Genomic DNA, 113233 nt, shown 5'->3' on the forward strand with positions numbered 1-113233 from the left:
AAGGATTGAACTTCACGAATCTCGGGCAGTTTCTCTTTGCCGGCGAATACGGTATTCCATGTCAGATATACAGCCATGATCAATGCCAGTCCCAGCAGCATCCAGGTCCACTTATACTTTTTCAGCATCACATTCGTCCCTTCTGTTCATTTGCCCAACTTTCGGGTCGTTTCCATTGTCTATGTATACAAATCACCTGTTTATGAATAAGCTCTCATTATTGTAACTGTTTTTCCAGCAATTGCCCATGCCTTTTGCGCATTTCTTCATGGAACCTGTACAGTTCCCCTATTTTCTGATGTTTTGCTTCGTGTCGCGGGGATATTATACACTGGATATGGGCATCACCTTAAGATAGATACACGTCATTGCGTACAGAAAAAAGAAGGATTTCAAAGGAGTCGTTTATGGACACTTCCACACATTTTGTCATGGGCGTCGGTTTGGCCGGTCTGGCTTATGTCGATCCGGTCGTAGCTTCGAACCCCACGCTTGCCGCAGCTGTCATGATCGGCACGATTGTCGGCTCGCAGGCACCTGACATCGACACTGCGCTGCGCCTCAAAAGCAATTCCCTGTACATCCGGAACCATCGGGGACTTTCCCATTCCCCTCCGTTCCTGCTGTTATGGGTAGCGCTTATTACAGGCGCGATCGCGCTCTTTTTTCCGAATGTTCCCATTAGCCATGTCGCGGGCTGGACCGCCATCGCTGTCTGCGTACACGTGTTTACCGATCTGTTCAATACGTATGGAACCCAGGCGGGCAGGCCGTTCACGGAACGCTGGATTGCCTTGAACGTCATTCACATCTTCGATCCGTTCATGTTCGCTTCCCATGTCGTGGCCATTCTCTTATGGGCTTTCGACCTTGTCGCACCTGCTCCGATGTTCATCACGCTGTACGTCGTGATCGCATTGTATTACGTCTGGCGAGTGGCCGCTCATGCCAAAGCCGTCGCGAAGGTGAAACAATTGGATCAGGCCAAAGGCAAAACGAAGGCCCATTACATGGTCATCCCTACGATTTCGTGGAATCAATGGCATATCGTGAAACGGTATGCTGACGGCTCCTATGATATCGGCAAGATGGAGCACGCTCAACTGATATGGAATCTCCATGCAACGTCATCGACCCATGCCGCCGTGGAAGCGTCACGGAAATCATCCGAGGTGGCTGCGTTTCTGTATTTCACGTCCTATGCCGTCGCTGAAGTCGAAGAGCTGTCCGCAGGGTATAGAGTCCGGTGGGCGGACGTAAGATATCGGCATCGCAAGCAGTATCCTTTCGTTGCCGTCGTCGTTATGGATCGAAATTTCGAAACGATTGATACGTACGTCGGCTGGTTAAGCGAAGAGAAGATGAACAAAAAACTTTTATCTGCCCGGTCTTGACGAAAGTTGCGGGGAAGGGCAAAATCAAACATAGGAGCCGGTGCAAAAGCAAAGCCCGGAGCGTTTCCCGCTCCGGGCTTTTTTTGGAGATATTGGTACCGCGAAAATTATGATGGATTATTTGCCAGACCCAGCCAGAGACTGCTCAGCCAGTTGGACCAGACGTTTAGTGATATATCCACCCAGAGAACCTGTTTCGCGGGACGTGTAGTTACCGTAGTAACCATCCTGTGGGATTGTTACGCCCAGTTCTTGCGCAGCCTCCATTTTCAATTGTTGCAGAGCTGCTGTTGCTTGAGGTACCACCAAGTTGTTAGAACGAGATCCTTGAGCCATATTTAAAATCTCCTTTCAATCTGTGTCTGTGATGTATTGCAAGCTTGCAAGATTATTATGGCTCTCCCGTATCAGGTTATACGGAATTTTCAACAAAATCATGATGGAGGTTTTTCCCAATGAGCAAAGGCTTGTCTTTATGGTTTGCGTTTTCGTCCATTGTTTTGTTAACGGTTACAGCAATTACGATGTCTTATTCCGGTTGGCTTGCTGCACTTCTGTTTGTGGCATCTATCGGCAATATCGGCTGGGGCTTTGTCATTCGCGCCAAAAAAGAGCGCCAATCCTTGGGATCGCCGAATTCCGCATCCTGAGTATTCCCAAGCCTGCTGAATTTTTCAGGCTGCAAGAGAAGCGCCATTCGGCATTTTTTATGACAAAAGGAGCGAATCGCCCAGGCAACCATTGCCGGCGAATCCCGCTCCTTTTTGTCATGTTCGCAGAACCCTTCCGCAAGATGGCTCAAGCCTACTTGCGTTTAGGGACAAACCCCATGCGTTCCTTAACTTCGCGAATGGTTTTGTCGGCCACTTCTTCGGCACGGCTTGCCGAAACCGCCAAGATTTCGGTCAGTTCGCCCGATTCGCGAATTTCGCGATACCGCTGTTGCAGCGGCTCAATGACCGAAACGACGGCTTCTGCCAATTCCTTTTTGAAAGGACCGTACATTTGCCCCTCGAAGCGCTCAGCCACTTCGTTCAGCGTAATTCCCGCGCATTCCGCATAAATGGTCATCAAATTGCTGACTTCAGGTTTGTTCGCAGGATCATACACGACCTCGCGTCCCGAATCCGTCGTGGCACGGCTGATCTTTTTGCGGATTTCGGCCGGTGTGTCCAGCAACGAGATGTAACTGCCCGGATTCGGGTTACTTTTGCTCATCTTGCTGGATGCGTCATCCAAAGACATGATGCGTGCGCCAACCTTCGGAATATACGGCTCCGGAATCGTGAAGTAGTCCCCGTAACGATGATTGAACCGTCCGGCGAGATCGCGCGTAAGCTCCAGGTGCTGCTTCTGGTCGTCCCCGACCGGAACGAGATCGGCATTGTAGAGCAGGATGTCCGCAGCCATCAACGACGGATACACGAACAAACCGGCTCCGACCGATTCTTTGCCTGACGACTTGTCCTTAAATTGCGTCATGCGTTCCAGCTCGCCCATCGCGGTGAGTGTGGTCAGCAGCCATCCAAGCTCGGCATGCTGCGGAACGTGGGATTGCAGGAAGACGTTGGACTTGGTCGGATCGATTCCTGCTGCAATAAACAGAGCAGCAACCGCCTCGGATTGCTCGCGAAGCGCTGCCGGCTCCTGCGGAACCGTGATGGCGTGCAAATCCACCACCATAAAATGGCACTGATAATCATGTTGCAGCTTGACGAAATTTTTGATCGCGCCAATGTAATTGCCCAGCGTAAGCTTGCCGCTGGGCTGAATTCCTGACAAAACGGTTTTCATATGACAAATTTCCTCCCTTAGATCGTGTCGAATTACAATCGTTATATTTTTGTACGCAAAAAGATCCCACATCCGCAAGGGACGTGAGACCGTGGTGCCACCCTAATTCACATTTCTTCCTTCAAAGAAATGCCTTCCATTTCCGTAACGTGGAATAGACGTCAGATCCTACTGCAGGCCTGTCCTGCCTTCTCGGCTGCCGGCCTGGTTCAAACCCGCGCTCCAGAGTCCATTCGGCAATAAGTCCCTCATCGGTTCGCATCCTCCACCGACTTTCTGAAGAGAGCTCTCATAGCTTACTTGTCCCTGTCATCGCTTTATCCTGTTTCAAATTCATTCAAACAACTTCTGTCTAATTCATATTAATGCGCAAGCGGCGGATTGTCAAAACCGGAAGAGCTTTTTTTACCCCCGGCCCTAAAATCTGTTATGATGGAATTGTTCATTGAAGGTAAGGCACATCATGATCCGACGGTTCCGGGAGACTGTTGTGCACAATTGACACGCCTGCAGGCGGCATGCTATCTTTGAGCCGCGCAGACAGATTTCAAGTGGGAAAAGGAGCATCCAAATATGAAACAAGTGACCAAAGGCCAATGGAATGGTTACGACACGTATATTCTACATAGCCGTGAACTGGAGATTACCCTGCTGCCTCGTCTGGGGAATAATATCATTTCGATTCGGGACATGGTACAGAATCGCGATGTTGTTCGCAGTCCAGAGGAAGACGAGCTTGCCTTTTATCTGCAGAAGCCTTATCACTTCGGCGTACCTTTGCTGGTTCCGCCAGGGCGTATCCATCGTGGCTCCTTCGAATACGAAGGCGTCCCCTACCAATTTGTTCAAAATACGGCCCATGACAATCATATCCATGGACTCCACCGCACTCAAGCCTGGTGTGTCAGTGACATAGAAGAAGACGAAGACGGCTGCGCGATCACCACCGAATTTCTGACTTCCAGCGATGAGGACTGGATGGCGCAATACCCCATTCCGCTTAAGCTTGAAATGACATTCAGGCTGCAAAACGCTGTCCTGAGCCAGAAGCTGAAAGTGACCAATCTGGGTTCGTCTCCCGCCCCGTTCGGGATGGGTTATCATACATGGTTCTTGCTGGACGGCAAACCTGCGGAATGGACGCTGCAAATCCCCGTTTCCGGAGAATATGCCCTCAATGAGGAACAACTGCCTACAGGCGCGATAGAACCGCCAGGCGAGTGGGCAGCCCTTAATGAAGGGATGAACATGGAAGGACGCAACTGGGATAACATTCTCAAGGCGACACCGGGCCAGCCGGCGATTGCCCATTTAATTCGCCAAGATGGTTATCAAATTAAATATTCAACAGATGAAGCCTATTTCAAGCATTGGGTACTATTCACAAAGGGTGAATCCGATCAGTTTTTGTGCATCGAGCCATATACCTGGCTGTCGGACGCCCCGAACTTATCTCTGCCCGCTGAAGAGACGGGGCTAATTCGTCTGGAACCCGGATACCCTGTCGAGCTGCTCACGCACATTGAAGTCGTTCCGCCCGCAGAATAGCTGCTTCTTTCTGCTCCATTGCCGGGTTTCACATGAAACTGCTTGGCCGATCCTTAACGGATCGGCTTTTTCTTCGTTTAGGAGCATTTCATTCCAAATGTTACCTCGCCCTCTATCGGGTATATTTCTCGCACCTGCAACCATACTAACATCACCAAGACATAAGGAGGTGATACACATGTACGGAGGTCAAAACCAAGGTAGCGGAAACCGTTCTTCCAACAACCTCGTTGTTCCCCAAGCTACAGCAGCACTGCAGCAATTGAAAATGGAAGCTGCACAGGAGCTGGGTGTGACAATCCCTCAGGATGGTTACTACGGTAACTACACGTCCCGCGAGACAGGTTCCCTGGGTGGATATATCACTAAACGTCTGGTTCAAATCGCTGAGCAGCAATTAGCGGGTCGTTCCTAACACTCGGAATAATTGCTTGGATTACCTACAGCAACATGCGGCCTTCTTCGGAAGTGCCGCTTTTTATGCTCATCGTCATGAAGTCGATCCCAAGCCGGAATCCTTGTATGTATTGGTTCTAGGGTAGCGGATCATAAGATTGGCCATATTGTAGTTGGACTCCATCGTAGCGTCTACCATGATCATGCCTTGCCTAACCGTAAAATCAAAAGAAATTTCTCCGTGCGTCCAATTCCGCTTGAATTTCAGCGTCTCTAGGGCCATGGCCCGGAATGAAGCACGCTGGGTCTCGTTCAAACCTTCGTGATCGGATTCCATTTGCCCATTGCGTCCAGCTATCGGATTATGTCGAATACCAAACTTCCCAATGACATTATTTCGTATTTGCACAAACAAAATTCCTGACCCCACCCCGCCTAACTCCTGATCCACTTCTTTGAACACCAAATCCAATTGTCTTGCTAACGAAATCTGGTCAATTTTTACCACATCTATTCCTCCTTTATGCAATAAGACCTGAAAGTTCAGGACTTACGGCTCATTATATGACATCATATTGGCCTATTCAACAATAATAAACAAATTTGGGTATTGCTTACTATATGTTGCGCAAATAATTGCCATTCTCCGACTTTTATACGAGTTTTTTCTTTCTATTACGACATCGGTATTCGACAAAAAAACCTGCAACCCTGTGTGAAACACAGCATTGCAGGTTAAGATTACTGGATGCTTGCAGGCGCTGCCTACTCCGTCATGGCAAGGAACTGTTCGATATCATCCGTAACGAGCCGGGCAGCATTCTGCCAGAAATCAGGCTTCGTCAAATCGGTGCCGAGATGCTTCTGCGCCAGTTCCTCAACGGTCATTCGTCCGGTATCCCGCAGCAAGTCATCATACTTGTCTGCAAATGCGGTACCCTCTTGTTGCGCTCTGGCGTAAATGCCCGCGCTGAACATATAACCGAACGTATAGGGAAAGTTATAGAACGGAACGCCTGTCAAATAAAAATGCAGTTTGGATGCCCAAAAATGCGGATGGTTCGACGCGAGCACGCCGCAAAACGCTTCATCCTGCGCCTCAACCATGAGTTTGCACAATTCATCGGCGCTGACCAGCCCTTGTTTTCGTTTTTCATAGAAACGGGTCTCAAACAGAAAACGTGCATGAATGTTCATAAAGAACGCGACACTGCGCTGAATTTTGTCTTCCAGCAAAGCCAGCTTCTCCTGCTCGTCCGTCGCGGCCTGAACAAGCGCATCAGCCACGATCAGCTCCGCAAAGGTGGAAGCCGTCTCGGCTACGTTCATCGCATAGCGCTGGTTCAAGGCAGGCAGCTCCTCCATGATGTGCTGGTGGTACCCGTGGCCCAATTCATGTGCAAGCGTGGATACATTGGAAGGCGTGCCGGAGAACGTCATGAAGATTCGGGTGGCTTTGCTCAAAGGAAGCGAAGTACAGAACCCTCCAGGACGTTTGCCGGGGCGATCCTCGGCTTCAATCCACCGTTTCTCAAAAGCCATCTCCGCAAATGCGGACAATTTGGGACTGAACTTGGCAAACTGTTCGACAATATTCAACGCGGCTTCGTCATAAGTCACTTTTCCGCCCGCTGTGCCCACAGGAGCATCCACGTCACTCCAGCTGAGTTTGTCTACGCCCAGCAACTTGGCTTTTCGTTCGAGATAACGCACGAGCGCCGGTTTGGCATCGTTAATAACGCCCCACATCGTATCCAAGGTCTGGCGGCTCATGCGGTTGATCGCGAGCGGTTCCTTCAAAATATCCTCCCAGCCGCGATTCTCATACAGCTTCAGCCGGAAACCGGCCAGATGATTCAGCGTATCCGCGCAGAAATCTTCCACATCGGTCCAGGCCTGTTCCCATTTGGCGAATACGGATTCGCGAACGTTCCGGTCGCTATCGCTCAGCTTATTGGAAGCTTGGCCTGCAGACAGCATCACCGTTTCACCATTTTGTTCAAATGGAATGTTCACTTTGCTTACAATGGTGTTGTAGAACTTGCCCCAGCCATGGTAACCATCGACACCCAGATCCAGAGCAAGCCCCTCCATCTCAGGCGACAATTTCTCCCGGGCCAGACGACGGCTTTCGTTCAAAACAAAGCTTAGCGGCTGCCATTCATCTCTGGCGATCCATGCTTCCCATACCTCATCTGGGGTCTGGCTAAGCAGGTTGTCAAAACGCGCTTTGCTGCTATTCAGCATGGCTGCAATAGAGCTGACGGTTCCCTGGAGCTGGGCGGCCTTTTTGTCAGCCTGGTTTTGCGCGGACAGACAGCTCACGAATGCGGAGCCTTCGGAAATGCGAACGTTACAGCTTTGCAGCAGCTCCAGTACTGGATCGAATACATGTGTAGCCTTGGCAGAGGTAGGTACAGGCGTTTCCTGCAAAAGCTGCTGCAGTTTACGCACGTCCTGTTCCAGATCCTTCAAATAAGCAGCAAATGCTGCGGAGGAGGATCCCCCGCTAAAAACGGACTCCAAATCCCAAACGGGCTGTAATGGCATTTTCATATTGCGCGACACCTCTCCCTTATCACTATATATTCGAAATCAATGAATTCAAACTGGTGTTATGCATGATCGTTCACTATACTATAGAGACAGTTCAAGCCACACTCAGGAGGTTATATTAGATGAAACCTTTGCAAATATCGGCAGACACTGCCGTCAAATTAGCGGAATCTCTCGGCGTCCCGCTCGAGCACTTGATGCATATGCCGCAGCATATCCTGTTGCAAAAAATCGCGGAATTGGCCAAAACGGAAGCAAGCACTCCCAAACCATCTTCTTCGGAAGGCGATCAGCAATGATTCCTTTCGAAAACAGCTGGCCCTACGACATCGTTATGGGCGATATCTATATGCCGCAATGCCCGTTCTGCAACGCGCACAATGTGCTGCTTCCCTTGAAACCGAAGGAGCTTGTTCGCATCCGGGAAGGCAAAAAGAAGCTGCTCGTCCTGCCCTGCTGCAACGGCAGCATGACCATCGTCGACAATGATGCCGACTATCTTCTTGCCAGCTCTCCGCTTCGCAAAGCATAATCCAGATTTGCCTACAAGGGGCTGCGCTTCGCAGCCTCTTTGTCTGCTTCGAGCATTTCCTCGGGCAATTCCATCTGTCCGGAAATCATCTGTTCGCGAAGCAGCGCCCACTGTTCCCTTGACGCGCGAATCATGGCCGCATCCGTGATACGCTTATCATGGATCACTCGGCCGAACCATTTGACCGCTTCATGAAAACGGCCTATTCTGCGGTTCAGCTCACCGATCAGGTAGAGCAACCTTGCTTCATTGCTGCCCGCGCCTTCCATTTCGAACACCTTGACGTAGGCATCCAGGCTGAATTCCAGAAAACGGCGCTCCTGTTCATGATCTTCCCGATACCGGTATAACCAGGCGATATGGTGGAGCAACCCGGCAATGACCCTGTCCTTCTCTTTGATGGCCTGAGCACATAATAACCCAAGCTTGTACGTTTCCAAGGCGTTAGCCAGCGTGCGCGGTCCGCTGTAATCGCGTTTTTCCCAACGGCTGCCGACCTGATCCATAAAGTTTTTCTTCTGCAGATCGCTCAGCTTTTCGGTGGAATTTTCCGTCGAGGCGAATCCGCACTCCGGGCATATGCGCACGACGTAGAAATCCGGGTTTTCTTTTTTATAATAGGCGCAAAAATCGGAATCTGAACGGTAAGGCCGCTTCAAACTCGGTCTTACCCGCGAGGTTTCGAATACATGCTCGCAATAATTGCATGTGATTTTCACTTTATACAGAGGTTCCAGTTCCAGATCCACTTTCTCCACTCCTCTCCGAATGCCTGATAGCAGGCTAAGGCGTATTTACGAAATGGTAAGCCGGCCCCGACAAACGTTGGAGAATAAAGGAATGCAGCGGCTCTTCCACACCAATCTGTGTCAATGCTTGATCCATGCAAGCGAGCCAAGCCTCTGCCCGCTGCACCGTCACTTCAAACCCCATATGGCGGGCACGCATCATCGGATGACCATATGCTTCGGAAAACAGAGCAGGCCCGCCAAAAAATTGCGATAAAAACATAAATTGTTTCTCCATGACCGGTCTGATATCCTCAGGAAACAGAGGGGCCAGCTGTTCGTTTTGCTGCACAATGGGATAGAACGCTTCGACCAGAGCACGAACGCCCTGCTCACCGCCAAGGTTGTCATAAATACTTTGTCCTGGGTTCATTGGGCAAAACCTGCTTTGATCGTGTCGAATTTTGGCATTTATTACACTCCTATGCTTAATCTTAACAATACCTGCATGACTCGTAAGGCTCAGGCTGCAGTTGACCTAAACCTCATTCTATCAAAAAAATCCCAAAACTCCTATCTAACATGACATAGCTTTCCTTCAATTTATCCGCTATATAAACCACACGAATCAATCACACAAGGCCTCTGCGAGTGCAGTACCATCTTCCGATCGCTGTTATCCTCAGATTTTTTTATTCCCCTTTTCTAAGGGAACATCCGGTGATAAGCCTATGCTTCCGATGCAGCTTTCTTTCAGAAAGCTTTTAAGCGACCGCTTCGCTTCTCCAGATTGGTTCTGCCTCTCCGTTAACGTGTGTTTGTTTTTTGCGTTTATATAGACGCCGCCTAACGTAAACAAAAAAAGCACCAAACCGAAGTTTGGTGCATCACTCGATTTAATAGCTTCTCCAGTCCTCTTCCTCGGAAGGGACCAGAGAGGCTCGGATTACATACACAAATGCGCAAACCAAGATTCCCATGACAAGGCTCATCATCATTGCTCCATCCGTTCTGAATTCCACCGTCTGGACAATTGGGTGACGTATAGGCGTTGGGTTCATTTTAGCATACATCGTTTAAAAATACAGCCATTTATGCAAGCGTTTTCTTTATGAAAATGGTACTGTTTGTCCCTGCCGTTTCATATTATCGGAGAGACGAGCTTTTGTTGATTTCCGCCTTCATTCCAAACTAAAAAAGGAGAACTTTATGGCCGCAACCCAAAAGTGGATTCCCGCAATGATTGCCTTTGCGCTGCTCCTGATGTGTGGACTGATGGCCATGTTCCCAGCCGAAACCTGGCATGCGGGAGTGCGCGGACTCTCAATCTGGTGGGACGTGTTGTTCCCTTCCTTATTCCCGTTTCTGGTGCTGTCCGAGCTGTTGCTCGGATTCGGCATCGTTCATTTTCTTGGCACGATGCTTAATCCGTTGATGCGGCCGCTGTTTCGCGTGCCGGGAAGCGGAGGATTCGTATTTGCAGTCAGCTGCGCCTCCGGATATCCGACAGGAGCCAAACTTACGGCACAGCTGTATGAACAAAAGCTGGTTACGCGCGAAGAGGGCGAACGTCTGGTCTCTTTTACAACATCATCCGATCCGATCTTTATGATCGGGGCTGTATCGGTCGGTTTTTTCCACAACGCGGCCATTGCTCCTGTGCTGGTAATCGCCCACTACGCTTCCGCATTCATTGTCGGCGTGCTCATGCGCTTTCACGGCTCCTCAGGCACGATTCCATCGGCTCCCGCATCGGATGCGCATGTCCTCTCCTCCGGTGAACGGCAAAAAAACAGGGTCGCAAGGGCCATTCGGGCCATGCATGAAGCACGCCTGGCAGATGGGCGACCGCTGGGGGAACTGCTGCGTCAGGCGGTCGCATCTTCCCTCCGCCTTATTATTATCGTCGGCGGGCTGGTTGTATTCTTTTCGGTCATCATGGAGCTTCTGGTCCAGACAGGGGCACTCGGTCAATTGTACCGGTTTACCGAACATTTGCTTCAGCTTGCCGGCCTGCCTTCTGCCGTTTCCCACAGCCTTGTCGGCGGATTGTTCGAAGTCACCTTGGGTGCCAAAGAAGCGGGAGCTGCCGGCTCGGCAGTCCCCCTTCCGTATAAAGTGGCCGCCGCCGCGTTTGTACTGTCCTGGGGCGGGTTATCCGTTCATGCCCAGATTATGAGCGTGCTCAGCCACACTCCGCTCAGGTACGGTCCTTTCCTGCTCGCTCGGGTTATTCACGCGTTGATTGCACCCGTACTCGTTCTTCTGTTATGGTCGCCCATCACGGGAAGTTTGACGCAATCCGTGTTCCATCCGTCGGGCGTGATTTCCGAGCAAAGCGTCTATAGGGCGGACTGGTCCTTGATCCTGTTTTCCGGGATCGGCGTGCTTGCAGGCATGATACTGTTTATGCTAAGCATCTCTTTCATGTGTTCGCGGTTCCTGCCTCGTCGCATCGAAAGGTAGGCCCCTTCGTCACCATTTCGTCATTTAGTTTCCGCTAAACGTTGTGTTCTTCCGTGGAATTGATTATCATCGGTAATATAATGACCACAAAGGAGCTTTCATCTTGAGATACTATGTTCAAGACCGCGGAGACCAGTTATCGATTGAACTGAGTCAGCAGTTCCACGCGCTGGCCAAAGAAGCCGGATTCAAGCTTGATGCAGAATCCCCGCAGATCGTCATTTCCATTGGCGGAGACGGAACCATGCTGCAGGCCTTTCACAACTTTATCGACCGGATTCCGGAAATCGCCTTTGTCGGAGTCCATACAGGCCATCTCGGGTTTTATGCCGATTGGAAGAAGGATGAGCTGCGCGAACTGATTGATTTGATGAGCGGCAAAGGAGACCCGGAACTTCTCAAGCCCCGCATTGTGCAATATCCGCTGCTCGAGCTCGAAATTCGCAAAAAATCCGGCAACGCCTCGTACATTGCCTTGAACGAATTCACGCTCAAAGGCGTGGACGGCACGGTCGTCGCGCAGGTGGACATCAATGACGTTACCTTCGAGATGTTTCGGGGTGATGGAATCTGCGTATCCACGCCGTCAGGCAGTACGGCCTACAACAAGGCGCTTGGAGGCGCTATGGTTCATCCCACCATTGATGCGATTCAAATCGCGGAGATCGCTTCGATCAATAACAGGGTCTACCGGACGCTCGGCTCGCCCATCATTTTGCCCAAACATCACCACTGCGACATTTTTTCGCGAAAAGAACAGCGTTTGCTGCTGACGATCGATCATGTCAACGTGATGGTTGAGGATTTGATTTCGGTACGCTGTCAAGTATCCAGCCAAAAGGTAAGCTTTGCGCGTTTCCGTCCCTATCCGTTCTGGAGCCGGGTACGTACTGCATTTTTGGACTAGCCCTGCCAGAACACTTCGGGCACCTGTCGAAACAACAGCACCCCCAATAATAAGCAAACCAAAAAGCGGCCCTGTTCAGGAGCCGCTTTTGGCTTTCGGTGGCTGATCCTTGCTCTTTTGCAGCACGAAATATGCACAACCGAAATTGCAGTATTCATTAATGTAATCGACCATATGCGAAATGGCAGAGTCCTTGTTGGCCTTGGGATGGTTGTCCCGGTAAAATCCCTTCAAGCGCAGCTGGCTGTATCCCCAGTCCCCGACGATATAGTCGTAACGCTCCAGCACTTCGCTGTAACGATCGCGAAACACCTCGGGATTCCAGCCGTTTTTATGGTTCTGCACGATCTCGTAATTTTTGTTGCCGACCTGTACGATCACTTTTTCCTTGGGCCGCTCTTCGGGCTTTTCCTGAATTTGATCCTGGATCTGCTCCTGCTCGGGCGCCATGCTTTTCTGTTCTTCCAAGCCTGTATCCTCCATCATGCGAGTGTTGCCGCTTGCTCCGTATGCTTCGTCGCAGATTTGACTTGCTCATGGGCATGATAGGAGCTGCGCACCATTGGGCCGGATTCGACGTGGCTGAAACCGCGCTTCAAGCCTTCCTGTTTCAAGGCCGCAAATTCTTCCGGCGGATAGTATTTTTCCACGTACAGATGCTTCTCTGACGGCTGCAAATACTGCCCTATCGTCATGATATCACAATCCACAGCCCGCAGGTCGTCCATCGTTTGCAAAATTTCATCATATTCTTCGCCTACGCCAAGCATAATGCTTGATTTGGTCGGGATGTTGGGCTGCATTTCTTTGGCGCGTGCCAGCAGCTCCAGAGACCGTTTGTATTTCGCCTTTGCCCGGACCTTATCCGACAGGCGTTCAACCGTTTCAATATTGTGATTCAGAATGTCCGGCTTCGCATCCATGACGATTTTCAAGGAGTCGCGATCCCCCATAAAGTCAGGAATAAGCACTTCCACGCTGCAGAGCGGCAGACGCCGACGCACGGCTTTGACCGTTTCTGCAAAAATGGATGCCCCTCCATCCTTCAAGTCGTCCCGCGCCACGCTGGTGATGACGCAATGCTGCAGGTTCATCTGCTCGGCCGCTTCCGCTACCCGTTCAGGTTCCTGCAAATCGAGCTCCGTCGGCAAGCCGGTATTTACCGCGCAGAACCGGCATGCCCGTGTGCAGATGTCGCCCAAAATCATAAAAGTGGCCGTTCGATTGGCCCAACATTCGTAAATGTTCGGGCACCTCGCTTCCTCACATACCGTATGTAAGGTTTTGGAACGCATCATGTTTTTGATTTCCTGATAATTATCGCCGGTTGTCAATTTGATCCGAATCCAGTCCGGTTTCGGCTCCTTAACACGTTTAGCCAATGTATAAACCTTCTTTCTACTGAAGTTAGGCTGTTCTCGGAACATATTATACCATGAAAGCGTTGGAAAAACTCCCATTTGTCACATCTTGTCCGATTCGGCCCCAAATGGGATAAAATTCACGCTTTTGTAGAACGCTACGAAAAAGTGCGATTCAGACGGAAAGGAGGAAGCTTCTACCGTGAAAAAGCGTTTGAACGCGCGATTATACCGTCATCGCTGGATCTACATCGGTTTTGCCGTCCTGCTGCTAATTCCTGGTTTGTCCGTGCGAACCTACGCCAAACCCGCAGCACCCGAACCAAGGCCGCAACTTAAGGAATTGAAGCCTGCGGAAATTTTTGCCGAAAGAAGGCATTTGTACGAAAGCATCGGCCAAATGACCGACATTCCGTGGTACAGGCTCGCCGCAATCGATCAGTATGAGCGAACGCTCACCCGAGCTCATCCGAAGGACCGCAAACACCCGGAGCGGCTGACAGGCATATTCATGACGTCTCCGGCCTGGAGAGGCTGGCTGAATCCGGATGAAACGGATCAGAAGCCGCAATCGATCCTGGTCTTCGGCGGTTACGGGCGCGACGGCTCCGGCGACGGTATGGCCGACGCCAATAACGATGTCGACGTGTTGTACAGCATGGCTGAATTTATTCGAAAGCACGGAAACCGGCAGGAGGATTTCAACATCGCCCTATGGGAGTATTACCACAATTCCCGCGCCGTGCAGCGGATCCAGCAATTCGCCAAGCTGTATGAGCATTTCGATACGCTGGACCTGTTTGCGCACGCCTTTCCCGTGCCCCTCGGTACCAATTATTCCTATCGCAGCACCTGGGGAACGAAGCGCAGTTGGGGCGGCTACCGAATCCATGAAGGAACCGACATTTTCGCGCCTTATGGTCTCCCCGTTCGCAGCACCTGTTACGGGATCGTGGAAGTCAAAGGCTGGAATCCGTTCGGGGGCTGGAGGATCGGCATCCGGGACTTGAACAACCATTATCATTATTACGCGCACTTGTCCGGTTTCGACAAAAAGACGCATATCGGCCAAATCGTTACTCCAGGCCAAATCGTCGGATGGGTGGGCAGCTCGGGCTACGGCAAACCGGGCACGCAAGGCAAATTTCCGCCCCACCTTCACTATGGCATTTACAGGGACAGCGGGCTTGCCGAGTGGTCGTTCGACCCCTATCCGCTGTTGAATCATTGGGAGAAGGAAGAATACCGCCAAATCAAAGCAGGCAAAAAAAATAAATGATGCGCAGGCACCGACCAAACAGGACCTCGATGGAACGAAACCGTTTGTTTCTTTCCATCATGAGGTTCTGTTTGTCATTTGTTTTAATGGCTTTCATGCGCCGCGTCCGTCTGCGGTTCCTCCTCCATGCCGGGAATCGCGGGCTGCGGCTCGTGTTGTCCACCAGGCAGAGTCTGCTGCGGCACGACAGGCGTGCTCAGGCTTCCGCTGCCCGATACGCCGCCGCCTTGGCCCGACGGCAGGGCAATGGCAGGTGCACCGTTACCGTTATCTCCTACAGGCCTTCCTTGGTTATCGTAGTAGTACATGGGAACATCCCCTACGACTAACAGGTAGGAAATCGGAATTTCCGTATCCACCGTTTCGGGTTCCATATCAAACGGGACAACGACCGCGACTTCCGCAATAATGCGGATGTATACTTCGACCAGTATCATATTGATGCCCGCGTTCTGTTGGCGGGTATTCAGGTCGACTTTGACCGCGCCTTGAGGCTCTACCCGGAGCGGAATGCTGGGTCCGAACGATGCCAGAACGGGGCTTCCCAACGCCTGGCCGAGAGGGATCTTTTCTTTCAACATATGGATGTTCTGCAGCGTGGACTGCACGATGTTCATCGTACTTGCGGTGATGCGCATATGTTCGTCATAGTTCAGCATGAAACCCGAAACTTTTCCGGTTTGATCCGTCTTCCAATCGATCAGCCCTTCCGTCGCTTTTCCTTCGGCCACTTGTGCGGTGATCGCGCTGTTAATCGCCTCCGTCGCAATCTGCTTGACCCGGATCTTGGCCAAATGCATGATTGGCGGCTTCATTTTTTTCTCGACGTAGGCAAACCCCTGCAGCACGCAAAAAACCGATACCAGCAAAATAATCAGCCATATGCGCCGCTTTCCGCTTGGCAGCTTTCGTGGTTTCCTTATCCTGCGGCTTCTCCAGCGCATTCTTCTTCTCATCATCGGGCAATCCTCCCCTGCAGGATGAGCTGTAATGTATACGTTATCCTTATGCAGGACATGGCCGAAAAAGAAGGACAATGCCTCAGCTCACCGCAAGCAACAGGACTAGGCCGGGCAAACGCAAAAAAGCCTCGCGGGCAGCTTCGCTGCCGGCAAGACCCTTTTCGCACGGTCCGAACCCTTATACAGGCCAGCTCATAGGCCCAAGGATACGGAACCATTCATGCTATTATTTTTTTTCGACAGCATGTCCGCCGAATTCGTTGCGAAGCGCCGCAACGACTTTACCTGTAAACGTATCTGTTTCCAGGGAACGATAACGCATCAACAGGGACAACGCGATAACCGGGGTAGCGGTCTGCAGGTCGAATGCCGTTTCAACCGTCCAGCGGCCTTCACCGGAAGAATGCATAACCCCTTTGATTTCGTCCAGGTTAGCGTCTTTGGAGAATGCACGCTCCGTCAATTCCATCAGCCACGAACGGATAACGGAACCGTTGTTCCACACGCGAGCCACTTTTTCGAAGTCGAAGTCGAAGTCGCTTTTCTCCAGAACGTCGAAACCTTCGCCGATGGAAGCCATCATGCCATACTCGATGCCGTTATGCACCATTTTGAGGAAGTGCCCGCTGCCCGCTTTACCGGCGTACAGGTACCCATTTTCCACGGCAGTGTCGCGGAACGCAGGTTCAACGATTTCCCAAGCTTCCGGATCTCCACCGATCATGTAACAAGCGCCGTTGCGTGCGCCTTCCATACCGCCTGATGTTCCTGCGTCCATATAGTGAATGCCTTGCGGTTTCAGTTCTTCGTAACGACGGATGGATTCTTTGTAGTGGGAGTTTCCTGCTTCGATGATGATGTCGCCTTTGGACAGCAACGGAGCAACTTCTTTCAATACAACGTCAACTACGTTATGTGGAACCATGATCCACAGTACGCGCGGGGATTCGAGGGATGCCACCATATCTGCATAAGAAGATACACCTTGTGCACCGTATTCTTTCATTTCTGCTACAGCTTGTTCGTTCAGGTCGAAGGCAACAACCTCATGTTTATGGTCGATCAAGTTTCTGCCCAGGTTCAAGCCCATTTTACCAAGTCCGATAAGTCCAAGTTTCATTCCAAACTCCTCCTATTTTATCAACATTTTTTTCTATATCTAAAGGGCCCGGAAGCGAAAACGGCATTACCAACGTATTAAAGAAAAATGACAAACTCGCCGTTTTCGCCGTTTGGGGCCACTTATCGCTATATCACACGCATGTTCTAATATATAACAGTAAAATGAAAGCTAATTTCCTCTAACGGTTCGGTTTTTCGTCTTACCACCAACGGAATCCGTCTGCCGCCGTCAGGCGATCTGCGGATTCAGGGCCTTGAGATCCTGCCGCATACGTATCCAGCGGTATGCTTCCTTCCTGGAAAGCTTCCAGGATCGGTTGTACCCACTGCCAGGACAGCTCCACCTCTTTCCAATGCGCAAAGAATGTGGAATCACCGCGCATGGCATCATAAATGAGGTTCTCGTAAGCTTCAGGAATGTTGCGCTTGCCGGAGGAGAACGTCAGGTTAATCGGCTCCACCTCGCCATGATGCAGCGGATTTTTCCCGTTGAGCTGCAAGGAAATGCTCTCGCCTGGACCGATTTCGATTGTCAGCAGGTTCGGATCGGATGTTCTTTCCGATTCATGACCCGTTTTGAGCGGCTCTTTGAATTCAATGACGATTCGCGTCGATTTCTCCGCAAGGCGTTTACCTGTGCGAATATAGAACGGAACTTCGCTCCAGAACGGATCGTCGATCCACAATCTTGCGGCAACGTAAGTTTCATTTTGGGAACCGGCAGGAACGCCAGGCTCGTCCAAATAACCTACAACGGATTCGCCTTGAAGTTCGCCGGCAGCATATTGTGCACGCACGACTTGGGAAGCGATCTTTTCTTTCGTCAGCGGACGCAGCGATTCAACGATTTTCCGTTTTTTGAAGCGGATTTCATCAGGCGTGCAGCGCTTCGGCAAGTGCAGGGCCGTCATCATCAGTATTTGCAGCATATGGTTTTGGAACATGTCCCGCGTTGCGCCGCTTTGATCGTAATACGCTGCGCGTTCCTCGACGCCAACCGTTTCGCTTGCCGTAATCTGTACGTTCGCGATGTAACGGTTCGACCACAAGGCCTGAATGACCGGGTTGGCATAACCGAGTACTTCGATGTTCTGCACCATCGGTTTGCCAAGGAAATGGTCAATCCGGTAAATTTCTTCTTCCGCAAACGTGCTGCTCAATTTCTCGTTCAGCTCGCGTGCGGATTGCAGATCATGGCCAAACGGTTTTTCGATAATCAATTTCTTCCAGCCTTTGGTGTTGCCCAAACCGCTTTGCTGAATGTTCTCCGCGATTGGCTCGAAGAACTCAGGAGCGACCGACATATAAAACATGCGATTTTCCGGAATATTCAATTCCTTCTCACGCTGCTCCACAAGCTCCAGAAGCTTCACATAATCTTCAGGCTTCGTATTGTTCAGCGAGCAGTAACGGAACGCCCCGATAAAATCGCGTACGACGGATTCTTCTTCCGGCGTCTGGCGCGAAAAGGTGTGCAACGATTTTTCAACATTGCCCTGGAACTCGACATCCGACAGTTCACGCCGCCCCAATCCGATCACGGAGAAGGATTTCGGCATTTTCTGATCAACGAACAAATTGTATAAAGCAGGATAAATTTTGCGCTTGGCCAAATCGCCAGTTGCCCCAAACAAGACAAATGTCATTGCGTCCATTGAAGTGCCTCCTGTGTTCTGTGCAGTATAGTATATGATGTTGCAAAATGTTCAAATCCAAGCATGACAAAAGACGGAATTAGTGGGTATGTGCCCCGCCTTCGCTCCGTTTCGTGCCTTGGTTGAATTTAAACATCTGACATTCCTTCTCTCCACAACCCGAGTGATCAGGTTATAAAATGTAACCTACTTGAATTGCCGTAACCCATAATACACCCGTCGTCACATTTCGTCAATAATCGTGGCAAAACTGTGAACCCCAGATCCAGCAAGGGTTTTCAGTGTTGTTAACGCTTAAATTGGTAATATAAACTAACAATTGTATGTGATTTTTGACACATTCCGCGGTGGACATCTTGGTTACAATAAGTATACTAATGCTATATAGAGCCAAACTTTGAATAAAGGAGCACGTTTATGAGTGATGATAAGAATGCCAATCAGCTATGTGGAAAAGTGGAACAGTCTTATCTGATCATTGGCCGAAAATGGGTCGCCCTCATCATTCACGCATTGATGGAAGAGCCCAAACGTTTCAGCGAAATACACGCTTATATTCCAGATCTGAGCAAGCGTGTGCTGAATGACCGAATGAAGGAACTTGAAGAAGAGGGGATCGTCGTTCGCCATGTGGTGACAGAGCGCCCGGTTCGTACCGAATATATGCTAACGCGCAAGGGTACGGAGCTTGGCCGGGCATTAGGCGCTGTGGAGCAGTGGGCTGAAAAGTGGCTGTAACGAATGCATGGCATCTAAGAGGTAAATATGATGCATCTTACCGTCTAAAAGTTTAGTGTTTTTCCCTAATGGAACATAAAGACAACAACAAAACCCCTTTGTCTGAACATGACAGCAGCGTCCGACTCATTTGCGGATCTTCGCCATTTCATCACAAAGGGGTATTCGTTTCTAGTCCGACAGGATGACTAAAGGGTTGGCCGTATATTCCTTCCTATCGTATTTCAAGGCCCAGCCTCTTCAAATAAACGCTAATGCGCTGTGTAAGTTCGTCTAAATCCGAACGCTGTTTCTCGGACAGTTGCTCTTCATTTACGGTGCCATCACTGGTTACGGTCAATCCTTCAATGCGCTTCATTTCCTCGTAGACAGCTTGGAAATCGGCATAGTCTTCCGCACTGAACATTTCTTTGGCCTGGGCAAACTGTTCTTTCCAAAACTGCTCTTCACCCATGATGATGTTATGTGACATCCTTATATCATGTGAACTAACTTGCTCTAGTTGAGTAAAATAAGGTTCTAACTTCACGGCCAATGCTTCGTACTGCTGTCTGACTCCTTTATCCCATTGCTCGGGATGCAGCTGTCCATCCGGACCGGCTTGAGCAAGTGCAATTTTCCCCCACTGCTGGAGCAGACTCATAAAGGCGGTGTAATCTTCATTGCTAAAATGAGCCTTGGCGCCCTGCAATTTGGCTTCAAGCCGGGCATACTCTTCTACCGTCACGCCCAACGCCGCAACCGATTGTTGACTGCCATAGATGCCATCTGCCAAATAGGTGTAACCTGCATAGGCACCGGTAGGGATTAACAAGGCGATGCTAATGATGCCCGCAACCATCCATCTGCTGCTTCTTCTTTTGTTTATGGAACTGACTCTTTTTTCGATCTGCTTCATTAATCGTTCCTTGCTTTCCGTCGGCACGGTCCATTGACCTGTTTGATCCTTGAATGCTTCGCGTAATTCGTTCTCCAATTCCTTCATCCCCAATCCTCCACCTTTCTGCCTTCGATGAATTGTAAAATGCGCTTCTTCTGACGCAGCTTGCCCAATCCGGCATGGATGCGGGATTTCACCGTTCCAAGCGGAATATCCAGAATCGTTGCAATCTCTTCCTGCGTATACTCGCTCAAATAATGGAGAGTAATGACTTGCCGCTGTTTGTAAGGTAATCGCTGTACTTGTTCCAGCAACGGACGATGGGCCAGTTTGCTAACCAATTCGCCTGTAAAGTCTTGTTCCATCGCTGTGTCCGTTTTGTTCACCCGCTCGTTAAAGCGCAGACGAAGCAGTTTTTTTCGCCGATCGTTCTGAACGATACGCATGGCAATGCCCATCAGCCACGGGCGAAACGGACGCTGGACATCAAATTTCTCCAGGGAGCGATACGCCTGAATGTAAACTTCCTGCACCAAGTCCTCCGCATCGCTCGCATGCCTCACCAAAAAACGAACGGTGCGATACACGTCCTGCACTGTCTTTTCATAGATTTCCCCATATGCTTCGTGGTCCCCCGCACGCGACAGTTTAATCAAAGTTATGAATTGTTCATTGTCATCCATAAGTCTCTCCTCTCTGCAGCCTTTACTATATATTGTCGCGGGAAGCAGATATCGTTCGATTTATTTGAACAGATTAACGAAAAATGGAGCAGCTTGCCAACCGGCAAACTGCTCCATGACGTTCTAAGCTAACGTTTCCCGTTAGCTGAAGTCCTTAACCTTCGGATCTACCAAACAAACATTTTAGAATGGAATCCGCACATTCCTCTGAAGAATGTATGTGTGTGTTGACAGTACAGTCATACTGTATATCTTTTGCCATAATTTCGTTTTGCCAGTCTGATTGATCTTCGGTTCGATCTCCTCGTTCAATATTTCTCTGGCGACAAATTTCCAATGGACAAAACACTTCAACAATATGAAAGGGATAACCAGCAAATATTTCCTTAACTTTTTCATAATGAGGCTTTAACTCAGGTCTTTCTACCAAAATGCCATCGATAAGTACATTTTTGCCATGGTCAGAAAATAGTTTGGCGGTATGATACATCATAATAATGGCATCACTTAAATATTTCCAGTAATCTTCCCGAAGATAGTTATCGCCAATTGTATTTTCAAAAAGGTCGTTTGCAACAACGTAAAAGAACTCATCTGAGTTTAACTGGATAGCATCTACTATAGAAGTTTTTCCTGAACTAGTTACTCCGTTCAAAAATACAATTTTTCCTCTACTCATATCTTATCCCCAATTCATTGTTATAGGTAAATTTATAACAGTTCCAACGTAATAAGAATTGCTACCGTGGCTGCCGCAGAGCAATTTTCCTGTCAGAATAATCGATATAGTTCTACAGCCCACACTTTATTTTTCAGTAAATGAAAAGGAGTATTATTAAAAGTATGGGCCCCGAAAGTGTCATTATTATAGAAAACTTCTTGTTTTGTATAAATTGGACTAAATAAAACACAAAAGAACCTGCCATAAAAATAAAGAATAGCGGCCAGTATCCTATAGATGCTATACCTCCTAAAAGTATATATAGTAAGGAACATAGGAAAAACTTTGATTCTTTATTATATTTAACGAGAATGGCATATAAGGCGATCCCCAATATACAACTAACGTAGACGTATAATGTGATCATTCCAAGTTGAAATTTGATGTATTCACTATGAATGGGGACGGAAAGGAAATAAATCAGTATACCTACCAATAAAGAACTGCCAGCCCCCCTTAAGTATCTAACAAACAAAATTAGGCCCCCTTTCTTTAAATAACTATTTTTCCACCCTATCTGACCACCGGCTACTGTCGATTACCTTTCTTTTCAAGCGAACACTTCCCGATAGTTGAATCCTTTTCCCTTATATGTGAGGTTTATAATCTTGTTCTTACGACAATTTTGTCCATATCATATTTTAGAAGATTAACTAGACCTGCCACGGTTATAAGTTCAAAGTAACCTAAGAAATTGATTTGATCTTGATCAGAATAAAGCGTAATTTCATCATTGACGCTCTTGCTAGCAGAAACCATAAGCCCATAACAGAATAACTACTGTAGTACTCGAACATATATTGTTTGAATATTACTCACCTAACGGTTATATCTTAACACATTTTGGAAGCGACCCTCCCCGTATGTTGAACAAAAGCAGCCGATCACATTGGTCAGCTGCTTTCTTATCAGTATTGAGCTATCGTTTCCCGTTAGCTTAATCCCTGGTTAAGTATTACACTGAACCTTTGTAAAAGCGTTCTATATATTCGTCCTTTGTTAGCCCAAACAATATGGAATCATAGTATCTTCCATTAGTGTAAAACACTTGCCGACGAACCCCTTCTTGGATACATCCTACGTTCCTAAGCATTGCAGCCGATGCCTCGTTCCCTTCAAGAACGTAATCATTGAATTTATTAAGCCTTCGCTCGAAAAATGCATATTTTAATAGTATATGTACAGCCCGTGTACCGTAACCTTTTCCTCGATAATCTCTGTCGATTTGAATCCCGATGCTAAAGGTACCATTTCTTTCATCGATACTGTTTAAGTTAACTCCTCCAACATTTTCACCGTCCAAACTCTCAATTGTAAACATAAGTCGATTAGATGAAAACTCAGAAAAGTTCTCTGCAAAAGCTTTTGCTTCTGAAATCGTGGGTGGTAGCTCAACAGCGCATTCTAACAAGCGTCGTGCTGGTGTATCGAAACGGTTAATATAGTGACCTTCCCAATCTTCTGGCTGTATCGCACGCAGTCTTATAACCTCATCTTGCCAAAAATAATTATTGTAATCTATATTCCTCATTGGGATTCCCTCCAATAATTCAATAATTCCTCCATATTATAACTAATGAATCCATTCTGTTGATAGTAATTTTTGATTATAACTAACCCGCCCGTATGTTGAACAAAAGCAGCCGATCACATTGATCAGCTGCTTTCTTATCAGTATTGAGCTATCGTTTCCCGTTAGCTTAATGAAATAAAAAAGATAATCTTTCTATGTACCACTCGCCCTATCATATACAGCTACTCTCTCCACCAGAATAATTGGACTTGCGGTGAACCATCTTCCTCATGATGCTTTAATTCTGTCTCTACGGGGATGATTGATTTCTCTGTAACTATGGGTATAGGAAAGCCAATAAAATGAATACCCAATAATAAAACAAAGCTGATAACAAGAATTCCAAACAGGGTAAGGATAACACGTTTCAATGGATTCTCTCTCCCCAAAACAATAAGATTATCTTCCTTTTACGTGCTACTTTCAATTTCGGTATACAAACTATTAACTTCATTATTTTGAATCATCAACTTTCTCCCCTTCATACCAATTCAATATGTGTGCCATTCCATGAACCAAGATTTAAGCCACTGTGATTTAGTATCATTATCCCACACTGGAGCCATTCCTCCAAGGAAACAGCAATGGGGTCTGAACATTTATCGGGATATACGAAAATGAATCTTTCTACTGAGAGCTTAGTGTAAAGCTTCTTCCACTTAGAGCAGGGTAAGATTTGATGTCACGGGTCAATTAAACTTTACATCTTTAGTAGGGATATTGAGGCTGTCGGCTTCGATATTGCGGCTTCAGACATTATGAATGATTTCCAAAACACAACAAAAGCAGCCGATCATTGATCAGCTGCTTTCTTGATATTATTGAGCAATCGTTTCCCGTTAGTTTAATGCCGGTCTACATATTTTACTCTTGTTTTGAGGCATGGTAACTGAGTCCTTATCTACAAATATTATTTTGTAACTCCATTATGCTGCTTAATTTTTGAAAATCACGACCATATGCTTGCTCCCCATATATTCAACGGAAGTATTTAACTGCTCCGCCACAAAACGAACAGGAACGAACGCACTGCCGTTCTTCAGAAGTAAAGGAGCATCTTGCATCACCGTTTGCTGGTTTACTTTTACCTGCCTGTTCCCTACAACCCAACGAATCGTTTTACCATCCTTCTGAATCGTTACCTCTTTGGTGCTCTGCTTCCAATTCACGGCTGCCCCAAGCTTCTCGGAGATGAAACGGATCGGCACATAGGTACGTCCTGTCTGAATAAATGGCGCTGCGGTAATACGATAAGCACTTTCTCCAACATAAGCAGTCGTGCTGCCGATCACCAAGCGCTGTGTCTTACGCTGACCGCCAGGCAACTCATTTCCTGCCATTTCCACAAATAATTTATATGTTTTCGATCCCTTGCTTAAATCTAAATAGTTATTTTGCAGTGCAAGTGGTTCAATGAATGCACCCGTATCATAATACGGTAAAAAACCACGTTGTTGGAGCGGCTCTAAATCCCAGACCCGATTATTTTTCAAATAGAGGTAAGACAATCTTTGAAGATTTCTCAGCGGCTCCAAATCATAGATCTGGTTAGATGATAAATCCAGAGAAAGTAAGTTAGTTAATTTAGATAAAGGAGCAAGATCTTTGATGTTATTATTCGCAGCATCGAGTCTCCAAAGATTAACCAATCCTGCTAGCGGCTTTAGATCTGTGATCTTGTTAGAACTTATGGACAACGTATTCAGATTAACTAGTCCCGCTAGCGCTGAAAGATCATTGAATTGGTTCCTAGATACCGATAAATCTGTCAACTTCGTTAACTTCCTGAGGGGCTTAACATCCTCAATTTGATTGCCACTCAAATCCAAAGTCGTCACATTGACGGCATATTCCAAGCCCTGCAAACTCTTAATTCCTTTACCCGATAAATTAACGTCGGTCAGTGACTCTAAATCCTCTTTTGTCAGTGATTCATCGTCGTTTTTATTCAATAATGACTTAATCGCTTGTTCTAGGTTGATATCCTCAAAAGCCAAAGGCTGTTGGTTAAACGCCTCCATGTAAGCCTGTCTTGGTAAGCCAAAACATAGGACAAAAATAATTAATAATCCAGCAAGGTATTTCTTCATTCTGACCATTCCTCTCCAATCACTGTATAAACTAGCCATTGTTGCTTGAATTAAGACGCAGTTTGCAAAGAAAAGTTGTATTGAAGAGTAATGTAAGTATTCTGCTCGTTAGTTGAACAGCCCATCAAAGTTGATTCTTTCGGAGACCAATTGTCCTGCAACACCAAATAGGCCCTTACCATTTTTTAGTGAATACAATGTTTTAAAGTAGGAAATAATTGTTGGTATAGAAGGGCGGGGATAATATGTTTAAGAAAATATATTTAATAGCCTTTGCAGTGACTATTATTTCAGGAGTGTCATTAATTTCCAATTCAAAAGCAGACACCTATCCAGAAATGGAAACCGTAAATAAGACAGATAAAAATCCTGTTAACACGAATTTTTCAACAAATAATGTGAAATCCGAAGAATCAGTAAAAAACGTAGAATCCGTAGAATCAAAAATCGCAAAAGGGTATTATAGTCAATTCTATACACCTCATGGCATGTTCGTGCGAGCAGATGAACAAAGTATCTTCAAGGAATCAGAGATAGCAAGAACTATAGATGAAATCGGGCCTAATACGAATCAACTAATTTTTGAAGGCGAGTTTTTTTTAAAAGTAGATGAAGCAGAATTTTCTAAAAATTATCCCGATTCGTTGCTCTTAGGTAAAACCTTAAATGATGAAAACCCGACTGATACTGATGTTCCATCAAGTTCAATCTATATAGATTGATAAGCTCCATTTCAGTCACGTCCATATCTACTTTCGTACGTTAACCTGCCCTTTAGTTGAACAAAAGCAGCCGATCACATTGATCAGCTGCTTTCTTGATATTATTGAGCTATTGTTTCCCTTTATCTTATCCTCAGATGCGTTTGGTGTAGGCAATCAAATCCAATATTGAGGCATCCATACGCTGCTGGATTTCGTGATCTAATTGGAATTGAATGTCTTGGTTAGGAACTTCAATACGTTCGATCTGACTGTCGATGGCAAATACATTTTCCGCAAAAGATTTAGTTCCCATCGAGGCTAAAAGGGGCTTCAACGCATAGTCGATGGAAAGCAAGTTCGAAAGGGTACCTCCTACAAAATAGGCAGCTGCGATTTTATCTTTAAAGGCTTTTTGCGGTAATAAATCAACGTAAGCTTTAAGGATGCCTGTATAGGTTGTTTTATACACCGGGCTTGCAATAATGATTCCTGTCGCTTCTTCCACTTTGGCATGTGCGCTTAATATGGGCTTGCTGTTGAAATTGGCGTGCATCAAATCAGCTGGAGGCAAGGAGTACACATCGATGATCGTTACTTCGCAGCCTTGCTGCTCCAATTTCAGTTTGGCATATTGAATAACGCCGTTTACCCGAGATCTATTGTTGGGGCTTCCAGAAATGATCGCTATTTTACTCATTATTTGCTTCAGCTCCAGTAGTTGATCCTAGAGACGATGCGTAAGCTAATGTCATCCCATGCTGTGGCGGTAAGCCCATTAGTACTCTTCCGTATAGCTCAAGCCCGGTAGATGCCGTAGTCAGCGCATGATTAGAGCCGCCTCTAATGTCACGGAAGATTTGAGACAAGCGATTGGAATCGGCAATGACACTCCCTCCGCTCTCCGCCATTAGCATATCTACGGCTTCCCAGCATAACATCGCTGCATAGGTCATATCCGTCTGAAGCTGAGCCACTTCCTTTAGGCTGAATCCTTCTCCATTTTGCACATGACGCTCCAGATGATCAATGGCTCGACTGATATGAAGATGAGCGGATTCGACTTTCATGGCGGCAAGCCCTACTTTATACTGAATATGGCCCACTTCCGCCTGAGAATGATGGATGGTCATCGTTATTCCTCGATGAGGCGCTTTTTCAACAAAATACTCGACAGCCCCTCTGGCAAGTCCGAGAATCGCGCTGATCCCGGTCGTAATACTTGTAATAAGCTGTACATAAGGTTTGTATTTGTCACGCCCTTTTAATTCAACAGGCAAAGAACTCATTTGTTTCGTGTCCTGGCTGACGACATATTTCTCTGGAATAAAGACATTTTTGATTTCCAGACTATTACTTGCCGACCCTTTTAAACTCATCGTGTACCAGTCATCTACAATGGTAACTTCACTCATCGGAACGACAGCCAACATCATCCCCAAATTTTCGCTTTCCTGCATGGACTTTGCGTCATTCAGATTTAACAAAGCATGGGTTGCATGCTTGGAACCTGAACCGAATCCCCAAAAGCCCTCCTCTACCCAATAGCCCCCGTCTACTTTTTTCACTACAGCTTTGCGTGCTCCCAAGACGGAACAAAAACGTACTTCCTCTTGCTGACCAAAGAGAGCATCCAATGCTTCGGAAGATAAAGACAATGAAGCCGTATAGTTGTTGCCGTTAATGATTTGAACGACCCAGCCAACAGAGCCGTTCCCCTTGGCCACCTCGGAAATAATTTCAACCATGGCACGGATACTTACCTCATGACCTCCGTACTTTTTCGGTGTGCCAAGCTTAAACAAACCCGCATCCGAAACTTTCTGAATAACCTCTTCAGGAATATGTCTTTCTTCATCAATCATCGTTCCGAATTTTTGAAGATAGGGAACTAACGCTGTAGCGTTGTTTAGTAATTGACGTTCAAGTGTGGTGAGCTGATGGTCGCTGCTTAAGTTAGCCATTCGTATATCGCTCCTTGTTTTCGAATTATACAGGTGTATATTTAAAACGTGTTTGTAGAATAAATAATATGATGTATAATAGGCCTCATCAACCGATAAAAACGCCAATATGTCGAAAAACGATACACAGAGAGGAATCTGTCATGGTAAATAAAACAACGGAAGACCTTAGAGTCAGAAGAACCCATAAGCTCCTGTACAATGCTCTATTTGATCTCATGGGCAAACACTCATTTGAACATATAACGGTGAAGCAAATTTGTGATTTGGCGATGGTGCACCGGACTACGTTCTATACCCATTTTCAGGATAAATTTGATTTACTTTCACGTGCCGTGCAGCAAATTGCCGAGGAAGAATTCAAGAACTTTGCCGAGGTATCCCTTTCTCCGTTCGATAATTTTCGGGAATTGTTTTCCGTTGCAGCGAAACATAAAACATTATTTTCACAGCTTTTATTTGAGGAAAGAGATTCCTTAAGGAATTTGCTGCGGAGGGATATGGGGGCAGGTATGAAGAAATACTTGGTTGAACATCACTCCATTGAAGTAGATTCCATAGAAATACAAATTAAACTGGAGGCCTACATCGGAGCTGTTCTTGGTGTGTTAAATTGGTGGATGGAGAACAACATGTCTATTGATGAAGAGGAATTATATAAAAAGATGAATATCTTTTCAGAATGGACTTTCGCAGAATAGTCTCATTGCACCAAAAAACCGATCACGATGGGACCGACGGACAAGCCAGTCCCTAACGTTGAACGGAGAACCCTTCAAAACCACCATTAACGTGGGTTTGAAGGGTTCTTGTACTTCTTATTTCTCATCTAAATGGTAGATGACTTGCACGACACCGGAAGCAAACGTTCTTGTATCCACCGTTTTCAAGTTTATTCTCTGTTTCATATCCATAAATAGCGGTTTTCCTTCTCCTAATATGACAGGGTGAATGGATAATCTAAATTCGTCAACTAACCCTAAATGAATAAACGTAGTCATCAGATTGGCTCCGCCATATAACCAAATATCTTTACCCGGTTTATTCTTTAATTTAATGACTTCTTCAACCATATTATTATTAATGTAGGTGGCTTTAGGACCTGTCTCGTTTTTAGTTCTGGAAAATACATATTTCTCTTTCGCATGAACCAGATCCCAAAACTCTTTCTCAGCATCGGTAGATTCGTTTTCTGGAGTAAATTGTCCCCATAAATCATAGCTTTTTCTTCCGTAGAAAATCGTATCAATTTGACTCAGAAAGTGATTAAACTCCATATCAGGATCCATGATGCACCAATCCACTTCCCCATTTTTCCCTTCAATGAAACCATCTAACGTAACGGCTAGATCTAAAATAACTCTTCGGTTCATCCCTTGCATCTCCTTTCATTCATCTACCTTCAGTATAGATCTGAATTACGACAAATCACGTCGTAGTTAAGAAGAGAAGTTTCTTTTCAATTTGGTTAGCAGAGCTATAAATTCATTCGTTGAATTAGGCTGACCGCTTCGCTTCACCAGATTGGTTCTGCCTCTCCGTTAGCCGGTACTTTCTACATTCTGGCTCTGTTAAGACAAAGTAATCTAAGCAAAAATAAATATATTTAATATCTTTGTATAAGTTTACTTTACTTTTATAAAAATTGAGTTTATAATCGATCCATGAGGTGATGGTCGTGAAGAAAGATTTTGGTGATTCGATATCAAACAAGGTTTACGAATATCGTGTACTTGCCAGAATGTCTCAACAAGAATTAGCAGAGAAAGTCGGGGTTTCCAAACAAACCATCTTCGTCATGGAAAAGGGAAATTATGTTCCGACTCTGCTGTTAGCTTTTCGAATTGCCGATTTTTTTAATGTCGATGTAAACGATATTTTTACTTATGTGAAAGGAAATGATCAAAATGATAACTAAGTTCTTCTCAGATGTCCATAATGCTATTTTTTCCCCTTTAAAGTCCTGGGCTGAACAGTCTACGGCAAATTGGAACATTCTCATTGGAGTTGGTTTTTTACTGGTTATGGGGAGTGCAATCTTAGTGTATGTATTGTATAAGAAGACCGGGCAAGACGACGAACGGACCAATAAAATCTTTTTGAAAAGCAGTTCCTACATGCTGTTGGCCATTATTCTATGTGACATCATTTTTCCTAAAGACGATATGTGGACCATCTTCTTCTTGTTCAAATATACGCTGGCATTTCTAGCCGGTGGAATTTACATGGCCGTCCAATATAAAAGGGATTTTTCATAAGGAAAGATCGAGAAGCGAGATTGGGGTGCAGTAGGGCTCGTTATTACTGGTTGTACTCATGTTTTACCTAATGGGCATGGATTTACGAATGAATTTGCTCGATACAACGATGAATTGTTCCAAGTTTACACTAAAGCAGCTGATCACTATGATCGGCTGCTCTCTTGGTTATATTGAGTTTACGTTTCCCGTTAGTTCAATGTCGTGGCGCATAAATACGGTCAGTATCCGTATCAATTACAACATCTGGCCTGACATCTATTTCGTCTGAAGAAGGTAGACGCTCAAATTGAAACATCCTACAAAAAATATCTGCAAATTCACTTATGTTTGTACAACGGGTTTTGGCTACTTCATATTTCTTTCTTAATTCCGAAATTGAACATGTTTTGCCGATGATAAGTACACTTTCAAAATAACCATCAATTTCAACGATCAAGTTCATCACCGCCAGTTGCTATCCAGCCTGTAAGCTCAAAAGTATTGATACATAAAGATTAATAACGGCACCTTTTAGTTAAACTAAAATTTCCCGATAGTTGAATCTAGAATCTTTAGATTTTCACTTCTTCCATAACTCGACTCAATTTCTTTAGACAATACTTTTGTTTGTTCCCCTAGATATTTCAAGGCGTTAGTCAAAACTGTTGTATCGTCGCCTAGCCGAGCCATAACGGTTACACTTACAACATTTCGAACATCAACATCATTACTTAAAGCCATTTGTTCAATAAACCCAAAAATTATAACAAGTAAATTTTCCTCACTTTTGGTTAATTTATAGTTAATTTGGAGTCGGTTGATTAAATATGGATTCAGTATATTGCCAAATGCAACGTGAGGCGGAATCTCCCCCTCTTCTTTCCATAGTTCATTTAGCTCTTTTATATATAGAGTATTTAATACCGGCAATAGCCTACGCATTTCGTGAACAACGTTTTTATAATTCAACGTCATCTCTTTCCTCCTTTAGCAAGGTTAATCCCTCTTAACTCTTCGACTTATTTGTTAAACTAACCTGCCCGTTAGTCGAACAAAAGCAGCCGACCATGTTGAGATCGGCTACCTAAATGTTTATATCGAGCTATCGTTTCCCGTTAATTTAATCACTTGGCAGGCTTCTCAGCATCAATAATCAATGAGACAAAGCCTAATTTACCATTAATATTTCTATGATCAAAACGTTTGGAACGGAAAATTAAACCTTTGTTTTTGTCCCATTCCTTGTAACGAAATTTACCTTCTTCATCACAATATTCGAGTAAACGCACATTAAATCCGCATACACATTCTGGATATAAATGGATCTAACTCACTTCGGGATGGAACGATGTGATCTCTATCTTAATGAAATAGTTTTTGAAAAGAAAGAGATCACAAAAACTCCTTGTTCAAACAGAGTGCTTCCGAGCGAATTACGTCAACCATCACCTTAGAAAAGCTTTCAAGCTCCAACTGTGAAATTGCAGAATCATTGTGCTAACCTCCCGTTATGCTCCTGCGAAAGAGAGCAGAAGTTGATATGGTCGACAAATTAGAGGAAGAATTCAATAGCATGGAAGAAACCATAAGTGGCGATGTTTACATAGGCTGTGGAGAAACCGACGCCATGAAACAGATTGCACAGGTAGCAAAAAATGTACAGTTAAGATATCCAAATATACGGTATCACCTCTACAGCGGAAACGAAGACGATGTGACTGAAAGGCTTGACAAAGGATTGATTGACTTTGGCATATTAATTCAACCCGCTGATTTATCAAAATACAATTATATCAATATCCCCGCCAAAGATGTTTGAGGCGTTATCATGAGGAAAGACAGTCCGCTGGCTTTCAAAGATACGATTCAAGCCGTGGATTTATTGAATGTTCCCCTAATCTGTTCACGTCAGGCTTTGAAACAGACGTTTTCCAAAAATGAATTTTCGGATTGGTTTGGTGAATATTTTGATAAACTCAACAGCGTGACTACATTCAATCTTGCTTATAATGCTGCTATGATGGTTGAAGAAGGCCTTGGTTATGCCTTATCCCTTGATAAAATAGTGAATTACATCTAGCGATAGTAACCTTTGTTTTAGACCGCTAGAACCCAGACTTGAGTCTGGGTTAAATATCGTATGGAAAAAGTATCAGGTTTTTTCGGCCGCTGCTGAACAGTTTTTAAATGAAATTCAGGAGAGATTTTCAAATCCTTAAACACGATCCGTCCCCAAATTCATTACGTTAATACACCATTAAAACATCATGAGTAACCCCCGTCGCAGGATACCGGCTAGCGGATCGAATGCAGAACGGGGGTTAGCATATTTATTGTCTTACATAAGCAGAACGGCACATTTATTGCACGGCTGTAACCGTGATATTATCCACATTCGGCCCTTCCGTGCCGGTTGTTACCACTGTAATCGTATTGGTTCCCGCGTTCATGGGAACCTGAATGGTTTTTTCACTCCAAGTCGACCAGCTGCCAGTTGCCGGGAAAGGTTCGTTGCTGATGACTTTGGTCCCGTTGACATAAATGTCGAGATTACGCGTTCCGCTTTCCAGCGCATAGCGAAACTTTACGTTTTTGGTACCTGTTATCACGTTATTGATGGCATTCCATTGAATGGCCGATCCCGTCAATGCGTTGAAGTTCACGTATCCAGACCCTGTGTATCCAGGATAGAGGGTCTCAATGACAGCATCGGTAAGTGTGGTGCCCGTCTCTGCCTCGTATGTGGTTCCACTACCCGGGTTCACGCCGCCGCCGGTGAGATCGGCTACGAACGTGGTTACGCTTTGGGCTGGCAGTTGTGCCGTAAAGGCTCCACCGGACACCGTAATCGGTGCTCCGCTTGCCAGGTTTCGACTGCTGTCCGTAACCCATGAGGATACCGTAGAGGCGTTCCCGTTCTGCAGAACGAATTTTTGGCTTGCAGCCGAGGTACCACGATTAATCGCCACAATGACCACCTTGTTGTCTCCTTTATAGGCCGAAACGAAAGTATTGGTATCCGGATTTTTGGTTGCATCTACTCTGTAGTAGCCTGGCCGTACAAATTTCGAGAAATGGGCCATATTATATCCACGTTTGCTAATGGTCCCGTTCTCATTCATCGGACCGTATTGTCTCCGAATGTACCACCATACATAAGCCTGGAAATCCCCTTCAACCATGGCGTTATGCATATGGTAAGATACGTCCAGTGCCTCAGGCCAGCGGTCCGACGAGTTGTTGTCACTGTTCGGGTAATACACCTCGGTCATCCACAGTTCTTTGCCTGCTCCTTTTTGCTTAAAGAGCGGGTATGCAAAATCTTTGAACTGAGTTCCATAGGTATGTGCTCCCAGAATGTCCATGTTGGCGAGTGCCTGAGGATCATTCAGGATCGGGTCAGACATGTTTTTCAAATACTGGAACGATTCAGGTGCCATGACCTTGGTATTTTGAATGGAACCGGCATTCTCCTTCATGAAACGAAGCATCTCCTGCGGTGTCCACCAGGTCCAGTCATGGGCATAATCCGGCTCATTTTGTACCGAGATGGCATACAGGTCTACGCCATTATTTTTCATATAAGTGACAAAGTCGTTCAGATGCTGCGCGTACGCGGCATATTTGTCGTATTTCAATCGTTTGGCGTTCGGATCCCCATTGTGATTAAAGGTTTCGACCATGTCGCTTGGCGGATTCCAAGGTGAAGCGAATACGAGGGCGCCTTGCTCTATCGCTCTTTTCGCGGTAGCAACCTCTCTGTACCAGTTATTTCTATTTTCGTCGACATAGATTCTTAAAATGGAAAACCCAAGCTGATTTTGTCCGTTACCAAAGGCGGTTTCACGCTGAGCTGCCGTCAAGTCGCCGATCCAGGCCGGATGGTTAATTCCCCCAAAACCCTTGATGAGCTGTTTTTCGGAGGATAAATTAATGTTGGCATCACTGGCTGCTGACACGTGGGTCGGAGTTAACATTAGGGGCAGAGCCGTCAAACAGGCTAACAGAATATGGACGGATCTTTTTAAGTTCAATTTCAACATGTTCACCTTCCTCAAATGGATATACATACGAAAGCGCATTCAATACTATAAACTTGTTCAGTGCCCAATAGAATTGTACGTACCACACCCTCTCGAATTGCAAAAGAATTTGACTTATATTTGTAAATATTACTATATTATTCTCCGCTCCAAAACCTGACAAATTATAGTTCATTCATTTTTTGATCTCAAGCATGTCGGATTTCAATGACAATAAAAAAGATGACCCCTAATGAACATAGGAGTCATCTGCCGATTACGAAGCAAGCTCAAGTTAATATTCCAAAAATGTATACAACAAGGAGGTTCGTTCAGATGTGAATCGAATTGGTCCCTTTTTCATCGGAGGCCGTTGGGTTGTTCGTTTCCTTGTAAACAAAGTAATCAAAATCAGCGTGTTTCCGGGTCCCGCCAAGATCCTGCACACAAAGACCGATATAGGTTCCCGTGAACCGGATGTATTCCGGGGATTCATCACACAGATGTGTGATATCCGTCCACCCGCCTGCCGGAACCCATGACGGATCATCGTCTAACGCATAGTAAAAGCAGGCACGATCATGATCGACCACGGTTTTTAAGCGAATCCGATGCCCCGATTTCAGTGGAATGTCCTCCTCCAAAACTTCATCATATACCCCGTATTTGGACTGAATGATGCCAAGGCACAACCCCTTGTCTTCATGATGCGTTACCCGTAGGTAGACGTAATCCTGAGTATCGTAATACAGAATAAGTCCTGCCATTTGCTGTGGATGGTCCGGCGCGAATTCCAGGCACGTCTCGGCTTCGCACTCAAAAGCCTGCAACCTGCGGGCAAGCATGCTTTGTCTGTGCGTTGAACTCATCGATTCCATCCCATGCAAGCGTAAATAACCTGGACGTTCCGTCAGACTAAGCCATGTTGCATCCGGCGGGATGCGAAGTGTATTCCAATCGTGGCGAAGCTCGGCCTGATCAAAATGGTCCATCTCCCCTGGCGGTTCAAACGGGTGCGGCTTGATCATCGGTGCTGTCACCTGAAGCTCCGGATACCGATCCCCGCTTGCAAGCCTTAGCCATCCGTCATCACTCCAAGTACAACGCTGCAGAGCCGTCTCACGACCAAGGATGCAGTGTTTCTCCTGAACAGGTCTTCCCACTAGGTGCGCCATGTACCATTCGCCCGTGTGCGTCTCGACGAGACTGCCGTGACCGGCCTTTTGCAGCGGTAAATCCGTCCTGCCGTGTGAAGTGAGAATCGGATTAGCCGGATCAACCTCATAAGGACCTTGTAACGAACGAGAGCGGGCAACCGTAACGGCATGCTCGTATCCAGTTCCGCCTTCAGCTGTGATCAAATAATAGTATTCGTTGTGTTTATACAGATGAGGCGCTTCCGTCAGTCCCAGTTCCGTTCCCTTAAAAATGTTAACCGCGGGTCCGACCAGCTTTTGTTCCTGAACCGAATATTCCTGCAGGACGATGCCTGCAAACCGGTTTTTGCCTTTGCGGTGATCCCAGATCATATTGACCAGCCACTTGCGTCCATCTTCGTCATGAAACAAGGAAGGATCAAAGCCACTGCTGTTCAAATATACCGGATCGGACCAAGGGCCCTCAATCTCCGTTGCTGTTACAAGATAATTATGAGTATCTTTAAAAGCGCCTATCCGGCTCTTCACATCGGTGTATATCAGATAAAACACGCCATTATCGTAGCTGAGACAAGGGGCCCATACGCCTCCCGAATTAATATTTCCCTCCATGTTCAACTGAGCCATGCGAGTCAACGGAGCAGCCATCGCGCGCCAATGAACCAGATCCCTGGAGTGGTGGATGCGTACACCTGGGAACCACTCGAAGGTAGACGTAGCGATATAATAATCTTCCCCAGCCCGGCATATGGAGGGATCAGGATGAAAACCGGGGAGAACGGGATTGGTAATCCTATTTTTGATCGTATTCATTAAAGAAACCTCCGGTAAGTAAATGGTAACTGTACAAAACAGGTAAGAACATGATGCCAGAGTTGCTTGGTTTCAGTGCCACCCCAGCGCTTTTTTGCCAGCCTCCAGAGCCGTTATGATCCGTTCGACATCGTACACATTGCCTCTCCACGTACCACCGCTGACGGATTGCAGTGCTGCCCACAATCGTGTATCCTCCGGCAGCGCTTCATCTGGCCGCATATCCGGATGAAAAGGCCGCTGTGCCAGGATGAGTGCTCCTTCTTCGGGGGAAACCTCCATGCCTTCTTCTCCGACAAAATTAATGCTTCCATCCAGGGTGCTTCGATCCACCACAATGTCAATCAAGTCACCGTTCCGCAGTTTACCGATCGGCCCGCCGGCCAGCGCTTCGGGACCAACATGCCCAATACACGCACCGGTGGACACACCGGAGAACCGGGCATCGGTAATGAGTGACACGTATTTTCCAAAGGACAGATGCTTGAGCGCAGACGTAAGCTGATAGGTCTCCTCCATCCCGGTCCCGGAGGGCCCGCGTCCAAGCAGAACGATGATGTCCCCTGCCCGAATTCCGCCTGTTTTGATCGCCCGGATCGCTTCACGCTCCGTTGTAAACACCTTTGCTGTACCCCGATGACGATATACCCCGTGCTCATCCAGTACATCCGGGTCGATGGAGGTAGATTTGATAACCGAGCCTTCGGGGGCAATATTGCCGGTCGGGAATGTCACGGTGGAGGAAATCCCGAGACGCTGCGAGTGTTCTGCATTCATGATGACGCTGTCCGGATCAATGCCGTCCTTCTCCTTCAATTGTTTCCGCATGACATGGCGGCGTTCTGACGATTCCCACCAATCCAGCACTTGCCCCAAAGATGTGCCGCTTACTGTCGGAACAGACTCATCAAGTAAACCAAGCTGCCTGAGGTGAAGCATGACCTCGGGGACACCTCCGGCCTGGAAAACACGAATAGTCGGGTAAAAGATGGGGCCGTTCGGCAGAGCGCTCACCAGTCTCGGAACATTCTTGTTGACCTGAATCCAGTCCTGAACGCCGGGCAGCGTTAAACCAGCCGCATGAGCGATCGCCGGGATGTGAAGAAGCAGATTGGTAGATCCGCCGAACGCGGCATGTACAATCATTGCATTGCGAATCGATGCATCTGTGACAATGTCCGCCATCTTCATCCCTTGGGTCTCCATATGGATGAGTGCACGCGAGGATTGCCGTGCCATCTCGATCCAGATCGGCTGCCCTGAAGGGGCCAGAGCGGCATGAGGCACCGTCATGCCCATGGCCTCGGCTACCACCTGGGCTGTTGCCGCTGTCCCCAGGAACTGACAGCCGCCGCCCGGTGTAGCGCAAGCCCGGCATCCCAATTCCGATGCCATTTCCAGCGAAAGCTCACCATTGGCGTACCTTGCGCCGATGGTTTGAATTTTACCCGCGTCTTCTCCGTTCGTAGGCGGAAGGGTAACGCCGCCGGGAACGATCACTCCTGGCAGCTGCGGCATACCTGCCAGCGCGAGCATCATGGCGGGCAGTCCCTTATCACAAGTTGCAACGCCGAGCACGCCTTTTCGCGTGGGCAGGGATCGAATCAATCTGCGGAATACGATAGCGGCATCGTTCCGGTAAGGCAGCGAGTCGAACATGCCGGTTGTTCCTTGCGACCTGCCGTCGCAAGGATCGCTGACATAGCCGGCAAACGGGATTCCGCCGCGGCTGGACAGTTCTTCTGCCGCCGCCTTCATCAGCAGACCAACCTCCCAGTGCCCCGTATGATAACCGAGAGCAGCGGGACTGCCATCCTCGTTTCGAATACCGCCTTGCGTACTCAGGATCAGAAACTGTTTTCCGTTTAATTCTCCAGGCTTCCAGCCCATTCCAACATTCTGGGACATGCCGAACAAGTCGCCGCTTGGAGCATTTCGCAGCAAATCGTCGGTCAAAGGCAGACGTCCTGCAGCCCCTGGAGCATGAGCTGTAATCCCGAAGAAGTCGGACTCCTTCTCCCCCATAATCGACATGATCTGTTCGTACATGATACCCTCCCCGCAGTTTATGACTTCACGAAGACGGTTTTGATGGCGGTGAAAAATTCGACAGCCGCTTGTCCCTGCTCTCTGGAATGCGAACTGGACATTTTCATCCCGCCAAACGGAGCCTGCAGCTCTACACCGGCCGTTTCCGCATTGATTCTTACAAGTCCGGCATCCATATCCCGGATGAACGAAAGCATAGCCCCGACATTTTGTGTGTAGATCGAAGCACTTAAACCATAATCACTGTCATTTGCCGACGCTACAGCCTCTTCAAGGGAATCCACCGGAATCAAGGCCAGTACCGGGCCGAATATTTCTTCCCGGGCAATGGACATATGTGATTTGACACCTTCAAACACGGTCGGCTCGACATAGAATCCTTCTGCAAGCTCAGGACTGTCCGGTCTTTTTCCCCCAGCGAGCAGTACTGCACCTTCATCCTGTCCTTTTTGAATATAGCTCAGTACGGTGTTGAGCTGTCCTTCGCTTGCACATGGCCCCATCCAGCTGCCGGCAGACATGCCGTCGCCCAACCGGATTTCTTGTATCTGCGACAGAAGCTTTTCTTTGAAAGCATCATAAACTTTGCGTTCAATAATAACGCGGCTGGTGGCCGTGCATTTTTGACCCGTTGATTTCAGGCCGCCGCTGATCGTTCCCTCTACAGCGAGATCCAGATCAGCGTCGGCTGCAATGATGATCGGGTTTTTGCCGCCCATTTCAAGCTGGTACTTGGCTCCACGAGCAAGGGCTGCAGCGCCGACCCGCTTTCCGACTTCATTGGAGCCTGTAAACGTTATGCCGTTCACATCCGGATGCTCGGCAAGTGCGGAACCGATTACCGAGCCTTTGCCGCACACGAGATTGAGAACCCCGGCCGGAATGCCGGCTTCCTCAAAACATTCCATTATTTTGGCTGCCGTAACCGCCGTTTCCTGGGCCGGCTTCAATACAACCGTGTTGCCATAGATCAAAGCAGGTGCCGTTTTCCAGATGGGAATAGCCACCGGGAAGTTCCATGGCGCAATTACGCCGACTACGCCAAGCGGTACACGGGTCGTGAACATTAATGCTTCGCTATCCGTCGACGGAATCACATCACCCGTTTTGCGCATGCCTTCCCCTGCGTAATACCTCAAGATGGCGACGCCGCGCATCGTCTCTCCTTTGGCTTCAGGAAATGTTTTCCCCATTTCTCTCGTCATGGCTTCCGCCACCTCGTCGGCCCGGCGTTCCAGCACGTTTGCTGCCTGAAAAAGATAATTGCCCCGTTCTGCGCCGGTTAATCTCCGCCAGGTCTTCGCAGCCGCTTTTGCCGCTGCCACAGCATCGTTCAGATCCTCTACGCCGGAGACAGGCACATGCCCTACGATTTCTTTTCGATTCGCCGGATTCATGCTGGGTTCCGTCTTTCCGGACGCTGCCTTCACCCATTCTCCGTTAATAAAATTGTTATAGGTCTGCTCTAACTGAAAAACGCTCATCGCCTTCATCCTCCTTAAGTCAACTAGTTTGAAATGACAGGATTAACGAGAGTCCCAATCCCGCTTATGGATATTTCAATACGGTCTCCGGATTCAAGCGTAAAATCATTGGGCGGTACAATATTGGTACCTGTCAGTAGAACCGTGCCGTCAAACAAATCGTTGTCTCTTGCTAAAAAGGAAACCAGTTCATCCAGCTTACGGTTTAATTCACTTGTACTGGCCTCACTCTTCACCACCGATTCCCCATCGCGGAATATTTCGCAGACGATGTTAAGGTCATAAGGATTCCGGACCGTTTCCGCCAGACGAATCGCCGGACCGATCGAGCAGGAACTGCGCCATATTTTGGCCTGCGGCAGATAGAGCGGGTTATCCCCTTCAATGTCCCGGCAGCTCATGTCATTGCCCACGATGTATCCCGCAATGGTGCCATCTGCGGCAAGCACCAGTCCGAGCTCTGGCTCCGGGATCTGCCAAGTGGAATCGCTGCGAAGGGTAACCGCTTCATTCGGTCCAACGGTGCGGGCTGCTGTGGATTTGAAGAAGATCTCGGGACGTTCTGCATCATATACCTTGTCGTAAAAGGTGTTCGCATCCAGCTTGCCATCCGTTGCTTCATAGTTTCGCGCTTCCCTGCTCCGCTGATAAGTTACACCCGCCGCCCATACTTCCGGAGCTTCCACGGGTGTGATCAGGTGCAGGGAAGTCCAGTCGCCGCTCAGCTCGTTCAGCGGTTTAAAAGCGCTTTCAATCAGTTGAACCGGAGAAATTCCCCGCTCCCTTGCTTGATAGATCAGCGTCATGAAATCTGCTTGCGGCAAACGATAGGCTTTTTCATCATCCGTAACTGCTGCCAGCCACTTCTGTTGTCCATCCAGAAATCGAATAATTCTCATTCATGCTTGCCCCCATTCTCCCCTTCGGGGTGATAACACTACCATAGCATCAGCTAAGATTCATGACGATGTGCTAATCACTCCGACGACTTACCCTTTTCACGCATTTTTTTTCTGTTAATATGAATTTATCAGTATTTGGAATACAGAGCATTAAGAGGAGGTTGCTGTGACCAAAATCCCGGAAGCCATGTATTTAGGCCGTCTACCCGATGTTCGCATGTCTTTTCAGTTACTGGGGCTGCATGCAAGAAAAGTAGATTCCAACTGGACGTATCCATCCCATGAGCATTCCATGTATGAAATCCACTGGATGTTGAACGGTCAGATGGACATGGTGGTTAACGGACAGTTGTACAGTCAGTCTGCTGGAGACCTTCTGTTCATCCGCCCCGGCATGACCCATTCCTGCACCGGTGCCGGACCGCAGGGCTTCTCTTACTTTTCCGTTCATTTCAGCGTACATGATATCTCCTTTTGCAGAGAGCTCAACCGGTCCAAGGATATTTATTATCCGGCAGATTCGAATTTAGCCCTGGGACTTTCCTCTTCACTGTGTACGCTGTATGATCTGGCCACGGAGCACTTATCCATCCCGCTGTCTTCCTCCAAACAAATGAAGGTGCATGCTGCCGTATTCGAATTGCTCGGCTCCCTGGTCGGCCAGTTATCTCAGAACGCATCCGTGACCTTATCCAGAAAAGAAGCCATCGCCCATCAAATCGCTGAGCACATTGAGGATTCCGTTAGATATATCCATCTTCATGGTGAAATCCGGGATAGCGAGCGAACCTGGATCCAGGACATTGCCAAGTCGCTGAACATTAGTCCGTCGCAGGTCAATCGAATTTTTCGGCAGGTATATGGCACAGCACCGCGCAAGTTTCTATCAGAAACCCTTCTGAACGAAGCCCAGCGGCTGTTAAAGCAAACCGACCTGAGCATTGACCACATTGCGATGATGTTAGGATATAAGACCAATGCGCATTTCAGCAGGCAGTTCAAGCGGTGGACAGGCATTGCGCCAAGCGAATTTCGCAGCCATTCCCAGCAGGCTCCAGCAGCCGACCATCCTGATCATTGAAGAATCCGCTCATTCCAACGGAGAGCTGTACGAAACACGTCTCCGTATAAGATACTCAGGCCCCCACGTAGGGCATTACAAAAATCACATCGAAATATGCACTGCGGATGTTCAAATGAAATAGCAGCTGCTGGCGTCCAGCAGCTGCTATTTCATTACGCAGGTCGAACCTGCTAAGCCGTTAATTCTAAGGTAAATGAAGCCAAGCTCGCGCCTTCTGTAAGTAATACACGTTCTCCCCTTTTCCTTCAAAAGGCCCCCATTCAAGCCGCAGGAAGCCATTTTCCGCCTGAAGAATGGTTCCGTCCTCGTTAAAAACGATCCGTTAGTGTGGATTTGATCTCAACAATCGAATGGTAAACGAGGTCCCTTGTGAGAGTTCACTTTTAACCGTGATCGTGCCGTTATGGGCTTGAACCAGCTTATAGACGATGGCCATGCCCAATCCCGTGCCCTCGGAAGCAGCATCCGTCGTAGTGCCACGGAAATATTGCTGGAATACATGTTCTACCGTATGGGGCGGCATGCCTACGCCGTTGTCTGCAATGCGAATCGTCGCATGCTCTCCTGTTTCCTCGATCTCGACGTAGATATCCGTATGTTCCGGGTTATGGATGATGGAGTTCATCATAATATTTTGCAGGATACGCTGCATGTATTTCATGTCAAAATCGACGTGAATGACCGACGGATCTGCTTGAAAATGCAAGCGGTAGCTGCTTGCTTGCGGAGTATTGCTGATATCCGCAACTACCCTTTTGGTAAATTCGACGATATCCTGCATCGTCTTCTGCAGTGGCAGCGCGCCTTCAGCGCTATGGAGCTGTGTGACGAGGCTCAAATCTTGTATCAATTCCTCCATATGCTTCCCTTTGCCATCCATTTCCCGGATGAACGACATCGCCTCTTCCTTCGACCACTCGTATTGCTCATTTAATAAGAGAGCCGAATATCCTCTGATATAGGTCAAGGGCGTTTTCAAATCATGGGATATCCCCGCAATCCATTCCTGCTTGGCTTGTTCGATCCGGTTTCTCTCCACTTCGTTTGCTTGCAAGATACTGCCCAAGGATTGAAGCTGCTGGAGCACCTCCTTATACAAGCGGTACCGCATGCGTAATTTTCCGGTTCGGTTATATATATTCGCCATATTGCCGGGCTGCATGTAATTGTCCCGCGAGAGCTGCTGAATCCAGGACATAAGGAAGCCGATCGGACCGCCGAAATACCAGCCGAACAAAGCGATGCATAGCAGCGTGCTAACCCCGAAAATCCCCCCTACGATAAGACCCTCATCATCCATATTGATGTGAAAACCAAGCGAGGGAAGAAGGCCTTCCACAATAATAGCAATAGATATCCCCGTACCCAGAAGCCACAGCACGAGCCCTAATGCCAAGTGAATCGTGAATCGAGTTTTTATTCGCATAGCCGTACCTCATTCGGGGGGATGAATTTATAACCGATTCCTCTTAAATTCACGATGATTTTGGGTTTTCGGGTATCGTCGCCGAGCTTCTTGCGCAGCTTGGAAATATGAATCGTAACCGTTTTTTCTTCCCCGAACACATCATTTCCCCATACCAACTCGTATAGCTGGCCCGTCGTAAAGATATGATTGGGGTGCTTGCAGAAGAAATGAAGAAGGTCCAGCTCCTTCGCCGTGCAATCGACGGTTTGGCCCTTCACGGTTAACGTGGCCGACTCCGGATGAAATGAGAAGTACCCGTAATCGTATGCCGTATTTTGTTGATACGCGCGTTTCAGGATCTTTTCCCGGCGAAGGATCGCCTTGATTCGGGCAACGACCTCCAACGGATTAAAAGGTTTGGTGATATAATCGTCTCCGCCGATCCCGAGCCCCGTTAATTTGTCGAAGTCGGTGGAGCGGGCGCTTATGAAAATAATCGGTGCATTCGTATGTTTCCGAATCTCCGTACAGAGCTCAAAGCCGCTTAGATCCGGGAGCATGATATCCAGCAAAATCATATCATACGTCTTTTCTCTGACGCGCTGCAACGCGTCTCTGCCCGATGATGCCGTGTCCATATGCGTGAAATTCTCTTTCCGAAGCGTGATCTCCAGCAGCTTCAAAATGCCGATTTCATCATCGACGGCCAGTATGGATGCAGATTCCATGTTGATCTTCCCTCATTTCAAACGTGTCCTGAATCTTCTCTTTCTATCTTACTCCATTTACAAATTCAGGAGGTTGATTCAAGTAAAATGTTACGTGTTTTTTCCGTACCGTTTACTTTATTTTTACTTTCATTCCCTAAGCTTAGGGTAACACATCCATAAATGATCGGGAGGAACTCAGGAATGGAAGCCATCATTCAAATCCATCAAGTCAGTAAGACGTTCCAGGGCATAGATACCATTAAGAACGTCAATATGAGCATCGACAGAGGAGAAATTTACGGTTTTTTAGGTCCGAACGGGGCAGGAAAAACAACGATTATGAAAATGATATTAAATTTGGTCAAACCCTCTTCCGGTGAAATCCGGGTATTCAATCAGATCGTTACGCCAACGTCCCATCAATATTTAAAAAGAATCGGCAGCATCATTGAATATCCCGTATTTTACGATCGGCTGACGGCGGAAACGAATTTGGAGTTTCACTGCAGGTATATGGACTACAGCGATAAGCCTGCGATCAAGGACGCGCTGGAGATCGTAGGTCTGCAAGGAGTAGGGAAGAAAAAGATCCATGAATTCTCGCTGGGCATGAAACAACGGTTAGGCATTGCACGTGCGATCGTGACGAAGCCGGATATTCTCATCCTCGACGAACCGATCAACGGCCTTGATCCGATCGGGATTAAAGAAATGCGGGAGCTTCTGCTGTTATTAAAGAAAAAATACAAAACAACCATTTTAATTTCGAGTCATATTGTGTCGGAAATCGAATCGGTCGCCGATACGGTTGGCATTATTCATCAAGGCACTTTTTTACAAGAAGTCAAGATGGAAGACATCCGAAAACAACATGCGGGATCGTTAGAAGAGTATTTCATCAATCTCATTCATGGGGGCCAACGTTATGCTTAAACTTATCCAACTCGAATGGCAAAAAAACAATCTATCTCACAATCTTAAAGGGGTCTTCATTTGCATGGTGGCCATTTACGCTGCCGTTGTCCTTATGACGTTGGGTACCCAGGGCGAGAGCGAACCTATGGATTATGCCGAATTTATGTCTTTAACGGATATTTTGATCCGGATCACCTTTATCATTTTCGCAAGCGTGATTTTATCCCGTTTAGTGATTGAAGAATATAAGAGCAAGATGATCCAAGTGTTGTTCACCTATCCGCAGCAGCGAAAAAAAATAATGCAAGCCAAGTTATTGATCGTGTATGTATTCTGTTTCTTCAGCATCCTTGTAACGACGTTGATGATTAATCTGTTAACGTATTTCCTGAATCCGATCCTAGGGTTATTTGACGCACCGGTTCGTCTTGATGAAATGGCTGCCACCCTTCCGTCAACGCTGCTAAACGCCTTTATGATCGCAGGAATCAGCCTGATTCCGCTAATTTTTGGCATGAGAAAAAAGTCGACGGCTTCCACCATTACATCCGCTGTCATCATTGGATTTCTGGTTAACGCCACGGTGTCTGACGGAGGAAGCTCGTCCAGCCTGTTCCAATTCATTGCCATTCCGATCATACTCTGTCTGCTTGGTCTTCTCCTCGGCTATCTTTCTTTTTACAAAATCGATCAAAACGACGTGGCCTAATAATGTGCTCCGTACATAAGGGGAGGGAATAGAGCATGGGAAAAATGCTAACCGCTTTGCTTGTCCTGATGGCCATTGGTGTGCTGGTAAGTGGCTGCCAAGGAATAGGAAAAGCAAGTTATCACCATGAAACATCCTTTGAGGCAAAACGCATAGAAGAAATTGAAGTTCATAATGATTCTTGGGATATCGAGTTCCAGCATACAGATTCCCCGAACATCATCGTCATTTGCGATGGAAAGCAGTTGGACGGAAAGAGCGATCCGGTAACGATTAATCAGGATGGGAACAAAATGATCATCACCCAGCAAGATCAAGGAGGAATCACAGGGGGATTTTCATTAGGCAAAAATGGCACGATCTATATCTCCATTCCCGATCATGAAATCGATACGATTACACTCAACAACGACGCAGGCGATATTAAGATGAAGGACATAGCGACCCAAAACATTTTCCTTACCAACAATTCAGGCTCTGAGCATATTGAAGGACTTTCCGCAGACAAGGGAGAGTTCACATCCAAGGATGGGGAATTCACGCTGAAAGACAGCTCACTAAACGAATCAAAGGTAACTTCCGGCAGCGGCGACAGCTCCCTGACCCGTGTAACCAGTCCTGATATGACCATCACTTCAACGGCCGGGGAAGTATCCGTCACGGAAGTTGAGGAAGGAAAATGGCTGCACGTAGAAACAAACTCCGGAGATATCACCGTAGCTTATACTACACCTCCTGCTTCATTAAAGCTGATGGCAAGCAGTGACTCGGCGGATATCCGTGTTGGCTTCGATGGCTTTATGGAGCAGCAGAACACGGAAAAATCGATAGAGGGCACAATTGGGGATGGATCTAACACACTGGAGCTTGTCAGCCATGCAGGAACGATAACTGTAAAATAATACCGGTTACCTTACGAATATCACTCATGCCTTTTGAACAGAGGGCGAGTAAAATACATCACTATGCATATGCTTGATTTTGTCCCAGTTGCCAGGATTCATCGTGTCTGGAGAGCGGTGCTCCAAAATGGCCTGATACAGGTCGGTTTTTTGTTCCAGATGAGCAACGTGCAATTTGGCTTCTTCAAGCTTGGCGATTGCCTCCTCTTTGTGCTTCATCATGAGTGCGTAGCGCTGCGGGAGGGTCGAATCCCCTTCAAGACAGAGATCGACGTACTTTTTAATGACCTCAATCGGCATCCCGGATTGCTTGAGGCATTTGATGCCATGCAGCCAGTTGATCGATTCTTCGTCAAACATGCGAATGTTGTGTTGATTGCGCTGTACGCTTGGCACCAGACCTTTATCCGTGTAAAAGCGTACTGCATGCTCGGTGAGTCCCGTTATGAGGGCGGCTTCTTTGACCGTATGCATGTGAAACCCTCCTTGAAAAATAAATGTATAAAGACGCTTGCCTTCGTGTAACACGAAGGTGGTAGGTTTATTGTAATGCAAATCGACCGTAAGCGGAAGGCGAGCTGAGATACCCGATTTCCGAGTTTCGTGGCCGTTTGCGTTTTTCAATTAAACACTAGGAGGAATTACAATGCAAACTGTAACATTGAACAATGGCGTGAAAATGCCGATGATCGGTTTTGGTGTCTACCAAATTCCGGATGCAGAAGAATGCGAAAACGCCGTATACGAAGCGCTGATGGCCGGTTACCGCTTGATTGATACCGCTGCCGGTTATCTGAATGAGGAAGCGGTCGGACGCGCGATTAAGCGCAGCGGCGTGCCGCGTGAGGAGCTGTTCATCACGACCAAGCTCTGGGTTCAGGATGCCGGATACGAGAGTGCCAAGCTGGCTTTTGCCAAATCCCTGAAGAAGCTGCAGCTCGACTATCTCGATCTCTACCTTATTCACCAGCCGTTCGGCGATTACTACGGCGCTTGGCGTGCAATGGAAGACCTGTACCGCGAAGGCAAGATCAAGGCGATCGGTGTCAGCAACTTCCTGCCCGACCGTCTGATGGACCTCATTGTGCATAATGAAATCGTGCCCGCCATCAACCAGGTCGAAACGCACCCGTTCTATCAGCAAATCGAGAGTGCCGCTTTTATGAAAGAACAGGGAGTACAACACCAGTCGTGGGCGCCGTTCGCTGAAGGGCTTAACAACATGTTCAGCAACGAAGTGCTGACATCAATCGCGGCAAAACACAATAAGTCCGTCGCCCAGGTCGTGTTGCGTTGGCTTGTTCAGCGTGAAGTCGTTGTCATTCCAAAATCGGTGAAAAAAGAGCGGATCATCGAAAACTTCGACATTTTCAATTTTGAGTTAAGCGCGAACGATATCGAACAAATTGCGGCCCTCGATACGCGGGAAAGTCTTTTCTTATCGTACCGCGATCCGGAAGTCGCCAGGATGATGGGCAACTGGAGAGTGGATCTGTAAACCATGATCGAATCCTAAACTTATCACGTGTTTTTCCTTATCTAGTGAAAAAGGACAGCTCGGTCTGAGTTGACCCCTGTCCTTATTTACTTAAAGCCCGCCCTGTTAAAGCCTCGCGAACGTGATGTAATCGACTTGGACCGGCTCTGCCGATTCGCTTCGAAGTGCCCGGTTGATCTGTCCCCGGTGATATTGCCCATGCAGGATAACCTGCGACAGGATGTCCCGGACGGATGATCGGAACGGCAACCCGCTCTGGTTCGCATAATCGATCATCTCGTCCAACTCGGATTCCTCGAGTCCTTCGATGTAGACGCGATATTGCGCGGCATTTTCTTCGAACATCGTCCGGATTGCCGTCAGGTCTTCCGTTTCCTCCCAGAGCGAATATGAAGCGCTGCCCTTGCCCTGCAATCGGGATAACCAAACTCGTTCCGCGACCGCGACGTGCCTAACCAGCTTCAGAAGGTCTTTGTTCTTCGTCCCACTCTCTTCGAGCGCGTCCAGGATGCGTCCGTCCGCCCAGTACAGATGGTCCATCATACACTTGATCGTCTTCATTTGCGCTTCCCCCTCTTCGTTTCATCAACTGGAACCTGCTGGGACCCATTCGTTTAATGGATTCTCGGTTGAAGCTATTCCATTCTGAAGACTATTTTTGTTCCCGTCTCATTGTCACTGAACGGCTTCCTATATTCTATGAACGTTAATTCAATTCCTGAAGTTTGATCGGGTAATGGCGGAGATATTACATAGTTAAATGAAGCATGACCTGAGTGGCTGCCGCCATTCATCATTCGGCAATCATACTGTTCTCCCATTTTCAATTCAAAATAGCTGTGATTGTTAGAAGTTGGAGGTGTCTCAGTCACATCCCAATCCATACTAAAAGTCACTACACTAGCATTACTATACTGCCTTATTGAGTTTACAGTATAAAAGCAGTTCCCTTCTTCGACTGATTTTAGCAGGGGGATATGTTTTCTAAAATCCGACGGTTCAACCATGGGCTTAAAATGCTCTTCACTGCTAAAAGTTCCAAAAACGGCTTTCAGAAAGTCCTCGTAAAGTTCAAACGTTTCAGCCCATTTAGAGATATATTCAAAGGGAGGGAAACCAGGATTGTTGTTGGATAGCTGCTTACGGAGTTTCAATAATTCACAAATTTGTTCATCAATATTATAAATTCGCTCGTCATAATGCTCCACTGGGCGTTCAAAAGGCATCCGTTTCAACATGGATCTCTCCTTTACATGGGTTCAATTACAGGAAAAACGACCAGCCCGCGTCTGGTTATAGGTGTTCCGTTAGCGTAACCTAAATGGGATTAAATCAAAAGTAAAACTACACAAGAAAAGATACAGCTTAGTACGGCAATGAAACTATGAAGACAACTACATGAGATTTTTTCCAGTAGAATTCTTTGTTTCTTTTGAATGAAGTACGAGTAAATGAACACAGTAATCACAAGGGGCAAATATAAATAGAGATCCGGCCCATCACTACTCGGCAAGACTTTATTAATATATCCACCTATAGTTTCGTCAATTAACATACATCCGTATATAACTCCGATTATCCCTGAAACAAAAAACTGAGCTGCTACCTGAACTAGATTGTTCTTTAAGAAGAGAGGAACCAGTTTCCGGTAGAGGTTATGGATCATAATATATTTGGATCCTCCCCCATTTTTTAAGATTATCCTTCTATATTTTACCACACAGTTCCAATTCGTGCAGATCGCTTCATTTTAGCAATTCCGCGTGATAACGCCACACGTCGAAACGATCCTGCCCGTTAACGTTAAATGAACAAAGCAGCCGATCACAATGATCGGCTGCTACTTGCTCTTACTGTGCTATTTTTCCCGTTAGCATAATGACCTTGCTGATTAAACGATTGGTCATTCTAGCATTTTGCTACGTTTTATTTGCTAATCATGCAATTCTATCAATGTGACACCTTGTGCTGATCATTATGATAGGCATCTTCATTAAAGTAATGTTCAAACTGCTTTTCCATTTTATTCGCTACCAATTGGGTGTGGCGTGAATGCACAATGGCTCTAATGACAAAATAAAGGGAGACTATTGTAATCATGAAATAAATGATTTCCATCGAAAATACTCCTCTCTGGAAGGTTTACCATTCAACCTGATCAAAACGCATATCTTTATAGTAGAACTCTTTATCATGATCCGTAATCTCCCGAAGAACTCTGCATGGATTTCCAACAGCGATTACATTCGCAGGAATATCCTTGGTTACCACGCTGCCGGCACCAATTACACTCCCTTTGCCAATGGTGACTCCTGGTACAATAATCGCTCCGCTTCCGATCCACACCCCATCCTCGATGACCACGGGTAATGCAAACATCCCGCCCTCTTTGCGCTTTTCTGGATGTACAGGATGATTCGTTACAGCAATCGTAACATTCGGGCCAAACATGACATCGTTACCGATGGTAACTTTATAGTCGTCAACCACGGTGAGATTGAAATTGATATATACATTATTTCCTACGGTTGTATTTGAACCGTACGACATGCGAATGGGCGGCTCCAACCATACATGTTCTCCAATGCTTCCAAAAAGTTGTTTCATTAACGTTTTGCGTTTTTCAACATCATCCGGATGCAAATGGTTAATTTCATAGCATAACGCCTTACCTCGCTGGCGTGCTTTGGCCAACGCTTCAGCCTCTTTCGGATAATTGGCATCATCATCGGTGAATAATTGTTTGCAAGCCATTCGTTCCTGGATATTCATTCGAAATTTCTCCTTTGTATATAAATTTAGATTCAATTGCATAAGTCTTGGTTAAGATCGGATTTATACAAAGTTTCTAGTGATGTTGTTAAGCCACTTAAACTGTCGGTATCGCATAAAAGCAATGGGTAATTTAATCACCTCGTCTAAGTTGATGACGATATACAAAAGGATCGGTGGTACATGCCAAACAAAAGCACATAGGTAACTAAGCGGCAGAATAATGAACCACATAACAACCGTGTCACACCATAATCCAAATTTAGAATCCCCACCAGCTGTGAATATGCCCGCGATCGTTGTGGAGTTTATCGATTTGGCTATACAATAATAAGCCCCAATGTACAGCATGCCATCTAGGTAACTTTGAGCCGTTGGATTCAAATTGACGATGGAATATATCAATAGTTTAATGAACAGAATCGTGCAGCCTGCAATGACTCCAAATATCAAAGCATAAAAACACATTTTGTTGCCCGCATGCTTTGCTTTCTCGATTTCACCCTGCCCCAAATACTTTCCAACAAGTACAGAACCCCCAGTAGCAATGCCTCCACAGAGTACAACGGCTAGATTTTTAACTACAGACGCTATGGAATTTGCAGCTACCATATCGGAGTTCACATGGCCAATAATGGCAGCAGTCGCGGTAAGAGCTCCTCCCCAAACGATATAATTCCCCTGTACAGGCAGCGTATATTTCAAGAAATCTTTTAATAAATTCCGTTGAATGCCGTCATATATGGGCATCATACGAAAACGAATGGGGCCCTTGGTGATGGAGTGAAACATACAACATGCGAGTTCAACAACCCGTGCCAAAACCGTGGCAAGAGCTACGGCTGAAATGGCCAGTTCGGGCCTGGACGGGAACAAAACAAAAAGGCAAATGGCATTCAACAAAATGTTTAAAATCAAACATAAGGAACTAATCCATGCACTAAGTTTTGCATTTTCCATACTTCTAATCACACTGAGATACATCTGGGATATTCCCATCACAAGATAAGAAACGGAATTCATTTGCAAAAATCTTGAGCCGTATTGAATCAGTTCTGCATCATTGGTGAATAAACGCAAAAGTGTATCCGGAAAAAAGAAGGAAGATAAACCAAACAAAATAGAGACACAAAGGGAGAACATGCAAGCGATGTTAAAAATGCGCTGTATGGTTGAAGTATCCTTCTTCCCCCAGTATTGCGCAGTGAGGATACTTGCCCCCGCTGATATCCCCATGTAAAACAAGGTTAATGCAAAGGTAATTTGCCCTGCGAGTGATACCGCTGACATTGCAGATTGGCTAATCATACCCAGCATAAGTACATCAACGGATATGACGGTTGCCGATATTAAATTTTGTAATGCAATGGGAATGACGAGCGTCATTAACTCCCGATCAAAATCACGATGGCCAGATCCTTTGAGTCGTATGCGGTTTACCACCTATATCCTGTCCTCTCCACTGATCTTCACAATATAAGGATAGGATAATATCGTTGTTGTTTCCATTAATATTGGCTATAATTTTATAAAAATCGTATATTTCTAAAGGATGGTCTCTTTGATGACAAATTTAGAGGTATTTTCGGATTTATCGGAACGTTTGAATTATAATCTTCCTGATTTACCGCTCTATGTCCGAAAGGGAAGCCTGCATCAATTTAACAATTATGCAGCAGTCGCGCATTGGCATTTGGACATCGAGTTTATCTACGTATTGCAAGGATCGATGGATTTCTCTGTCAACGGAAAGATCACTCGATTGCATCAAGGGGATGGGCTTTTTGTGAATAGCCAGCGTTTGCATTTCGGTTATTCTCCTGCAGACCATAACGATTGTTTATTCCTTGTCGTCGTCGTTCATCCCTCGATCCTTGGCGAGAAGACTTCATTTATTCAAACATACTGGGGGGAAAAGTTTAGTTTAACGATGGCTGATTTTGTTGTGCTTACCGATCAGGTTGATTGGCAGCAAAGCATATTACGGTCCATTCAAGAAATCTATCAGGAAATGCACAAGGACCATGCTCCTCCCAATCCGCTTCGTCTGGCATCACAAGCTTTATCTTTGTGTGCAGCAATAGGGGACCATTTGCAGCCCATTTCTGGGCAACCTGGAGTATTGACGCATGTCCAAGAAATGACTCGTTTCATTCATCAAAATTATGATCAAAAAATAACTCTCGAGGACATCGCCTCCGCAGGAGCTGTTTGCCGAAGCCGCTGCTGCACATTATTTAACAAGTATGTGGGCCAGACGCCGGGCAACTATGTCACTCAATATCGCCTTCAAAAAAGCTGCGAAATGTTAAAAGAAACAAGAAGATCCATAAGTGAAATTGCACTTGCCTGCGGTTTTCAAAGTGCTAGTTATTTTTCGTCCATTTTCCGTAAACAGATGGGCATGGTTCCGCAAAACTATCGAAAACAAGTTGCGAATATCGACTTAACGTGAATCAAGGTAATAGGGGGCACCCTTGAAGATGTTATTTCTTTAGCTAAAACAAAAAAAGACGGGACAATTATGGCCCCGTCAAGTCAATGCAGTACCAATGGATAAGGAACGATCACTGCAAGTCCAGTAATTTTTGAACCGTGAGAAGAACACCGTTTTCTTCGTTTGACTTCGTAATGAAGCTCGCTGCCTTTTTCGTATTTTCGCAAGCATTACTCACTGCAAAACTGTATTTTGCGATGGCCATAAGCTCCACGTCATTCTCTCCATCACCAAATGACATGGTTTCCTCGTAGGTGACGCCCAACATTTCTTGCAGTTTCTTTACTGTCTCACCTTTATGCGTATGCAATGCCGTAATATCCAGCCATCTGGCTTCCGAATCAACGATGTAAATTTGTCCACCCAACGTATTCTCCACATGCGCTCTTAATGCTGTACTTCGCCCCTCCGTATCGAAGACCGTAATTTTGATAAAACGGGTATCTATGTTTGCAAAGGAATCTGTTTTCACTACACGTTCATAAGAGCCTTTAACCACCTTGTACATATCCTCTGAAATGGAAGAATGAACGTAAGCAGCGTCGCTTGCACAGACGATCAGGGTCATGTTGTTGTCAAAGTCTTGAATTCGATCAATCGCCTGTAGGGCGAGATCCCGATCAATACTAAATTCTTTAACCACTTGGCCATCTTTTTTAATTCGAGCAGCACTGTCACCCAGTATCCAAACGCCTTTGCCATGCTCGTCAAACAATTTCTCAACACGTTCACATTGTTTGCCGGTACATGCGACAAATGTGACTCCTTTTTGCTGCATCTCTGCATAAACTGTTTTGAAAAGCTCGACATCGTACAGACCTTCATTGTTCAGAAATGTTCCGTCTAAATCCGTGACTACAAGTTTAATCATTGTATTCGCCTCCTGTGAAATTTCATAAATCACTTTTTCAGACACTTTATAATAGTAATTTAAAAAGTATCTAAAAAAAATCATAACGACTTGGTAACATGCTTATCTATGTTCTACTCGCTACAAAACAAGATTAAAATATGTAACTGGTTTCATGTCAATAAATGAATTGCAGAAATGTTTTCCTTTATCCATGAACGCAACTGATCGGCATCGAAAGCGCGTTCATCTGGATCGGACGGAGAACCCTTTGACAGATAAAGTTGATCATTGAATCAAGGTTTCTTATGATCTAGATTTCTCTCCCCTTTATTTTTGCGGATATGAGGTTCTCTGAAATATGACGGTCTCTGCCTTTAATGCATTCGTAATCCGAATCATTTGTAAAAACAATGTTCATTATAAATCCCCCTATTATCACAAATAAGCTCTCTGATACATCATATCCCATATCCAATACAATTTTAAAAATTTTCTCTATTACTAAACTAAACTGTCCGTTAATTAAAACAGCAGCCGACCAGGTTGATCGGCTGCGTTCTTGGATGTATTGAATTAACGTTACCGTTAGTTTAATGATTATAGTCAGCTTTTTACTTACAAATGGCAGATCAAAATCAGCCAAGCACTGTACAACCCTAGTCCATATTAGCTATAATGCGTTCTTTCAATTCAATAGGATTGTCCGTTTTGACTGCTACATAGTTGTACTCTTTTTCAATTCCCATAAAGAGTGTCACTTTTTGAGGAGTTTTCATTTTTAAAATTAAATCGGGACATGCCTTTTCAAAATCACGTATTACAAAGTCAATAGTGTCCTTGGAGAGTTTACTTTCTAAAATTGTTGAATCTTCAATCATTAATTCAACATTGGAATAATCAATTTTTGCACGTTTCGTTAAACCTAATGACAGATAAAATGATTCATTAGCGAAATAAATTGGATTTAAACGCAACGCTTGTATATCCGCTAAGAAAAAAATAACCGAGTAAATGTTCAGCACTAATAAAAAAATCGATAAAACTGGAGCGATCTCATGCAGCCAGTAATGTACTCCTAATGTTTCTAATATCATGGCATGGATTAACATGATTTGGAATGCAATAAAACTCGATTTTTTATACATTGTGATTCCTATTGGCGCTGTATTTTTCCAACTGCCGAATGCGTAATAAAGCATAAGCAATTCAGAACAAATTATTTGAATAATTGGATTGTTTCGAACGTAAAGCCTCACGGCTTGCGAAAAAGAAAAAACGATAGGAAGATTACTTCTCTTTACTTCAGTTAGTATCTTCGGTATATAACGGAAAAATGTAAAAATTAACAAAATTTCAAAAAGAATGATACAACCTTCTGCTATGATGCCTATCCAAGTAATCGTTTCATAAGGCTCTAGCAATGAAGTTGGTATAAGAAATCGAATTAAAATACACCCTAATGCTGAAAGGATAATGGCTGATTTAACCGTGAATTTATTTCGATAAAGCATCAGGAACAAAGGCAATAAAATAATTAAATCTAACATTGAACCCAGAACTATACTATGGGATTCTTCGAGTAATATCTTTGAACCTATTGTAGTTTGATATAGCAAAAAGTTGCCACTAAAAATCAAAACCAGCATCATGAACCACATTGATTTTGCTTTCTCAATCCAAGTCATTCTGCTCATCCCCTGCTAGCTTTGTCAGTTTTTCGAGTATACGTGCTAAATGTTCCAGATCTTTTATCGGTAGCATCCCATATAGTTTTTCATTCATTTCTTTCTCTAGTAATATTAATTGATCAAAATACTTTTCACTTTTCTCAGCTAATTGGAGTTTTATTTTTCTTCGATTTTCTTGGTCTATTGCTCTAGTGATATACGCATTAACTTCGAGTTTATTTAATAATTGACTGACTGCACTCGTCGATACATTTAAGTTATCTGCCAAAGCTTTTGTTGAATTAACCCCAGATCGAATTAATTCTAAAACTAACACTTGTTTAGCCGTTAATTGATTATCGATATGCTTTTCGTATTTGCTTGCTAATTGTATATTCAACTGCGTTTGTAAACTATTTATTTTCTCAACAAGCTCCAATATTAACCACCCTTTATTATTAAGATAACTTAATAATAAAGGGTGGTTAATTTAATTTCAACGATTAAATTTTATGTCAATATTCACTTTTGTTGTCTGGGACATTCTCCATGCTATCGTTGGGATCGGCGCAGCGATCATATTGCTGTTTATTGGTCCCTTGATTGGCCTATTGTTTCACCCAATCCATAGTTTCATTAATTTCCTGCCGGCAGTGTGGCAACTTGATTAACTTGTTCAAATAACAAGTAGCGTTTACACATGCCACCATCCCCAATCTATAGCTAACCAACAGCACAGCAACCTTCAAAGGTTGCTGTCTTTGCTTTTGACTCTAGGGGCTTGCGACAGTCTATCTCTTTCACAAGAGAAGCAGAAACAACATCAATCCAATAGCGATTTGCTGTACGTTTTGTCTTATTCATGACCTTCATTCATTTTCAAGTCATTTTTTAGTCGCTCCAGCTGCAAAAGATGATGTCTGTAGTGCATTTCGATTAACAAAAACCACTCTGTAGCGTTTAATTCACCGAGTCTCGGGTGAAGAACTTTCTTATGATCGGGAGCTTGGTACAGATCAGGTTCCTTACTTTTCATACGCTCCATTACACGATTAAGACCATCGGACAGCTGCTCTTTATTCTGCGGTTGCTGTGGGGTGTATTGCGGCGAAGCAGGTACCCGTATCCGAACCTGCGGGAAGCTCCCTAGTTTAAATACTGCCTTCCCCTCCTCCGTTTTCTCTCCAACGGTGCTCAATGAAACATCATGATCTGCTAAACATTGGTCAACATTCTTCAAATGCATGAATAGCGCGGATTGAATCAAATGCATGTACATTTGCCCGACGGACCATTCCTCCTCACACCTTTTATGGAGCAATTGCTCCATATCGAGGTTATTTAACTCGCTTAAATACTGACCGATCGTCTCTTCAAGCGACTGCAATACTTTCTCTGTTTCTCTCATTTTTCGAACAACTCCTCTTCTTGTTTTGCTATACCTTCATCATAAAAAAACGCTGCTGACAACAGTGTGTCAGTAGCGTTTTGTCATTTTTTTGCCCCTTCTTGATCCCGATCACATAGTATGAGACTACTGCTTTTAATAGCTAATTCGAGATTAACATCATCAACCCGCTCCCCGCCCAAAGTAAGTACCCGGCTTGAATAATGATATATAATACTTTTTCCATAAGCATTAGTTTTCTTTGTCTTTTAACCTTTCGTAATTGCAGATAAGAAATGAAGGAACCAATGAGTAATAGAATCACTGCCACTTGATTAAGCGTATCTAATACCGTTATGATATTTCATTCCCTTCACAGTTATAAAATGAGTTAAAACCAAGAGTAATCACCCTCCGTTGCCAATCCACCTGTTTTTAATAGCAGCGCCCATGATGATGAAGTTTTTTTCCATTGCTTATCCCCTTCATATTTGGCTGCTGCAATTAGAACGGAATGAGTTACATAGATCGTTACGCTAATTCGAATTTCAATTCCAATTTTGACTTGAGGCAGATTTATACTTCCCATACCTCGTTAAGCTTGTTCCATTTCAAGGTTCCTTTCCTCAGACTTCATCGATGGTTCTGCCTGAGAAGCTTTGTCCCGGAAAGCCCGGCGACTTAGCAAGCCTACCAAAAGCGCTAGCATGGTCAGGCCGGCCGCGAACAGGTAGAGATTCACGATCCCGATATATTCGGCAAGCCCAGCCATGCCCAGCAGCGAAATGCAAAATACGAGATGCATAAGTGAAGCTTGGGCAGATAACACCTTGGGCAGCAAAAGTTTGGCTACGCTGCGCTGAATTAAGGTGCGCCGGTTAATAACGGAAAGCTCTGCGAAAGGCCCCATTAACATAACCAAAATAAGTGCAACGTATGGCTCTGTATTGAGCGCGTAAAGTGCGGTTAGAACGCCATAACCGGCCATGCCGATCATCATCACCGCTAAATAGCGGTTGCCAATCGTTCTTGCCAGTGCCAGTACCAGCATTCCACCACCTATTGTCCCTGCAAAATAAGCGGCATTAATAAATCCCCACCATTCTTCGCCTTGTCCAAGTGCGACTTGAACGAACGCAAGGGTAAAGGCGCCAACCCAAATCGAACCGCCAAGCATGTCGATCATGTCCATAAACGTAAGCACCCGCAGGCGAGGTGTTTTCCATATCATCTTCCAGCCTTCGGTCAGCGTATGCCATCTGGATGTGCCAAGTGCCGGTATTTCGTCAGAGGACGCGTTCAATTCCTTATCTCCAGATCCCGATTTCGTTGGTTCTTTGACGCCCAGCGTAAATGCCGCGGCAAGACCATAGATAACAGCCGTCAGCAACAACGTGGGGCTGGCACCCAGAAATGCAACGACGATGCCGCTTAATCCCCAGCCTGCGAATTGTACGACCTGATCGCTGACGCTAATCAGCCCGTTGGCTTTAAGCAAACCTTGCTCACGCGTTACTAAACGTGGTATAAGTGCATTTCGGGCCGGGGTTGTCCATCCGTCGAGAAAAGACATCACGAATACGAGTGAAAATACCAATACAAGCGATGAAGCCTCTCCATGAAGCTGTAAATAAACGGCCAGGCAAACGAACAGCAGGAATTGCCCCACTTGCGACAATAAAAGAAGGTTGGACAACTTGAAACGATGGATCAGCAAAGGCGCAATCAGGCTGCTCAGCATTTGAGCCCCGCTGCGCATCAGCGGCATCAGCGCCGCCGATACGAGAGACTCGGTCCGATCAAGGACCAGCACCGTAAGGGCCATTATGTAAAGCACATCAGCTGCATTCGCCGCGGTTTGGGTCGTCCACAGGAAATAAAAAGGACGGGTCAAATTGGATGATTTCATGACAAATTTTTCTCCATTTCTTAAAAGTTACTTAATTAAACAACAATAAGAGTCATTCTTAAAAAATATTCAATAAAAATAAGATTAATGTAATTAAAACAGTTTTACAACAAAAAACAGGAAAAACATAACATCTCGCTTATTTAAGATTCCTCATGTAAAAGGGAAAGAGACTAACTAGCCGACTTTTTTCTGGATTAAAAAAAGACTGGAGAAACGCTTGGGGAAAGGCCCGGCATTTTCCAGTCTTTTGTCTTGTATGGACGCTAATTTTTCCTCCGCGCTCATTTATAGTTGCGGGCAGGAAATGTTTCCGTTTTACACCATCCGCTGTCTCATCGCCTCAAACAACAGGACCGTTGCCGCCATCGCGGCGTTCAGCGACTCGGCTTGTCCCTGCATCGGGATGGTGATCGCATCGTCGACCCGTCGGGCCGTGGCATCGGAAATACCTTTGCCCTCGTTGCCGATGACCAGCCAAACGGACTGCGTAAAATCGTAACTGTAGCACGAGTGCTCTGCCTGCAGTGACGTGCTGACAAGTCGTACGCCCGCCGCTTTTGCCTCAGGCAGGATCGTTTCCAGATCGCCTTCCACGATCGGCAAATGGAACAAAGAGCCCATCGTAGATCGAATCGTTTTTGGATTATATACGTCGGCAGAGCCGGCTCCCAGCACTACGCCTGCCGCTCCGGCGGCGTCGGCACTGCGAATGATCGTTCCGACATTGCCCGGATCCTGCACGCCATCCAGCACAACGACGAGTCCTTTCGCGTCTGACCACAGGTTTTGCAGCGGTTCGCTGCTTTTGCGCACCACGGCAAACACAGGCTGGGGCGTCATCGTATCCGTACATTTTGCAATGACCGCTGGGGAGACGCTAATCCACTCCACGTGCTGAAGCGGCGTTTCCAATCCGGCAAGTTCCTTCGGAATGCCTCGTTCTCCGTCGTAAGCGATGCATTCCAGATCCGCGCCTGCGCGCAATGCCTCCTGCACGAGGTGAATGCCTTCAATCATATATTTATGCTGACGGGTACGATGCTTCTTCTCCAGCAATTGTGCCCATTCTTTCACGCGGTTATTTTGAGGTGATACGATATCCATGATTCCATCCTTCCCGTTCTCGGGTCATTTCTTTGGCTTATTTGGGATACGCCAGCTCCATCTTGGTCAAATGATCCTTGTGGCCCACGATAATGAGCACGTCCCCTTCTTCGATCCGATCCTCGGCATACGGCGAAATGTTCATTGAACTGCCTTGGCGAATCGCCATGACGTTACAGCCAAAGCGCGCTCGGATATTCAGTTCCAGCAAGTTTTTGCCGATCATCTGCTCCGAAGCCTTCATTTCGAGAATGCTGTAATCTTCGGACAACTCGATATAGTCCAAAATGTTGGGCGAAGTCAAATGATGCGCAACCCGCAGTCCCATATCCCTTTCCGGATAAATGACCTTGTCCGCTCCGATCTTTTGCAGCACTTTGCCATGAAGCTCGTTCTGTGCTTTAACAATCAACACCGGAACGCCCATATCCTTCAAAATTAGCGTCGTCAGAATGCTCGCTTGAATGTCCTCGCCAATCGCAACCACCACGACGTCAAAATTACGAATGCCCAGCGCCCGCAGCGCTTCTTCGTCGGTGGAATCGGCCGATACCGCATGCGTTACGATATTCGACATCTCTTGAGTCCGTTGTTCGTCCGCATCGATGGCGAGTACGTCAAAGCCCATGCTGCTGAGCGCATTCGCCACACTGGACCCAAACCGTCCCATGCCAATGACGGCATATTGCTTTTTTGCCATAAGGGTCTAACCTCCCGCTCCGTGCTTCAACATCCTTCGTAGTATACCACAAAGACCGACAAACTTGAATGCGCTCACGGTCTGCAGGGAACAGTATAAGAGCAGCCGAATATACGAGGAGGGACTTGCGATGCCAATTACTTTAAGCCTGCGTGAAGCGATTGTTCATAAGGTTCATGACAAAAGCGATGCCCAGCTCCGCGAAATGATTGAAGGTTCTGTCGACGGCCCTGAAGCGGCCTTGCCCGGACTGGGTGCCATTTTCGAAATGATCTGGAAGAACACCGATCCTGCCAAACAGGATGAACTGATCCAGGTAGCACAACAGCATCTGCACACGATTCCCGTTAAGCCCCTGCGATAATGTCGGGAATGGCCGGGAATAGACTGTCACCCGTTATTACGTTGTTCTGTCTGCACACAGCATTTGCCTGATCGGTCCGAATTATGCTCCGCGGTTCTTAACTTGCGGCATTGTTCAGTAAAGCCGATTGGCTTGGCTTACCGAATCACAAAAACAAGGTACAGCTCTTGATGAGCCGTACCTTGTTTCCTATGAAAGCCCATGAACTGCACCATCAACTTTATCGACGGCCGAACTGAATTAAAAAAAGACCGAAACACCCTTCACAGGGGCTTCGGCCTTCCTTTTGTTGCTTTGCATAACACACGTAACTTGTTTTATTAAACGCTACTCCTAGAAAAACGAGGCTTATGGCGCCGTCTCCAGGAACTGAGCGGTTGGGTTTTTGTCCATGGCCGTTCTCATTGCATATTCATTTTCGAACAGGACCACGTAATTTCCTTTTTTGTCCTTCACCAACGCCGAATTGATGCGGAACTTGCTCGGGTCCAGATTCTCGTCAATGATCCAACGGGCGAACTGATACGGCATGCGCTGAAGCTGCACGTCCACGCCATACTCGCCTTTCATGCGGTATTCGAACACCTCGAATTGGAGCTGGCCAACTACGCCGAGCAGCGTTTCATCGAAGTTGACCGTCTGGAATACCTGGATGGTGCCTTCTTCGGTCAGCTGGTCGATCCCTTTTTGATATTGCTTATGCTTGAGCGCGTTCTTCACCGTAACTTTGGCGAAAATCTCAGGAGAGAATGTAGGCAGCTCGTCAAAGACGATTTCGCTGCCTTGGCTCAGGGAATCCCCGATGCGGAAGATGCCTGGGTCGAACAAACCGATGATATCGCCGGCGTATGCCTCTTCCACGATATCCCGGTCCTGTGCCAAAAATTGCTGCGGCTGCGACAGCTTGATTTCTTTGCCGACACGAACATGCTTGACGCTCATGCCGCGTTGGAACTTGCCGGATACGATGCGCAGGAACGCAATGCGGTCCCGGTGTGCAGGGTTCATGTTGGCCTGGATTTTGAATACGTATCCGCTGAATTTCTCGTTCGTCGGTTCAATTTCGCCAGCCGTGCTGCGGCGAGGCTCCGGTTTCGGCGCGAGCTGCAGGAAGTTCTCCAGGAACGTTTGCACGCCGAAGTTGTTGATGGCACTGCCAAAAAATACCGGCGTCAATTCGCCGCGCTGTACTTTTTCCATGTCGAACGGATCTCCCGCCACATCCAGCAGCTCCAGGTCCTGACAGAGTTGATCATGCAGGTACTCGCCCGCCATCTCGCGGATGACCGGATCTTCATATCCGTCCACTTTTTGCACCTTGATCGTCGAATGGTCGTCCCCTTGGAACAGCTCCACCTGATTTTTCATCCGGTCGTACACGCCGCACAGATCACGTCCCGATCCGATCGGCCAGTTCATTGGCACGGAACGGATACCCAAGACGTTCTCCAGCTCTTCCATCAGATCGAACGGGCTTTGCCCCTCGCGGTCCAATTTGTTAATAAACGTAAAGATCGGAATGCCGCGTTTCGCGCAAACCTGGAACAGTTTGATGGTCTGTGCCTCGACCCCTTTGGCCACGTCGATCAGCATGACCGCGCTATCCGCCGCCGTCAGCGTGCGGTACGTATCCTCGGAAAAGTCTTGGTGACCCGGTGTATCCAAAATGTTGACGCGGTGTCCCAAGTAATCGAATTGCATCACGGAGGACGTTACCGAGATCCCCCGCTGTTTCTCGATTTCCATCCAGTCACTTGTCGCGTGTTTGCTGGCTTTCCGTGCTTTGACCGTTCCGGCGAGGCGAATCGCGCCCCCGAACAGCAACAGCTTCTCGGTTAGTGTCGTTTTACCCGCATCCGGGTGAGAAATGATGGCAAACGTCCGGCGTTTGTCCACTTCCTGTTGTAAAATCTGATCTTCAGCTTTGCTCATTCCCTCTATTCCTTTCGTCCGTTCATTCTAAAGTTCAGTCTCCGGCAGTCGCCGGAAGGTTATTCATCGATATGCAGTCCGGCATTTGCCGGTTGATGTGATCCGCTGGCGTTCAAACCTATGCTTGAACCATTTTACGCATTTACAACGGAGTTCATCCTCCCTGACCTGTTGTATTATTGCATGCCGTTACTTAATATGTGTATTCAACTTTCCTATTGTACCATAATCCCGGCCGAAAATAACCGATTCCATGCCGCAGAGTTCATCCTTTTTCGCAAAAAAAGAGCACCCGCGGCCCGGTGAAGGCTTATGGGTACTCAATCCTGCTTTTGAGCATACACTTCGTATTAGAAAATCAATGCATCCAGGGCATATTGACCGCCGCCTGTAAGTGCCAATGCAACCCCGACGGCCAGAATGGCCAGGTTGTATTCGTATCCGTTTTGCGTAGACCAGTAACCGTTCGCTCCATGCACTTTGACAATGGCAATGACCATCGTGAGCGCAATCAGAACGCCGCCAACCGGAGTGAGCAATCCCAGGGCCAGCAACAATCCGCCGCCAAATTCCGCAAGTCCTGCTAGCAAGGCAACCACCGCACCCGGTTTCATGCCCATCGATTCAAACCAACCGCCTGTGCCTTTAATGCCGTAACCCCCGAACCAACCAAACAGCTTTTGCGCGCCATGCGCCATAAACGACAGTCCAATCACCAAACGAAGCAACAACAATCCTACATCCAACATACTTTTCTCCTCCTATCAAATATATGCAAAATAGTATTCTTAGAATAAAGATATTATGCTAAAATATTTCCTTCATGAATGATTCTGCTCTGTATCCCCTTCTGCCGTGTCTTTTTCATCTCATGAATCTTTGGGTGATCCCCGCATCGTGCCGACATCACTTTTTCTTTTGCGTAATCTCTTTATGTCCTGGAATGAGTATATGTTATCTACTTACTTTTTGTCAATAACTTATTTTAGTAATGTTTGTACCATTATTATCATCATCGCAAAAAAAGCCCGAAAAACGCATAATGATGCGCTTTCCCGAGCTTCGCATATCCCCTGTCCATACGTTCAACCAAATAGGTTGAGCCGTATTTCATCTATTTTTCACCTGATTAATGATTGAATTGCCACACCACTTCGTCTTCAGCCTGCCCGTTTACCGGCCACCAGTGGAATCCGTCTTGTTCCAGCAAAGCATTCGTTGCTTCCGGTCCCCAGGTTCCTGCCGGGTAGGTGTGCAGTTCCCCCATGTTGTTCGACCAAGCCGCAGCAATGCGATCAACGAAGGACCAAGCCGTCGCAACCTCGTCCCAACGCGTGAAATACGTGGAGTCCCCTTCCGCCGCATCGTGCAGCAAACGTTCGTATGCCTCCGGCGAATTGATGCCGATCATGCAGCTCTGGCAGAAATCCATGGCTAAAGGTTGGATTTCCGAATCCGAGCCCGGTTTTTTGGCATTGATTTTGATATAGATGCCTTCCATCGGATTCACGCGAATCACGAGCAGGTTCGGCTCCAATTTGTACTTTTGACCCAGGTACACGTTGCTCGGCATCGATTTGAACTCCACGACGATTTCGGTCGTTTTGACCGGCAGCCGTTTCCCCGTCCGGATATAAAAAGGAACTCCTGCCCAGCGGAAATTGTCCACGAAGACCCTTGCTGCAAAATACGTCTCGGTCGTGGACTGCGCATCCACTTTGTCCTCTTCGCGGTAACCCGGCAGAGGTTCGCCGCGGAACGTTCCTGCCCCGTACTGGGCCCGAACCACATTCCGGCGCACGTCTTCATCCGAGGAAAACGGGCGCAGCGAGCGAAGCACCTTTACCTTCTCGTCCCGAATATCCTCGGGATACAAACGGCTGGGCGGCTCCATCGCAATCATGGCCAACATTTGCAGCATATGATTTTGCCCCATGTCCCGCAGTGCACCCGAGTGGTCGTAATATCCGCCGCGCTCTTCCACGCCGACCGTTTCCCCGAGCGTAATCTGTACATTGGCAATATGCTTGTTGTTCCAGAGCGGCTCAAAAAAGGCATTGCCAAACCGGATTACTTCGATGTTCTGCACCATTTCCTTGCCAAGGTAGTGGTCGATCCGGTAAATCTCTTCTTCTTTGAACACTTCTCGAATCTGCTCGTTCAACTTCTCCGCCGAGGGCAGATCATAGCCGAACGGTTTCTCGATGACCAGCCGATTCCATCCGCTGCCGTCCAGCATGCCTCCATCACGGAGACTGTAAGAAACGCTGCCGAACAGCTCCGGCGCAAGAGCCAAATAGAACAAACGATTGCCCGGAATGTTGAATTGTTCTTCCAGCCGTGCAGTCTGGACGTTTAACTCCCTGAAACCATCCACATCATTGATATCCAACGAGGTATACTCGAAATGTTCGGTAAACCGATTCCACTTCTCTGTTTCCTCCACAGGGTAACGACAAAATTCCTGGATCGATTCGAGAAGATCTTCTCTGAATTCCTCGGGAGACCGTGGGCGGCGCGCTACGCCAATAACGGCGAAATCCTCGCCTAATTTCCCTTCCCGATAAAGACTATAGATTGCTGGAAACAGTTTCCGGCGCGCCAAGTCTCCGGTCGCCCCAAAAATGAGAAATATTGCGCCTGGCGTCTGAACTTCGTGCTGCATTTGTTTTTCGACCATGAGCTCCTCTTCCTCCCGCAAAAGCGATTCGTATCGCTTCTTTGATTAAGTCGTAGAAGTTACCAGTTTTAGTCAAAACATATGTCATCGCCTGCAGAGTTGATGACATTTTAGCATAAAGCATGAATACTTGCATTAATTTTCCTGTTGCTTTCTATCAATATTCAATCGTTATAATCGGGAACCCTACCGTAATTCGATTCTCTTCCCGATTTTGGTCCGTGTGTACGGCCAGCTGCATGTTCAGTTCGCGAGAGGCGCTCGCGATGGAAAGCGGCAGCCCGGGTACTTCGTAAGATACGGCCACCGTGCCGTTGTCCGTATATCGCTCCGCCTCGTGAACATCAAGCCGGGAAGCCATCGCTCGTTCGGCCTGCTCCAGTTGTTCCCCTGCATTTGTCAGCGACGCAGCTTCTGCAGGTGTACTGCCCTGCATGGCAAAATTCCACGCTGCCTGAAGCCCTGCTTCGTTCAGCAGCCGCCCGACCTCCTCATGCAGCGAGAGGAATGCGTTCATATCCGATTTCTCATCGCCCGTTAACTGCACGATGAGATAATACTCGCCTTCATCAACGACGGCTGCGTTTACAAGGACCCCCGCCTGCAGCTCTCCCCCTTGCCGTTCGCTGCGGTATACCTCATGTCCCGTTTGAATGGTTTGTTCGGGTTCAGGTAGCCCAAGCTGCCGGGACAATACGGATGCGGCTGTCTGCGCATTTCCCTTTCCCTGACCCTGCCATTTAACGATCATGCGATCCGCTTTATCCATGGCCAAATGGCCGGTATGTATAAGTGCTTCAAGCTGTGTTCTTTCGGATTCAGACTTAAGCGGCTGTTTGTCCGCGTACACCCGACTCACTCCGACCAAAACGATAACCAATGCAAGCATCATGCCCGCTTTCATCCAATGTGCCTTCATGTTCAGCCCGCCTTTTCTATAATCTATCAATCTATCAACAGCATGCCCCGGATGATCCGGCTATAAACACAGCAACACAAAAAAGCCCAACCTGCCATAAAGAGGATGGCAAATTGGGCTTCCGACCGAGTCAGGAAGGTATACCTGATGATCAGTTATTGCATTTTCTGCAATTAGTGCAGTTTTCGGGTTATCCGTTCATTCGATATGTTCGGCCCTGCTCAAGGCATAGCTCGCTTTTATTCGGCAAGGCCGTTTTTATATGCATAAATCGCTGCTTGCGTGCGATCATCCACGCCGAGTTTGGCCAAAATGTTGGTCACGTGGAATTTGACGGTTTTGATGCCGATCACGAGGTCGTCCGCGATGTCCTGATTCGACTTCCCTTGCGCCAACAGCCTCAGCACGTCCATCTCCCGATCCGTAAGCTCTTCATGGGCAGGCGCGGTCGCCTGCGGTTGACGGAAACGGTTCATCATTTTGGAGGCCACCTGGGACTCCAATACAGACTGGCCGCGAGCGGCAGCACGAATGGCATCGGCAACTTCGTTGGCCCTTGACGTTTTCAGCAAATAACTGAACGCGCCCGCCTCAATGACCGGATACATCTTCTCGTCATCCAAATAACTCGTAAGCACAATGACCTTGCATTCCGGATACATTTTAAGCAGTTGTCGAGTTGCCTCGATGCCGTCCATGCCCTCCATCACGAGATCCATAAGCACCACGTCCGGTTTGTACTCCTGAGCCAGGCGAATGCCTTCTTCTCCGCTGCCGGCTTCGCCCACGACTTCAATGCCGTCCTCCGTATCCAGCACCGCGGCCAGACCGATGCGCACCATTTCATGATCGTCCACGAGCAGTACCTTGATCGACGTTTCGTTATCCGATTCCATCTCGATTTCCGTTTCCGTTGCCATGTTCTTCCCCGCTTTCATCGTTCATCAAAGGTATCGTAATCTCAATTCTTGTTCCCTTCCCGGGAGCGGTGACAAATTGGATCGCTCCGCCGATTTCCGTAACGCGCTCACGCATGTTCGCGAGCCCATAGGAGGCCTGCTTCTGGTCATTCAACTCAAAGCCTTGCCCGTCATCGCGAATGAGCACCCGAATCGCATCCATTTTGCGCTGCAGCCGAATCTCCATTTTGTCCGCCTTCGCATGGCGCAACGTGTTGGACATGGCTTCCTGGATGATCCGGAACAAATGGTTCTCAATGCCCTTCACCAAGTGAATGTTGTCATCGATTTCAAGCACGATTTCCATCGGCACTTTCGTTTTCAATTCCATCACCAGGTCGCGAAGTCCCTGCTCCAGCTGTTTGCCCTCCAAGTATACCGGCCTTAAGTGGAGCAATAATGCGCGCATCTCCGATTGCGCGACGGATGCCATCTCTTCGATGAGTGCCACTTGTCTCTGTGCCCGATCAAAATCTTGGCCCATTTTGCGCCCGACTGCCGTCGCCGTCATGGAAATGGCGAACAACTGCTGTGATACGGCATCATGCAGTTCGCGAGCCAAGCGCTGTCGTTCCTCCACGATCGCCGTAATGCGCGCCTGTTCCGCAAGCTGTGCATTGTTGGTGGACAAACGCTGCAATGAAGTCACCTGTTCTTCCCACTTTTTGCCGATGCGTCCGAGTTGTTCACTCAGGCGACCCACATCATCCGGGCCGAGATCGGGCACCGTACGGGAAAGCGATCCTTTCTCCCATTGAAGCAGCGTCTCCCGCAGCAGTTCAAGCCTTCGTTTGACGCGGTAGCTTTGGTAAAACCCGAATATTGCCCCGATGGCAACCAGGAGCAATAGCAGCGGCAGACCCGCTTGGAGCAAATGCCGCCAGCCTGCAAAAGGAGCCAAAAAACCATATGTATACAATACATACAAAATGACGGCCAGCACAACGAAAACAAGGAGGATCCCCTCACCCATGCTTCGGGTTACCATATCGGCATGTCGTTTCGTTTTCAACAGGGTCTCCTCCTCTTTGCATTTATTAACTTACTACGGTTTACTGATAAATAAGTCGCCAACAATATAGGAAATGACAAATTTTGCTTTATGTTCACTGGATTCATATCCAGGAGTTCTCCATACCAGTTTGTTCATCATTCCGCTGTCCTGCTCGCCCAGAAATTGAATGCGCCCGAACAAGACAGAGGCTTCGATTTCGACGCCGTAATCTTCAGGCAAGTTCAAACGTACATTTCCCATGACACCCTGGAGCAATACGACGGTTTGCTTTTCTTCCGGCAGGGAGAGGGACAGATCGGCATTCACTTCGCCGAGGACATGCCACAGGCTCATGCTGCGCAGCGTCCAAGGGGCACGATCCCAATAATAACGGGCCATAAAGTTTTGTTTGCGCATCACTTTTTGATGCAAATCCATCTTTTTGTTATTCGAATAAAAATAAGCGAGTGAACCAAGCACAATCAAAAACACGATCATTAAGTTGTCCAGCAATAGCAAGCCTGCGCCGATGCCCAGACAACGGTAACCTTTGCGCGTATCTCCTTTGCGGACTTGAAGCATCCCGATCGTTAACAGGATGAGTGCGGCAGCCGTCAGCACGTTAATATGGCGATTCAGCAGCATCACAACGCCGATGGCAATGATCACTACGGCAAGCCATTGCGCTTTTCTGTTCATATCTGCCACACCTCCTCTGTATGCTGGTGAACCCTTGTCGTTGGAAAAGCCATACCAGGCATCTTTCATCCCGTATGGCTTTACCTTTTACTCTACAAACCGTTCTCTATTCACGATTTATAGAATATCATATTGTTTGCTGACCGAACAGTTATTCTTTGGTTGTACCTGCATCATTTTTGGCGCCATTGCCCAATTTGTTTTTGAGGGCTTGCAGCTGCTGGTCGACTTTGAATTGTTTTTCAGCGTCCGCTGGGTTGGTGTACGTTGCGTTAGTCGCATGAGCATTGCGATACGGTGCACGCATTACGTCAGCCTCTGCTTCCATTTGCATGATTTTTTCTTCCATACGGTGGAACCCAAGCGATGCACTTCCGCTCTCGATCGTATGCAGGCTGTTGATTTGCGACATTTGTTTTTTCGCTTTGGCCATTTGAGCACGGGATACAAGCTCATTGCGTTTGTTGCGCATTTTGTAAAACTCGTCTTTCATGTCATGCAGCTGTTGCAGCAGGTCTTTGGCTTGTGCTTCAGATTGTGCATGCAGCTCGCTGTACTCGGTGATCTTTTGATCGAAATAGATTTTTTCTTCCAGCAGCTTGCGCGCTACCTCTTCCTGACCGTTTGCCAAAGCCGCTTCGGCTTGAGATTCGCGTTGTACGGAAGTACGCTCAGCTTCATCCAGACGCTGCTTCATGCGGCGCTCGTTGGCCATTTGTTTTGCTACCGTTACTTCAGCCTCATGAATTTCGGCCTCCATATCGCGCAAATATTGGTTGAGCATTACGATTGGGTCTTCTACTTTATCCAAAAGATCATTCACCGACGCCTTTGTCATATCCTTAATCCGTTTAAATACTCCCATGTTATTTTTCTCCTTTCTCGTAACGAGATAATTTTTGGCGAAGCTCTTCGACTTCTTTTTGCAATGCTTTTTTCTCGATATCCTTCATCATGGAATCCAGTTCGCTTTCCTGCTGGTTTCCTGCGTAATTGCCGTCATAACGCGTTCCCTGATTAGGTCTGTTGTTATACCCTGGACCCGGTCCGAAACCGCCGGAACCCTGGTTGAACGGGCCTTGGTTGAATGGACCTTGGTTGAACGGCCCTCTTGGCGGATGTTGATCGTGACCCTGGAAACCTCGGCCGGGACCTGGCCCGGGGCCATATGGATCATATGGAGGGTAAGGTTCCTTCGGCACAACCAGTGCGGCGATGAAGTAGATCAGTAACGACGTGCCGCCCGTAACGAAGATGCTGATGACAAAGATGATACGCAGCAGCGTAGAATCCATGCCGATCGATTCGGAGATGCCGCCGATTAATCCGGTAAGCATCCGGTCACGCGTTGAGCGATATAGTTTGCTCATGTCGTGTTACTCCTTTCTGTCATTTGTATCCTCTTCCGAAATCAGGGCCGTATCCGTACGACTCACCAGGGTAAGTTTCCTTTGGTACCAACAGTGAAGCGATGAAATAGATCAGCAGCGACGTGCCGCCCGTGGCAAAAATACTGATGAAAAAGATGATGCGCAGCAGCGCGGAACTCACGCCGAGGTTTTCGGAAATGCCGCCGATTAGGCCTGTCAGCCTACGATTACGCGTCGACCGAAATAATCTGTTCATGCTTGGTTACTCCTTTCTGTCGGTATTCAGCTTCTGTCTCAGGCGCTCCAGCTCTTTATCGAGCTGGGAGGATGAGATTCCGCTTGAGGTGTCTCCCTGCCCCATTCTTCGCAAATCCCGAAGACTCTGGGTTTCATATTCAAGATCCGATACTTGATCATCCAAACGATTGAACATGCGAGGAACATTTTGACCATTATACTGGCTGCGCTGATTCATCCGCTGCTGCAGTTGAATCGTCTGCATCCGGGCGTAATAATATTGGCGCTTGCTGTATACGGTTTGATATTCAACCTTCAGTTGGTTGATTTGCTCATCCAGTTCCTGCAAAGCGGAGTTGCTTTGTTGGTACAGTTCGTTGTACTGCTCCATCTTTTCTTCGTAGATGATTTTTTCCTGCAAGGCTAGCTTGGCAAGGTGCTCTTCCCCGGCTTTCAAAGCCATCGAAGCTTGCTCCTCCCGTTTGTGTACCATGGCGGCGGCCTGATCGGCCTGTTGTTTCATTTGTCTTGTGTGTGAAGCATACTGGTGACGGAGCTTCTCGGCTTCGCCAATATCCTGGCGGGTCGAGACCAGAAACTGGTCGATCAATTTCACTGGATCCTGACTTTGCTCCAAATGCTCATTCAATGTTGCTACGGTAATGTCCCGCATTCGACGAAATACACTCATTATGCTCTGGCCCTCCTTTTCATAATCGTTAATGGCTTAGTACCGACGATATCCGCGTTTGTTGTTCAGCATGGAGATTCCGAAGATGATTAATCCGATAGCGATGATCGGACCGATCAACCAGGACAGTTTGACCATCAGCGAAAGAATACCGATGAGGAGAACGATCCATCCCAGAGCCACATTGCCTCGCTTCACGCCGTAGTATCCAAGTGCAATCATCAGAATCGGAATCAGATAACCTGTCAGATGTCCCAACAATGGAGTCAATTTCCCGAAGAGAAGCAGTACGCCGAGTGCGATAAAGACGATCGCCCAGCCATTTCCTTTGTTCCATCTCATGTTCTTGTTCACCGCCCTTTCAGTTCGTTTATTTCTTGTTTAACCTTATGTCCTTATTCTAGGGGAATCCGACGTTTTTCAAAACAGACCGCGGACGGTTTTTCATCCTAGACTCTGGTCGGGGAAGGATTTGGACCTTCGGCTGTCCGTACGCTGGACCTCGATTCTCTGCATGGATCCCGGCCTGTTATGCTTCATTAACCATGTCAAACGCGTCTTCATCCAAGATGAAATCGGTGCAGCGAAGCACATGCAAGCACTGTGCACGTTTCCTGTCCCTCTTTTATGAGGTAATGAACGGCAATCCTTCTTTAACACATTACTTTTTTATCCAATTAAACAAAATGTTGTTGTTCTTTATGTAAGCGTTTACTAAAATAGAGTTGAAACCAACTTCATTCCAGAACGTCAGGAGTTGACTATGGGAGCACACAGTTATCTTCATCGGATGATCATTTTTGGCATGCTGTTAAGCACTCTCCCCATGCTGTTAACCGGAATTGCCGCTTTTTTCTATACAACGAACCAGAGCGAGCTGCATCAGCTTCAGACGAACAAACAGCTGCTGAATCAGATGCAGTCCAACGTAGAACATAAACTCGGTACTATAAGCTACATGCTGGATCAAGCAACACGTTGGCCAGCCACGCTGGAGCAGCTGTCAGCCCCACGCCTCGACGCGAAGACACCCAGCGCCGACCGGCTGCAGACCGAATTTCAAAATATGCGTTCCTGGGAGCCTTCCATGGATATCGCGCTCATTAACCAAACGCAGGACTGGCTGATCGATCATGCCGGAATGTATTTAAGCACAGAATTTCCGCTGGCTCTTCCCATGAAAGAAATGCTCTCGAAAACGTTAACGTCCGGTTGGCAGCTCATACCCTCGAGCGTGTTCAACAACCCGGAACACATCTCGGATAACGGTTGCATCTATCATATTGCCCTTGCCAGGCCAGTTCCGCACCTGAGTGCGCCGACCCATTCCGCTGTCATTGCAGGAATTCCTGCCTGCTCGTTGCAAAGCCCGGCCGATATGGAGCAAACCTCGGCTGCAGGCTTAATTATCGTCAACCGGGAACAACGCATTTTGGCCCATCCCAACCCCGCTTATATCGGCAAGCCGCTTGCGGGAATGGATATGCGGGAAGAAGAGTCTGGAAACAACATGTCTGAACGGCTGCCTTCGGCATCATCCCATGCAGCGGGAGAAGCCAAAGTACGTCTGGGCGACTCGCGGTACTCTTTGTCCTACACCCAATCCTCATTAAGAGGCTGGACCTACATGCTTTTGACGCCAATGAACGTGCTGACCCAGGAATACACGCGCATCGCCGAGCATACCCTGCATGTCAGCCTGATCATGTTGTTGGTCTCTTTAGGGTTAACCTGGCTAGGCTCCAAACGAATGCATGTCCCGATTCGCAAACTGTTGGCCCATGTCGGCCTTCATTACCATCCATCCGTGCGTCAAGCGATGGCTAAGAAGCGTGCAAATGCTTTCCCCACTGAGTTCGAGCAGATTCAGGCACGCTTTACGCAGATGGTGGATTCCAGCTCACGGCTTGAAAACCGCCTGAATCAGTACGTGCTTCAAATGCGTGTTTTTTTTGTCATGGACATGCTTCTTGGCAAATGCTCCCCTTCGGCTCTTCAAAGCGGCTTGATTGAGCATGGGTACGGTCACTATCTGGACCAGTGGCAACATGTTGCCGTTATTGTCATTCAGGCAGATCTTGTGCATCAATCCAAGTATACGGTGAGCGATCTCGATTTATTGTTGTTCGCCGTGCAAAATATGATGGAGGAAACGTTAGACGAACATCACCAGCTATACCCTGTAGTATTGGAACAAACTGTAGTCACTATATTGGGGGACGCTGAATCGGATCCGGTGAAATTTGCCGCACATCTGCATGCCATGACCGGACAATTGCAGCAGCAGGTCGAACAAGTGCTTCAACTCACAGTGAGCATCGGGTTCAGCCAACCTTGGACATCTCTCCTGCAAGTACATCGTGCCTATTCCGAGGCCTTAAAAGCACTGCACCAGCGTTTGCGGCTGGGCACAGGCATTATCATTCAATATGAGCAGCCGATTCATAGCAGCAGCCCAGCATCTATCAGTTATCCTTCATCCTTGGAGTACGCTCTCGTTCAAGCGATTCAGGCCGGCGACGAAGGTGAAGCGGAAATGCTGCTGTCCCAGATGCTCGAGCATGTTCTGGATCCGGAATGCCATTCTGAAGATTATCATCTGGCTCTGGCCCGACTGCTCACCCGTATTCTGCAGATGCTGCATGAGAGCGGGATTCGGCTTGATCCGACAACTTCCGGCCATGATTCATTGTACAAGGAACTATTTAACCTTCGATACGCCTCAGAAGTGGAGCATTGGTTCAGTCAGCGGATGATCAAACCCATCATTTTGCTTTTCAAGGAGAGACAAGTTACACAGTACCGTCATATTTCGGACAAAATGATTGCGATCATCCATCAGGAATATGATAGAGATCTCACGCTAGAGGAGTGTGCTGCCAGGCTTCACTATAATGCCAACTACTTAAGCAGTGTGTTCCGCAAGGAAACGGGATCGTCATTCAGCGAATATTTGGCCAAACATCGGTTCACCATCGCCAAAAGATGGTTGGAAGAAACGGATCTGACCGTAAAGGACATCTCTAACCGGCTTCAGTATAACAATCCGCAAAACTTCATCCGTTCCTTCCGCAAATGGGAGGGAATAACCCCGGGCCAATACCGGCTTCGGCAGCAGAACCTGCATGCCGAAAGACAGGTTTAATTTCTAATGAGCTGCCCAGGCCATGAAATACATTCGCTGTTCTATAGCTGCAATCCAGTTTTCTGAAGGATAATTTTTGAAAATTTTCGGGTTTCCTCTATCATATGAGCTTCAGCCCGTTCTAAAAACCTGTTTGAAGGAGCACTACGAGGGATTTGGTCTGTTATTTATGGGGAGAATCCATTTCGTGAAAGGGTACAAGGTATACCTCGGAACCATGCATGCAAAAGGGGCAGCTTCCACTGCCCCCTTGGTTTTTCTGATCATACTATTATATGAACAACCGTTCGTAACTTCATGCTTATTTCCGTACAGTTTTCATCTGAGGTTGATCGAGTTGAATCAATATTTTTCCGAATCGTCCTCCCCGCGTAAACGTGACGACGTCATCCGAAAATGTCTTTCTAATGTGCACTTCAGCAAGTCGCAGAGTCTGTTCATCCGTTGGCAGCTTGTACGTTTTGAGCCATTCCGGCAGCTTATGCACGACATCCTCCAACGGCATCTCCAACGTAGTCGTTTCTTTGGTGATAATGCTCGTATAAGAATACCCCTTCAAATATAGAAGCTGTTGGATGTATGCCATATCTCCTGCTCTGAATGTCGATTTTACCCCCAACACCTCTTTCAACTCATCCATTAGGGTGTGCTCGCGTGGAGCCGCCATCGTGCTGATATACACATATTGCCTGGCGCAGAGGATGGCTTGTTCCACCGTCTCCCAGTCGGACATGGCTGGACACATGGAGGCAAACACCAAGTCGAACTTCTTTTCCCAGCCTTTGTCCTGAATGGACAATTCCTCAAAACGTTCCGACACAATGTCGATCCTGGATCTTAATTCGGCAGGAATGGTTTCTTTCATCAAAGCGGTCAGAAAATGCGAAGGTTCAACAGCAGTAACCGTTGCTCCTTTTTCCGCGAATGGTATGCTGAACGCACCTGAGGCGGCGCCGACATCCAGTATCGTTAACCCCTTATATTCGACGCCCTGATTCTCAATCCAGCCCATAATACGACCAGAACGTTGTTTGCCTTCTTCCGTGAACGACTGATGGTGATATTCTCTGGCCCACCGTTCAAAGGCTTCCTCCGTATCGAACGGATAGCTCCCTTTCCTGGGAGGCATGGACACCTTTCTCTTTCTCCAGGCTTCTTCCCAAAGAGATAGGTCAAATAATAATTGCGAATAATCGTGTTCTGTATGCAAATCCGGCACTGTACTCCCACCTAATCATTTCATTTTGTAAGCATATAGATAAACAAAAAAAACAGCCCATTAGATGTAATCTCTACTGGACTGTTTTCTTAATACTGAATACCGGCGAGAGGACTCGAACCTCCACGGTTTCCCACTCGATTTTGAGTCGAGCGCGTCTGCCATTCCGCCACGCCGGCATATTTACTGGAGGCGCCACCCAGATTCGAACTGGGGATAAAGCTTTTGCAGAGCTGTGCCTTACCACTTGGCTATGGCGCCATATTCTATTGGAGCGGACGACGGGAATCGAACCCGCGACCCTCGCCTTGGCAAGGCGATGCTCTACCGCTGAGCCACGTCCGCAAATAATGGCTGGGGATATAGGATTTGAACCTATGCATGACGGAGTCAAAGTCCGTTGCCTTACCGCTTGGCTAATCCCCACTAGAGGGCGATCGAGGGGAATTGAACCCCCGAATGCCGGATCCACAAACCGGTGCGTTAACCACTTCGCCACGATCGCCATAATACATAATTAATAAAGAATTGGCAGGGGCAGCAGGAATTGAACCCACACTAACGGTTTTGGAGACCGCTGTTCTACCTTTAAACTATGCCCCTAAAAGCAATGGTGGAGGCTGATGGATTCGAACCACCGAACCCGTACGGGAGCAGATTTACAGTCTGATGCGTTTGGCCACTTCGCTAAGCCTCCACAATGGTGCCGGCGAGAGGACTTGAACCCCCAACCTACTGATTACAAGTCAGTTGCTCTACCAATTGAGCTACACCGGCATATTCGATTATTAGATTCAATGGTGGCTCGGGACGGAATCGAACCGCCGACACGAGGATTTTCAGTCCTCTGCTCTACCGACTGAGCTACCGAGCCATAATAAAGTTAATCTTGAAACGTTGCACTTTATCCAGGCGTCAGTGCCTTACAGCAGATTTAGTGAACAGCTTCCTCAATGTTTGAAAGAAAATGGCGGAACCGACGGGATTCGAACCCGCGATCTCCTGCGTGACAGGCAGGCATGTTAGGCCAACTACACCACGGTTCCAAGATCCCTTATTTAAAATAAGTTCAATTGCGGGGGCAGGATTTGAACCTGCGGCCTTCGGGTTATGAGCCCGACGAGCTACCGGGCTGCTCCACCCCGCGTCGTTAAAAAAGTATATGGTGGAGGCTGAGGGGATCGAACCCCCGACCCTCTGCTTGTAAGGCAGATGCTCTCCCAGCTGAGCTAAGCCTCCGAACGAGACATTTATGATCATATCATATAATCGATGATAAAATCAAGTCTTTTGGATAAACATGACCCGTAGGGGATTCGAACCCCTGTTACCTCCGTGAAAGGGAGGTGTCTTAACCCCTTGACCAACGGGCCTTGCATTTAAAAATCAGAACGGAGAGAGAGGGATTCGAACCCTCGAGACGCTTTTGGCGCCTACACGATTTCCAATCGTGCTCCTTCGGCCAACTCGGACACCTCTCCATATGGCTCCCCGAACAGGACTCGAACCTGTGACAACTCGATTAACAGTCGAGTGCTCTACCAACTGAGCTATCAGGGAATATTGTTTTGTATTGAAAAACGATCCGCACATCAACTGATGTACCCGTTTTTCACTCAGAGATTGCTCTCTGAAAACTGGATTCGAAACGAAACTTGCGATCTTAGAACCTGCATTTCTTGGATAAGCCCTCGACCGATTAGTACTGGTCAGCTCCATGCATTGCTGCACTTCCACCCCCAGCCTATCTACCTCGTCGTCTTCAAGGGGTCTTACATACTGGGAAATCTCATCTTGAGGGGGGCTTCACGCTTAGATGCTTTCAGCGCTTATCCCGTCCGTACATAGCTACCCAGCGGTGCTCCTGGCGGAACAACTGGTACACCAGCGGTACGTCCATCCCGGTCCTCTCGTACTAAGGACAGCTCCTCTCAAATTTCCTACGCCCACGACAGATAGGGACCGAACTGTCTCACGACGTTCTGAACCCAGCTCGCGTACCGCTTTAATGGGCGAACAGCCCAACCCTTGGGACCTACTTCAGCCCCAGGATGCGATGAGCCGACATCGAGGTGCCAAACCTCCCCGTCGATGTGGACTCTTGGGGGAGATAAGCCTGTTATCCCCAGGGTAGCTTTTATCCGTTGAGCGATGGCCCTTCCATGCGGTACCACCGGATCACTAAGCCCGACTTTCGTCCCTGCTCGACTTGTAGGTCTCGCAGTCAAGCTCCCTTATGCCTTTGCACTCTTCGAATGATTTCCAACCATTCTGAGGGAACCTTTGGGCGCCTCCGTTACTCTTTAGGAGGCGACCGCCCCAGTCAAACTGCCCACCTGACACTGTCCCCGTACCCGATTAGGGCACCAGGTTAGAACCTAGATACGATCAGGGTGGTATCCCAACGGTGCCTCCACACAAGCTGGCGCTCATGCTTCTCAGGCTCCCACCTATCCTGTACAGATCGTACCCAAATTCAATATCAAGCTGCAGTAAAGCTCCATGGGGTCTTTCCGTCTTGTCGCGGGTAACCTGCATCTTCACAGGTATTAAAATTTCACCGGATCTCTCGTTGAGACAGCGCCCAAGTCGTTACGCCATTCGTGCGGGTCAGAATTTACCTGACAAGGAATTTCGCTACCTTAGGACCGTTATAGTTACGGCCGCCGTTTACTGGGGCTTCGGTTCACAGCTTCGGGATTGCTCCCTAACCGCTCCCCTTAACCTTCCAGCACCGGGCAGGCGTCAGCCCGTATACTTCGCCTTACGGCTTCGCACAGACCTGTGTTTTTGCTAAACAGTCGCTTGGGCCTTTTCACTGCGGCCCCCTCGTGCTATTCACACTACCGGGGCACCCCTTCTCCCGAAGTTACGGGGTCATTTTGCCGAGTTCCTTAACGAGAGTTCTTCCGCGCGCCTTAGAATTCTCTTCTCGCCTACCTGTGTCGGTTTGCGGTACGGGCACCTTCATCTGGCTAGAGGCTTTTCTTGGCAGTGTGAGATCATGACCTTCGCTACTGTAATTTTCACTCCCCATCACAGCTCAGCCTTGCGGTTAGCGGATTTGCCTACTAACCAGCCTCACTGCTTGGACAGGCATCCATCAGCCTGCGTCACTACCCTACTGCGTCCCCCCATCGCTCATAACGATTTACGGTGGTACAGGAATTTCGACCTGTTGTCCTTCGACTACGCCTTTCGGCCTCGCCTTAGGTCCCGACTTACCCTGAGCGGACGAGCCTTCCTCAGGAACCCTTAGGCTTTCGGCGGATCAGATTCTCACTGATCTTTTCGTTACTCATACCGGCATTCTCACTTGTATAATGTCCAGCGCTCCTTACGGTACACCTTCAACCCTTATACAACGCTCCCCTACCCCTGATCATAAGATCAAGCCATAGCTTCGGTGGTGTGTTTAGCCCCGTTACATTTTCGGCGCAGAGTCACTCGACCAGTGAGCTATTACGCACTCTTTCAATGATGGCTGCTTCTAAGCCAACATCCTGGTTGTCTGTGCAACTCCACATCCTTTCCCACTTAACACACACTTGGGGACCTTAGCTGATGGTCTGGGCTGTTTCCCTTTTGACAATGGATCTTAGCACTCACTGTCTGACTCCCGGAAGTAAGTCTATGGCATTCGGAGTTTGACTGAGCTTGGTAACCCTTGCGGGCCCCGCACCCAATCAGTGCTCTACCTCCACGACTCTGTTTTCCGAGGCTAGCCCTAAAGCTATTTCGGGGAGAACCAGCTATCTCCGAGTTCGATTGGAATTTCTCCGCTACCCCCACCTCATCCCCGCACTTTTCAACGTGCGTGGGTTCGGGCCTCCAGTGCGTGTTACCGCACCTTCACCCTGGACAGGGGTAGATCACCCGGTTTCGGGTCTACGTCCACGTACTATGTCGCCCTATTCAGACTCGCTTTCGCTGCGGCTCCGGCTTCTCACCTTAACCTTGCACGGGAACGTAACTCGCCGGTTCATTCTACAAAAGGCACGCCATCACCCCTAAAATGGGCTCTGACTTCTTGTAAGCACACGGTTTCAGGTTCTATTTCACTCCCCTTCCGGGGTGCTTTTCACCTTTCCCTCACGGTACTGCTTCACTATCGGTCGCTAGGAAGTATTTAGCCTTGGCAGATGGTCCTGCCGGATTCATACGGGGTTTCACGTGCCCCGCACTACTCGGGATCCGTCTCGGAGGGAGCAGACTTTCAATTACAGGGCTTTTACCTTCTATGGCGGGCCTTTCCAGACCTCTTCGTTTAACCGGCTCCTTTGTAACTCCATGTGAGACGTCCCACAACCCCAGAGAGCAAGCTCCCTGGTTTGGGCTGTTCCGCGTTCGCTCGCCGCTACTGACGGAATCACTATTGTTTTCTCTTCCTCAGGGTACTTAGATGTTTCAGTTCCCCTGGTATGCCTCTCCTGCCCTATGTATTCAGACAAGAGTAACTGGGTATTACGCCAGCTGGGTTTCCCCATTCGGACATCCCCGGATCAAAGCTTGCTTACAGCTCCCCGAGGCAGTATCGTTGTTCGCCACGTCCTTCATCGGCTCCTAGCGCCTAGGCATCCTCCGTGTGCTCTTAGTAGCTTAACCAATTGCTCGGATGAGCAATGCAGTTTTCACTAATGTATAAACTTGTTGACACAAGTTCAGCTAGGATGATTGTTCATCGGTTGCTTGAACCGAATGAGCATTCATCCGAAAAGGAATGTTCTAATTCGCATTTTTCGTTTCGATATCCAGTTTTCAAAGAACAAGCTTAGAAAATCATTGTTGGTGGAGCCAAGCGGGATCGAACCGCTGACCTCCTGCTTGCAAGGCAGGCGCTCTCCCAGCTGAGCTATGGCCCCAAACCTTACTCCAAAAAGTGAAGTTTGCCTACGAGATTGATTCCGATTACTTTTCAGGTACCCCGCATACAAAAACCTTATGAAGTTTAAATGGTGGGCCCTGGTGGACTCGAACCACCGACCTCACCCTTATCAGAGGTGCGCTCTAACCAACTGAGCTAAGGGCCCACAATAATATTGAATTGTCACCCGAAACGGGTTACGCTTGGCGGCTTTCTACTCTCCCAGGACCCTGCGGTCCAAGTACCATCGACGATGAAGGGCTTAACGGTCGTGTTCGGGATGGGAACGTGTGGAACCCCTTCGCTATCGCCACCAAACGTATGAGAGTTTGAACTCTCAAAACTGAGCAACGAGTGAGTAAGTTTGCAGCTGAGCTGCTTATTTGAATGTCTTCATCGCAGAAGACGATTCTCCATAGAAAGGAGGTGATCCAGCCGCACCTTCCGATACGGCTACCTTGTTACGACTTCACCCCAATCATCTACCCCACCTTCGGCGGCTGGCTCCTTGCGGTTACCCCACCGACTTCGGGTGTTGTAAACTCTCGTGGTGTGACGGGCGGTGTGTACAAGACCCGGGAACGTATTCACCGCGGCATGCTGATCCGCGATTACTAGCAATTCCGACTTCATGCAGGCGAGTTGCAGCCTGCAATCCGAACTGAGACCGGCTTTTTAGGATTAGCTCCACCTCGCGGCTTCGCAGCCCGTTGTACCGGCCATTGTAGTACGTGTGTAGCCCAGGTCATAAGGGGCATGATGATTTGACGTCATCCCCACCTTCCTCCGGTTTGTCACCGGCAGTCACCTTAGAGTGCCCACCCGAAGTGCTGGCAACTAAGATCAAGGGTTGCGCTCGTTGCGGGACTTAACCCAACATCTCACGACACGAGCTGACGACAACCATGCACCACCTGTCTCCTCTGTCCCGAAGGAAAGGTACATCTCTGTACCGGTCAGAGGGATGTCAAGACCTGGTAAGGTTCTTCGCGTTGCTTCGAATTAAACCACATACTCCACTGCTTGTGCGGGTCCCCGTCAATTCCTTTGAGTTTCAGTCTTGCGACCGTACTCCCCAGGCGGAATGCTTAATGTGTTAACTTCGGCACCAAGGGTATCGAAACCCCTAACACCTAGCATTCATCGTTTACGGCGTGGACTACCAGGGTATCTAATCCTGTTTGCTCCCCACGCTTTCGCGCCTCAGCGTCAGTTACAGCCCAGAGAGTCGCCTTCGCCACTGGTGTTCCTCCACATCTCTACGCATTTCACCGCTACACGTGGAATTCCACTCTCCTCTTCTGCACTCAAGTCATCCAGTTTCCAGTGCGATCCGGGGTTGAGCCCCGGGATTAAACACCAGACTTAAATGACCGCCTGCGCGCGCTTTACGCCCAATAATTCCGGACAACGCTTGCCCCCTACGTATTACCGCGGCTGCTGGCACGTAGTTAGCCGGGGCTTTCTTCTCAGGTACCGTCACCTTGAGAGCAGTTACTCTCCCAAGCGTTCTTCCCTGGCAACAGAGCTTTACGATCCGAAAACCTTCATCACTCACGCGGCATTGCTCCGTCAGGCTTTCGCCCATTGCGGAAGATTCCCTACTGCTGCCTCCCGTAGGAGTCTGGGCCGTGTCTCAGTCCCAGTGTGGCCGATCACCCTCTCAGGTCGGCTACGCATCGTCGCCTTGGTGAGCCGTTACCTCACCAACTAGCTAATGCGCCGCAGGCCCATCCTCAAGTGACAGATTGCTCCGTCTTTCCAGTTCTCTTCAGGCGAAGAAAACAAGTATTCGGTATTAGCTACCGTTTCCGGTAGTTGTCCCAAGCTTGAGGGCAGGTTGCCTACGTGTTACTCACCCGTCCGCCGCTAACCATCAGAGAAGCAAGCTTCTCATCAAGTCCGCTCGACTTGCATGTATTAGGCATGCCGCCAGCGTTCGTCCTGAGCCAGGATCAAACTCTCCAATAAAGATGAATTTCGGTCACGAGGTTAATCGTGATGAAAATCATCTGAGGTATTGAAAAGAGCGATTAGCTCATTTTGAATCTGACGAGATAAAATATCTCAATGTCGCTCCGGTTTTTATACAGTCATACGACATGTACCAAAAACCTTCACGTTACTCACTCGTTGTTCAGTTTTCAAAGATCAAATCATTGATATGTTTCTCATTTTCCTCACCGCTCATTTTCGGCGGCGACTTAAATAATATATCATATCTTCTGTTTTTTTGTCAACAACTTTTTTAGGAGTTGTTTTTTGATTCTGTTTCGCTCACTTGTTTTCAGATACAAGCTTTTAGCGGAACGAGATATAATGTATCATATCCGACTAATTTGAGTCAATACTTTTTATTAAAATATTTAACCACGTGTAAAACATACAAAAAAGGAAGGGTCTCCCCTTCCTTTTCATACGTTATGCAGTCCGGTAAACGATCAAGTTTCGACCCAATAACGAATCTCGCGACCATTGCCTTCAACGATCGAAGGCCATCCGGCCGACTCTTTGACCATGGACCGGAACACGAGCTTGCGCAAAATTAACGGAAGATCCTCACCTACAAATTTAAGTTCCGGGTGATGCAGCAGCTCATCCATGCACCAGGGTTCCCTGCGGCTTCGCAGCACCCGCAAAAGCAAAGCCGAACAATCCATCATTTTGGACATGACGGAAAATTCGCACGCCAGCAAAGCCAACTCCACGCGTTGCTCCAGCGTTTCAGAGCTGACCGTCATTTCCTCATACAGTTTCCAAAGAGCCCGATCCAGATTGCGGACTTGCGTCCATACCGCATGGTCCGGATACAACCCTTGTTCAATCAGCACGATTCTGGCCCAGTTGCCAAGAGCTTCAAGGACGTTATAATACGCATCAACCACATGACCTTCCTGAATGTACCGTTTGGCTTCAACATACATCCGTAAAAAACAGGCAAACTCATGAAGCAGCTTCTGCTCCTGTAGTTTCGGACCGAAAGCCAATAATTCCTCCCTTAATGCACTCAATGTACCGTCCGATTCCCAAATGATGTCTCCATCGGTCAAACATTTCAGCAGATTGTTGTTCTCTCCCGTAATGATACTGCTTTTAAGTTCATGCAGCCCTGCATATACGATTTGGTAACGAAGATCCCCCGATTTGTAATGGCCGATTCTGGAAGCAATCTCTTCCGTATCGCACACAACCAATACTACCAATTCGAAATCCTGAATCAGGGAGCCGTGGAATCGCTCTCCCGAGCGTGAATAGGCGATGGCCCCCACTGCTGCCGTCCCTTCCGATTGACCGGACAATAAATCCATGTTCTTTAATTCCACGATTCCCTCCATACATTCATGGCGGACTAGCGCCAAGTCAGTTATAATGTAATTCTACATCCAGACTGAAGTTTCCTTCTTTTCCAGGTACGATACTACTCATACGATGGGAGCATTTTTTATGGTTTTTAAAACGGCTAAAATTAATGCTTTTCGCACTTGGGGGCTGCTGCTTACCATGTTAGGCATGGGACTAATGGTACTGGGAACCGCCGGCATCGTATTCTGGGGACATGCAGGCAAAATCGTGGCAGCCGTGGGTCTCGTCATCGGGCTTGTTGCGATGGTTGCGAGCGTGGCCATCTACTTTTGGGCAGGAATGCTCTCCACAAGCGCCGTTCAATTGGAATGTCCCGAATGCGGCAAACTTACCAAAATGCTTGGCAAGACGGATCGGTGCATGTTTTGCCACACCATCCTCACACTCGATCCGGCGAAGGCCAATACTCACCCAGTACTGAAAGCGCCTTCCACAATGAGCTCAGGCAGCCATTCCCACACGGAGCCACACACCTGAGCCGTCCGATTTCCAATCAGCTGACAACTTAGATATGCATACAAAAAGCCCGGCTGTTATGCCGGGCCTTCCTTTTTCTCATGCCGCAACTCTGCCAAGCGGCGCAGTACATCTCGGTTCAGATTAAATGATAAATGATTCCAACAGACTTTATTTCGTATAACCCGCCTTTTGAAGGGTCTCCCAAGCCGATGCATTTGCAAAACTTCGGTTCCATGCAGCCACGCCGCCAAGCTTCAGTTCGGCAATCAAATCCACCCGGGCCTGAAGGGAGACTTGATCCTCGATCCATATTTTCTTGGTTGCATCCTCTTCTTGATACTCCACATAGTTCTGCCCGCTCTCTTTGTCGAGCTTAGGTTTAAGCTTCTTTTCCTTGATCAGTTCCTGCACGGTATCCATGCCAACAGCCTTGGACGAAACTTTAAGCTCTCCGTTCTCGTCCTTCTCCTCGGTCCAAATGCGCGTATATAAAGGAACTGCCATAATCAGTTTTTTCGAAGGAACTTCGTCTTCTTCAAGAATGCGTCGCATCGAGGCTTCCGTCCACGGAAGCGAAGCAACTGAACCTGCCTCCGGACTTGCAGCCCAGTGCTCGTCATAGGCCATAACGACAATGTAATCCGCGTATGCGCCAAGCGCACGGCGATCCAGGAAGGCAGACCACATTTCGCTATTGGATTTTGGCGTTACGTCGACGGACAGCATCAACCCATGAATTCGAGCCATCGCTTTGATTTCCCTTACGAACTGGGTCACGTTAGGTCCGTCCACCGTCTGCACGTTTTCAAAATCGATGTTGATTCCATCAAGGTGATACGTTTGCGCGTATTCCAACATTTGCTTAATGATATGAGTGCGTGTCTCGTACGTGGCCAGAGCCTTTTTCGTGATCTCGGGGTCAAAGCTGTTGTCCATCAATCCCCATACTTCCATCCCTGACCGGTGAGCCCAGTTGACATAGGTCTTGTCCGCTTTGCTGCTTACGCTGCCTTCGCCATCCGTAATATGGAACCAGGTCGGACTGACCACATTAACCCCCTGCATCCTGCCGATCGAGCCAACGTCAGGTTGGCGATTGTACACTGCTTCCCACACCAAATTGACGGGTTTGGTCTTCCACTTTTTCTCCGCCGTAGTCGGAGTTGACTTCGGCTCATCCACCGTCTTTTTCTCCGTTAGCGAGACATGATCATTATCGACATATCCGGCATATCCATTATCCGTTTGTACAAAGCTCTGTTCTGTTCCAGCGCGCCATACGCGCACGCGAATGCCGTTCTGCAGATCCGCAATGATCGGAGATCGCTCTTCATCGCGTTTGTACATCGGAACCGTTGGGTCTGCCTTGGACGACTTTGCATCGATCGTGGCATATTGGATCGTTTCTCCTCCACGCATCAGCAGTACCGCACCAGTGGAGGAATCCTCCTGCACAGCAATGCCGTACACTTCCTTCAATGGTTTTAGCGGAATATACACTTCATTACCTTCCGCCTCCGGAGCAACCGTCAGGGGGTAGTTTTTGTGGTTCAGCTCCGCCTGAGTGCTGCCTTCCTTCATATGCAGAACGCGTTCTGGCGATGCAATGATGATATCTCCCGTGTCCGCTTCGTAACGAATGCCCGGATCCACAGCTTCCTGCAGAACCGTGAGCGGCAGCTTGAGCTGATCTCCCGCACCCGAAGCCTCTTCATCCATCAGCTGCCCTTCAACAAATATAGGCTGCTTCATGCCGACCCAATCCGGATCTTCGTGAAGCTGATTTAACCATAGATTTGTAATCAACCAATATGCGCCTCCAGCGACCAAACAAATCCCCAACAAAACAGGCAAGGCTGAGCCCCGCCTTTTTCGACGTGTATAGCTGTTTCTTCTACTCAAACGTTTACCTCCGTTAGTGTAACTCATTCCTATGTCATGCATGAATCGTCCGTGAACAAACAAAAAACGTGTAGAATCCAATCGAATTCTGCACGTTCATATTGTAATTCATCTCTATTGTGCCCTGCAACTCTTACAAACCCCATATACTTCCAGCCGATGCCCGTGGACTTCAAATCCCGTGCTGGCTTCAGCCTGACGCTCGACACTGTCCAGATATGGATGGCTGAAATCTTCTATCTTGCCGCATTTATCGCAGATGACATGGTAATGATCCGTCACGTTGGCATCAAAGCGACTTGAATTGTCGCCGTATGTCAACTCTCGGACCATGCCCGCTTCCAAAAACATCTTCAAATTATTATATACAGTCGCCACGCTCATACTGGGAAATTGGGGTTCAAGCGCACGGTAAATTTCATCGGCTGTCGGATGCCCCATCGATTCCATCAAATAATTCAATATGGCATGACGCTGGGGTGTAATACGGACACCGGTCGTTTTCAGATGCTCCAACGCATGTTGGACTCGTGTTCCCATAAAACCCACCGCCTTACCTTTCGTTCTCTCAGAGAGAAACGAATTTCGCCGTTTCCTCATTCAGAGTTGATTCTTGGCCAGTTGAACGGCCACGATCTCTCCAGCCATGTTAACTTGCCTTATTTTCATTGTACGGCGATACCAAGTTTATTGTCAACGCGACGGTTACAGAACTTCGGACGAATCACCTTGGGAATTTTGCCCGTTTTCCCCGTTCGAATGGCCTTCGTTATCCGAGGTATCCTCTCCTCCGAGATCAGGCTCATCTTCTCCCGGCAATGGAAGACTAGGGTTACGATTAATGGCGAGGTCGCTATTGCCCTCGATTTTGACCGTATATTCCCCTTCGCCAAGCTGCCCTTCAATCGTCTTGTTCCGCACCTTGAACGGCAGGTCTGTCCGTAATTCTCCATAGCTGCTTGATCCGCTAAGGCTGTAATCGCCTTGATGAGGCAGCAGAATATTGATGGCCCCCACCGCGCTGTAAACGTCCCAATCCCCGCCGATCTTCGTCGAAACGATATTGATGCTGCCGTTCAGCGATTGCGCTTTGACGCCCAGATTGGCCCCGTCCATCGTGATGTTCCCGTTCCGAGTATCCGCGATAAAGCTGCCCGTTGAATTCGTGATGCTAATGCTCCCGACTTGCGTGGTCAAGTCCACGTCCCCCGTAATGTCGCGGGCCTTCATGTCCCCCCGGTTGCTGTCCAGATCGACATTGCCGATGGCTCCTGCCACGATCACGTCCCCATTCAATGTTTTTCCGGAAATATCGCCTACTGCGTTGTTAATACGAATTCGACCATTCCCCGTTTCGGCCGAAATGGTGCTGATGGCTTCCGCACGGTTCAACAATATCGCCCCGTTGGATGTCCGGATATCCAGATTGAATCTCCGATCTTCCGGAATCGTAACGGTCAAGTTCATTCGCGGCTGGGTCTTTTCGTTCTCTCCATAAGCTTTCCCCGTTGCCGTAATATGAATAACCTGTGTACCTTCCGCCGTGACGAAAGAAGCATCGGCCACCGCCTTGGCCTGTACCTCCGTCGTTTGATCGACCCAAACTACCGTGCGAATTTCGATCGAATCGGTATCGCCCCGCTGCAGCGAAATATCCCCGTTCACGCCTTGAACGACGACATCGGACGTCTCCATGCCTACCGGGACCCGGATGGTCCCTTTATCCTGCATATACCCTGCTGCAGCGCTGTAATCCATGGAAGCCGCTCCCAGGTTCAGGCTGACCCTGTTCCACAAATGCATGTAATGGTCCTGCTCGGTAACGATGAACACCACTGCAGCCAAAAGCAGCGACGACAAAATACCCTTCGCATCCGGCCGAAACCGCATTTTGGCCTTCACTGCATTCTCCGCGCCCGACACGGATCGGCTTCGTCCCCGCATAAGCAAAAACAGCAGTATGTATTCTAAGCCTAAGGCCACCAGCAGCAGCGGCCACCAGTCTACCATGCCGTAGAGATAATCCGTTCCCGATTGTTTATCCATAATCAGCAGTACGCCCACGACAATGAGCAAAGCGGCGGCCGTATAGCGGCCGACCCGAATTTTGCGGTTCATTTCATTCCCTCCTTGCCCTGCCTGCTACAATTTCTTTCTCTGCAGCGTGGTCCAGATCTCGCGCCCAAACAGATTCAGCCCGGTCACGATCATCAATACGGCAAATGCATACCCACCGTACATGCCAATCAAATCTTGAAACCAGCGAGGCCTGCGAAAAAACATGACCATAAGCGCGCCGCCAACGACCAGCAGCAGGCCAAACGATATGCCTTTTTCCCACATCATCAATGCTTCGACTGCGGTTCGCTCCTTACTCCCGGCTTGGTCCAAATCCGGCGGGACACTTCCCTTGCGCTTGCGTAACATCACCCGATCCGCAGACTGCAGCACGTCAAACACGTTGTAGAAGTAAAGGACGGGAATGAAGAGCGCGAGCAGAATCAGCAGAGGAACATTGATTTGTATGCCGACGGACGAAAAATACACCAGCGCCGACAGGTCAAGCATCACCAGCATCATATACGTCAGTCCCCTTAAATAGAGCCGCAAATACAAATGGCCCAGTCCTGGAACGATTGCGCTCATCAGTCCGGCCACAAATTTGTGGGTTCTCACCCGAACCGCTCTTGTCGGCCGTCTTTTAAGCACCATTTTTGCCCGATGCTTTTTCTTCAAACGATCTAGCTCCTTTCGCGATGGAGTGTCCGGTTTCTTTTTTCAAGCGTTTGGTTAGATAGTACCCTAAACCGACATTCGAGTAACTGGCAAAAATATGGATGAATCCCAAAAACCCCTGTGCCCATAAGGCCTGAAGGGGTTCGATTTTATTTATTCCACGGAGACTTTGGTCATATGTTCCCACCGTCTCAGTTTCGTCACCAGCTGCACCGTATCCAAATCATGCGGCATGTAAACATGCAGCACAATTTCGATTTTGCGCTCCACCGATACCACCTCGGAAAAGGCCAGCTCCTGCTCATTGACCGTGATCTTGCGTATTTTGATTTTTTCCTGTTCCAAGAACGAGGAAATCTGCTCGAGGCATCCGGGCTCGGATAAAGTATGGAGCGTAATGACATGCAGCTTGTTTCCCCGAATATACCTTAGCTCCAACTTGTTAAATACCCAAAGGTTCAACAACACCAGAACCGTGGAAATGATGGAGGCAAAAAAGAAGCCCGCTCCCGCAGCAAGCCCAATGGCTGCCACGACCCAAATCGAAGCTGCCGTGGTCAGACCGGTAATGGACTTTCCGGTAAACAGGATCGTTCCCGCTCCCAGAAAACCGACGCCCGTAATCACGGCCGTTGCCAAACGCGCCGGATCGATGCGCACGTTTATTTCATTCGCAAAATCTTTAAAGCCATAAATGGAAAGCATCATAATCAGCGCCGATCCGAGGCAAACTAAAATATGAGTTCGCAGGCCGGCGGCATGATTGGAGCGCTCGCGTTCCAATCCGACGAGGCCGCCCAGCAGCATGGCAAGCAGCAGTCTCAGCAAAATGTGCCATTCGTCAATAATCCAGGGATTGCCCAAAAGCGATAGTCCTCCTCCATGTCATTAATGTCATTCATCTTTATTCCTGTGAAAGGTCTTTAATTCCACGCCTGGGGCAAGCTGTACACGATCCACGGGGACAAAACCAAACTTGCTGTACAGCTGCACCGCAGGTTCATTCAACGTTCCGGTAGATACGATGTAGCGCGGATATTCCGGATACGTTTCAAAAATATGCGCAATCAGGGCAGAGGCGATTCCTTTGCGAAAATAATCCGGATGAACCATCATCCGCGTAATGGTAAGGGCATCTTTTTCCTCCTCGGCCACAGCGATCGCCCCGATCAACTCCCCATCGGAATCCATGTATCCGTAAAAACTCTCCCCGCACTGCTGCAGCGTTTCAAGCGTATCCATTAACGGCGGAATTTCCTTAAATCCGATCATTTCCGCTTCCAGCCGGTAAGCCACATGCTGTAAACGCCATAACTGACCCAACTTGTCCGGGTCATTCAATGATATCGATTCGATGGTCATGTGAAGCTTCTCCTTTCGCATTAACGAGTGAGCGATGCCTGCAATACAAAAAAAGAAGGCTGTCACAGGGACGAGCCTCCTTCTGTTTGACCTCTCCCGAAGGATTAACGGTTCAGTACGTCTGTAAGCAGTTTGTTCGCCAAGCCAGGGTTGGCTTTGCCCTTGCTCTCTTTCATGACCTGTCCGACCAGGAAGCCGATGGCCTTCTGTTTGCCGGCCTTATAGTCCTCTACCGATTGGGGATTATTCGCAACGACCTGTTCCACGATGGCAAGAATAGCACCTTCGTCGCTGATCTGCACGAGCCCTTTCTCTTCAACGATTTGCTGTGGAAGCTTGCCGCTTTCCAGCATTTCCTTGAATACGGTTTTGGCAATTTTGCTGCTGATCGTGCCCTTTTCCAGCAAGCCGATCATTTCTCCGAGCCCTTGGCCCGTAAGCGGGACCTGGGATAACTCCAGATTGTTCGTGTTCAGGTAACCGAGCAGATCGCCCATGATCCAGTTCGAAACGGATTTGGCGTCTTTGGTGTAGTTAAGGCTGTCTTCGAACAAGTCCGCAACCGCTTTGGACGAGGTAATGACCTCAGCATCGTAGCTCGGCAAACCGTAATCTGCCGCATAACGCGCTTTGCGTTGGTCCGGCAATTCGGGAATCGAAGCCCGGATGCGTTCTTTCCACGCTTCGTCGATGTGTATTTTCACCAAATCCGGGTCCGGGAAGTAGCGATAATCATGCGCTTCTTCTTTGCCGCGCATGGTCAGCGTTTTTCCTTGGGCTTCGTCCCAACGGCGAGTCTCCTGCACCACTTCGCCGCCATCGTCCAAAATTTCCGCCTGGCGGTATTCTTCGTACTCCAACCCGCGCTGCACGCCTCGGAAGGAGTTCATGTTTTTCAATTCCGCACGGGTTCCCAATTTTTCCTGACCGTGAGGGCGCAAACTGATGTTGGCGTCGCAACGCATGGACCCCTCTTCCATTTTCACGTCGGACACTTCGCAATATTGCATGATTGCACGCAGTTTCTCCAAATACGCGCGCGCTTCTTCCGGGGAAGAAATTTCAGGCTCGGAAACGATCTCGACGAGCGGGGTTCCCACGCGGTTGAAGTCGACCAACGATGCATAACCGCCGTCCACGTGGGTCAATTTGCCTGCATCTTCTTCCAGATGGAGACGCGTGATGCCGATTCGTTTCGTTTCGCCGTTCACTTCGATATCGATCCACCCGTTCTCGCCGATCGGCTGATCGAATTGGGAAATTTGATACGCCTTCGGCGAATCGGGATAGAAATAGTTTTTGCGGTCGAATTTGCTGACATCGGCAATGGTGCAGTTCAGCGCCATCGCTGCTTTCATCGCATAGTCGACCGCCTGGCGGTTCAGCACAGGCAATACGCCTGGATGTCCGAGACACACCGGACAGGTGTGCGTATTCGGCGGAGCCCCGAATTCCGTGGAGCAGCCGCAAAAAATTTTGGATTGCGTGTGCAATTCTACGTGGACTTCAAGTCCAATGACGGTTTCGTATTTTGATGCGGGCATTTCTCTATTCCTCCGTTCCGGTCAGTCTACAGCTGCGGACGCTGTTTGTGATATTCCGTATGTTGTTCAAACGCATGTGCAACGCGCAAAACGGTCGTTTCGTCAAACGCTTTGCCGATGATCTGCAATCCAACAGGCAGCCCCTCGGAGAAGCCGCATGGGATGCTGACGGCAGGCACGCCAGCCAGGCTGACAGGAATGGTCAAAATGTCGTTGAGGTACATGGTCAACGGGTCGTCCACCTGGGTACCCAGTTTGAACGCCGGCGTAGGAGCCGTAGGTCCGATCACGACGTCGTATTTTTCGAACACGTTGTCGAAATCCTGTTTGATCAGGGTACGCACCTTTTGCGCCTTCAAATAATACGCATCGTAATAGCCGGAGCTGAGCGCATACGTGCCCAACATAATCCGGCGCTTCACTTCCGGACCGAAGCCTTGGCTGCGGGATTGGTGGTACAGGTCCAGCAGGTTGTCCGGATTGTCGGCGCGAACGCCATAGCGAACGCCGTCGAACCGCGCCAGGTTGGAGGAAGCCTCGGAGGAAGCCAGCAAATAATACGTGGCTACCGCATATTCGGTATGAGGCAGCGATACCTCTTCCCAAGTTGCGCCGAGCCCTTCCAGCACCTTCAACGCCTCAAGCACGCGTTCCTTGACGTCAGGGCTTACGCCTTCGCCGATGTATTCTTTCGGCACCGCGATGCGCAAACCTTTAACGTCACCGGTCAAGGCGCTCAAATAGTCGGGAATGTCCACGTTCGCGGAGGTTGAATCTTTCGGGTCATACCCCGCAATCGCTTGGAGCACATAAGCGGAATCCTCGACGTTTTTGGTGATCGGTCCGATCTGGTCCAGCGATGAAGCAAACGCCACCAGCCCGAAACGGGATACCAGCCCATAGGTAGGCTTCAATCCGACCACGCCGCAATACGATGCAGGCTGACGGATGGAGCCGCCGGTGTCCGACCCCAGCGTAAAGTAGGCTTCTCCCGCAGCCACGGCAGCAGCCGATCCGCCGCTGGAACCGCCGGGCACGCGATCCAGCGCCCACGGATTGCGCACAGGAGCGAAGCTGGAGTTTTCGTTGGAACCTCCCATGGCGAATTCGTCCATGTTCAATTTTCCGAGCGTTACGGTGTCGGCCGCTCTCAATTTTTCGACAACGGTCGCGTCATATACCGGGTCGAAATTGCGCAGGAATTGGCTGGCACACGTCGTGCGCAGTCCGTTCGTCACGATGTTGTCCTTGATGCCCACAGGCAAGCCAAACAGCAGACCTCTTTCCCCGCCGCTGACGAGTTGATCGTCCAGCTGGCGTGCACGGGAGCGAGCGCGCTCTTCGTCCAGCGTCAGGTATGCCTTGACCTTTTCGTCATGGGCACCGATGTTTTGATAAGCCTGTTCTACCAGATCGCTGACGGACAACTCTTTCGCGTTCAGCTTGTTATGTATTTCAGGCAACGATTGTTGAAATAAACTCACGTCATTTTTCCTCCTTCCGGTTTATCCGCTATTCCATCACGGCAGGCACTTTGAATTGCCCGTCTTCTTCCTCAGGTGCGTTATGCATAACCTTCTCGATCGGCAAGCTACCCTGCACCTCATCTTCGCGCATCACATTGCTGACATGCAGAACGTGGGTTGTTGGTTCAATGTTGTCCGTATCCAACTCATTCAGCTTCTCCGCATATTTCAAGATGGCATTCAGCTGTCCTGTCAGCAGCTGTTCTTCTTCTGCCGTCAAGTTAAGCCGGGCCAATCTGGCCACATGCTGAACGTCGTTATTCGAGATACTCATGTTTCGGATGCCTCCTTCATTCGCTCAACTTTCCGGAACCGCCGATGCGGCTCGCCCGTTTAACGGGCTAAAGTCCCGTGATAACTTTTTTCATTATAGGTGAGTTGGTTCGACAATTCAATGCAAATGCCCGGACTTTGGAGCTAATCAAAAAAGAGCCAGCTTTCGCCGGCTCCTTAAATCCATGCACGCAGGTTAACCTGCTTTATAAAATCCGCCTGTGACATCGTTTCCTTCGCGGTTTCTTCTTCCTCTTCCACAGCTTGAACGTCTCCGTTCATCAAATAACGGAACAGCTTCTCGTTGTGTGTCGCAAGGGCGTAATCGATCAACGCTTCACGCTCAACCTTCTCCGCTTCCTGTTTCAGCAGAACTTCTTCCAGATCTACGTCGCCGGAAGGAACGAAAAAGTTCCGGTTCACCTGAGGCACGCGAAGCACGTAGTCAAACGCATTGTCCGGGTTCCGGTCATAAGCGATGATGAATCCATATTCCCCCACAGGAAGATTTTGCTCAAACGTATCCGCGACAATGATTACCTTTTCTCCCAATCGCAGCATCGTCTAACCTCCTGGTAGTCTATCTTTATATATTGTGGTCTGTCTAGTCTACTAGAAAAGAATAGCGATGTCTACGATTAACGGCATGAAACAAATCATTTGTGTAAAATCAATATGCTTCCTTTGTTACCGTGCAAACCATAACCATGTCATCTTTTACGTGTTTTCTCTTTCCGGACAACCACAAACCAGTAAACAACAAGCGGGGTGGGAATCCCCGTAATCCCCCACAATCCCCACAGCCACGGGAAACGTCCCCGTTTCCTTGCATCGGTGAACATCCACGTGCCCTGAAGCAGCAAAACCAAACCAATCAGGCCAAGCCATATTGGCGGCACTTCGTTCAATGAATAATGCAGATCATTCATGACGCATCTCCTTCCGTTGTCGGCGCACAGCCCAGATGATGACGATCCCGATAGCCAAACCCGTCCCGACAGCCTGAATGCCCAGATAGAAAATCGGTGCGGATTGGAACAACATGACCCCGGCAGCAAGTACAAGCAATGCCAAGATCCAGAACATGATCAACTCCAGCCGGTTTGCCCGTTTTCTCATTTGTCGCCGTTCCTTGACCTGAGCTGCCAACGAGGCGATTGAGGGAATATTCGTAGGCTCATATGCATCATCCAATATTTTCAACTGCTGCTGCAGCTGCTGCACCAGTTCGAGCTCTTCCTTTTCACTCGATCCACTGCTCATGATCCCTCCATCTCCTTCCTCAATTGACGAAGTCCGTAAGCTGTACGCGACTTGGCCGTCCCAGACGGAATACCCAGCATATCCCCGATTTCATCGTATCCGTACCCGTAATAGTGCTTCAACAGCACGGCGATCCGATGCTCCGGCGATAACCGGGTCATCGCTTCCATGACATCCGTCCACGTCTCGTTACGACTCTCGAACTGCCATCGCAATTGTCTCGCAACCTGGTCTTTGGCCAATTTCAGCCAGTTCTTCTCCCTTTCCCTGCGCCTCGCCTTGTCGATATAAATCCGGGTGGCAATCGTAATCATCCAGGATGAAAAGGCTGACGTACCATCATAACGATGAATGTTTTCCATGCAACGAATCATCGTATCCTGAACCACTTCTTCTGCCGCATGCGGATCCATCGTCACTTTGATGATATATTTGTACACAAATGCATAGTGGCGCTGCAATAGTGACGCAAGGGCAGCGTCATCGCCTTTTGCGGCTCGGAGCGCTTCCTCCAGTTCCGCTGTTTTCATCCGGCATTTCACCTGCTTCCCGTTCAATCTGAAAGATAATACGATGGACGTACTCAAAACGTTCAAATGAAAAAACCTCCATGCCGCATCAAAATGAAGCGGAAGAAGGTCATCATGCGACAATTTCCCGGGCAATCAGACGGCTATCTCCTGTGCTGCTGCAGCCTGTCGAACCACGGCTGGCCGTGCGTTCCTTTATGCAGCAATCGACTTTTCCAAATATTATGTCTGAATTCAAAATGCTCATTCTCTTTCTGAATACGCTCAAGGTTATGTAAGGATGTTGTTTCTAAATATGCCTGTCTCTCGATATTTTCCATACGCCTTTGATCGACGGTCTGCCGCTTGCCCTTGAACTCCAACCGTTCTTCTCCATTGGACGACGGAATGAAACGTATGATCTCCACCTCCCGCTCCCTCCCCTTGCTCATTTTTGAATGAATGCAAATGGTTGCTGCCCCGAATACCGACTCTAAGTCTCCCCCAAAAATCGCCATAAACAAAAAAAGAACGCAAACCGGGTAAAAACCACAGTCTGCGTGCTTCGCGAGTTAGGGTGCTGCATATTCAAATACTTCAGTGAAGTGATGCCTTAACGCTTGTAACAACTAATAGCTATTCTAATGAAAAACATGTCGTTTGTCCAGACTTTCTTGCCTATTTTGTCCGTTTTTTTTCAAACGGAACAAAACAATCCTTTCATCTTGCGGACACGTAAGGATTATGCTGTTTCTCGTATCCGATCGTCGTTTTGGGACCATGGCCAGGAAATACGACAACCTCATCGGGAAGGGTGTACAGCTTGTTCTGGATGGAATCGATCAGGTCCCTCTCACGCCCGCCGGTCAGGTCGGTTCTGCCAACGCCCATTCGGAAGAGCGCGTCTCCGGCAAACAGGTCATTACCGCACAACAGGCTGACACTGCCGGGCGAATGGCCAGGCGTGTGATACACCCGGAACGTATGGCCAATCAGTTTCAATTGCTGGCCTTCAGCCAGTGCGTATTCAGCAGGCTCTGCAGAAATGGGCGGCGTGACCTGCGGCCAATTCAGTGACCCGTTTAATTTCGGAGTCGTCAGCCACTCGCTCTCCAAGTCGTGCAAATAAATCGGGCAGCCCTTCGCTTGGCGAATCTCTTCCACGCCGCCGATATGGTCGAAATGTGCATGCGTCAGCAAAATGGCTTCAATTTCAAGATCCTTGATCGCTTTGACCAAGGGAGCAGGATTCATGCCGGGATCAATGATGACCGCCTTCTGCGGATCTTCTCCCTGCAACAAATAGGCATTGGTCTGGAGCGGACCAAGGTTAAATGTACGGATGTTTAACATATCGGCTCAGAAACCCGAAATCAGTTCACGCAGCTCACGCAAAATGGCTGGGTGCGACTCCGATCCTTCCCCGTAACGTTTGACCATTTCCTGACGGGCCACGGCCATCTTCTCCTGGTAATCCGCCGCTTCGCGATCCGGATTGTTGCGTTTGAATTCCACCATCACTTCTTGAACATGCTGCGGGCGGGGACCCCACTGTCCGAGCACATGTCCACCGGTATCGGCAAAAATGACCACAGGCACGGATCGGCCGCCCATCGTCAGAAATTCGTCCATCACTTCCGGATGGTTTTCCATAATCAGCACCTCGGTCGGCACGCCGGAAATTTCGAGCGCCCTGAAAACGACCGGAATGTTGCGAACGACGTCGCCGCACCAATCCGCGGCCAAAATCAATACACGAAGATCGTCCCGATGGTTGAGACTTTCAAAAAACTCGCGGTCCTCCTCGCTCGGCCATGCAAAATGGTCGTAATTCGCCTGGAATTCGCTTTGATTCTTGGTCATTGCGTCAATGAACTCCTGAGGTGACAGGCCTTTGCCAAACTTGTGAGACAGGTTAGGTTTTGCCATGTTAGACACTTCCTTTCTTTTTGCGTGTATTCATCCATTTGATCAGGAAATAAACAATCATAAGACCCAAGGCAACGAGCAGAATTGGAGTCACATAAGGCGCTGCCGTTTCATCGATATCCTTCCATTTGTCGCCAAGGACCATTCCCAAATATATAAACAGTACGGACCAAGGTATAACAGCCAGCGTGGTGAGCAGGATAAATTTGCCGACCGGCATTTTCGATATGCCTGCCGGAATGGAGATCGCATGTCGTACGACAGGCACAAACCTTGCCGTAAAGATCACGCCCGTACCGTACTTGCGGAACCATTCCTCGGAATGGTCGATGTGTTTTTTCTGAATCAGTATGTATTTGCCATAGCGTTCAAGTACGGGTCTACCGCCATAACGACCGATCCAGTAGATAAACAGCTGTGCCACCACGCCGCCAACCGTGCCAAAAATGACGGCTCCCAGGAAATTGATTTGCCCCTGCGACACGAGGAATCCCCCGTAGGCCAGAACGATTTCGCTCGGGATGACTTCCAGCATCAGCCCCAGCATGATTCCGAAATATCCAAGACCTTGAATCCAGTCGAATAATTGACCGACAATGTTATGAATTACGTCCATCTCGACCCTCTTTCTTTATTCAGTATGGCGGTGCCTCAGACACCATGAACGACTCGTTCCTATCTTATCACAGGGTCGTGTCCTCTTGCCATATTGCCGGCTGCCGGTTGTGTCCCATGAGGAACGATCCGCATATGGTATCGTGAAAGGAGCGTGGAGCGATGCAAGCCAGAACGAAACCCGGACATCCGCCTGTCAAACATCGTACACCCGGCAAGCAGCTGCCTTCCGCAAGAGGAATCCGCAGAGCATGCAGCAAAGAGCTGTACCGGACCGCCAAACGGTTGAAAACATATATCTCTCCCGATCTGATGCAGCAGGCCGAAGAACTCTACTACAAAAAGGTCATCGAGAATTTGCTGTGGATCGGAGAAAACAAGGATAACCGCAAATTGTTATGCGAGTGGTGGAATGAAAACGTCTGCCCGGAGATCGCCGCCCTATGGGAAACGGAGGAGGCGCCGCTGCAGGAAGCCTTTCGCCAGGCATTCGGAGGATATCGCCTATAAGCGATACACACAGCCAAAAAAACAACTTGCGGGTGTGCGAACCGCGCTTCGCATTCCCGCAAGTCAAGAGAGCACTTCGTGATCATGTCTTTGCCGTCAAAAACAAAACTTGCATCGTTGATAGAGTACACTTACATAAGCTTTCAATTTCTATCCATAGGGGCTCAGGAAGAAGTAACTGCACCACTCTCGCTAATTTGGAAACGTTCGATCCAGCGTTCTGATGCTCTTTATGGCAACGACGATAATACCTAGCGCATGTCTGCCATTTTCCAAGTCGAATATTGATTCGCTGCCAGCTGCCGCAGCTGCTCTCCATACATCCGCGCGACTGGTGTCACTGCGAACGAGCGATCGTTTCGTCCTCCTTTTTCCTTCACCTTCTCGACCTGCCATAGATAATGCTCGTACATTCGAACCCCCATGGCCGCACTGTGCCTTGAACGATCCTCCAGACCCAGTGCACGTTCCTGCTTTGCGGCCTGATCCATCCAACGCAAAGTGGATGTCCGAAGCACGGAATCGTACCGGTTGTTTGCAATGGCCCGGGCGAAAAACGAAGCTGCCCTTTCCCCCTCCCCGGAAACAGCGGCGCATCTCCCCAACTCGTAAAGCAGCCGCCAGTCGCCCGAAGCATGGGACAGGCTGTATTGCAGTATATCTTCTGCCTGGCGGACTGGAACGCTTCTGGCCAGCTCCAGGGCAAGATCCGGCATGAACGGGTTAAGGCGCAATGCCGAGAGCAGCGCCTCCCGGCGCATCCCCGCATCGTCTTGGTCCAGTGAAGACCATGCTTGACGATACTGCTGCCCGGCCGAGATATGCCGACCGACAAGCATGCCCGTACCGCCAAGCCACAGCAGCAAGGCGAGCAAGGACGCGACCGCCGGCAACAACGGCTGACCTGGGCCTGGTCTTCCGCTAACGCTCCGAGACTGCCTGTTTCTCATATCTGGCGCTGCGCTCTTGCGTTCAGCTGCACTCGCCCAAGCCCCAAGCCAAATAAACAGCATCCAGGGCAGCGCATAACTCCAGTCGAAGTCCATGGCTCCATGCAGGATAAAGACCATGAAGGGCGGCACCCAACGGGCCGCGCTGCCCCGAACGCTGCGCAGGGTAAGGCATATCCAGCCGAACACGAGCAGCAGTCCGATCAAGCCCGTGTCGAGGGCAAGATCCAGGGGACCGCTATGCACCTCGCCGCCCACGTACGGCGAGGTCTGGATGGCGCGATACCCGTCGCGCCACGTCTCTCCGCCGTGGCCGGCCCAAGGGGCCGCGGCCCAGTGTTTCAAGGCATCCCGCCACATTTCCAGGCGGGACAAGCCCGTGCCCGCGCCGGCGGCGAATCGCCCGGCGACGGAGCCTGCGGCCAGCGCGGCGGCGGATGCGCACGCCAGCGCCGTGGCCGCCAAGGCGGCAGCGCGCGCCCGTGCGCCGCTATGCCGCAGGCGGTGCAGCAGCAGCGTGCCCAGCAGCGCTGCCGTCCACGCCCCGGCCAGCGCGAGCAGGCCGGGCAAAGGCGCAGGCGCCAGCTGCGCGGCAGCCAGCTGGCGGTACAGCCAGGCCGCGCACGCGAAGGGCGCGGCTGCGGCCAGCAGCAGCGGCAGGCGGGCACCGCGCCGCTGCAGCCCCCAGGCGGCGACCGCGGCGCAGCCGGTCGCCAGCCAGGCGCCGCGCGACTCGCTCAGCAGGAGCGCGAGCAGCGCGGGCATAAGCGGCAGCGCTGCCGCGAGAAGCCGCCCGGCCCGGACAGGCCGGGCGAGCACCGCAGCGGCGGCTGCCAGCCGCTCAAGCGCGTACATGCCGACGACGGCACCGTACGCGTTCGGGTACTGCAGCAATCCGCCGAGCCGGGCGCCGGCGAAGCTTAGTTCGGGGTCGGCGGTGCGCATGACCCCGCCGGGCAGCGGCAGCATGCCGCACACGGCCAACAGGCCGCTTAGCACAAGCACGCCGCCTGCCAGCTGCCAGCCGCAGGCAAACCAGCGCGCGCCGTGCGGCTGTCTGGCCAACATGGCGGCCAGCAGCGCAAAGGCTGCCAGCAGGCTCCAACGGAACATCTCTTCCACGCTCCCCTGCCTGTTTCCGGGGCCTAACCATGCGTGCAGCCCGAACAGCATCGCCAACGCCAGCGGCCAGAGAGAAGTGCGCAGTTCCGCAGAATGCATCCACGCCATGCACTGCTGAGCAAATGCAGTCCATTTCAGCTTGCGTCCAGTCCGCTGTCCGCAGCGTCGCATTTTTATCATGCCTTCGTTCACCGAAGTGGCAGCCATGCAAATGATCGTACCGGCAAGTGCAACGATCAACAGCTCATTCACATCTGCCGAAAAAAACAATCCATGCTTCAGGCAGGCAGCCACCAATATTGCGCAGGTCATCCCTCCCAGCAACCATAGGTTAAAATGCTGCAGCACTCCCCGATCCCGTCCCATAAAGAGCCTTCTTCTCTCACCAGCCCCCGGCCGCATCCCCGTCACCTCCTTTTCTGCCCTCATCCAACGCCTGCTCCAAAACCAAAAAGGCGGAAGCCCTGATACAGGGTCTCCCGCCTTATGTCGATAAGATGTTGCTGCGTCCATAAGACGCGTCTGCTTTAACATGCCAGATGGCCAACAAACGATGCCCATTTTTCGCGACGCAGGACCCTTTTCCCAAGTATGCCCGCATCATCGCCGCGATAGACGATGGCCGATAAGATTCACCGCTTCTCCATCCTCGCCCCGGCTCATTCCAATGAGATTCCAATAGGCCGAATGCCTTGATGGTCTAACAGTGGTCGCAGCTTCCCGCCTCGGGTTTGCGCTTGCCGGATTCCGCGTCTTCCGTAATCTTTCCCGGTTTATTCCCACCGTCACCGGGCAACAAATCGGCGCAGGCACGCTCCAAATACGGGTCTGCATGAATGAAATCGCGGAATGCCGTATACTCGCTCCACAACGCCTCCGTCTGGCCGGCTTGTCCGCGGACGGCGCGAATCAGGATGTTTTTCGGCGTATGCTCCATATCGATGAATTCGAGCAGCTGCGTTTTGTACCCAAGCAGGTCGAGCAGTTTGGCCCGAATGGCATCAGTCGCCAGCGCCGAGAAACGTTCCTTCAGGATGCCATGCGACAGCAGCGCCTCCATAACGGGAGCTTCGATCTGGTTAAACAATTCATGCTGGCAGCAAGGCACCGACAGAATGACTGAAGCGCCCCAGCGAACCGCCTTTTCGAGCGCAGCATCCGTAGCCGTGTCGCAGGCATGGAGCGTGACGACCATATCGACTTCCTGCAGTTCGTCATAGTCGGCAATATCGCCCACCAGAAACTTCAAATCGCCGTAATGCAGACGTTTGGCCAAATCATTGCAGTGCTCGATTACGTCCGCTTTCAAGTCGAGGCCGATGATGCGCAGCGACCTGCGCTGCTGAATCGACAGATAATGGTACAGCGCAAATGTCAGGTACGACTTGCCGCAGCCGAAATCGACGATCGTCAGCGGCCGTCCTTCCGGCAGATGCTGGATCACGTCCTGCACCATTTCGAGAAAACGGTTGATCTGCCGGAACTTGTCATACTTGCGGGCCAGCACGCGCCCTTCTTCGTTCATGATGCCAAGCTCCACCAGGAACGAAACGGGAATGCCTTCCTCCAGCACATACTGTTTCTTTCGGTTATGCGACAGGTTCGCCGCTGTTTTGGACGGGGATTTGGTCAAAATGGATACCTTATATTTTTTGCTGATCAAAATCTGATAGTCCGCCTCCACCGTGCAGAGCATCCCTTGGCGGAACGTCTCCTCGCACAGTTGAATCATGCGTTCCTCCGCCTCGTCCGGCGTCAAATTTTCATGCAGCACTTTATTGCTATGATGAAATGCGAATTGATAATGCAGCTGATTTTTAATCGACACCGGCTTGACCTGCACTTTGGTAAACGACACGTTGTCTCGTCTGCGCAGCTGGCTCCAGGTCGCCGTGATCAGCGAATTCTGCTCAAAGATGTCATGTATTAGATTTCGCAACGAATCCACGGGGTACATCTCACTTTCGGTTTGGTTTGGTCAACCGTTACCATACCATAATTCCGTTTCCTCTCCAAGTGAAGACCGCTAACAGCCCGCCATGGCAAAGCATTCCGTTTCATCAAGGATGCTCAGGGCGCCATGAACGGTTGTATAGCTCGGGTCGGCCCGTTTCAAGCTCGCTTGATCCAACTTGGGCAGTCGTTCATTTCTCCCGCATAACCTTCCTTACTTGTGCAGCTCGGCGAGTCCCTCTTCCACTTCGTCCCGCGGCAAACCTCCGTTCGCCAATTGTTCATCCTCAAGCTGAATCAAGCGCTCATAAAATGCGATCACGTCGCCGCGATAATCCTGCGGCAGTTGTTCCTGGGAACGAAGAATGCGATACCAGCTGTTCTCGGCCAGATCAAACTTTCCCTGATGTTCCCGATATAATGCCAGCTGTTTTTCCGTCTTTGGCGGAAGTGCATATTCCTTCGTTTGCTCCAGAATGGCCTCAACCCGTTCAGGTGCGTCCAGCAGCTTTTTGTCCGCACCATGATTCAAGGCATACAGATAAAAATGGAGAACTTTCATGAAACGGATCCATTGTTCATCCTCCGCATCCCGCCGCTCCTGATCATCGATGCCCTCCACTTTGGCCTTTTCCCCGAAAATATGGGCTTCTTCTTCGATCAGCCGTGCCGCTTGTTGCAAATTATCGACTTCTATGACACCGCGAAAGCGGAACATTTCGATCACGTCATCCACCGGAAGGGAATTCAGCAGCGAAGAGTTCATGCCAAACTGCCTCCGCAGCAATTCATCCAGTTCGGTCAATGCCTCCGTATGTTTGCGCTGTTGTCTAAGCGTAAATGCTTTGCCGATTGCCTCGGTCATTTCCTCCATCATACGGAGCAGATAGTCTTTCCTGAACATCGCGCAGCCCCCTCGTCCATCCCTTGTTCATAATCCGAACCCGACAGGATCGGTCCTTGGTCATTATTGTAATTCATGATTTGCCAAAAAGCCAAAGCCCCCGCAAACCCTTCAAGGGGCTGCGGGGGCTAAGTCAAGCAAATAGTTGCTATTTTATCGGGAAAGCCCTGACATAAATTGTTTAATGACCTGAATCAATGATTCGGGGGCTTCGTACATGCTCATGTGCCCGGCTTCGGCAATGACGTGCTGAACGATATTCGGCTTATCGCTCGTAAACATCCGCTCGGGCGGAACGACGGCATCCTTCTCGCCGGCGACCAGCAATACCGGAAGCGACGCAGCCGACAGCACATCCCTTCGGTCCGGACGCTCCCTCATCGCCATCGCGGCTCCGGCTGCGCCTTGGGGAGGGGTTCGATAACCGATTTCTTTAACGCGCTGAACTTTTTCCGCAAACGACTTGACGTGCTCTGGCGCAAAGAGCCCGGGAACAAGCCCGTCCACGAAGCTTACAATCCCGTCGTTCCGAATCGTCGAGACGGCGCGCAGCCGCTTCTCTTTGGCCTCTTCCCCGTCCGGATATGCGGTGGAATGAACCAGCCCGAAGGCTTGCAGCCTCTCCGGATGCTGCTCGGCAATGGCCAAGGTGACATAACCGCCCATGGAATGGCCCAGCAGGACCGCTTTCTCAATATGCAGCTCGTCCATCAGGCCAAGTACATCGTTACCCATTTGTTCAATCGTATAGGGCCCTTCGGGAGCATCGGTTGCGCCATGTCCACGAAGATCGGGTACAATACAACGATATTGGCGTGCCAGCTCGGGCACCACTTCTTCCCAATAGGATGAGCTGCCGCAGAAGCCGTGCAGCAAAATAAGAGCCTCGCCTTCTCCCTGATCGGCATAACTTATCTTTGTCCCATGACATATCACTTGTTCCAATGTTCGTTCCTCTCCTTCTGCGCGTATCGTTTATGACATCCATTATAACCCATTTCCATGTATTCAAGCTGTTAATCATTAAGCCCCTGAAGGAACGGATGAAACAGCTAACGCCGTCTCGCAGCATCGGCTGCCGCTTTGGCAATCGTTTGGGCCATGCCCATGACCAGGTGAAGCGAAGTCATCTGCAGAATTGAATAGGGCCTGGGACCATTCGCATTGACGACGGCCGCAATGCTGTATTGCCCAACCGGTGGCAGCTTTCCGCCAACCGACTCGGCCGGAAGCAGCGGTTGATCCGAAAGAAAATAGGTGTTTATCGCCTCTCTTGGTCCCAAGCAGGCGTCAATCGCAACGATGGCATGATTGGCCGGAATCAGAGCCAGTCTTTTTTCCAGCGTATCGGCATCACAAGGAGATGCCAACGTTCCCACGACATGAGCCATCCCGCGTTCGACGAGATAGGTTCCGGTCAACGGCCCGAGAGCATCCCCTGTGGAACGATCGGTTCCGATGCACGCAAAAGTGACCTCATCCGGTGGATGCTGCTTATAAATATCGCTGAAAAAGAAGAACAGCTCGTTCCCGGGCACTCCCTTGCGGGGATTCCGGCCCTGTCCGCGAATCCATTCCCTTTTATACGTAGGCACTACGCTTCTCTCCTTTGCACATGCATGTTCCGCGATGTTTGTTCTGCCATCCATTGTAACCGAAGCCCGGATTCGCCGCAAAAGCATTGGCCTCCGTCAGCACGTCATGATACAATGACAAGAGCTTTCGATACGGAAGGGATGAACAATAACGATGGATCTGACGCAAGCGAGTGCGGAAAATATCGAATATATGATTGAAGCGATCAAAAACAAACTGCGGATGGCCAGCGGAGCTGCCATGCAGGCCTCTGCCTTCCCGCTGGACAAGTATGAAGATTTGTTTGACCTGTACGAAATGGTCATGGGCAAGGAGCATTTGAGCATCTCCGAAGTGGAGGCCGTTGCGTCCGAGCTCGGAAAACTCCGCAAAGCCTGATCGTACCGCACCATTTTCTCACACGATCACAAAATGAGGACCTGTTCGCCCCTTTTATGGGCAAACAGGTCCTCTTGGCATGCAGCGGGGTGCTCAAAAGCAGGAGCATGCTGCTGCGATCAGCAAAAATTTGAACGTTCGTCCGGTGTTTCAACCCTCCCCGCCAAGCCAGCTTTCGATTCTTGCCTTATTTCAGGCCAGTCAGCACAAACTCGGCTTCCGCTCTGCCAACGATAGTCCCGGCGTCATTGCGGATGTCTAATGGGTATGCTTCTGACAGACGGTCGAGCAGCTTTGTGTTGGCATAGCCGATTTGCCGCAGGATGGACTGGACAATCCATGCCCATTCTTCCTCGGAGCCGTCCAGCACCTTAAACGTGATGCCCAGTCTCTCCTTCTTAAGCGCAAAGCCAAATACGCCTTTGAATCCGCCCTTGGCTACGATGTTCTCGTCTTCCAGCAGTACCGAATCCACGCGATCGGTTCCACCCACCATCAATGGATGCTGGTGCATGGCCGACGTGATGGTTTCCACGGCGCGCCGGGTCGCTTCATCCTTGATCAGGTCGGGACAGGCCAGCTTCAAGTATGCTTGGCCGAGTGCCGACAGCGGCAGCGAAAATACCGGAAAGCCGCAGCCATCCGTCCCCAATTTGATGTCATGCTGTTCAATGCCGGCCAACTCGGACAGCGTCTGCAAAATTTCGCGCTGCACAGGATGTTCGGGCTCGGCATAGGTGCCCAGATCCACTTGTTTCATCTGGCTGTACCCCAGAATTCCCAAATGCTTGCCTGAGCAATTATGCAAAATCCGCCGTTTTTCTCCCTGATTCCGCAACCATTGATTCCGGCTCTCTTCATTCAATGGATAGCTTGGGGCGCAAATCAGGCATTCCTCGCCCAGACCGATTTTGTGCGACAATTGCCCCAACACCTGGATGTGTTCAGGCTCTGAGCGATGGGAAGATGCCATGATGGCGATCTCGCGGGCAGTCAGCCCATAGTGTTCGGCCATTCCCGCCCGGATTCCCGGAATCGCCTGAAACGGCTTCGCCGACGAACGGGTAAATGCTCTGAAATGAGGATCGCCCGCCGAGTAAACGACCCGGCCATTCTCATCCGTGATGCTTATGTGTCCATAATGGGCGCATTCCATGACGCCGGCCCGATATTCTTTAATCAACAAAGCACTCTCCATGCGAGTCTCTCCTTTATGCTTTCGTTTCATCTCTGCTTTGCGTCTAAACGCCGCATGGGATATCTTTAGATAGTATAGTACAAATGCGCCGTTTTTACAGTTTTTTTGCGATACCGCACCCCGGTGCCGGGTAACATTTCTCCATTCGACATCAAAGGAGGCGTCACCATGCTCCGCAAAATGTATGCATTTCCGTCAGGCTCTTCGTTTCCGCTGCTTCTATGGGGCGTTTACGCCATTGCTGCCAGCTCGCTGTCCGTCATCTTGATCGCCGCGATCGGAGCCTTGTTGGGAACCGAAACCATTATGAGCTGGGACAATCGCATCCAGCAGCTTTTGTACTTGCATTCGGAATCCCGCCTGCGGCTGCTTCCAACGATTTCGTTGATCAGTTCCCTTGGTTCATTCAAGATCACGACCGTGATCGCAATCGTGTTATTTCTGCTGTTCTTTGGAAAACGCACAGCCCGGTTCCTCATTTATGGATATGCGGTGTTAGGCAGCTTTGCGATGATGTGGATTTTAAATACGGGGCTCAAGTCCATATTTCGGAAAGACAGGCCGGAGCTTGAACATCTGTCGACCGTAACCGGATTCAGCTTTCCGAGCGGACATGCCATGATCGCCATGGGATTTTACGGCATGCTGTTCATCATCTGGGCCATTGAACGCCAGAGGCAGTCCAAAAGCATCCTCCTGCCCATCGCCTGCGGAACGACCTTCATTGCATTGCTTGGATGTAGCCGGATTATGCTGGGTGTTCATTTTCCGACAGACATCATGGCCGGTTATGCTGCCGGACTGGCATGGATGTTGTGCATGACGCAAGGGATCAAGCGGTCACTGTCCTAATCCATTTCGCGGAGGAAGCCTATTTCAGGTAAAGGAGACTCCCTCCGGCTGTTTCATCCCGCCTTCCCCGTGTTTATATACGAGTAAGCCAACGTTGATAGACGATTCGTTGCAATGTCAGACAAGATTGGTTCGTCCCTTTAACGTTATCGTTCAATTTCGAAGAAGGAGTGATTGACATGAATAAAGCTGAAGAACAATATCCTGTACAGAGCGGTTCGACCTTTGCCAAAGGTTTGTTCATCGGGGGCCTGTTGGGCGCGGCGGCTGCGCTCCTGTTCGCGCCAAAACCAGGACGCGAGCTGCGCGGCGAACTCAGTGAAAAAGTCGGTATCGTGACCGACCGTACGAAGGAAGTTGCCGCGGTTGTCAGCGACAAGGCAACCGAGCTGGCCAAAACCGTTTCTTCCAAAACGTCGGACTTGGCCAAAACGGTCAGCCAAGGACGCGACGAGGTCATGGACTCCGTTCGCAAGGCTTCTGCAGACGTTGCCGAGGAAGCAACCAAAGCTACCAGCCAGGTGGCAGCCGCTGCGGAGGATGCGAAGGAAGATACGCGCAAGGAGCTTAATTCGACCAGCATGTAATAATCCTGGAACGAAAGCTACCTCAGCCAGCTGGACTCCAGCTGGCTTATTTCCGTTGCGGAATGCGAAGAAACGATTCGTTGTAGGATGAGGAGGATTAGCGATGAACAAAGTTACGATTAACGGAAAGGCTCCTCGCCATCAGGAGCCAGGCAACGCGCCACGGCTGTATGACACGGCAGATCACCCCTTTGAGCTGAGACATGAAGTCAAGAAGCTGAACACACGGTTGGACCAAATTGCGGACAGTCTCGAAAAGTCCCAGATCAAAGATATCATTGAAAACTACTCCAATCCGAAAAAACGCATCATCACCAATTTTACCGCCGGTTTATCCCGGGGGCTCGGGCTTACGCTCGGCACGTTTGTGTTTCTGGGTCTGCTTGGCTTGATCCTGAGCCAGTTTGTGAACATGCCGATTATCGGGCAATACATTGCCGATCTTCTCAGTTACATCGACGATTACAAAAAGTAATTGCAAACCTCCTGCTCCTCCCGACCTTAACGGCGTTTATCGGTATCCTCCGCCGTGGGCCGGGAGGATTCCCCTTTCAGCAAATCTCCCGTCCATCCTCTCATCATCATCCATCCGTACATCCCTGCCATGCTGGCCAAAATGAGCGCAATGATCAGAACGACTCCCCAAGTTTTATCGATGAAAGGCAAATTTTCAAAGTTCATGCCCCACACAGCTCCCGCTACGGTTGCCGGCGTGCAAACCGAAGTCACGATCGTCAGCGTTTTCATAATTTCATTTCCGCGTATGCCTGAAGCCGCATTGTCGATGGAAATCAAGGTGTCTATCTCCTTTTCGTAATGCTTGAACAGGCCATCCATTCGTTCGACCCGGTATGCCAATTGGCGAAAGAATCGACTCTCTTCCAGTTCCTCCAGAAAGGCCTCCCTGGATGCAGCGATCAACTCCGCAAAAGGGATAAAATGGTTGCTCCAATATAGCAGCTCAAAACGGGCAGCAAGGATCTGGTCCATTAAAGTTCGGTTGTTGCGCGATTCCATTTTGCGTTCCAACCCGCGCAGGTTCATTTCGAATTGATCCATCCCGACATGGTAATAATGCAGGATCGCCCTGAACAAAATGAACATGCCTTCCCGTGCATCCTTGGCTTGCTGCAGCATCGCTGCACGTTCGCCGGTGCACATGATTCCCCTGGTGTTATCGTCCAAATTGAGCGTAAACAGCCTGCCCCGATCCATATAAAAATACATTTGGTACTCCTGACGCTCGCTGGCTCTCTCATTCTTGACCGCATACAACAACGATCCGAAAATGACCGGTACTGTTCCATTCATGAAACGGACGGACAAATAGTTGGATTTTACTTCGGGAATTTTGCGCAGCCAGTGCTGCATCTCGGGATATATTTCAATGAGATCGTCCAATGCATCCCGCAAGCCGTCCTCGTCTGTAGCAACCCAATCCCACCACTCCCAGTTGTTCAAAAAAAATTGCCTGTCCCGCCTGAATTCCGGCTTTGCCTTCTCTTTGCTCATACAATCACTCCCGTATCGCATTCCTGTTCGTTCATCGGTTTGCAGCTCCAAAAAGGACACGCTTCCATGATGCGGAATGACGTGTCCTTTTTTATAGCCTCCATCTCGCCAACTGTGCAAACGCTCTGGTCACAGCGGTGTGTTGGACATGATTTGTTTTAATTTTTCGGTCGCCCTCTTCTGGATCCGAGAGACGCTCATCTGGGATACACCCAGCTTCTGCGCAATGGCCCGCTGCGACTGTCCATCCTGGAATGCCAATATCAATACTTTCTGCTCCTGCTCTTTCAGTTGTCCCAGTGCCTGCTGCAGGTCCATGCGTTTCTCCACGGAATCGAAGTCATTGGCATCCGTGCTGATCAGTTCGCCCAACGTTGCCGCGCTCTCGTCTTGGGACAACGGGGAATCGAGAGATACATAGTGGTAACATTCCCGGCCTGCCAACACTTCGATGGTTTCCTCGGGAGACAAATCGAGATACTCCGCAATTTCCTCCACGCTTGGCGATCGCTCCATCTTGACGGTCAACTCATCGATCGCATGTTGGACCAAGGCACCTTTCTCCTTAATCCGCCTTGGAACCTGGATGTACCACGACTTGTCCCGCAAATAGTTTTTCATGTGCCCGATCATGCTCTTCATGGCATACGGTTCGAAAGGCACGCCCAAATTGATATCGTATTGCTGCAGCAACCGAATTAAAGCCATTTGTCCCGTCTGATACAGATCCTCATACAGATCAGGGCGGTTTCGCGCGATTTTTCCGGCCGCCATTTTGACCATCGGTTCGTATTTGCGGACAAGGACGGTTGCGATCTCGTTATCCTTGGTCTGCTGATATTCCCAGATCAAACCGACGGATTCAGACATGGACTCTGGAGGAGTCACTTTTTCGCTCATACTTTCTCCTCACTTCTTGCAAGGCGTTTGACAAGGATGACCTTGGTGCCTTTCCCCGCTTCGCTTTCCACGCTTACGTCATCCATTAGGGCCTGCATCAAATAAAAGCCGAGGCCCCCTACCTGAGCATCCTCCAGATGCGTGTTGTGAAGGCCTGCGCGCGAAACAGCCGGGTTTACGTGAGTAAAGCTTTCTCCTTCGTCTTTGACCGTGATGGCCAGCTTTTCCTGATCCACTTCAAACACAACTTCGACCATGCCGCCCTCATGCGCGTAGGCATACAATACGGAATTGTTGCACGCCTCGGATACGGCTACCTTCATATCTTCAATATCCTCGTAAGAGAAACCCATTTTGGACGCCACGCCATAAAGATTCAACCTTACAATATCAACATACTCAGCCGTCGCAGGCAAATTTAAAGTAATTCTCTGAACTTCTGCATTCATTCCTTTTTCGATCCTTTCCTATTGGAGATTCTTCTGGGAAACAAAGAACTTGGCAATGCCCGTCATATCGAACAGCTTCTGAATCTGCGTCGGAACGTCCCGTACCTCGAAACAACCTTTGCCGTGCCGTGCCTTCAATACCGATAACAGGATACCGATCCCCGTACTGTCGATGTAGTTCAAATCTTTCATGTTGATGATCAAGTCCTGATCCTGGTTCACGACCAGCGGTTCCATCACCAGGCGAAATTCAGGAGCAACCGACAAATCCAGTTCACCCGTCAAATAAACGGTGCATACGCCATCCTGTATCTCGGTTCTTGCATTAAATTTCTCGTTTTTATTTGTATTCATTAGACATCTCTCTCCTGATTAATGGTTTCCTTACCTAATAACCGAATTGCGGCCGGATGAAACAACCTGTCCAATGGAAAACAATTCAATTCGCTTGGTTCATCGCCGATGCGGCTGTTTCGATCTTCAAACGTTGTTCCTGAAATCGGGACAGCTTCGTTCTCACGCTCCCCAGTTTGACAGGCTTGCTGATATAATCGTCCATGCCGGCATTGAAACAGCGCTGCTGAACTCCTTCCATCACGTTGGCCGTCATGGCAATGATGATCGGCTGTTTATCCCGTGGCACCGTTTCCCGGATCCTTCGGGTGCATTCCAGCCCGTCCATAACAGGCATCTGTAGATCCATGAATACGTAGTCGTATCGGGGAGAAGCCTGAATCATGTCCAGCGCCTTTTGCCCATTCTCGGCCACTTCGGATCGCAGGCCTATTTTACTGAGCATAACGGACATCAACTTCAAATTGATCGGATGGTCGTCGACGATGAGCACAGCGGGATGCATCTCATCCTTTCGTACATCTTCCATCCGGTCTTCGCCGCCTGCCACGAACGATTCGTCTTCTTCATAACGACGCGCGCTAATCGTGAATACGAACGTAGCTCCCCGTTTCTCGGCCGTGTCCAGATAGCGGATGCTGCCGCCCATCATTTCTACCAGCGTTTTGCAAATGGCAAGGCCAAGTCCCGTCCCCCCATATTTGCGCGTCATAGATGTATCCAGCTGCGAAAAAGGTTGGAAGAGCAGCTCGGCCTTATTCGGTGCTATGCCGATTCCGGTATCCTTCACCGCAAACTCCAGCGTAATCCCTTGGTCTGACTCTTCATTGACTGACACGATGAGGTAAATGCCGCCTTGATCGGTGAATTTGACCGCATTGGCGATGAGATTCATCAACACCTGGCGAAGCCGGGCCATATCGCCTTGAATCAGTTTGGGTACGGCGTCGTCTATGAAGTAATCCAGCTCCAGATTTTTTTTGCCGGCTTCCGCAGTGAAAAATTCAAACACTTCGCGCACGCAGGAAAGCAGCTCGAACGGGTGCTCCTCCAGCTCCATTTTGCCGGAATCCATTTTCGTAAAATCAAGAATGTCATTGATGACGGTGACGAGGGTGTCGGCGCTGCGCCGTATAATCCCCGCATATTCCTTCTGATCTTCCTTCAACTCGGTTTCCATCAACAGGTCCACCATGCCAATGACTCCGTTCATGGGGGTGCGAATTTCATGGCTCATCATCGCGAGGAATTCCGTTTTGGCTTTCGCGGCGATTTCAGCCTCCTCTTTGGCGCGAACCAGCTCTTGGTTCATTTGTTCGAGTTCCATCGTTTTCTGGTGCAGCAGCATCGTCTGTGTTTTCAACCTTTTGTTCGAAATGAACATTTCTACGAATCCGTCAATTTTGGACTTCAAAATTTGCGGGATGAACGGCTTCACCATGTAATCGATCGCTCCGGCAGAGTACCCTGCAAACAGATGCTCGGCTTCCCTGCTGTTGGCGGAAATGAAAATAATCGGCACATCCTTGGATTTATCCCTGGCTTTAATCAGCCGGGCCGTCTCGATCCCGTCCATCCC

Annotated in this window: 115 protein-coding genes, 17 tRNA genes, 3 rRNA genes, 2 pseudogenes and 1 other annotated feature (2 of these 138 cut by a window edge); of the genes and pseudogenes, 29 read left to right on the forward strand and 108 right to left on the reverse strand. The window is 48.8% G+C overall.

Annotated elements, in window-relative coordinates; all coding sequences use genetic code 11:
- A protein-coding gene (locus tag SNR34_RS26115) for an SCO family protein (protein WP_339274540.1) crosses the window boundary here: on the reverse strand, positions 1-128 show its 5' end (the start). The gene continues 484 nt to the left of window position 1, outside the view; 128 of the gene's 612 nt are visible here — the first part of the coding sequence; its start codon is at positions 126-128; its stop codon lies beyond the left edge, outside the window.
- A 279-nt stretch (positions 129-407) separates the two neighbouring features.
- Between SNR34_RS26115 and SNR34_RS26120 the strand changes: the two genes are divergently transcribed.
- The gene (locus tag SNR34_RS26120) at positions 408-1394 is read left to right on the forward strand and encodes a metal-dependent hydrolase (protein WP_486180528.1); all 987 of its coding nucleotides are present in this window, start codon (positions 408-410) and stop codon (positions 1392-1394) included.
- 117 nt (positions 1395-1511) lie between these two features.
- Here SNR34_RS26120 and SNR34_RS26125 read toward each other — a convergent pair whose 3' ends face one another.
- Positions 1512-1730: an alpha/beta-type small acid-soluble spore protein gene (locus SNR34_RS26125; protein ID WP_175399207.1), complete on the reverse strand. Its 219-nt coding sequence runs from the start codon at positions 1728-1730 to the stop codon at positions 1512-1514.
- A gap of 119 nt (positions 1731-1849) precedes the next feature.
- On the opposite strand from SNR34_RS26125, the gene SNR34_RS26130 reads away from it, so the two are divergent.
- Positions 1850-2044, forward strand: a complete 195-nt coding sequence (locus SNR34_RS26130; RefSeq protein WP_236414712.1) for a hypothetical protein — start codon at positions 1850-1852, stop codon at positions 2042-2044.
- Between the two features lie 154 nt (positions 2045-2198).
- On the opposite strand, the gene trpS is transcribed toward SNR34_RS26130, so the two are convergent.
- Positions 2199-3188, reverse strand: coding sequence for a tryptophan--tRNA ligase (gene trpS / locus SNR34_RS26135; protein ID WP_236414714.1), 990 nt, complete (start codon positions 3186-3188; stop codon positions 2199-2201).
- A gap of 74 nt (positions 3189-3262) precedes the next feature.
- Positions 3263-3510 (reverse strand) — a binding site (T-box leader).
- Positions 3511-3761: 251 nt separating this feature from the next.
- Between trpS and SNR34_RS26140 the strand changes: the two genes are divergently transcribed.
- Together SNR34_RS26140 and SNR34_RS26145 are read left to right on the forward strand one after the other, a co-directional pair.
- Positions 3762-4736: an aldose 1-epimerase gene (locus SNR34_RS26140; protein WP_236414716.1), complete on the forward strand. Its 975-nt coding sequence runs from the start codon at positions 3762-3764 to the stop codon at positions 4734-4736.
- Between the two features lie 178 nt (positions 4737-4914).
- A complete protein-coding gene (locus tag SNR34_RS26145) occupies positions 4915-5151 on the forward strand; it encodes an alpha/beta-type small acid-soluble spore protein (protein WP_236414718.1) in 237 nt (78 codons plus the stop codon).
- Positions 5152-5226: 75 nt separating this feature from the next.
- Here SNR34_RS26145 and SNR34_RS26150 read toward each other — a convergent pair whose 3' ends face one another.
- Positions 5227-5640, reverse strand: a complete 414-nt coding sequence (locus tag SNR34_RS26150) for an O-methyltransferase (protein WP_236414720.1) — start codon at positions 5638-5640, stop codon at positions 5227-5229.
- Between the two features lie 257 nt (positions 5641-5897).
- On the reverse strand, positions 5898-7688 hold the full coding sequence (locus tag SNR34_RS26155) for a M3 family oligoendopeptidase (RefSeq protein WP_486180529.1): 1791 nt from the start codon (positions 7686-7688) through the stop codon (positions 5898-5900).
- A gap of 122 nt (positions 7689-7810) precedes the next feature.
- Between SNR34_RS26155 and SNR34_RS26160 the strand changes: the two genes are divergently transcribed.
- Both SNR34_RS26160 and SNR34_RS26165 read left to right on the forward strand, forming a co-directional pair.
- Positions 7811-7987 carry a YycC family protein gene (locus tag SNR34_RS26160; protein ID WP_236414722.1) on the forward strand — a complete coding sequence of 59 codons (177 nt, stop codon included), beginning with the start codon at positions 7811-7813 and terminating at the stop codon, positions 7985-7987.
- Positions 7984-8220 (forward strand): hypothetical protein, encoded by a 237-nt coding sequence (locus SNR34_RS26165; protein ID WP_236414725.1) that lies wholly within the window; start codon positions 7984-7986, stop codon positions 8218-8220. The genes SNR34_RS26160 and SNR34_RS26165 overlap by 4 nt, the downstream gene beginning before the upstream one ends.
- Before the next feature lie 11 nt (positions 8221-8231).
- Here the strand turns inward: SNR34_RS26165 and SNR34_RS26170 are convergent, their stop codons facing one another.
- Entirely contained in the window at positions 8232-8963 is a 732-nt protein-coding gene (locus tag SNR34_RS26170; protein ID WP_236414880.1) for a DUF2225 domain-containing protein, read from the reverse strand.
- Positions 8964-9003: 40 nt separating this feature from the next.
- Positions 9004-9381, reverse strand: a complete 378-nt coding sequence (locus SNR34_RS26175) for a globin domain-containing protein (protein ID WP_236414726.1) — start codon at positions 9379-9381, stop codon at positions 9004-9006.
- A gap of 776 nt (positions 9382-10157) precedes the next feature.
- Between SNR34_RS26175 and ylbJ the strand changes: the two genes are divergently transcribed.
- Entirely contained in the window at positions 10158-11414 is a 1257-nt protein-coding gene (gene ylbJ / locus SNR34_RS26180; protein WP_486180530.1) for a sporulation integral membrane protein YlbJ, read from the forward strand.
- 103 nt (positions 11415-11517) lie between these two features.
- A complete protein-coding gene (locus tag SNR34_RS26185) occupies positions 11518-12321 on the forward strand; it encodes an NAD kinase (RefSeq protein WP_236414728.1) in 804 nt (267 codons plus the stop codon).
- 75 nt (positions 12322-12396) lie between these two features.
- Here SNR34_RS26185 and SNR34_RS26190 read toward each other — a convergent pair whose 3' ends face one another.
- Both SNR34_RS26190 and lipA read right to left on the reverse strand, forming a co-directional pair.
- Positions 12397-12789 (reverse strand): YutD family protein, encoded by a 393-nt coding sequence (locus tag SNR34_RS26190; RefSeq protein WP_343262606.1) that lies wholly within the window; start codon positions 12787-12789, stop codon positions 12397-12399.
- Between the two features lie 14 nt (positions 12790-12803).
- Positions 12804-13703, reverse strand: coding sequence for a lipoyl synthase (gene lipA, locus SNR34_RS26195; RefSeq protein ID WP_236414730.1), 900 nt, complete (start codon positions 13701-13703; stop codon positions 12804-12806).
- Positions 13704-13884: 181 nt separating this feature from the next.
- Here lipA and SNR34_RS26200 point away from each other — a divergent pair, with 181 nt between their 5' ends.
- Complete coding sequence (locus SNR34_RS26200; protein ID WP_236414731.1) at positions 13885-14961, forward strand: M23 family metallopeptidase; 1077 nt, start codon at positions 13885-13887, stop codon at positions 14959-14961.
- 83 nt (positions 14962-15044) lie between these two features.
- Here the strand turns inward: SNR34_RS26200 and yunB are convergent, their stop codons facing one another.
- From yunB to zwf (SNR34_RS26215), 3 genes are all read right to left on the reverse strand, one after another.
- Positions 15045-15920 (reverse strand): sporulation protein YunB, encoded by an 876-nt coding sequence (gene yunB, locus SNR34_RS26205; protein ID WP_486180531.1) that lies wholly within the window; start codon positions 15918-15920, stop codon positions 15045-15047.
- A 229-nt stretch (positions 15921-16149) separates the two neighbouring features.
- Positions 16150-17043, reverse strand: a complete 894-nt coding sequence (gene gnd, locus SNR34_RS26210) for a phosphogluconate dehydrogenase (NAD(+)-dependent, decarboxylating) (protein WP_236414732.1) — start codon at positions 17041-17043, stop codon at positions 16150-16152.
- Positions 17044-17245: 202 nt separating this feature from the next.
- On the reverse strand, positions 17246-18700 hold the full coding sequence (zwf, locus tag SNR34_RS26215) for a glucose-6-phosphate dehydrogenase (RefSeq protein WP_236414733.1): 1455 nt from the start codon (positions 18698-18700) through the stop codon (positions 17246-17248).
- A gap of 417 nt (positions 18701-19117) precedes the next feature.
- Between zwf (SNR34_RS26215) and SNR34_RS26220 the strand changes: the two genes are divergently transcribed.
- Positions 19118-19438: a winged helix-turn-helix transcriptional regulator gene (locus SNR34_RS26220; protein WP_236414734.1), complete on the forward strand. Its 321-nt coding sequence runs from the start codon at positions 19118-19120 to the stop codon at positions 19436-19438.
- A gap of 214 nt (positions 19439-19652) precedes the next feature.
- Here the strand turns inward: SNR34_RS26220 and SNR34_RS26225 are convergent, their stop codons facing one another.
- The 6 genes from SNR34_RS26225 to SNR34_RS26250 form a co-directional block, all read right to left on the reverse strand.
- Positions 19653-20423 (reverse strand): DUF3600 domain-containing protein, encoded by a 771-nt coding sequence (locus tag SNR34_RS26225; protein WP_486180532.1) that lies wholly within the window; start codon positions 20421-20423, stop codon positions 19653-19655.
- Positions 20420-21001 carry a sigma-70 family RNA polymerase sigma factor gene (locus SNR34_RS26230; protein ID WP_486180533.1) on the reverse strand — a complete coding sequence of 194 codons (582 nt, stop codon included), beginning with the start codon at positions 20999-21001 and terminating at the stop codon, positions 20420-20422. The genes SNR34_RS26225 and SNR34_RS26230 overlap by 4 nt, the downstream gene beginning before the upstream one ends.
- A 154-nt stretch (positions 21002-21155) precedes the next feature.
- Positions 21156-21680 carry a phosphotransferase-like protein gene (locus SNR34_RS26235; protein WP_486180534.1) on the reverse strand — a complete coding sequence of 175 codons (525 nt, stop codon included), beginning with the start codon at positions 21678-21680 and terminating at the stop codon, positions 21156-21158.
- A 997-nt stretch (positions 21681-22677) separates the two neighbouring features.
- The gene (locus tag SNR34_RS26240) at positions 22678-23253 is read right to left on the reverse strand and encodes a GNAT family N-acetyltransferase (protein WP_486180535.1); all 576 of its coding nucleotides are present in this window, start codon (positions 23251-23253) and stop codon (positions 22678-22680) included.
- A 224-nt stretch (positions 23254-23477) separates the two neighbouring features.
- The gene (locus tag SNR34_RS26245) at positions 23478-23666 is read right to left on the reverse strand and encodes a hypothetical protein (RefSeq protein ID WP_343262612.1); all 189 of its coding nucleotides are present in this window, start codon (positions 23664-23666) and stop codon (positions 23478-23480) included.
- 564 nt (positions 23667-24230) lie between these two features.
- Positions 24231-25385, reverse strand: a complete 1155-nt coding sequence (locus SNR34_RS26250; protein ID WP_486180536.1) for a stalk domain-containing protein — start codon at positions 25383-25385, stop codon at positions 24231-24233.
- 245 nt (positions 25386-25630) lie between these two features.
- On the opposite strand from SNR34_RS26250, the gene SNR34_RS26255 reads away from it, so the two are divergent.
- On the forward strand, positions 25631-26107 hold the full coding sequence (locus SNR34_RS26255) for a hypothetical protein (RefSeq protein ID WP_486180537.1): 477 nt from the start codon (positions 25631-25633) through the stop codon (positions 26105-26107).
- Between the two features lie 133 nt (positions 26108-26240).
- On the opposite strand, the gene ssuE is transcribed toward SNR34_RS26255, so the two are convergent.
- Entirely contained in the window at positions 26241-26786 is a 546-nt protein-coding gene (gene ssuE, locus SNR34_RS26260; protein WP_486180538.1) for an NADPH-dependent FMN reductase, read from the reverse strand.
- Positions 26779-28050, reverse strand: coding sequence for an acyl-CoA dehydrogenase family protein (locus SNR34_RS26265; protein WP_486180539.1), 1272 nt, complete (start codon positions 28048-28050; stop codon positions 26779-26781). The genes ssuE and SNR34_RS26265 overlap by 8 nt, the downstream gene beginning before the upstream one ends.
- A 143-nt stretch (positions 28051-28193) precedes the next feature.
- Here SNR34_RS26265 and SNR34_RS26270 point away from each other — a divergent pair, with 143 nt between their 5' ends.
- On the forward strand, positions 28194-28751 hold the full coding sequence (locus tag SNR34_RS26270; RefSeq protein ID WP_236414755.1) for a TetR/AcrR family transcriptional regulator: 558 nt from the start codon (positions 28194-28196) through the stop codon (positions 28749-28751).
- A 117-nt stretch (positions 28752-28868) separates the two neighbouring features.
- Here SNR34_RS26270 and SNR34_RS26275 read toward each other — a convergent pair whose 3' ends face one another.
- Positions 28869-29423, reverse strand: a complete 555-nt coding sequence (locus tag SNR34_RS26275) for a dihydrofolate reductase family protein (protein ID WP_486180540.1) — start codon at positions 29421-29423, stop codon at positions 28869-28871.
- Positions 29424-29722: 299 nt separating this feature from the next.
- On the opposite strand from SNR34_RS26275, the gene SNR34_RS26280 reads away from it, so the two are divergent.
- Both SNR34_RS26280 and SNR34_RS26285 read left to right on the forward strand, forming a co-directional pair.
- Positions 29723-29968, forward strand: coding sequence for a helix-turn-helix transcriptional regulator (locus tag SNR34_RS26280; RefSeq protein ID WP_236414757.1), 246 nt, complete (start codon positions 29723-29725; stop codon positions 29966-29968).
- Positions 29958-30308, forward strand: a complete 351-nt coding sequence (locus tag SNR34_RS26285) for a DUF2178 domain-containing protein (RefSeq protein WP_339274568.1) — start codon at positions 29958-29960, stop codon at positions 30306-30308. The genes SNR34_RS26280 and SNR34_RS26285 overlap by 11 nt, the downstream gene beginning before the upstream one ends.
- A 196-nt stretch (positions 30309-30504) precedes the next feature.
- Here the strand turns inward: SNR34_RS26285 and SNR34_RS26290 are convergent, their stop codons facing one another.
- The 3 genes and pseudogenes from SNR34_RS26290 to SNR34_RS26300 form a co-directional block, all read right to left on the reverse strand.
- Positions 30505-30756, reverse strand: a complete 252-nt coding sequence (locus SNR34_RS26290) for a hypothetical protein (protein ID WP_486180541.1) — start codon at positions 30754-30756, stop codon at positions 30505-30507.
- A 74-nt stretch (positions 30757-30830) separates the two neighbouring features.
- Positions 30831-31265: a DUF7674 family protein gene (locus SNR34_RS26295; protein ID WP_486180542.1), complete on the reverse strand. Its 435-nt coding sequence runs from the start codon at positions 31263-31265 to the stop codon at positions 30831-30833.
- Between the two features lie 149 nt (positions 31266-31414).
- Positions 31415-31588, reverse strand: a pseudogene (locus SNR34_RS26300) (class I SAM-dependent methyltransferase); the annotation flags it as partial.
- 212 nt (positions 31589-31800) lie between these two features.
- Between SNR34_RS26300 and SNR34_RS26305 the strand changes: the two are divergent.
- A pseudogene (locus tag SNR34_RS26305) lies at positions 31801-32509 on the forward strand (LysR family transcriptional regulator substrate-binding protein); the annotation flags it as partial.
- A 141-nt stretch (positions 32510-32650) separates the two neighbouring features.
- On the opposite strand, the gene xynC reads toward SNR34_RS26305, so the two are convergent.
- The 5 genes from xynC to SNR34_RS26330 all read right to left on the reverse strand — a co-directional run bounded on the left by xynC (position 32651) and on the right by SNR34_RS26330 (position 40714).
- Positions 32651-34333, reverse strand: a complete 1683-nt coding sequence (gene xynC, locus SNR34_RS26310) for a glucuronoarabinoxylan endo-1,4-beta-xylanase XynC (RefSeq protein ID WP_438286905.1) — start codon at positions 34331-34333, stop codon at positions 32651-32653.
- Between the two features lie 311 nt (positions 34334-34644).
- A complete protein-coding gene (locus SNR34_RS26315) occupies positions 34645-36282 on the reverse strand; it encodes a glycoside hydrolase family 43 protein (protein ID WP_486180543.1) in 1638 nt (545 codons plus the stop codon).
- Between the two features lie 72 nt (positions 36283-36354).
- Positions 36355-38331, reverse strand: coding sequence for a YjhG/YagF family D-xylonate dehydratase (locus tag SNR34_RS26320; protein WP_486180544.1), 1977 nt, complete (start codon positions 38329-38331; stop codon positions 36355-36357).
- A gap of 17 nt (positions 38332-38348) precedes the next feature.
- The gene (gene gucD, locus SNR34_RS26325) at positions 38349-39815 is read right to left on the reverse strand and encodes an alpha-ketoglutaric semialdehyde dehydrogenase GucD (RefSeq protein ID WP_486180545.1); all 1467 of its coding nucleotides are present in this window, start codon (positions 39813-39815) and stop codon (positions 38349-38351) included.
- A 23-nt stretch (positions 39816-39838) separates the two neighbouring features.
- A complete protein-coding gene (locus tag SNR34_RS26330) occupies positions 39839-40714 on the reverse strand; it encodes a fumarylacetoacetate hydrolase family protein (RefSeq protein ID WP_486180546.1) in 876 nt (291 codons plus the stop codon).
- Positions 40715-40883: 169 nt separating this feature from the next.
- On the opposite strand from SNR34_RS26330, the gene SNR34_RS26335 reads away from it, so the two are divergent.
- Positions 40884-41798, forward strand: coding sequence for an AraC family transcriptional regulator (locus tag SNR34_RS26335; RefSeq protein ID WP_236414766.1), 915 nt, complete (start codon positions 40884-40886; stop codon positions 41796-41798).
- A 325-nt stretch (positions 41799-42123) separates the two neighbouring features.
- Here the strand turns inward: SNR34_RS26335 and SNR34_RS26340 are convergent, their stop codons facing one another.
- Complete coding sequence (locus SNR34_RS26340) at positions 42124-43227, reverse strand: sensor histidine kinase (RefSeq protein WP_486180547.1); 1104 nt, start codon at positions 43225-43227, stop codon at positions 42124-42126.
- Positions 43218-43937 (reverse strand): response regulator transcription factor, encoded by a 720-nt coding sequence (locus SNR34_RS26345; RefSeq protein WP_486180548.1) that lies wholly within the window; start codon positions 43935-43937, stop codon positions 43218-43220. The genes SNR34_RS26340 and SNR34_RS26345 overlap by 10 nt, the downstream gene beginning before the upstream one ends.
- 183 nt (positions 43938-44120) lie before the next feature.
- On the opposite strand from SNR34_RS26345, the gene SNR34_RS26350 reads away from it, so the two are divergent.
- From SNR34_RS26350 to SNR34_RS26360, 3 genes are read left to right on the forward strand one after another with little or no spacing between them, the layout of a single operon-like run.
- A complete protein-coding gene (locus tag SNR34_RS26350; RefSeq protein ID WP_486180549.1) occupies positions 44121-44852 on the forward strand; it encodes an ABC transporter ATP-binding protein in 732 nt (243 codons plus the stop codon).
- Positions 44845-45543, forward strand: coding sequence for an ABC transporter permease (locus SNR34_RS26355; protein WP_236414770.1), 699 nt, complete (start codon positions 44845-44847; stop codon positions 45541-45543). Before SNR34_RS26350 ends, SNR34_RS26355 begins: the two co-directional genes overlap by 8 nt.
- A 35-nt stretch (positions 45544-45578) precedes the next feature.
- A complete protein-coding gene (locus SNR34_RS26360) occupies positions 45579-46445 on the forward strand; it encodes a DUF4097 family beta strand repeat-containing protein (protein WP_486180550.1) in 867 nt (288 codons plus the stop codon).
- Positions 46446-46469: 24 nt separating this feature from the next.
- Here the strand turns inward: SNR34_RS26360 and SNR34_RS26365 are convergent, their stop codons facing one another.
- Entirely contained in the window at positions 46470-46919 is a 450-nt protein-coding gene (locus SNR34_RS26365; protein WP_486180551.1) for a MerR family transcriptional regulator, read from the reverse strand.
- Between the two features lie 172 nt (positions 46920-47091).
- On the opposite strand from SNR34_RS26365, the gene SNR34_RS26370 reads away from it, so the two are divergent.
- On the forward strand, positions 47092-47943 hold the full coding sequence (locus SNR34_RS26370; RefSeq protein ID WP_486180552.1) for an aldo/keto reductase: 852 nt from the start codon (positions 47092-47094) through the stop codon (positions 47941-47943).
- Positions 47944-48048: 105 nt separating this feature from the next.
- Here SNR34_RS26370 and SNR34_RS26375 read toward each other — a convergent pair whose 3' ends face one another.
- From SNR34_RS26375 to SNR34_RS26395, 5 genes are all read right to left on the reverse strand, one after another.
- Positions 48049-48504 (reverse strand): DinB family protein, encoded by a 456-nt coding sequence (locus SNR34_RS26375; protein WP_339274602.1) that lies wholly within the window; start codon positions 48502-48504, stop codon positions 48049-48051.
- Positions 48505-48578: 74 nt separating this feature from the next.
- Entirely contained in the window at positions 48579-49181 is a 603-nt protein-coding gene (locus SNR34_RS26380) for a hypothetical protein (protein WP_343262633.1), read from the reverse strand.
- Positions 49182-49893: 712 nt separating this feature from the next.
- On the reverse strand, positions 49894-50061 hold the full coding sequence (locus SNR34_RS26385) for a hypothetical protein (protein ID WP_486180553.1): 168 nt from the start codon (positions 50059-50061) through the stop codon (positions 49894-49896).
- A gap of 24 nt (positions 50062-50085) precedes the next feature.
- A complete protein-coding gene (locus tag SNR34_RS26390; protein ID WP_236414783.1) occupies positions 50086-50715 on the reverse strand; it encodes a DapH/DapD/GlmU-related protein in 630 nt (209 codons plus the stop codon).
- 63 nt (positions 50716-50778) lie between these two features.
- The gene (locus tag SNR34_RS26395) at positions 50779-52101 is read right to left on the reverse strand and encodes an MATE family efflux transporter (protein WP_486180554.1); all 1323 of its coding nucleotides are present in this window, start codon (positions 52099-52101) and stop codon (positions 50779-50781) included.
- Between the two features lie 178 nt (positions 52102-52279).
- Here SNR34_RS26395 and SNR34_RS26400 point away from each other — a divergent pair, with 178 nt between their 5' ends.
- Entirely contained in the window at positions 52280-53170 is an 891-nt protein-coding gene (locus tag SNR34_RS26400) for a helix-turn-helix domain-containing protein (protein ID WP_486180555.1), read from the forward strand.
- Positions 53171-53282: 112 nt separating this feature from the next.
- Here the strand turns inward: SNR34_RS26400 and SNR34_RS26405 are convergent, their stop codons facing one another.
- The 9 genes from SNR34_RS26405 to SNR34_RS26445 all read right to left on the reverse strand — a co-directional run bounded on the left by SNR34_RS26405 (position 53283) and on the right by SNR34_RS26445 (position 60835).
- A complete protein-coding gene (locus SNR34_RS26405) occupies positions 53283-54083 on the reverse strand; it encodes a Cof-type HAD-IIB family hydrolase (protein WP_236414790.1) in 801 nt (266 codons plus the stop codon).
- Positions 54084-54375: 292 nt separating this feature from the next.
- Positions 54376-54708 carry a hypothetical protein gene (locus SNR34_RS26410; RefSeq protein ID WP_236414791.1) on the reverse strand — a complete coding sequence of 111 codons (333 nt, stop codon included), beginning with the start codon at positions 54706-54708 and terminating at the stop codon, positions 54376-54378.
- A 13-nt stretch (positions 54709-54721) separates the two neighbouring features.
- On the reverse strand, positions 54722-55750 hold the full coding sequence (locus SNR34_RS26415; RefSeq protein WP_486180556.1) for a beta-carotene 15,15'-monooxygenase: 1029 nt from the start codon (positions 55748-55750) through the stop codon (positions 54722-54724).
- Complete coding sequence (locus tag SNR34_RS26420) at positions 55737-56171, reverse strand: MarR family winged helix-turn-helix transcriptional regulator (protein WP_486180557.1); 435 nt, start codon at positions 56169-56171, stop codon at positions 55737-55739. Before SNR34_RS26420 ends, SNR34_RS26415 begins: the two co-directional genes overlap by 14 nt.
- Before the next feature lie 417 nt (positions 56172-56588).
- On the reverse strand, positions 56589-57140 hold the full coding sequence (locus SNR34_RS26425; RefSeq protein ID WP_343262638.1) for a DinB family protein: 552 nt from the start codon (positions 57138-57140) through the stop codon (positions 56589-56591).
- Positions 57141-57510: 370 nt separating this feature from the next.
- Entirely contained in the window at positions 57511-57708 is a 198-nt protein-coding gene (locus SNR34_RS26430; RefSeq protein ID WP_486180558.1) for a hypothetical protein, read from the reverse strand.
- 6 nt (positions 57709-57714) lie between these two features.
- Complete coding sequence (locus SNR34_RS26435; RefSeq protein WP_486180559.1) at positions 57715-59028, reverse strand: MFS transporter; 1314 nt, start codon at positions 59026-59028, stop codon at positions 57715-57717.
- 318 nt (positions 59029-59346) lie between these two features.
- A complete protein-coding gene (locus SNR34_RS26440; protein ID WP_486180560.1) occupies positions 59347-60135 on the reverse strand; it encodes a TrmH family RNA methyltransferase in 789 nt (262 codons plus the stop codon).
- A gap of 37 nt (positions 60136-60172) precedes the next feature.
- The gene (locus SNR34_RS26445; protein ID WP_236414817.1) at positions 60173-60835 is read right to left on the reverse strand and encodes a potassium channel family protein; all 663 of its coding nucleotides are present in this window, start codon (positions 60833-60835) and stop codon (positions 60173-60175) included.
- Positions 60836-60965: 130 nt separating this feature from the next.
- On the opposite strand from SNR34_RS26445, the gene SNR34_RS26450 reads away from it, so the two are divergent.
- Entirely contained in the window at positions 60966-61199 is a 234-nt protein-coding gene (locus tag SNR34_RS26450) for a small acid-soluble spore protein SspI (protein WP_339274615.1), read from the forward strand.
- A 348-nt stretch (positions 61200-61547) separates the two neighbouring features.
- On the opposite strand, the gene SNR34_RS26455 is transcribed toward SNR34_RS26450, so the two are convergent.
- The 12 genes from SNR34_RS26455 to SNR34_RS26510 all read right to left on the reverse strand — a co-directional run bounded on the left by SNR34_RS26455 (position 61548) and on the right by SNR34_RS26510 (position 72022).
- Complete coding sequence (locus SNR34_RS26455) at positions 61548-63131, reverse strand: peptide chain release factor 3 (protein WP_236414821.1); 1584 nt, start codon at positions 63129-63131, stop codon at positions 61548-61550.
- Positions 63132-63481: 350 nt separating this feature from the next.
- Positions 63482-63880: a DoxX family protein gene (locus SNR34_RS26460; protein ID WP_236414823.1), complete on the reverse strand. Its 399-nt coding sequence runs from the start codon at positions 63878-63880 to the stop codon at positions 63482-63484.
- Positions 63881-64260: 380 nt separating this feature from the next.
- Positions 64261-65811 carry a glucose-6-phosphate dehydrogenase gene (zwf, locus tag SNR34_RS26465; protein ID WP_339274618.1) on the reverse strand — a complete coding sequence of 517 codons (1551 nt, stop codon included), beginning with the start codon at positions 65809-65811 and terminating at the stop codon, positions 64261-64263.
- 157 nt (positions 65812-65968) lie between these two features.
- Positions 65969-66730 carry a YwmB family TATA-box binding protein gene (locus tag SNR34_RS26470; protein WP_486180561.1) on the reverse strand — a complete coding sequence of 254 codons (762 nt, stop codon included), beginning with the start codon at positions 66728-66730 and terminating at the stop codon, positions 65969-65971.
- Positions 66731-66969: 239 nt separating this feature from the next.
- A complete protein-coding gene (locus tag SNR34_RS26475) occupies positions 66970-67626 on the reverse strand; it encodes a response regulator transcription factor (RefSeq protein WP_236414886.1) in 657 nt (218 codons plus the stop codon).
- A complete protein-coding gene (locus SNR34_RS26480) occupies positions 67613-68701 on the reverse strand; it encodes a sensor histidine kinase (RefSeq protein WP_343262645.1) in 1089 nt (362 codons plus the stop codon). Before SNR34_RS26480 ends, SNR34_RS26475 begins: the two co-directional genes overlap by 14 nt.
- 33 nt (positions 68702-68734) lie before the next feature.
- Positions 68735-69382, reverse strand: a complete 648-nt coding sequence (gene liaF, locus SNR34_RS26485) for a cell wall-active antibiotics response protein LiaF (RefSeq protein WP_236414831.1) — start codon at positions 69380-69382, stop codon at positions 68735-68737.
- A 151-nt stretch (positions 69383-69533) separates the two neighbouring features.
- Positions 69534-70247 (reverse strand): PspA/IM30 family protein, encoded by a 714-nt coding sequence (locus tag SNR34_RS26490; RefSeq protein ID WP_236414833.1) that lies wholly within the window; start codon positions 70245-70247, stop codon positions 69534-69536.
- Position 70248: 1 nt separating this feature from the next.
- Positions 70249-70752, reverse strand: a complete 504-nt coding sequence (locus SNR34_RS26495) for a PspC domain-containing protein (protein ID WP_236414836.1) — start codon at positions 70750-70752, stop codon at positions 70249-70251.
- Between the two features lie 19 nt (positions 70753-70771).
- The gene (locus tag SNR34_RS26500; protein ID WP_236414838.1) at positions 70772-71008 is read right to left on the reverse strand and encodes a PspC domain-containing protein; all 237 of its coding nucleotides are present in this window, start codon (positions 71006-71008) and stop codon (positions 70772-70774) included.
- Between the two features lie 6 nt (positions 71009-71014).
- Complete coding sequence (locus tag SNR34_RS26505) at positions 71015-71680, reverse strand: PspA/IM30 family protein (RefSeq protein WP_236414841.1); 666 nt, start codon at positions 71678-71680, stop codon at positions 71015-71017.
- Between the two features lie 36 nt (positions 71681-71716).
- On the reverse strand, positions 71717-72022 hold the full coding sequence (locus SNR34_RS26510; protein ID WP_236414843.1) for a LiaF transmembrane domain-containing protein: 306 nt from the start codon (positions 72020-72022) through the stop codon (positions 71717-71719).
- A 421-nt stretch (positions 72023-72443) separates the two neighbouring features.
- Here SNR34_RS26510 and SNR34_RS26515 point away from each other — a divergent pair, with 421 nt between their 5' ends.
- Positions 72444-74825, forward strand: a complete 2382-nt coding sequence (locus SNR34_RS26515; protein ID WP_486180562.1) for a helix-turn-helix domain-containing protein — start codon at positions 72444-72446, stop codon at positions 74823-74825.
- A gap of 301 nt (positions 74826-75126) precedes the next feature.
- Here SNR34_RS26515 and SNR34_RS26520 read toward each other — a convergent pair whose 3' ends face one another.
- The 22 genes from SNR34_RS26520 to SNR34_RS26625 all read right to left on the reverse strand — a co-directional run bounded on the left by SNR34_RS26520 (position 75127) and on the right by SNR34_RS26625 (position 84231).
- The gene (locus SNR34_RS26520; RefSeq protein WP_486180563.1) at positions 75127-75954 is read right to left on the reverse strand and encodes a class I SAM-dependent methyltransferase; all 828 of its coding nucleotides are present in this window, start codon (positions 75952-75954) and stop codon (positions 75127-75129) included.
- A gap of 190 nt (positions 75955-76144) precedes the next feature.
- Positions 76145-76223: transfer RNA gene (locus SNR34_RS26525), tRNA-Leu, on the reverse strand.
- Positions 76224-76231: 8 nt separating this feature from the next.
- A tRNA-Cys gene (locus tag SNR34_RS26530) sits at positions 76232-76305 on the reverse strand.
- A 9-nt stretch (positions 76306-76314) separates the two neighbouring features.
- A tRNA-Gly gene (locus tag SNR34_RS26535) sits at positions 76315-76389 on the reverse strand.
- 6 nt (positions 76390-76395) lie between these two features.
- A tRNA-Gln gene (locus SNR34_RS26540) sits at positions 76396-76470 on the reverse strand.
- 6 nt (positions 76471-76476) lie between these two features.
- Positions 76477-76549 (reverse strand) — tRNA-His (locus tag SNR34_RS26545).
- A 24-nt stretch (positions 76550-76573) separates the two neighbouring features.
- Positions 76574-76647, reverse strand: a tRNA-Trp gene (locus tag SNR34_RS26550).
- An 8-nt stretch (positions 76648-76655) separates the two neighbouring features.
- Positions 76656-76741: transfer RNA gene (locus SNR34_RS26555), tRNA-Tyr, on the reverse strand.
- 4 nt (positions 76742-76745) lie between these two features.
- A tRNA-Thr gene (locus SNR34_RS26560) sits at positions 76746-76821 on the reverse strand.
- Between the two features lie 21 nt (positions 76822-76842).
- Positions 76843-76918, reverse strand: a tRNA-Phe gene (locus SNR34_RS26565).
- 94 nt (positions 76919-77012) lie between these two features.
- A tRNA-Asp gene (locus SNR34_RS26570) sits at positions 77013-77090 on the reverse strand.
- Positions 77091-77117: 27 nt separating this feature from the next.
- A tRNA-Met gene (locus tag SNR34_RS26575) sits at positions 77118-77191 on the reverse strand.
- A gap of 16 nt (positions 77192-77207) precedes the next feature.
- A tRNA-Val gene (locus SNR34_RS26580) sits at positions 77208-77283 on the reverse strand.
- Positions 77284-77345: 62 nt separating this feature from the next.
- Positions 77346-77417, reverse strand: a tRNA-Glu gene (locus SNR34_RS26585).
- 19 nt (positions 77418-77436) lie between these two features.
- A tRNA-Ser gene (locus SNR34_RS26590) sits at positions 77437-77525 on the reverse strand.
- Positions 77526-77528: 3 nt separating this feature from the next.
- Positions 77529-77604, reverse strand: a tRNA-Asn gene (locus SNR34_RS26595).
- A 119-nt stretch (positions 77605-77723) separates the two neighbouring features.
- Positions 77724-80649, reverse strand: a 23S ribosomal RNA gene (locus SNR34_RS26600).
- Positions 80650-80830: 181 nt separating this feature from the next.
- Positions 80831-80906, reverse strand: a tRNA-Ala gene (locus SNR34_RS26605).
- A 91-nt stretch (positions 80907-80997) separates the two neighbouring features.
- A tRNA-Ile gene (locus SNR34_RS26610) sits at positions 80998-81074 on the reverse strand.
- 35 nt (positions 81075-81109) lie between these two features.
- Positions 81110-81226: ribosomal RNA gene (rrf, locus tag SNR34_RS26615) — 5S ribosomal RNA — on the reverse strand.
- A 101-nt stretch (positions 81227-81327) separates the two neighbouring features.
- A 16S ribosomal RNA gene (locus SNR34_RS26620) occupies positions 81328-82879 on the reverse strand.
- Together the 16S, 23S and 5S rRNA genes with 17 tRNA genes alongside form the textbook arrangement of a ribosomal RNA operon.
- A gap of 470 nt (positions 82880-83349) precedes the next feature.
- On the reverse strand, positions 83350-84231 hold the full coding sequence (locus SNR34_RS26625; RefSeq protein ID WP_339274626.1) for a nucleotidyltransferase-like protein: 882 nt from the start codon (positions 84229-84231) through the stop codon (positions 83350-83352).
- 121 nt (positions 84232-84352) lie between these two features.
- On the opposite strand from SNR34_RS26625, the gene SNR34_RS26630 reads away from it, so the two are divergent.
- Positions 84353-84748 (forward strand): DUF2614 family zinc ribbon-containing protein, encoded by a 396-nt coding sequence (locus SNR34_RS26630; protein ID WP_236420578.1) that lies wholly within the window; start codon positions 84353-84355, stop codon positions 84746-84748.
- Positions 84749-84898: 150 nt separating this feature from the next.
- Here SNR34_RS26630 and SNR34_RS26635 read toward each other — a convergent pair whose 3' ends face one another.
- The 17 genes from SNR34_RS26635 to uptA form a co-directional block, all read right to left on the reverse strand.
- Positions 84899-86659 (reverse strand): glycosyl hydrolase family 18 protein, encoded by a 1761-nt coding sequence (locus tag SNR34_RS26635; RefSeq protein WP_486180564.1) that lies wholly within the window; start codon positions 86657-86659, stop codon positions 84899-84901.
- Between the two features lie 87 nt (positions 86660-86746).
- Complete coding sequence (perR, locus tag SNR34_RS26640) at positions 86747-87172, reverse strand: peroxide-responsive transcriptional repressor PerR (protein ID WP_236420576.1); 426 nt, start codon at positions 87170-87172, stop codon at positions 86747-86749.
- Positions 87173-87337: 165 nt separating this feature from the next.
- The gene (locus SNR34_RS26645; protein ID WP_236420575.1) at positions 87338-88750 is read right to left on the reverse strand and encodes a DUF4097 family beta strand repeat-containing protein; all 1413 of its coding nucleotides are present in this window, start codon (positions 88748-88750) and stop codon (positions 87338-87340) included.
- Between the two features lie 24 nt (positions 88751-88774).
- Positions 88775-89308: a hypothetical protein gene (locus SNR34_RS26650; RefSeq protein ID WP_486180565.1), complete on the reverse strand. Its 534-nt coding sequence runs from the start codon at positions 89306-89308 to the stop codon at positions 88775-88777.
- 213 nt (positions 89309-89521) lie between these two features.
- Positions 89522-90232, reverse strand: a complete 711-nt coding sequence (locus tag SNR34_RS26655; RefSeq protein ID WP_236420573.1) for an MgtC/SapB family protein — start codon at positions 90230-90232, stop codon at positions 89522-89524.
- Positions 90233-90262: 30 nt separating this feature from the next.
- The gene (locus SNR34_RS26660; RefSeq protein ID WP_236420572.1) at positions 90263-90730 is read right to left on the reverse strand and encodes a GNAT family N-acetyltransferase; all 468 of its coding nucleotides are present in this window, start codon (positions 90728-90730) and stop codon (positions 90263-90265) included.
- A 104-nt stretch (positions 90731-90834) separates the two neighbouring features.
- Entirely contained in the window at positions 90835-92274 is a 1440-nt protein-coding gene (gatB, locus tag SNR34_RS26665; protein ID WP_236420571.1) for an Asp-tRNA(Asn)/Glu-tRNA(Gln) amidotransferase subunit GatB, read from the reverse strand.
- Positions 92275-92300: 26 nt separating this feature from the next.
- Positions 92301-93758 (reverse strand): Asp-tRNA(Asn)/Glu-tRNA(Gln) amidotransferase subunit GatA, encoded by a 1458-nt coding sequence (gene gatA, locus SNR34_RS26670; RefSeq protein ID WP_236420570.1) that lies wholly within the window; start codon positions 93756-93758, stop codon positions 92301-92303.
- Between the two features lie 28 nt (positions 93759-93786).
- A complete protein-coding gene (gene gatC / locus SNR34_RS26675) occupies positions 93787-94074 on the reverse strand; it encodes an Asp-tRNA(Asn)/Glu-tRNA(Gln) amidotransferase subunit GatC (protein WP_236420569.1) in 288 nt (95 codons plus the stop codon).
- Positions 94075-94250: 176 nt separating this feature from the next.
- Entirely contained in the window at positions 94251-94634 is a 384-nt protein-coding gene (locus SNR34_RS26680) for an ATPase (protein ID WP_236420568.1), read from the reverse strand.
- Between the two features lie 149 nt (positions 94635-94783).
- Positions 94784-95002: a sigmaY antisigma factor component gene (locus SNR34_RS26685; RefSeq protein ID WP_486180566.1), complete on the reverse strand. Its 219-nt coding sequence runs from the start codon at positions 95000-95002 to the stop codon at positions 94784-94786.
- Entirely contained in the window at positions 94995-95336 is a 342-nt protein-coding gene (locus SNR34_RS26690) for a YxlC family protein (RefSeq protein WP_236420566.1), read from the reverse strand. The genes SNR34_RS26685 and SNR34_RS26690 overlap by 8 nt, the downstream gene beginning before the upstream one ends.
- The gene (sigY, locus tag SNR34_RS26695; protein ID WP_339274637.1) at positions 95333-95866 is read right to left on the reverse strand and encodes an RNA polymerase sigma factor SigY; all 534 of its coding nucleotides are present in this window, start codon (positions 95864-95866) and stop codon (positions 95333-95335) included. Before sigY ends, SNR34_RS26690 begins: the two co-directional genes overlap by 4 nt.
- Positions 95867-96009: 143 nt before the next feature.
- Complete coding sequence (locus tag SNR34_RS26700) at positions 96010-96273, reverse strand: hypothetical protein (RefSeq protein WP_486180567.1); 264 nt, start codon at positions 96271-96273, stop codon at positions 96010-96012.
- A gap of 292 nt (positions 96274-96565) precedes the next feature.
- The gene (locus tag SNR34_RS26705; protein ID WP_486180568.1) at positions 96566-97198 is read right to left on the reverse strand and encodes an MBL fold metallo-hydrolase; all 633 of its coding nucleotides are present in this window, start codon (positions 97196-97198) and stop codon (positions 96566-96568) included.
- A 6-nt stretch (positions 97199-97204) separates the two neighbouring features.
- Positions 97205-97774: a thioredoxin family protein gene (locus SNR34_RS26710; RefSeq protein WP_236420562.1), complete on the reverse strand. Its 570-nt coding sequence runs from the start codon at positions 97772-97774 to the stop codon at positions 97205-97207.
- Position 97775: 1 nt separating this feature from the next.
- A complete protein-coding gene (uptA, locus tag SNR34_RS26715; protein ID WP_236420561.1) occupies positions 97776-98390 on the reverse strand; it encodes an undecaprenyl phosphate transporter UptA in 615 nt (204 codons plus the stop codon).
- A 161-nt stretch (positions 98391-98551) separates the two neighbouring features.
- Here uptA and SNR34_RS26720 point away from each other — a divergent pair, with 161 nt between their 5' ends.
- The gene (locus SNR34_RS26720) at positions 98552-98899 is read left to right on the forward strand and encodes a dehydrogenase (protein ID WP_339274643.1); all 348 of its coding nucleotides are present in this window, start codon (positions 98552-98554) and stop codon (positions 98897-98899) included.
- Positions 98900-99150: 251 nt separating this feature from the next.
- On the opposite strand, the gene SNR34_RS26725 is transcribed toward SNR34_RS26720, so the two are convergent.
- The 5 genes from SNR34_RS26725 to yyaC all read right to left on the reverse strand — a co-directional run bounded on the left by SNR34_RS26725 (position 99151) and on the right by yyaC (position 105423).
- Positions 99151-101505 carry an O-antigen ligase family protein gene (locus SNR34_RS26725; protein ID WP_486180569.1) on the reverse strand — a complete coding sequence of 785 codons (2355 nt, stop codon included), beginning with the start codon at positions 101503-101505 and terminating at the stop codon, positions 99151-99153.
- A 166-nt stretch (positions 101506-101671) separates the two neighbouring features.
- Positions 101672-102928 (reverse strand): class I SAM-dependent methyltransferase, encoded by a 1257-nt coding sequence (locus SNR34_RS26730; RefSeq protein ID WP_486180570.1) that lies wholly within the window; start codon positions 102926-102928, stop codon positions 101672-101674.
- Between the two features lie 210 nt (positions 102929-103138).
- Positions 103139-103828, reverse strand: a complete 690-nt coding sequence (locus SNR34_RS26735; RefSeq protein WP_236420557.1) for a DUF6483 family protein — start codon at positions 103826-103828, stop codon at positions 103139-103141.
- Between the two features lie 153 nt (positions 103829-103981).
- Complete coding sequence (locus SNR34_RS26740; protein ID WP_236420556.1) at positions 103982-104773, reverse strand: alpha/beta fold hydrolase; 792 nt, start codon at positions 104771-104773, stop codon at positions 103982-103984.
- A 107-nt stretch (positions 104774-104880) separates the two neighbouring features.
- Positions 104881-105423 carry a spore protease YyaC gene (yyaC, locus tag SNR34_RS26745; RefSeq protein WP_486180571.1) on the reverse strand — a complete coding sequence of 181 codons (543 nt, stop codon included), beginning with the start codon at positions 105421-105423 and terminating at the stop codon, positions 104881-104883.
- Between the two features lie 154 nt (positions 105424-105577).
- Between yyaC and SNR34_RS26750 the strand changes: the two genes are divergently transcribed.
- Positions 105578-105802, forward strand: coding sequence for a DUF1128 domain-containing protein (locus SNR34_RS26750; protein ID WP_236420554.1), 225 nt, complete (start codon positions 105578-105580; stop codon positions 105800-105802).
- Positions 105803-105989: 187 nt separating this feature from the next.
- Here SNR34_RS26750 and SNR34_RS26755 read toward each other — a convergent pair whose 3' ends face one another.
- Positions 105990-107000 (reverse strand): asparaginase, encoded by a 1011-nt coding sequence (locus tag SNR34_RS26755; protein ID WP_486180572.1) that lies wholly within the window; start codon positions 106998-107000, stop codon positions 105990-105992.
- A gap of 168 nt (positions 107001-107168) precedes the next feature.
- On the opposite strand from SNR34_RS26755, the gene SNR34_RS26760 reads away from it, so the two are divergent.
- From SNR34_RS26760 to SNR34_RS26770, 3 genes are all read left to right on the forward strand, one after another.
- Complete coding sequence (locus SNR34_RS26760) at positions 107169-107852, forward strand: phosphatase PAP2 family protein (RefSeq protein ID WP_236420552.1); 684 nt, start codon at positions 107169-107171, stop codon at positions 107850-107852.
- 179 nt (positions 107853-108031) lie between these two features.
- A complete protein-coding gene (locus SNR34_RS26765) occupies positions 108032-108439 on the forward strand; it encodes a YtxH domain-containing protein (RefSeq protein ID WP_236420551.1) in 408 nt (135 codons plus the stop codon).
- Positions 108440-108542: 103 nt separating this feature from the next.
- On the forward strand, positions 108543-108914 hold the full coding sequence (locus SNR34_RS26770) for a DUF5665 domain-containing protein (protein WP_236420550.1): 372 nt from the start codon (positions 108543-108545) through the stop codon (positions 108912-108914).
- A 26-nt stretch (positions 108915-108940) separates the two neighbouring features.
- Here the strand turns inward: SNR34_RS26770 and SNR34_RS26775 are convergent, their stop codons facing one another.
- From SNR34_RS26775 to SNR34_RS26795, 5 genes are all read right to left on the reverse strand, one after another.
- Positions 108941-109951, reverse strand: coding sequence for a magnesium transporter CorA family protein (locus tag SNR34_RS26775; RefSeq protein ID WP_486180573.1), 1011 nt, complete (start codon positions 109949-109951; stop codon positions 108941-108943).
- A 129-nt stretch (positions 109952-110080) separates the two neighbouring features.
- Entirely contained in the window at positions 110081-110851 is a 771-nt protein-coding gene (locus SNR34_RS26780) for a sigma-70 family RNA polymerase sigma factor (RefSeq protein WP_236420548.1), read from the reverse strand.
- Positions 110848-111300, reverse strand: a complete 453-nt coding sequence (gene rsbW, locus SNR34_RS26785; protein WP_236420547.1) for an anti-sigma B factor RsbW — start codon at positions 111298-111300, stop codon at positions 110848-110850. The genes SNR34_RS26780 and rsbW overlap by 4 nt, the downstream gene beginning before the upstream one ends.
- Before the next feature lie 18 nt (positions 111301-111318).
- The gene (locus SNR34_RS26790; RefSeq protein WP_236420546.1) at positions 111319-111654 is read right to left on the reverse strand and encodes an STAS domain-containing protein; all 336 of its coding nucleotides are present in this window, start codon (positions 111652-111654) and stop codon (positions 111319-111321) included.
- An 85-nt stretch (positions 111655-111739) separates the two neighbouring features.
- On the reverse strand, positions 111740-113233 hold the 3' portion of the coding sequence (locus SNR34_RS26795) for a response regulator (RefSeq protein WP_236420592.1). 183 nt of this gene lie beyond the right edge of the window; the window shows 1494 of its 1677 coding nt (coding positions 184-1677); its start codon lies off the right edge, out of view — the gene reads right to left on this strand; the stop codon is at positions 111740-111742.

Source organism: Paenibacillus sp. XP01 (genome assembly GCF_057364885.1).

What these genes read in the sequence shown, in the direction of transcription:
- SNR34_RS26460 (WP_236414823.1), bottom strand. Translation starts at nt 63,880, where the DNA reads ATGTTGGATGTAGGATTGTTGTTGCTTCGTTTGGTGATTGGACTGTCG.
- SNR34_RS26780 (WP_236420548.1), bottom strand. Translation starts at nt 110,851, where the DNA reads ATGAGCGAAAAAGTGACTCCTCCAGAGTCCATGTCTGAATCCGTCGGT.
- SNR34_RS26500 (WP_236414838.1), bottom strand. Translation starts at nt 71,008, where the DNA reads ATGAACAGATTATTTCGGTCGACGCGTAATCGTAGGCTGACAGGCCTA.
- SNR34_RS26400 (WP_486180555.1), top strand. Translation starts at nt 52,280, where the DNA reads ATGACAAATTTAGAGGTATTTTCGGATTTATCGGAACGTTTGAATTAT.
- SNR34_RS26430 (WP_486180558.1), bottom strand. Translation starts at nt 57,708, where the DNA reads ATGGGAAGTATAAATCTGCCTCAAGTCAAAATTGGAATTGAAATTCGA.
- liaF (WP_236414831.1), bottom strand. Translation starts at nt 69,382, where the DNA reads ATGAACAGAAAAGCGCAATGGCTTGCCGTAGTGATCATTGCCATCGGC.
- sigY (WP_339274637.1), bottom strand. Translation starts at nt 95,866, where the DNA reads ATGAAAACAGCGGAACTGGAGGAAGCGCTCCGAGCCGCAAAAGGCGAT.
- SNR34_RS26125 (WP_175399207.1), bottom strand. Translation starts at nt 1,730, where the DNA reads ATGGCTCAAGGATCTCGTTCTAACAACTTGGTGGTACCTCAAGCAACA.
- SNR34_RS26330 (WP_486180546.1), bottom strand. Translation starts at nt 40,714, where the DNA reads ATGAGAATTATTCGATTTCTGGATGGACAACAGAAGTGGCTGGCAGCA.
- xynC (WP_438286905.1), bottom strand. Translation starts at nt 34,333, where the DNA reads ATGTTGAAATTGAACTTAAAAAGATCCGTCCATATTCTGTTAGCCTGT.
- SNR34_RS26130 (WP_236414712.1), top strand. Translation starts at nt 1,850, where the DNA reads ATGAGCAAAGGCTTGTCTTTATGGTTTGCGTTTTCGTCCATTGTTTTG.
- SNR34_RS26755 (WP_486180572.1), bottom strand. Translation starts at nt 107,000, where the DNA reads ATGGAGAGTGCTTTGTTGATTAAAGAATATCGGGCCGGCGTCATGGAA.
- SNR34_RS26775 (WP_486180573.1), bottom strand. Translation starts at nt 109,951, where the DNA reads ATGAGCAAAGAGAAGGCAAAGCCGGAATTCAGGCGGGACAGGCAATTT.
- SNR34_RS26515 (WP_486180562.1), top strand. Translation starts at nt 72,444, where the DNA reads ATGGGAGCACACAGTTATCTTCATCGGATGATCATTTTTGGCATGCTG.
- SNR34_RS26315 (WP_486180543.1), bottom strand. Translation starts at nt 36,282, where the DNA reads ATGAATACGATCAAAAATAGGATTACCAATCCCGTTCTCCCCGGTTTT.
- SNR34_RS26145 (WP_236414718.1), top strand. Translation starts at nt 4,915, where the DNA reads ATGTACGGAGGTCAAAACCAAGGTAGCGGAAACCGTTCTTCCAACAAC.
- gatB (WP_236420571.1), bottom strand. Translation starts at nt 92,274, where the DNA reads ATGCCCGCATCAAAATACGAAACCGTCATTGGACTTGAAGTCCACGTA.
- SNR34_RS26345 (WP_486180548.1), bottom strand. Translation starts at nt 43,937, where the DNA reads ATGGAATCTGCATCCATACTGGCCGTCGATGATGAAATCGGCATTTTG.
- trpS (WP_236414714.1), bottom strand. Translation starts at nt 3,188, where the DNA reads ATGAAAACCGTTTTGTCAGGAATTCAGCCCAGCGGCAAGCTTACGCTG.
- SNR34_RS26475 (WP_236414886.1), bottom strand. Translation starts at nt 67,626, where the DNA reads ATGGAATCGGATAACGAAACGTCGATCAAGGTACTGCTCGTGGACGAT.
- SNR34_RS26520 (WP_486180563.1), bottom strand. Translation starts at nt 75,954, where the DNA reads ATGCCTCCCAGGAAAGGGAGCTATCCGTTCGATACGGAGGAAGCCTTT.
- SNR34_RS26455 (WP_236414821.1), bottom strand. Translation starts at nt 63,131, where the DNA reads ATGAGCAAAGCTGAAGATCAGATTTTACAACAGGAAGTGGACAAACGC.
- SNR34_RS26765 (WP_236420551.1), top strand. Translation starts at nt 108,032, where the DNA reads ATGAATAAAGCTGAAGAACAATATCCTGTACAGAGCGGTTCGACCTTT.
- SNR34_RS26445 (WP_236414817.1), bottom strand. Translation starts at nt 60,835, where the DNA reads ATGGCAAAAAAGCAATATGCCGTCATTGGCATGGGACGGTTTGGGTCC.
- gucD (WP_486180545.1), bottom strand. Translation starts at nt 39,815, where the DNA reads ATGAGCGTTTTTCAGTTAGAGCAGACCTATAACAATTTTATTAACGGA.
- SNR34_RS26360 (WP_486180550.1), top strand. Translation starts at nt 45,579, where the DNA reads ATGGGAAAAATGCTAACCGCTTTGCTTGTCCTGATGGCCATTGGTGTG.
- SNR34_RS26440 (WP_486180560.1), bottom strand. Translation starts at nt 60,135, where the DNA reads ATGGATATCGTATCACCTCAAAATAACCGCGTGAAAGAATGGGCACAA.
- SNR34_RS26220 (WP_236414734.1), top strand. Translation starts at nt 19,118, where the DNA reads ATGAGTGATGATAAGAATGCCAATCAGCTATGTGGAAAAGTGGAACAG.
- SNR34_RS26155 (WP_486180529.1), bottom strand. Translation starts at nt 7,688, where the DNA reads ATGAAAATGCCATTACAGCCCGTTTGGGATTTGGAGTCCGTTTTTAGC.
- SNR34_RS26355 (WP_236414770.1), top strand. Translation starts at nt 44,845, where the DNA reads ATGCTTAAACTTATCCAACTCGAATGGCAAAAAAACAATCTATCTCAC.
- SNR34_RS26390 (WP_236414783.1), bottom strand. Translation starts at nt 50,715, where the DNA reads ATGAATATCCAGGAACGAATGGCTTGCAAACAATTATTCACCGATGAT.
- SNR34_RS26505 (WP_236414841.1), bottom strand. Translation starts at nt 71,680, where the DNA reads ATGAGTGTATTTCGTCGAATGCGGGACATTACCGTAGCAACATTGAAT.
- SNR34_RS26340 (WP_486180547.1), bottom strand. Translation starts at nt 43,227, where the DNA reads ATGCGAATAAAAACTCGATTCACGATTCACTTGGCATTAGGGCTCGTG.
- SNR34_RS26415 (WP_486180556.1), bottom strand. Translation starts at nt 55,750, where the DNA reads ATGACTTGGATTGAGAAAGCAAAATCAATGTGGTTCATGATGCTGGTT.
- ssuE (WP_486180538.1), bottom strand. Translation starts at nt 26,786, where the DNA reads ATGAGTAAAATAGCGATCATTTCTGGAAGCCCCAACAATAGATCTCGG.
- SNR34_RS26435 (WP_486180559.1), bottom strand. Translation starts at nt 59,028, where the DNA reads ATGAAATCATCCAATTTGACCCGTCCTTTTTATTTCCTGTGGACGACC.
- gnd (WP_236414732.1), bottom strand. Translation starts at nt 17,043, where the DNA reads ATGAAACTTGGACTTATCGGACTTGGTAAAATGGGCTTGAACCTGGGC.
- rsbW (WP_236420547.1), bottom strand. Translation starts at nt 111,300, where the DNA reads ATGAATGCAGAAGTTCAGAGAATTACTTTAAATTTGCCTGCGACGGCT.
- SNR34_RS26425 (WP_343262638.1), bottom strand. Translation starts at nt 57,140, where the DNA reads ATGAGAGAAACAGAGAAAGTATTGCAGTCGCTTGAAGAGACGATCGGT.
- SNR34_RS26295 (WP_486180542.1), bottom strand. Translation starts at nt 31,265, where the DNA reads ATGACGTTGAATTATAAAAACGTTGTTCACGAAATGCGTAGGCTATTG.
- zwf (WP_236414733.1), bottom strand. Translation starts at nt 18,700, where the DNA reads ATGGACGCAATGACATTTGTCTTGTTTGGGGCAACTGGCGATTTGGCC.
- SNR34_RS26720 (WP_339274643.1), top strand. Translation starts at nt 98,552, where the DNA reads ATGCAAGCCAGAACGAAACCCGGACATCCGCCTGTCAAACATCGTACA.
- SNR34_RS26735 (WP_236420557.1), bottom strand. Translation starts at nt 103,828, where the DNA reads ATGTTCAGGAAAGACTATCTGCTCCGTATGATGGAGGAAATGACCGAG.
- SNR34_RS26490 (WP_236414833.1), bottom strand. Translation starts at nt 70,247, where the DNA reads ATGGGAGTATTTAAACGGATTAAGGATATGACAAAGGCGTCGGTGAAT.
- SNR34_RS26370 (WP_486180552.1), top strand. Translation starts at nt 47,092, where the DNA reads ATGCAAACTGTAACATTGAACAATGGCGTGAAAATGCCGATGATCGGT.
- SNR34_RS26685 (WP_486180566.1), bottom strand. Translation starts at nt 95,002, where the DNA reads ATGAATGATCTGCATTATTCATTGAACGAAGTGCCGCCAATATGGCTT.
- gatC (WP_236420569.1), bottom strand. Translation starts at nt 94,074, where the DNA reads ATGAGTATCTCGAATAACGACGTTCAGCATGTGGCCAGATTGGCCCGG.
- perR (WP_236420576.1), bottom strand. Translation starts at nt 87,172, where the DNA reads ATGGGAACACGAGTCCAACATGCGTTGGAGCATCTGAAAACGACCGGT.
- SNR34_RS26630 (WP_236420578.1), top strand. Translation starts at nt 84,353, where the DNA reads ATGGTTTTTAAAACGGCTAAAATTAATGCTTTTCGCACTTGGGGGCTG.
- SNR34_RS26690 (WP_236420566.1), bottom strand. Translation starts at nt 95,336, where the DNA reads ATGAGCAGTGGATCGAGTGAAAAGGAAGAGCTCGAACTGGTGCAGCAG.
- SNR34_RS26280 (WP_236414757.1), top strand. Translation starts at nt 29,723, where the DNA reads ATGGTCGTGAAGAAAGATTTTGGTGATTCGATATCAAACAAGGTTTAC.
- SNR34_RS26380 (WP_343262633.1), bottom strand. Translation starts at nt 49,181, where the DNA reads ATGTTGAAACGGATGCCTTTTGAACGCCCAGTGGAGCATTATGACGAG.
- SNR34_RS26710 (WP_236420562.1), bottom strand. Translation starts at nt 97,774, where the DNA reads ATGGCAAAACCTAACCTGTCTCACAAGTTTGGCAAAGGCCTGTCACCT.
- SNR34_RS26160 (WP_236414722.1), top strand. Translation starts at nt 7,811, where the DNA reads ATGAAACCTTTGCAAATATCGGCAGACACTGCCGTCAAATTAGCGGAA.
- SNR34_RS26225 (WP_486180532.1), bottom strand. Translation starts at nt 20,423, where the DNA reads ATGAAGGAATTGGAGAACGAATTACGCGAAGCATTCAAGGATCAAACA.
- SNR34_RS26705 (WP_486180568.1), bottom strand. Translation starts at nt 97,198, where the DNA reads ATGTTAAACATCCGTACATTTAACCTTGGTCCGCTCCAGACCAATGCC.
- SNR34_RS26405 (WP_236414790.1), bottom strand. Translation starts at nt 54,083, where the DNA reads ATGATTAAACTTGTAGTCACGGATTTAGACGGAACATTTCTGAACAAT.
- SNR34_RS26250 (WP_486180536.1), bottom strand. Translation starts at nt 25,385, where the DNA reads ATGAAGAAATACCTTGCTGGATTATTAATTATTTTTGTCCTATGTTTT.
- SNR34_RS26175 (WP_236414726.1), bottom strand. Translation starts at nt 9,381, where the DNA reads ATGAACCCAGGACAAAGTATTTATGACAACCTTGGCGGTGAGCAGGGC.
- SNR34_RS26450 (WP_339274615.1), top strand. Translation starts at nt 60,966, where the DNA reads ATGCCAATTACTTTAAGCCTGCGTGAAGCGATTGTTCATAAGGTTCAT.
- SNR34_RS26510 (WP_236414843.1), bottom strand. Translation starts at nt 72,022, where the DNA reads ATGAGATGGAACAAAGGAAATGGCTGGGCGATCGTCTTTATCGCACTC.
- zwf (WP_339274618.1), bottom strand. Translation starts at nt 65,811, where the DNA reads ATGGTCGAAAAACAAATGCAGCACGAAGTTCAGACGCCAGGCGCAATA.
- SNR34_RS26680 (WP_236420568.1), bottom strand. Translation starts at nt 94,634, where the DNA reads ATGCTGCGATTGGGAGAAAAGGTAATCATTGTCGCGGATACGTTTGAG.
- SNR34_RS26265 (WP_486180539.1), bottom strand. Translation starts at nt 28,050, where the DNA reads ATGGCTAACTTAAGCAGCGACCATCAGCTCACCACACTTGAACGTCAA.
- SNR34_RS26770 (WP_236420550.1), top strand. Translation starts at nt 108,543, where the DNA reads ATGAACAAAGTTACGATTAACGGAAAGGCTCCTCGCCATCAGGAGCCA.
- SNR34_RS26230 (WP_486180533.1), bottom strand. Translation starts at nt 21,001, where the DNA reads ATGGATGACAATGAACAATTCATAACTTTGATTAAACTGTCGCGTGCG.
- SNR34_RS26140 (WP_236414716.1), top strand. Translation starts at nt 3,762, where the DNA reads ATGAAACAAGTGACCAAAGGCCAATGGAATGGTTACGACACGTATATT.
- SNR34_RS26645 (WP_236420575.1), bottom strand. Translation starts at nt 88,750, where the DNA reads ATGAACCGCAAAATTCGGGTCGGCCGCTATACGGCCGCCGCTTTGCTC.
- SNR34_RS26320 (WP_486180544.1), bottom strand. Translation starts at nt 38,331, where the DNA reads ATGTACGAACAGATCATGTCGATTATGGGGGAGAAGGAGTCCGACTTC.
- SNR34_RS26120 (WP_486180528.1), top strand. Translation starts at nt 408, where the DNA reads ATGGACACTTCCACACATTTTGTCATGGGCGTCGGTTTGGCCGGTCTG.
- SNR34_RS26470 (WP_486180561.1), bottom strand. Translation starts at nt 66,730, where the DNA reads ATGAAGGCACATTGGATGAAAGCGGGCATGATGCTTGCATTGGTTATC.
- SNR34_RS26760 (WP_236420552.1), top strand. Translation starts at nt 107,169, where the DNA reads ATGCTCCGCAAAATGTATGCATTTCCGTCAGGCTCTTCGTTTCCGCTG.
- SNR34_RS26730 (WP_486180570.1), bottom strand. Translation starts at nt 102,928, where the DNA reads ATGTACCCCGTGGATTCGTTGCGAAATCTAATACATGACATCTTTGAG.
- SNR34_RS26275 (WP_486180540.1), bottom strand. Translation starts at nt 29,423, where the DNA reads ATGAACCGAAGAGTTATTTTAGATCTAGCCGTTACGTTAGATGGTTTC.
- SNR34_RS26725 (WP_486180569.1), bottom strand. Translation starts at nt 101,505, where the DNA reads ATGTTAAAGCAGACGCGTCTTATGGACGCAGCAACATCTTATCGACAT.
- SNR34_RS26270 (WP_236414755.1), top strand. Translation starts at nt 28,194, where the DNA reads ATGGTAAATAAAACAACGGAAGACCTTAGAGTCAGAAGAACCCATAAG.
- yunB (WP_486180531.1), bottom strand. Translation starts at nt 15,920, where the DNA reads ATGATGAGAAGAAGAATGCGCTGGAGAAGCCGCAGGATAAGGAAACCA.
- SNR34_RS26385 (WP_486180553.1), bottom strand. Translation starts at nt 50,061, where the DNA reads ATGGAAATCATTTATTTCATGATTACAATAGTCTCCCTTTATTTTGTC.
- SNR34_RS26495 (WP_236414836.1), bottom strand. Translation starts at nt 70,752, where the DNA reads ATGAGCAAACTATATCGCTCAACGCGTGACCGGATGCTTACCGGATTA.
- SNR34_RS26235 (WP_486180534.1), bottom strand. Translation starts at nt 21,680, where the DNA reads ATGAGTAGAGGAAAAATTGTATTTTTGAACGGAGTAACTAGTTCAGGA.
- SNR34_RS26750 (WP_236420554.1), top strand. Translation starts at nt 105,578, where the DNA reads ATGGATCTGACGCAAGCGAGTGCGGAAAATATCGAATATATGATTGAA.
- SNR34_RS26350 (WP_486180549.1), top strand. Translation starts at nt 44,121, where the DNA reads ATGGAAGCCATCATTCAAATCCATCAAGTCAGTAAGACGTTCCAGGGC.
- uptA (WP_236420561.1), bottom strand. Translation starts at nt 98,390, where the DNA reads ATGGACGTAATTCATAACATTGTCGGTCAATTATTCGACTGGATTCAA.
- SNR34_RS26285 (WP_339274568.1), top strand. Translation starts at nt 29,958, where the DNA reads ATGATAACTAAGTTCTTCTCAGATGTCCATAATGCTATTTTTTCCCCT.
- ylbJ (WP_486180530.1), top strand. Translation starts at nt 10,158, where the DNA reads ATGGCCGCAACCCAAAAGTGGATTCCCGCAATGATTGCCTTTGCGCTG.
- SNR34_RS26255 (WP_486180537.1), top strand. Translation starts at nt 25,631, where the DNA reads ATGTTTAAGAAAATATATTTAATAGCCTTTGCAGTGACTATTATTTCA.
- SNR34_RS26790 (WP_236420546.1), bottom strand. Translation starts at nt 111,654, where the DNA reads ATGAATACAAATAAAAACGAGAAATTTAATGCAAGAACCGAGATACAG.
- SNR34_RS26635 (WP_486180564.1), bottom strand. Translation starts at nt 86,659, where the DNA reads ATGAGTTACACTAACGGAGGTAAACGTTTGAGTAGAAGAAACAGCTAT.
- SNR34_RS26165 (WP_236414725.1), top strand. Translation starts at nt 7,984, where the DNA reads ATGATTCCTTTCGAAAACAGCTGGCCCTACGACATCGTTATGGGCGAT.
- SNR34_RS26240 (WP_486180535.1), bottom strand. Translation starts at nt 23,253, where the DNA reads ATGAGGAATATAGATTACAATAATTATTTTTGGCAAGATGAGGTTATA.
- SNR34_RS26375 (WP_339274602.1), bottom strand. Translation starts at nt 48,504, where the DNA reads ATGAAGACGATCAAGTGTATGATGGACCATCTGTACTGGGCGGACGGA.
- SNR34_RS26365 (WP_486180551.1), bottom strand. Translation starts at nt 46,919, where the DNA reads ATGCATACGGTCAAAGAAGCCGCCCTCATAACGGGACTCACCGAGCAT.
- SNR34_RS26395 (WP_486180554.1), bottom strand. Translation starts at nt 52,101, where the DNA reads ATGACGCTCGTCATTCCCATTGCATTACAAAATTTAATATCGGCAACC.
- SNR34_RS26660 (WP_236420572.1), bottom strand. Translation starts at nt 90,730, where the DNA reads ATGACCATCGAATCGATATCATTGAATGACCCGGACAAGTTGGGTCAG.